The following is a 115,343-nucleotide window of genomic DNA, read 5'->3' on the forward strand; positions in this document are numbered from 1 at the left end:
TGATGGCTTTACCTTCGTAAATCATCAACTGATCTCCAGTCTGTGTTGGGAACTGCTCGCGCCCACCGGCAAGAATCCAGCCGGTGATCCGTTCGGGCAGTATTTTCGGTCATTGCCCGGTCATTCGATTCAAAATTCATACAGTCGTTTGAATCGAGAGGGCACACGATGAAAAAAAACGGTCCGTTTGTCAATTTGTTTCTTACAAGCTCAGCGAGCCAACCCTGTTACCAGCGTGCCTGCAAACATCGACATCTGGCAAATTAACCATAGGTATTCAGGGGGTTAATGCATAACTGTCAGAAACTACAGTCATTCTGAAGGCTATCCGTAAAATTTCTTTACAATTTAAACCATCCCGTAAAACAGAAAACTGCTTGATCGGGCGACATAGTTACTTTAACTTCAACGTCGAACTTTAGTCTAACAGGCTGGCATCCAATAAGGCATGACCAGAGACAAAGTCACCCGCCATGATGATCAGAATGCAGGCGATACCGCATCGGTCGGACTGACGGGAATACAATAATAAAACTGCACCAACGGAGACCCAATCCGATGAAAGACGCTCGCAACGGAACCCGTTCACTGCTTGTCGGTGTCGCCCTGCTGCTCGCCGCTTTTGGCACCAGAGCTGACGAGTCGGCCATCCTCGCTGACCTTCATAGTTTTCGCATCAGTAATTTTGTCGGCCTGGCAGCCTATTACCAGTTCAGTGCAAGCGGAGACACTGTCACCCTCAATGGAGTCGTTGAAAGCGTGAATAGCGCCAACAGTGCGATGAATGCTCTTAAAGAGAATGATTCAGAGGTACTCTCAGAAGATCAGCTAGTCGGATTAAGCGATGAATTCGACAAATACAAAGAGCTCATGAAACAGAATATCAACGACGTAAGGCAGCAAGGCTACCCGGATATGCGACTGATGTCGGAAATGGCAAACCAGGCCCAGGCGCTCAGCAACATTTCGACCAAACTGTACACGCGAGCTCAAGAGAGTTCCCAGACCGATAGTGACCAGCGTATTGAGGCGGCGCGATCCGCAGCCGTTCTGATGGCTCAGATGATGTCAAAATACTCCGCAAGGTCCAACTCTTCAGTCGCACAGACATTTCAGGGAGCAGACACTGAAGTGCCTCTGGATGCACAGGCAAAGAATTTCGATGCCCTGATGGTTATATTGAATGCCGGTACCAGCGATGGCGATCTGAAAAGGACCATTGATGGGGTGTCCTCCAAATGGCAATTTATTAGAGGTTCCTACGTTAACTATAATGACGACAACGTTCCTTTTATTATTGACCGGTATTCAAAGGGTATTCTCGAAGGACTTCGTGAAACTATCGAATTGCTGCAACAAACCGTCTGACATTTTCCGGTGAACTTGGGGGCCTCTGATTAACTCCCTGCAAAAACACCAAAACTGGCCTAGAATTAAATATGAAATACGCTACTCGTCATCAATGAACCAAGGAGAGTGCGCATGGCCGTATACGGTAAAATTCTGGTTGCGATCGATCTTACAGAAGAGGCACCGCAGGTACTGGAAAAAGCCAAGGCGATAAGAGAGTCCAGCGGTGCAGAAGTGATACTAGTCCACGTGGTGGAACCCGTCGGCTACGCTTATGGTGGTGACATCCCGATGGACCTTACTGAACTGCAGGAGCAGTTGGACAAAGCAGCCAAAGCTCAGCTTCAATCCTATGGCACACAGTACGGCGTGCCGGAAGCAAACCTGATTGTGACGGTGGGAAGACCGGAATCTGAAATCCATCGATTGTGCGAAGAACTGTCTGTTAATCTTGTAATTGTTGGGAGCCACGGACGCAAGGGCTTCCAGTTACTTCTCGGTTCTACAGCAAATGGCGTTCTTCACGGAGCCATATGCGATGTGTTGGCCGTTAGAATTCGCTGATTAAATAGCGTCGCCCTGCATACGTGTTTCAAGTTTGTGGAGCTGGCTTTCAAGAGCAGAGCTTACGCTCGAAACCATTGAAAAAAGTTCAACAGGGTCGTTAGGAGTTCTGTTCTTCCAGCGCCATCCATCGCTCGATTGTTTGTTCCAGCCGTGCTTCGCCTTCAGCTAACCGATCCAGCACTGCAGTCACTTCTCCAGATGGCCTTGAGTAAAACTCGGGTGCAGCGACTTCCGCACGCAGCGTCTCAAGCTCTGCTTCCAATATCTCTATCTTGCCTGGTAACTGCTCCAACTCCAGTTTCAACTTGTAGCTGAGCTTGGCCTGCTTCTCATTTTTGGGAGCAACGGGTTTGGAGCCCTGCTTCTTTGTTGATACCACTCCGGAGGATGCCTTGCCACTGGGCTTGCCAGCTTTCTCTTCGGCAGGAAAGCGACCGTTCTGGCGACGCCAGTCACTGTAACCACCGACAAAATGCTTTACCTCCCCTGTACCATTCAGGAAGAGCGTATCGGTTACCACATTGTCGAGGAATTCACGGTCGTGACTTATAACCACCACGGTGCCGGCAAACTCGACAAGCTGCGATTCCAGTAGTTCAAGGGTCTCCACATCCAGATCGTTAGTCGGCTCATCGAGTACCAGAATGTTGGCGGGTTTACTGAACAGCTTTGCCAACAGCAAACGAGCCCGTTCCCCGCCAGAGAACACACTTACGGGGGAACGTGCGCGTTCCGGGGTGAACAGAAACTCCTGCAAATAGCCCAGGACATGCTTGCTCTGGCCATTGATATCAATGAACTCCCGCCCCTCGGCCAAGTTGTCCAGGGCGTTCAGGGAAAGGTCGAGCTCTGCCCGCAATTGATCGAAGTACGCCACTTCCCGGTTGGTGCCGAGGCGAATAGTGCCCGCTGTGGGCTCCAGTTCGCCAAGAAGCAGGCGCACCAAGGTGGTTTTACCAGTGCCATTTTCACCGATCAGGCCAATCTTGTCGCCACGCATTACCGTCAGATTCAGGCCGGAAACGATCGAAGTATCAGCGTCATAACCGAAGGCGGCAGCCTTCGTCTCAACCACCAGCTTTCCGGATCGAGCAGCGTCCTCGACGGCAAAGCTTGCAGTACCCGTACGTTCCCGCCGCTGCTGGCGCTCTTCGCGCATAGCCTTGAGCGCCCTCACCCGACCCATATTCCGGGTTCGTCGTGCTTTGATGCCCTGTCTTATCCAGACTTCCTCCTGCTTCAGGCGCTTGTCAAAAAGCGCATTCTGCCGATCTTCTTCCTCAAGCGCTTTTTCCTTCAGGTCGAGATAACGATCGTAAGTAGCCGCAAAGCTGATCAGATGCCCCCGATCGAGCTCCACTACCCTGGTGGCCATACGGCGAATGAAGGCCCGGTCGTGACTGACGAAAAGCAGGGCTCCACGAAACTGACTTAATGCCTCTTCCAGCCAGGCTATCGCAGGTACATCCAGATGGTTAGTCGGCTCGTCCAGAAGCAGAATGTGGGGTTCGCCTACCAGCGCGCGCGCCAACAATACCCGTCTCTGCCAGCCACCGGAGAGAGTGTTCAGGGTTTGATCCGGGTCAATACGGTACTGGGCCAGAATGGCATTCACTTTCTGGTCGAGGCGCCATCCGTCCAGAGCTTCAAGCCGCTCCTGAACCTTCATCAGTTCATCAAGGCTGTGTTCGTCTGCTGATTGCGACAGCGCGTGAAATTTTGCCAGCAGACTGCCGGTTTCCGGAAACGCGCTCGCTACAACCTCATACGCCGTTCTCCGGTCCTGAGCCGGAAGGTTCTGCGGCAAAACCGCAAGCACTGCACCCTCGTCCAACCTCACCCTGCCGCCATCGGGCACCACCTCGCCGCTGACGATTTTCAGCAGGGTCGACTTACCTTCGCCATTCCGACCCAGGAGACAAACCCGTTCGCCAGGATCAATCGTTAAGGATGCGTGATCCAGTAACGGCTGCAGGCCAAACGAAAGGGACAGATCATCCAGGGTCAACAAAGGCATTATTGCTTTTCTCCAAATTCATCAAACGATACGGCATCACCCAGAACAACCGGGCCTTCACCGCCATGTATTGCATTCATTCCAAAAATCACTCCGCCGGGCTGCCGACGATAGCTACCAAGAGTACGAAGAGGCTGCTGATCGGCCGCTTTGGTACCCGTATCGGGATCTACTGTCGTTAACACACAGCGGGAGCAAGGTTTCACCAGGCTGAACCGGACCGAGCCGATGAGCAGCACCCCCCAGTGATCCTCCGCCCAGGGCTCCGCTCCCGTGACTACGATATTGGGGCGGAACCGTCGGATATCGATGCTGTCTTCGAGGCGGGTATTAAGCTCATCAAGCGACGCCTGGTTAACAATAAGAAAAGGGAATCCGTCGGCAAAACCGACACGGCGCCGCTCTTTGACCCACACGCGGTCGACGATACGAAAAGTCCGGTCTGGCATATAGACCACGTCAACTTTGATACCGAGATAGTTACTCAGACCTTCCGCCGGTCCTGCCTCCGCACGTTCGGCTTCAATCCAGTCATTCCAGACCATGACGTTATGAGCCTCTGCGCTGGCAATCAGCCTGAAACGCCCCTGATCAGGAACCTCTATTGACACCACACCTGCATCTACCGAAATTCCGACGCGCGCGAGAGCGGGATAGTTGCGCTGAGTGATAAACTGCCCGAATTGGTCGGTAATCATCCACCGCCGGTCGCCCACCGGGCCAAAATCATCGAGTTCCAAACGTTCAACGTTGATGCCGGGAAGCGATTTTACGGGGTAGTAATACAGAGATTGAACCTGCATGGTTCACCTGCCTTATAGATTCCGGTTTTGGGTCTGCCAGGAGCGCGCACTCATCAAAGGGTTTTTATCGCGCCAATCTGTGCGGGCAAGTATACGCGAGAACGATCTCGAGTTGGGCGATGAACCGCCAACCTTTAACGGAAAAACCCAGCCGTTTTGAGCTGGGTTTTCGGAATCTGGAGCGGGAAACGAGATTCGAACTCGCGACCCCAACCTTGGCAAGGTTGTGCTCTACCACTGAGCTATTCCCGCAATTTCAGCTGTCGGGCTGTGGTGTAGCTGGACAACGGAAGCGGATTATACGTAGCCCATTTATCCGGTGCAACACTCATTTCATCAATGATAAACCCTGCCCGCGAACACCATCCTTCGTAACGGTTATTTACTGACCAAAACGCTTTCCGTTTCCTGCCAGATAAGCTTGCTCCTGAGTCGAAGAGCTTCTTTTCAAGGCCTGGTTTCGATGCGGGAAGCGACCGAACCTGTGGATGATCTCCTGGTGATCACGGGCAGACTCAAGAAAGCTTTCCAGAAAGGTTTTCAGAATGCCCTCTGAGGATGCCACCAACTGCTCGTAGCGCTCAATGGCAAGTTCGTGGTCTTCCAGCCGCTCAGAATGTTGAAGTGGCATATAGAAGAAGCCACGGTAAACAGATGGAAGATTAACGTCCTGTGATTTATCCATCGCCTGCTTACAGACTCTTAGCGCCAGCTTGTCATTCCCGAACGCCAGGGAACTGCCCCTGTATATGTTCCTGGTGAACTGATCCAGCAAAAGAAGTTCCGCCAGGGTTCCGCCCGGTTCTTTGCGCCAATGTTCCAGCCCGCCTTCCGAGGCGATGAGGGTCATGGAAAGAAATCGGCGACGCATCTCCTGATCAAAGGACTTACTGGCTCGGAACCACCGATTGCGGTGGAACTCATCAGGTAGCCCTATTTCATCCAGTTCTCCAAACCAGAAATCCAAAATTTCCTGCCATCCGAACATATCAGGTAAGCCTCCGGGTTTCGGTAGTGAAAAACGCGCTACACTGCCTGGATATCGATGTAGCCCATGTAACTCAGTTCACGCTACGAGGAACAATTATCGGAATCTTGGCTCCAAACTCATATCTCCCACCCTTTACTGAGGAGTTGAACGCTTCATGTCCGAGCAACCTATGGTGATTTTACTCGCACACGGCAGTAGCGATCCGAAATGGTGCGAAACATTCGAAAAGCTGGCAGCGCCTACCATTGCCGCTGTCCCTGGTTCCGTGGTCGCTTACATGGAGCTTGCCGAACCGTCCATGGAGTCTATTGTTACCAATGCCGTCGAACAAGGGTGTCACAATTTTACCATCATGCCGTTGTTTCTCGCCGTTGGAAGGCATTTGCGTAAAGATGTTCCAGAAATGATCAGTGTTATGGAGAAAACCCATAAGGTAAAGATCAGTTTAGCGCCACCGATCGGTGAGAATCCGCAGCTCGGGCTTGCAATCCGCGAGGTAGTCGAACAGACGCTCAACTCATCCCGCCCCTGAATATGGCTGGCAAACCGACAAGTGAGGCACCATGAGTAAGACTATTCTGATAACCGGTGGTACAGGCTTCATTGGGCAACGTTTATGTCCCGCTTTGCAGTCCAAAGGATACGGTATCACAGTGCTAAGCAGGCAAAAGGCACCGGATGTTCTTGCCCTGTGTGGACGGGTTGCCGCCATTCAATCCCTGGATCAGGTGAAAAACCACCAGGGCTTTGATGCAGTGATCAATCTTGCCGGCGAGGGTATTGCAGACAAGCGTTGGTCACTCGAACGCAAGCAAGCGTTGAGGGATAGCCGTATAGCTCTGACCTCCGAGCTAGTCAACGCCATTCGTTCCTGGAAGCAGCGTCCGGATGTTCTGGTGTCTGGCTCTGCCGTCGGTTTTTATGGCAATCAGGGAGATGAACCAGTCACCGAGGATACGGTGCCCCAGGATGAGTTTACGCACCAATTATGTCGGGACTGGGAACTGGCCGCTCAGGCACTCAACTCAGACGGCGTCCGCGTTTGTCTCTCCAGAACCGGAGTGGTCGCTGGCCCCGGCGGTGGATTTCTTCAACGCATGCTGCTGCCTTTTAAACTGGGAATCGGCGGCCGCCTGGGCAATGGCCATCAATACATGCCTTGGGTTCATAGGGACGACGTAGTCAATGCGCTGGCATGGATGCTCGAGAAGAGCTCAGCTCAGGGGCCATACAACGTGGTTAGCCCCAACCCTGTCACTAACCGCGAGTTTACAAAGAGCCTCGCTGAGGCCCTCCATCGCCCTGCCATGCTCCCGGCACCAGCTCCGGTGCTCAACATAGCCCTCGGTGAGATGTCACGCCTGCTACTGACGGGTCAGCGCGCCTTGCCCTCCCGGTTATCGTCTGAAGGCTTTGTATTCGACTACCCAGATCTTAAACCGGCCTTAGAAGACGCCGTTGGTTGATCTGCTATAAAAAGTTTGACAGCCCAAAGCGCCTTACTTAATATACGCGCCACCTCGACGAGGCAAGTTTTCGAACGATGCGTCCCCTTCGTCTAGTGGCCTAGGACACCGCCCTTTCACGGCGGTAACAGGGGTTCGAACCCCCTAGGGGACGCCACTTTTCCAAAATCTCACCTTGATTGTCATAAGCTGGCTCTTCAACCTGCCTCACTAGTTGCCTTCCCTTCTCATTTTTTGCAAATTTTTCAGCTTGTTAAACAGCGTACAGTATTAAGTGCTGCTATAGTTCAATGGTATATGACGTGCGAGTATATATGTGCGTCCAGAGAAGACGGCATGATCTGACAGGACAACACAGACCCATTCACGCACCTGCTCCGGTGCAACAGACTGATTGAAATTAACGGCATGCAAAAACTGTCACACCGCTTGCAACAGTTTCGTTCCAGCTCGCCGCTGTCATTCAGGCTACTGGCTTATATCCTTTTATTCAGTTCGCTATTTACCCTGGTGGCATCCGGCATCCAGATTTACACCGACTTTCGAAAAGACGTCTCACTCATTGACGAACGCATGTTGGTTATTGAGACAAGTTACGCCAGCAGCCTGTCCCGAAGCTTGTGGGCGCTTGACCAAAAACTCCTCCAGGTTCAAATGGAAGGCATTCTCAGCCTGCCAGACATTATCCACCTCCGATTGCGAATTCTTCCAGACTCCGAACTGGTGATGGGTGAAAAACCACGGGAAGTTGCCACCAAAGAGCGAACCTTCATACTCTCCCATGAGGGAGACGCCCGCTATGATCTCGGTGAACTGACAATCACTGCGAGCATGGAGGAAATCTATACCAACATGCGTCGCAAAGTATTTATCATTTTGACAACCCAGTTCTTCAAGACTTTCTTTATTTCCATACTTATCGTCTGGATATTCCAGTACTTCGTGACCCGCCACCTCTCTGCCATGGCAAACTATGCACGCCATTTTTCACTGGACAGCCTCGACGAACCATTGAAACTTGATCGAGCGAATACGCCCACCAATCGTCGGGATGAGTTAGGCCAGGTGACCGATGCAATCAATCACATGCGTGAACGGTTGAATCAGGACATTGCGCGTCAGGAAGACGATGCGGCCCAGATCCGTAAGTTGTCCCTGGCCATCGAACAAAGCCCCTCATCCGTGCTGATTTGCGATCGGCAATGGCATATCGAATTTGTAAATCACAAATTCTCCCAATTGACTGGCCACCAACCTGTCGATATCAAAGGCAAACACCCTGGCATGCTTACCGACGAGGCGTTTGCTCAGCGCGAGAACAAACAGCTCTGGCAAAACATTCGTCTGCAGGTGCAGCGAGTCGGTGTTTGGCAGGGGGAGGTAAACAGCATCCGTAAAAGCGGCGAGCGTTTTTGGGAGCAAGTAGTCGTCACGCCCATCAAGGACTCGGAAAGTAAAGTCACTCACTATCTGATTCTGGGTGAAGACATCAGTATTCGTAAGCGCTACGAACAGCAACTGCTCCGCCAGGCAAATTACGATATCTTGACCGGTTTGCCGAACCGCATGCTGGCGCTGGACCGACTGAAGCTCGCTCTTGCGCAGGCTCGGAGGGAGAACACCCTTGTTGGGGTAATGTTCCTGGATCTGGATAACTTCAAACACATCAACGACACCATGGGCCATGACGCCGGCGATAACCTGTTGATCGAAGCGGCACGCCGAATCTCCAGCTGTCTTCGAGGTACCAGTACCGTCGCTCGCCTGGGTGGTGATGAGTTCCTGGTGATCCTGCCCGGGCTGGCCGGACCGGAATCTACCGAGCAGGTTGCAGACCGGATTCTTCATACCTTTGTGCCGCCTTATCTTGTGGGCGGTCAGGAAGTCTTTGTGACCACCAGCATCGGTATCGCCATCTATCCAACGGATTCCGACAACAGTGGCACCCTACTCCAACATGCCGACGCCGCCATGTATCAGGCCAAGAGCAAAGGCAAAAGTGCTTATGAGCGCTTTGCTCCCGAGATGAAGGAGGTCTCCCACGAGCGCCTACAAATTGAATCCCGCATGCGTCGCGCTCTTGAACTGAATGAGTTTGAGCTCTATTACCAACCAATAGTTGAAACGGCCAGCGGTCTGCTAACCGGAGCGGAAGCACTGATTCGTTGGAACAGCCCTGCCATGGGAATGGTCATGCCAGACAAGTTTATTCCGTTGGCAGAAGAGACCGGCCTGATCACTCCCATTGGACAGTGGGTTCTGGTTGAAGCCTGCAATGCCGCAGTACGCTGGGAAAAATCCACCGGGAATAAACTCAATATTGCAGTCAACGTGTCACCAAGGCAGTTCCGGGATCCCGGATTCGTGGAAGCAGTCATGAGCGCCATCCAGGATTCGGGTCTCGAGCCGCGGCAGCTGGAACTTGAAATAACTGAGCGGCTTATCCTGGACAACACCATTGAAACGGCTGACATCCTTCGTCGACTGGATCAGGAAGGTGTGCGGCTGTCCGTCGATGATTTTGGAACCGGGTTCTCAGCACTGAGCTACCTCAAAAGCTACCCTTTTGACACGCTCAAAATTGATAAGTCTTTTGTCCGCGACATTATGACTGAGCAGGATGACGCCTCCCTGGTCAAAGCCATTATCAACATGGCCCACAGTCTCGGTCTGAAAGTGATTGCAGAAGGTGTTGAAGAGGAGGCTCAGACTCACTTCCTGCAGAAGGAGGGCTGTGACTATGCTCAAGGTTATTTCTACAGCCGCCCGGCACCGGAGAGTGAATTCGAGAACTGGGTTCGCACTAATCACCGGGGCAAAATTTAAGGAGCCTTTTTGCTCTTCATTCTCGGCTTCTTGAGTCGTTTACCCTGCTTGATATCCTTCTCCTGCTTGACCTTCTGTCGGGGAGTCATGCGGTTAACCCGATTGGCAAAGGGGTTTTCGCTCGACTTGAACTCAAAGCGTATAGGGGCGCCCCGGACTTTTAACACACGCCTGAAAGTATTTTCGAGATAACGCTTATAAGCGCCTGGTAAAGAAGCAGTTTGGTTTCCATGTACTACAATGATTGGCGGATTTGAGCCACCTTGGTGAGCATAACGCAGTTTGATACGGTGGTTGTGAACCATCGGAGGTTGGTGCTGAGAAACCGCATCTTCGAGAATCACCGTGAGTTTGTTCGTCGGCCATTTGGCCATCGTCGACTCATAACAGCTGGCAATGGAGTCGTACATGACGCCAACATTAGAGCCGTGAAGCGCCGAAATATAATGCTTGTCGGCAAAGTCGAGGAACTCCAGCCGACGCTTGACCTGCTCCTTCACTTTTTCTTTATTCTCAGGATCCATGCCATCCCATTTATTGATCGCTACAACCAATGACCGGCCAGCTTCCAGCACAAATCCAATCAAGTGTAGATCCTGATCGACCAGCCCTTCCCGGGCGTCCAGTACCAGAATAACCACATGGGAATCTTCAATCGCTTTCAGGGTCTTGATAATTGAAAATTTTTCAACGGTCTCGTGAACGTTCTTACGTCGACGCACGCCTGCCGTATCGATCAGCGTATATTGCTCTCCATGGCGCTCATAGGGGATATACACACTGTCACGGGTGGTTCCGGGCATGTCATAGACCACAACACGCTCTTCGCCCAGCATTCGGTTAACCAGTGTGGATTTGCCAACATTCGGGCGCCCTACAATACCTATACGAATTCCAGGGTAAAGTTCCGCCCGGTCTTGCTCCGCCATATCTTCAGCCGATGGCAGCAAGTCTTCCAGCATGGAGCGAATGCCCCGGTTGTGGGAAGCCGCCACCTGATACACCGAATCGAAACCCAGACTGAAAAAATCACTGGTGGCGATATCCGGATCCATACCGTCCGTTTTATTGACCACCAAATGCGCCCGTTTCCCCGTACGACGTAATTGGTTAGCGACCAACTCATCACCGGCAGTGAGGCCGGAACGACCGTCAACCAGAAACAGCACAATATCCGCTTCTTCGATGGCCAACACTGACTGCTTCGCCATTTCGGCGTCCAGGCCCTGCTCGTCACCAGTCAGCCCGCCAGTATCAATAACGATAAACCGCTGGCCCTCAAAGTTGCCTTCACCGTACTTACGATCACGAGTGAGCCCGGGAAAGTCAGCCACCAACGCGTCCCGAGATCGGGTCATTTGATTGAAAAGCGTTGATTTGCCGACGTTAGGTCGTCCAACCAGGGCAATTACAGGGGTCATAGGGTTCCACTACCAAGGGACATCAAGGCCGGACGGTGCGCCCGGCCTGAGAATATTCAGTCTTTCTGCTCAAGTTCCAACAGCGAAAGGAGGCCGCCGTTACTATATACAATGAACCCGTCTTGCCAGGGTTGCATAGGCACCCTCAGCCCGTCGTCATCAAACTCCAGCTGACCCTGAAGTGAGCCATCCAATAACGAAAGCGCATGGATGTAGCCTTCAAAATCACCTACCAGCAGATAGTCACCTCTCACCAACGGTTGGGTCGGCTGACGCCATGAGAGTTTTTCCTGACTCCAGATAACCCTTCGGGTTGCACCTTCCAGCGCGATAACGTCGCCATTAGACTCGGACAGGAAAATATTGCCATACGCAATTGCCGGGGTTTGCAGGCTGGAGGTCCGACGACTCCAGATTTCGTTACCATTTCGCAGATCAACTGCGGCAAGCTTGCCTTGATACCCGGTGACCAACACGGCCGTATCCAGAACCAATGGCTGGCTGGCAACATCTACCAGACGCTCAAGTTCTGTGCGGCCTTGTGGCTCACCTACGGTGTATTGCCAGATAGGTTGGCCGTTCTCCGAGGACAAGGCAAAAAGCTGGCCATTGGCAAAGGATACAAGGGTCAACTCACTCCCCACCAAAGGTTTAGCCGTTGCTCTGAGAGTAAGTACCGGCACCACGCCATCGTATTGCCAGCGCTTTTCGCCAGTGGCAATGTCAAAGGCAAAAACCTTTCCATCGATGGTCTGGACAACCACGATTGAGCCATTGGATTGCGGCGCGGCCAAAGACTCATTGGGGAGGCGAACTTCCCAGCGCGTCTCACCTTCTTCTTTACCGTAGGCAATCAGTTTAGCGTCTCGGGAGACCAGATACAGTTGATCCAAATCTCCCCCTACACCGGCCATGATCTCCCGGCCCAACTCCTGTTGCCAATTGACGGCACCATTTTCGGGATTAACGGATACCAATATTCCATCCGCTGAAGCCGCAAAAAGAGTATCGCCCTGAATGAGAGGCTCGAGGTGCAGATGCTGCTCGTCATGGCCGTCGCCGACAGTCATTGTCCAGATCTGATCAAACTCCACCGATTCCACTATTTCCGGCACCAGATCTGGCTGTTCGACAGGCTCGCTGGTACTGCAGCCAACGATCAGTGCCGATGATGCCAGAAAAACAAGAAGGCGCAAGACTGAGTGTTTGCCAAAAGGCATTAAACGTCCTCCCCAATCGCGAGATCAGACAATTTGAGCTCCAGAAGGCCGTTTTGGCCGCTGGTAGATGCTTCCCGTGCTGAGCGATAGGCTTCCTCAGCGGCCGCTCTATCACCTTTTGCCAACAGGATATCGCCTTGTAATTCTGAGTAAATTCCCGCGAATTCACCGGTCTCCCCCGCCCCATCTAATGTTTCCAGAGCTTCGTCATGCCTGCCAGCAGCGAACTGGGCCTGCGCGAGCCGGCTTCTGACAATCAGTTCAAGGGCGCTGCCCCCTTCCACACGGGCATGAGCCCATTCCAACGAGGCTTCTGCGGCTTCTGGCTCCGCTTGATCCATCAGCTGCTGCTGGGCCAGAATCAATGTGGCATAAATGGCGTAAGCACTGTCTTCGAAGTTTTCCTGAAGTTCTTTTGCGAGATAGCCGACGGTTTCAGTGCGTTCTTCGTCGCTGCCCTCACCCAATGAATTCACCAGCTTGCTGAACTGAGCGGCTGCAACGCTGCGCTTTTCGGCTTGATGGTCTTGCCAGGCCTGCCACCCGAATACAATGGCCAACGCTGCGACAATACCGATCAGAAGCGAGCTGCCATTCCTTTTCCACCAATCCTTGATCGCTTCGACCTGCTCTTCGTCAGTACGCATCTCAGCCATGATAACTCCTGAAAAATCTGAATATTAGGTTTTGTAAAGCAGGCCGTTAACGGCTGCCGAAAAATTCGTTCAGTACCCGGGGCAACTGGGCCTGTTCTACTGCCGTTTGTGGTTCGTCCGACCGCAATGGTTTCATTGAGGCAGTACCCGAAGCGAGCTCGTTCTCTCCCAAAATAATAGCTACGCGGGCACCACTACGATCAGCTTTTTTCATTTGGCTTTTAAAGCTTCCTCCCCCGCAATGGGTCACAACTATCTTTTCAGGCAGATCAGAACGGATGATCTCGCCCAGCGCCATGGCAGCGGCAACTGCATCATCCCCCATAGCCATCACATAGACATCGGCATCGTTAGTAACGTGCTCAGGAACCAGCCCGAGAGTTTCCATCAGCAGCACCAACCTTTCAATCCCCATGGCAAAACCAACTGCCGATGTGGATTTACCACCCAATTGCTCTACCAAGCCATCGTAACGACCGCCCGCGCAGACAGTTCCCTGGGCGCCAAGACTATCCGTAATCCATTCAAATACGGTTTTCCCATAGTAATCAAGACCGCGGACGAGGCGCGGGTTGACGACATACACCACATTTGCCGCATCAAGCAAGGCCCTGAGGCGAGCAAAATGCACGACAGACTCCTCATCAAGAAACGCTTCCAGAACCGGAGCGTTCTCAAGGATCCGTTGGGTTTCCGGATTTTTGCTATCCAGAATTCGGAGCGGATTGGACTCAAGCCGACGAAGGCTGTCCGCATCCAATTCACTCCTGAACTCACTCAGGTAGTTAACGAGCGCTTCACGATAACGCCTGCGAGCATCGGCGGTGCCTATCGAATTAATTTCCAGACGGGTATGGGCGCGCAGCCCAAGAGCTGACCACAGGCGGGCTGTCATGATTAGAAGCTCGGCGTCAATATCAGGGCCGCTCATGCCGAAACATTCAACGCCAATCTGGTGAAACTGACGATAGCGGCCTTTTTGTGGGCGCTCGTGCCGGAACATAGGGCCGGTGTACCACAGCCGCTGGGTCTGATTGAACAGCAGACCATGTTCCTCGCCAGCCCGAACGCATCCAGCTGTGCCCTCCGGGCGAAGTGTCAGGCTGTCGCCATTGCGATCCTCAAACGTGTACATTTCCTTCTCGACGATATCTGTCACCTCGCCGATGGAACGCTTGAAAAGCTCCGTCTGCTCCACGATGGGCATACGGATCTCCTGGTAGCCATAAGACCGCAGTACCTGGCGAACCGTATTTTCAAGGAACTGCCACAATGGAGTCTGATCGGGGAGAATATCGTTCATACCCCGAATCGCCTGAATTTTTGCCAACGTTAAACCTTTACCCTGCTGATACATGCTGAATTGGAACGCGGACCCATTATGCCCCGGGCCCACTCGGGTCCCGGCTAAATCAAGTCTCCGAGCGCGCGATGATCTGGTCTTCCTGTTCTTTACGACGGGCGAGTTCTTCACGAATGAGCCGCTCAAGGTCATCCGTCAGAGTCGCATTGTTCAGTTTCTGATTGGGACGGCCCGCGAGGTAAAACAGGTTTTTTGGACTCCCCCCCGTCAATCCAACATCGGCTTCTTTTGCCTCACCGGGCCCGTTTACGATGCAGCCAATGATGGCAACGTCCAGCGGCGCATGAACATCCTCCAGTCTCGCCTCCAGATCATTCATCGTCTGAATCACGTCGAAATTTTGCCTTGAGCAGCTTGGGCAGGCGATAAAATTAATGCCGCGACTCCGCAAGCGCAGACTTTTGAGAATGTCGTAACCGACTTTGATTTCCTGAACCGGATCGGCCGCCAGGGACACTCGTATGGTGTCACCAATACCGTCCATCAGGAGCATTCCAAGACCAATAGACGACTTGACCGTACCGGATCGAAAGCCACCCGCTTCGGTGATGCCAAGATGGAGGGGCTGATCAATCTGGGTAGCGATCTGGCGGTAGGCAGCCACCGTCATGAAAACTTCCGAAGCTTTCAGGCTGACTTTGAAATTCTGGAAGTCGTGCCGATCAAGAATATCAATGTGCCGCATCGCAGACTCAACCAGGGCTTCCGAGGTTGGTTCGCCATACTTCCGCTGCAACTCTTTTTCCAGCGAGCCAGCATTCACACCGATCCGGATTGGGATGTTCTTGTCACGAGCGGCCGAAATAACTGCGCTGACCCGGTCTTCACGCCCAATATTGCCGGGATTGATGCGGAGGCAGTCCACGCCAAGCTCCGCGACTTTCAGTGCGATCTTGTGATCAAAGTGAATGTCCGCAACCAATGGCACGTTGACCCGTGCACGGATTTTCCCGAACGCTTCTGCGGCATCCATGCTAGGGACAGAGACCCGGACAATATCGGCTCCGGCGTGCTCGAGATCGCTGATCTGTCCGACCGTGGCATCGACATCACAGGTGTCGGTGTTGGTCATACTCTGAACGGCAATCGGTGCATCGCCGCCCACGGGCACATTACCCACCATAATCTGGCGGGAAATGCGTCTTTTAATTGGAGATTCCTGCTTCATAAGCTTTCAACCAGACCTCAAAGAGGCTAAATGGAAACTTTAAACATCAAGAGTAAACTCTACCCGGTTGTTTACGGCCCGGTAGGAAGACAAGTCCACAGATTCCCCTGCAAACTCGAGTTGTTCGACGGCATCCGCCGCCCCCAGCACAATCCTTAATGGCGGTGTACCCTCGACCGAAATGCGTTCACCGGCCCGGCGTATTGCCGCCACCAGGGTTTGGCCGCTAGCATCCGTGATCTGAACCCAGCAATCATCTGAAAAGCTGGCTGTGAAAAGGTTCTGGGCCTGATCCACTGTATCGGTGTTTTGGCTCTCACTCTCCGGCTGAGCCATATCAGCCACTTCAGCAGGCGCGCCAGAATCATTCTCTACCACCAAATCAACATTGTCCGTAGCTTCGCTGACTGCAACACCCCCGGTCAGATTCTCGGCGTTGCCATCCGTACTGAACTCCGCTGCCAGGCCATCCACACCAGATTCCACATCCGCGATTTCGCTGTCACCGTTACTGCCACTCCCCGGACTGAAATCTTCAGTCTCTTCTGGGGGCTCGATCTGGCGACCCTCATTCTGGAATTCCCCATCCTCAATACTCTCCTCGACACTCTCATCGACTGGAGATTCTTGCGGGTCCGTTGCAGACTCGGATTCAGCCGACGGCTCCGGCGTGAAGCTCTCACCTGGCAATGAAATAAATCGTTGCGCCAGGAGACCTAACACAATGACGACCAAAATCAGCACAATTCCTTTGGCAACACGTGCTTTCTGGCGTTTGCGTCGCTCAATGTCCTGGAGCGGATTAATCTCTTCTGCAGCCGCTTTCTCTTTGCGAAGTGGCTCAAGTTCTTTGTCTAGCGAGGCGACCACACTGTCGGGATTAAGACCGACCGTGCCTGCGTAAGTTCTTACGTACCCCTTGAGAAACAACTCGCTGTCAACCTGACTGTAGTTACCTTCTTCAATGGCTTGAATAATCGTCGGCCGAAGATGCTGGCTCTCTGCGACCTGCGCCACTGTCAGCCCTGCTGCCTCGCGAGCTTGGCGCAATTGCGTCCCGGCACTACCCTGATTGACAGATGGAGAGGTGTCTTCACTGGTCATTGGAAATCAGCGCCTTATAGTGTTGGTATTGGTCTGACTTTGGATATTGGTTCTTCAGCACCAGGGCAAGACTCGCTTCCCGGTCCCACTCATCGAAATATCTCGCAATCTGTATACCTGTCAGCAGACTTTCCGGTGAGTGCTGCATCTGACGGTTGCCTTGCATGGCCCTCATTAATTGACTGTAGTAACGCGAGGCCTCTGTATATGAGCCGGTTTCCACCAAGGTTGTGGACAGTGCCAGTAGCGCTCTCGGCTCTCCTCGCGTCAACTCTACGGAACGCTGAAATGCGTTAATGGCACTTTCCGTTTCGCCGAGTCGCTGATGAATTCGGCCCAGATTAAAAAAGACAGAGCCACGATCTTCATAACCTGTATCCGTTGAAGCCTTTAAAAACTGTGCTTTTGCACCATCAAAATCAGTCTGCTCGAATAAAAAAGCACCGTAAAAAACGCGGCCCCGAGTGTAACTGCCATCATTGCCGACGGCTTTAACGAAAGACTCCCTCGCCAATTGTGAGTCGCCTTCCCGCTGATAGATCAGCCCCATCGCAGCTAACGCGCTGGCACTATCCGGCTTGATTTCCAGAGCACGCTCAAGATGATCCCTCGCACGATCAAGATTGCCCTGGTCAATATAGGCAGTAGCCAACTGAACGTAGTTCCTGACGGCTTTGTCTTCGTTAGCCTCCCGGGCAAATCGGCTGTCTGAGGAGGTCACGCAACCCGCCAGCAAAACAACCATACCGAGGCTGATAAGAACAGTACTCAGTTTGGACTTCATGTCATGGGTCACTGAATTTTCCTGTCAGTTATGGCCAGTCATCAGGGGGTCATCTGATGAACGGGAATGTATCGTTGGCTTCTGCGGGTACGATCTTCAAACTGTCCTACCAATTGGCCACACGCAGCATCAATGTCATCCCCGCGGGTCGTGCGGATAGTCGAGACATAGCCCGCCTCATTAAGCACATTCTGAAAACGACGGGTTGCTGAAAGCTTCGGCCTCCGGAAATCACTTTCCGGGAAGGGGTTAAACGGTATCAGATTGATTTTACAGGGCAAGCCGCGCAATAACTCCGCCAATTCCGCTGCAAGCGCTGGGGTGTCATTCATCCCTTCGATAACGGTGTACTCAATCGTTACCTTGCGCTTGTCAGGCAACCGCGCAAGGTAGCGACGGGTGGCCGCCAAAAGTTCGGCGATAGGGTATTTTTTATTCAGGGGAACCAACTGATTCCGCAATTCATCATTGGGCGCGTGCAATGAAATCGCCAATGACACATCAGTCACTTCACCGAGTCGGTCAAGAGCAGGAACAACACCCGATGTACTCAGTGTGACCCGGCGTTTGGATATACCGTATGCCAGGTCTTCCATCATCAGGTTCATGGCGTCAACCACGTTCTCGAAGTTAAGCAATGGTTCTCCCATGCCCATCATGACGACATTTGTAATAGGACGATCCGGGCCCGGCTCATACGGCATAAAAGCTTTGCGCGCGACCCAGACCTGGCCAATAATCTCTGCAGACGTAAGGTTACGATTGAACCCCCGCTTGCCTGTCGAGCAGAAAGAACAATCCAGACTGCAACCGATTTGTGAGGACACACAAAGCGTCCCACGATGGCCATCTGGAATCAGCACAGTCTCAATGGCGTTGCCGCTATCCATCCGCATCACCCATTTACGGGTACCGTCCTTGGATGTTTCGTCAACAATCACTTCGGGACCGCGGACTTCAGCAACTTCTTTCAGTTTCTCCCGCAACACCTTGCTCATATTGGTCATTTGATCAAAGTCGTCGACACCCCATTGGTGAATCCACTGCAACACCTGGGTGGCCCGGAAACGTTTCTCTCCCAGCGTCTCGAAGAACGCTTCGAGTTTGGGCTTGGGCAGCCCCAGGAGATTGATCTTTTCAACGGGCGACGTCATGACAGAACCTCAATAAGCACCTTGATGCTCGGAAACACAGGAAACCCGGCAGCCTCGATGCACCCGGGCTTAATCGACAATTGCATCAGCCGCGCGGGCAGATTTCGTTATCGTTAAAGAAATAGGCGATTTCGCGCTCAGCAGAAGCGGCGGAATCCGAACCGTGAACGGCGTTAGCGTCAATAGAAGAAGCGAAATCAGCACGAATGGTGCCTGCTTCAGCTTCTTTCGGGTTAGTAGCTCCCATCAGGTCACGGTTTTTCAGGATTGCGCCGTCACCTTCAAGAACCTGAACCACAACCGGACCGGAGGTCATGAACGCAACCAGATCAGCAAAAAACGGACGCTCTCTGTGCTCGGCATAAAAACCCTCTGCCTGGTCCTGAGTCAGATGCATCATCTTTGATGCCACGATGCTCAAACCTGCCTTTTCGAAACGACTGTAAATTTCACCGATAACGTTTTTGGCAACGGCGTCAGGCTTGATGATCGAGAGCGTGCGCTCATTTGACATGGTAAATCTCCAATTTATGGTCAGGGAAAATTTCAGGCCTGCGATTATACGCAGTCGGGGGGCAACTTCCTACCAGGGCTCGATGGAACGCCACCAATCAGGCGACAGTTCGGCGCACAGCCCGCAAACGTGGAACGACATCCTTCAACTGCTGCGCTGCGAAATCGACCTCTTCTTCGGTAGAAAACCGGCCTAGGGAAAAACGTAATGAGCTATGTGCCTCTGAATCAGAGAGGCCTATCCCTTTTAATACGAATGAAGGGTCCAGTGCAGCGGAGGCACAGGCTGAGCCTGAGGAAATCGCGAGTTCCCTAAGGCCCAGCATAAGGGTTTCGGCTTCCACCCCTTCAAACCGAAGGTTCATGATTCCCGGCACCCGATGCTCACGACTTCCGTTCAAGGCCACCCCCGGCAAGCTTTCCAATTGCACCATGAACCGGGCCCGCAAGGCCTCAAGAAATTCGCAGTCGTCCGCCAGCTGTCTTTGCGCCAACTCGAAGGCATGGCCCATCCCCACCAGTTGATGGGTAGGCAATGTGCCAGACCTCATACCCCGCTCATGACCACCACCGTGAATTTGAGCCTCGATTCCGATCCCGGGGTCGCGGCGAACATACAATGCTCCGACACCTTTCGGTCCGTAAACCTTGTGGCCTGACAATGACATCAGATCCATTGGCATCGTCAAGACGTCCACCAGCATCTTACCTGCAGCCTGGGCTGCGTCCACATGAAACAAGACCCCCTTCTCACGCAGGAAGGCACCAATAGTCGGGATGTCGTTAACCGTCCCCAGCTCATTGTTGACCAACATCAGACTAACCAGCACCGTGTCAGCGGTGAGCGCATCAGCTACCTGCTGCACCGATACACGCCCGGTCGAGTCGGGTTTCAGCCAGTTAACACGACACCCTTGGGATTCGAGCCAGGCGCAGGTGTCGATTACCGCTTTGTGCTCGATAGCAGAGGTGATGATATGTGGGTTCGCATGCCCGGCTACCGCACCTTTAATAGCGAGGTTATCCGCTTCGGTTGCGCCAGAAGTCCAGACAATTTCCCGGGGATCACAGTTAATCAGACCAGCGACCTGTCTCCTGGCAGCTTCCACGGCGGCCTCCGCCTGCCAACCGAAGCCGTGGGTGCGAGAGGCCGGGTTACCAAATACGCCGTCCAGCGTCAGGTACTTCATCATGGTCTGGGCGACCGAAGGATCAACAGGCGTTGTCGCCGCGTAATCGAAATATACAGGTGTTTTCATAGCATCACGGAGTGTCAGACCGGGGCCTGGCTAGAAAGGCGCTCGGTGTTGATAGTTTGGGAGCTAGCCTTTTGATGCTGTCGATTTTGACGATCAGCGACAAGCTGAATTTCCCTTTTCTTGAGGAGATCCGCCAGGCTAATGTCGCTCAGGAACTGATGGATCTGATCACTTAGATCAGACCACAAATGGTGGGTCAGGCACTTCTCACCGTTTTGGCAATCACCCTGATTCTTGCATCGGGTGGTATCCAGCGACTCATGCACCGCATCTACAACTTCTGCTATAAAGAGCTGATCGTTGCTACGGGCCAGACGATAACCCCCACCCGGGCCTCGCACACTGATCACCAGTTGCTCACGACGCAGCTTGGCAAAAAGCTGCTCAAGGTAAGACAGCGATATCCCTTGTCTGCTGGAGATGTCTGCCAGGCTCACCGGCCCCTCGTCAGAGTGAAGTGCCAGATCAAGCATGGCAGTGACGGCATACCGGCCTTTCGTGGTCAATCGCATAGCACAAGGCCTCGACGTTGCGAGAATTCGTAAAACTCAAAGCATGAGTATGAATTGACCAAGTATTTCAGTCAAGTATTCAGCCGGGCCCCACGTCGCCTGGAGGCGGTCCAGAATGCTTCCCGCCGACACGGCTACCTACCGATTTCTGGATCGCGGAGAGCACCCCCCGGAGAATATTGATTTCCATCTGGTCTGGCTGTGCCCGCTGAAGCAAACGCCGCAACCTTGACATCAATTGCCGCGGGTTGTCCCGTCTATGAAACTCAATCTCAACCAATACTTTTTCAAGATGCTCAAATAGTCCTTCCACCTCTCGCACCGGCGCTAGTGGGGAGTCCCATCCTGGATCCCCAGGCGCGACCATAGGCGTTAGTTGCGAACTGCCATCGCCCCCTTCCAGACCACGCAGGTAGTGCATCCTTAACTCATAAGTAACTACCTGGACCGCCATCGCCAGATTAAGAGAGCTGTAATCCTGATTGGACGGAATATGAATATGAAAGTGACAACGCTGGAGCTCATCGTTACTCAAACCGTGGTTTTCTCTTCCAAAAACCAGCGCTACCGGCCCATGGGGCGCATGTTCGAATGCTTTGTAGGCAGCGTCGGGAGGCGGAATAACCGGCCAGGGAACTTTTCTGCCGCGGGCGCTGGTTCCCATCACCATGACGCAGTCATCAATTGCCTCACCCAGAGTCGCTACCACCTGAGCGTTGTCCAGCACATCAGCTGCCCCTGCGGAGCGCGCATAGGATGTTTCATCAGGAAACGACGTCGGGCTAACCAACCATAGATTGGAAAACCCCATATTTTTCATGGCCCTGGCAACCGCGCCGATGTTGCCGGAATGGGATGTTTCTACCAGTACCACACGAATGTTGTCCCAGGAGGGAATATGCTCTGTCACCGGCATCGCCGCTTTTTTCATGAGAGGGTTTCTCTAATGTTCAAAAATTGGACGCAATATAATAACAGACCCAGCAACCTCCTCCGAGCACTCTCAGTCAGTCGTCCAGTCAGTCGTCAGACTCCGTTGTCAGTCGTCATACCCCGTTATCCTGCTCAAACCTGCAATTCAGACACCTTGTGCATCCAATAAACGTATAAGCGAAAACGTCATTTTGATATGATACGCAACCTTTTCTCAGCCAGGTGACGAATAGTCCGATGCAACCAGCAATCAAAATGGCTCTGCGCGTTGCGCGCCAGGGCTCAGACTTTCTGAAAGCCCACTTCGAACGACAGGAGCTGTCTGAGCGAGACCAGACTGAACTGCAAAGCCAACTCGACCGGGTAGAACATTCGCTCTACGAAAACTTTTCAGAGCAGCTTCAGAAGGCTTACAAGGACCACGCCATTGCCCCCAGTGGAGAGTCCGATGCTGGCGAGCACTCCCGCAGCTGGCACATTTTTCCGCTTTTGGGCCGTGAAAATTTCCTGCGTGGTATTCCTGACTTCGCGTTGGCATTGATGCAAAAGAAGGACAACCGGGCGGAAAACCTGTTGCTGGTCAATCCTGTTACCGGCGAGGAGTATTCCGCTAGTCGTGGCCACGGTGCCGGGCTTAACAGCCGTCGTGTGCGGACCGGCACAGTCAAACACGTTGAAGATGCTGCCATCGTGACCAACCTGCTTGACCAGGCCCGCGGCGCCGACGACCCGCTACTTTGGGGTGAACTGGCAGCAACTCTGGCGCAGCAGTCCAGCCTGATCAGAACCACCGGATGTGTTGCCCTGGATATGGCCAGGGTGGCCGCTGGTCATCTGGACGCAGCCATTGTTTTCCGTCCCCAGGCCGCCGACCTGTCCATTGGCCTGATCATTGCGAACGAAAGCGGCTCGTTAACCGGTGACTTTTCGGGCAACCCGTCGACGGACCAGGCGCGCCAGATAGTTGTTGCCAATCCGAAGCTGTTCAAGGACATCCTCAAGGTTCTGCAGCCTTTCCGGGGTCGCTTGCCTCGCTGACGCTACACTGCTGACACAAAAAAGCCGCGCCGACATAAGTCTCGCGGCTTTTTTTATACCCAAACCAGATTACATCCGGTTCAACCATTCAGGCGGCTGTTCTTCCTCTTCTTCTGCCCCGACCAAACCTTCTTTCGGTGGTACAACCATATCTTCCCGGGTCACGCCCAATGCTATCAGCAGGCTTGCTGAGACATAGATGGATGAATATGTACCAACGACGACACCAATAATCAGCGCGATCGCAAAGTTATTGATCGCCTCGCCACCGAAAAAATACAGCGCCAGCAGCACAGCTAACGTAGTGCCGGATGTGTTCAATGTCCGACTGATAGTCTGGTGGATGGATTCATTGATAATGTGCTCGGCATCCCCCACTCGCATTTTGCGGAAGTTTTCCCTGATGCGATCCGCCACCACAATGGTATCGTTCAAGGAGTACCCGATGACGGCCAAAAGTGCAGCCAGCACGCTCAGATCAAAGGTCCACTGAAAGAGTGAAAAAATACCGAGAATAATAATGACATCGTGAGCCAGCGGTACGACCGACGCAATGCCAAACTTGAACTGGAAGCGCATACCCACGTAGATCAACACCACAGCAAGAGCCAGCAGAAGACCAAGACCACTGTCTTCCTTAAGCTCCTCCCCTACCTGAGACCCGACGAAAGCCGAGCTGACCAGCTCAAGTTCATCACCGGTTGCCCTTAAAGCATCAGTCACCCGACCCGCTAGCTCATCATCAAAGGCTTCTGAAAGCCTGATCAGTACGGAGGATTCGTTACCAAAGTTCTGCACCACGAAATTCTCATACCCGGCGTCGGAGAGTGTCCCGCGAACCTCGTCCAGTTCGGGGGGGGTCTCGTATTGCAGTTCGACCGAGGCGCCACCAGTGAAATCGAGCCCTAAATTGAGCCCGTTAACAGCAATGATTATAAAAGAAGCAACTAAGAGAACGATCGAAAATACCGCTGCGGACTTTCGAATCCCCATGAAATCAATAGGTTTCTTCTCGACTTCAGACATTGGACAACTTCCCGCCGATAGACAGTTTCTCGACCTTACGCCCACCATAAACCAGGTTGATCAAACCGCGGCTGACCAGCAGAGCGGAGAACATGGACGTCAGGATGCCGATACATAAGGTAATCGCGAAACCCTTCACCGGGCCGGAACCCATGGCAAACAGGATCACAGCGACAAGCAAAGTCGTGATATTCGCATCCACGATAGAAACGAACGCTCTTGAATAACCTGCACTGATCGCAGACTGAGGTGGCATACCCGCCTTGAGCTCTTCTTTTATACGCTCGAAAATCAATACGTTCGCATCCACCGCCATGCCCACCGTCAATACGATGCCAGCGATACCCGGAAGTGTCAGGGTTGCTGACAAAATCGACATACAGGCCAGTAACAGCATCAGGTTAATGGACAACGCCACGTTGGCGACCAAACCAAAGCCCCGGTAATAGACCAGCATATAAAGCAATACCAGGATGAAGCCCAGGGACACAGACATAAAGCCCGCATCGATATTTTGCTGACCGAGGCTTGGACCAATCGTTCGCTCTTCCACGAAATACATCGGAGCCGCCAGGGAACCAGCCCTTAAAAGCAGAGCCAACTCAGAGGCTTCATTGATTGAATCCAACCCGGTAATACGAAAGCTGGCACCCAAGGCCGACTGAATGGTCGCCAGGCTGATAATGCTTTGCTCTTCAATCCGATTTTCAACCGTCGTCGACTCGCCATCGACCATACGCTCTTCTGTTTCCGTCCGAAACTCAATGAAAATAACGGCCATCCGTCGCTGAATGGCGTTTCGGGTAGCACGATTCATCATATCCCCACCAGGGCCATCCATAGTGATGTTCACCTGCGGCTGACCATTTTCATCGAACGCCTGGTGGGCATTGGCCACGTTGTTACCGGTGACAATAACCTCACGCTCAAGTCTGGCAGTACGGTTTGGCTCATTGCGGAAAGGTAAAACCTCGGTGGCTCCCGAAGGCGCATCCTGGCGGGCTTCCAAGCGGAATTCGAGATTGGCGGTGGCACCCAGGACACGTTTTGCCTGCGCGGTATCCTGGACGCCAGGGAGTTGAACGATGATCCGCTCGCGGCCCTGGCGCTGAACCATTGGCTCGGCGACACCCAATTCGTTGACCCGGTTACGGATCGTCGTCAGGTTTTGCTCTACCGCGTAATCCTCAATTTGACGGATTTCCTGCTCCGATAACGTCAGTACGAGTTCAAACTCTTCTTCGCTGGGGCTGCGTTCGTCAAGCACAAACTCATTGTATCGATCCCTCACCTGACTGAATGCTTCTGTACGGGCTGCTTCATCCCGGAACGTCAGGACAATACTGTTATTGTCCACAACATCACCGCCGCGATAACGAATTCGTTCTTCCCGCAGCTCGCGCTTGATTTCGCTGGAGTAGGCCTCCAGCCGCTGCTCAAGGGCACTTTCCATATCCACTTCAAGCAAGAAGTGCACACCGCCGCGAAGGTCCAGCCCCAGTTTCATCGGGCCAGCGCCCAAGCTGCGGAGCCAGTCCGGAGTGGAGGGCGCCATGTTCAATGCCACCAGATACTCATCGCCCAGTGCGGACTGAACCAGCGGCCTGGACCTGAGCTGAGCCTCAGCGCTTTGTAGCCGAATCAGGCCGTTACGCTCCTGAATGGACGCCGCCTTAACCTCGAACCCGGCTTCCTCGATACTCGAAACTGCGCGCTCTAACGTCCGCTCATCTACCGTGGTGCTGCTTCGGGCACCGGTTATCTGAACAGCAAAATCGTCTGGATAAAGATTGGGCAATGCATAGATAAAGCCAATCACTACAGCAATCAGAATGACCAGACTTTTCCAAAGTGGATATTTATTCAGCATGCGGTGCCTTTTTTGAACAGCAATCCCGTTCGTACGTATTGGAGTGGCGCGTTAAGAAGAACCGGTTAAATCAACGATCAGATATCTTTCAATGTGCCTTTGGGCAAAGCTGAAGCCACGGCTACCTTCTGAACCTTGACTTCAACATTCTCGGCAATTTCAACCAGAATGAAGTCATCGGTGACTTTCGTGATTTTACCCGCGACACCACCAGAGGTAACAATCTCATCGCCCTTATCAAGACCGGACATCAGAGCTTTATGCTCTTTGGCACGTTTGGACTGGGGACGCCAGATCAGCAGGTAGAAGATCAGGATGAAGCCTGCGAAAAATATGACCTGGCCGATAACGCTCATGCCCTGGCCCGCGTCCTGAGCGAAGGCCAGCCCAGGCACCATCGCCAGCAAAGTGATAAAAAGGGTCTGGATTGCTTTCATTTTTGGATCTCCATTGATCTTGGTTTGGTCGGTGGCTCTGCCCGTCGGGCAAAGCCTTCCGGGTTAGTTACAACGGCGGCACAGACTCACCGCGCTGGGCATAGAACGTGTCAATAAAGTCGCACAATGTACCTGCTTCAATGGCCCCACGCAATCCGGCCATCAGGTTCTGATAATACCTCAGGTTGTGAATGGTATTGAGTTGCGATGCCAACATTTCACCGCACTTATCCAGATGATGGAGATAACTTCGAGAAAAATTCTGGCAGGTGTAGCAGTCACATTGATCATCCAGCGGAGCGGTATCATGACGGTGCCGGGCATTGCGAATTTTGACCACGCCGGTTGCGGTGAACAGATAGCCATTGCGGGCGTTACGGGTAGGCATGACGCAGTCAAACATATCGACACCACGGCGCACGGCCTCAACGATGTCTTCGGGCTTGCCAACGCCCATCAGGTACCGGGGCTTGTCTTCCGGCATTTTAGCGGGCAGTTCATTCAGAATATTCAGCATATCCGCCTTGGGCTCGCCCACGGACAAGCCACCGATGGCAAAGCCATCAAAGCCAATATTAACCAGACCCTCAAGGGATTTGTCCCGCAGTGAGGGATACATGCCGCCCTGGACGATACCAAACAGCGCCGCCGTATTGCTGCCGTGAGCCTCTTTGCTGCGCTGAGCCCACCGCAACGAGAGCTCCATGGAGTCGCGGGCCTGGGTTTCCGTCGCGGGGTATGGTGTGCACTCGTCGAAGATCATCACGACGTCTGAACCGAGGTCTCGCTGAACCTGCATGGCAATTTCCGGCGACAACTCCACCGGCGAGCCGTCTATCGGCGAGCGGAAAGTGACCCCTGCCTCAGTGATCTTGCGCATTTCCCCCAGACTGAATACTTGAAAACCGCCGGAATCGGTCAGAATCGGGCCCTGCCATTGAGTAAAGTCGTGGAGGTCACCGTGAGCCTTGATGACCTCGGTACCCGGCCGCAACATGAGATGAAAGGTGTTACCCAGGATAATCTGGGCACCAATGCCTTCGATGTCCCGGGGCAACATACCTTTGACGGTGCCATAGGTGCCCACCGGCATGAAAGCAGGGGTTTCAACCTGGCCCCGGGGGAAAGTCAGGCGCCCGCGCCGGGCCTTGCCGTCTTCACCGAGCTTCTCAAAGGACATACGGCAGGGGTTTGCAGTGTCAGTCAAAGTAGGTCTCCTGGCGGGGTATTCGCATTGGCAGCTCCGAGACTGGACACCTGCCCCGTGATGAACATGGCATCGCCGTAACTGAAGAACCGGTAACGCCCGCGTATCGCCTCTTCATAAGCCGCCATAACATGGTTCTGGCCCGCAAACGCGCTGACAAGCATGATTAAGGTCGATTCCGGCAAATGGAAATTGGTGACCATGGCATCGACGCATTGAAAGCGGTAACCCGGGAAAATAAAGATATCGGTTTCACCACGAAAGGGTTTCAACTGGCCTTCCCGTGAGGCAGATTCCAGTGATCGGACCGAAGTGGTTCCCACGGCAATGACCCGACCGCCTCTTGCCCTCGTACGGGCAACGGCTGCGACGGTTTCCTCGGGCACATGCGCAATTTCACTGTGCATGATGTGGTCTTCAATGCGGTCGACCCGAACCGGTTGAAAGGTGCCCGCGCCTACATGAAGTGTCACAAACGCGCTCTCGATTCCTTTCTCCGCCAGGGCCGCCAGTAATGGTTGGTCAAAATGCAGCCCTGCCGTCGGCGCTGCCACCGCGCCTGATTCGCGGGCATAGACCGTTTGGTAACGCTCACGGTCTGTGGATTCATCGGGCCGGTCTACATAGGGGGGAAGCGGCATATGACCGATACGTTCCAGAAGATCGAGAACCGGCTCCCCCGACTCACTGGATAATTCGAACAACGCGTCCTGGCGTCCCTGCATCCGCAGTACAGACTGGTCTTCCAGAATGATTTTCTGGCCGGCCTTAGGGGATTTGGACGCGCGCACATGGGCAAGCAATCTATGCTCGCCCGTCACCCGCTCGACCAGAATCTCAAGTTGGCCTCCGGTCTCTTTGCGACCAAACAGACGGGCAGGTATAACGCGGGTATTGTTGAAAACCAGCAGGTCGCCGGGAGCCAGAAATGTCGGTAAATCGAGAAACCGATGGTGGCTAGTCTTACCCGTAGCGCCGTCAAGTGTTAGTAATCGGGAGGCACTGCGCTGCGCCAGAGGGTATCGGGCAATCAGCTCGCTGGGTAATTCAAAGTGGAAATCCGAGACGTTCATTGAAAGGCTGTTCGCTGATACCGCTATGCGGCCAATACATGGTGCCGAGGGTCGGACTCGAACCGACACGCAGTTGCCTGCACGAGATTTTGAATCTCGCGTGTCTACCAGTTTCACCACCCCGGCATCGGAGAGTGGAGGCGATTATACTGAGGTTATCAGTGAAAGCAACTGCTTAAACACTCCGGATTGAGCGATTATAGCCGGTCAAATAGTGAGAGCCGTGAAACCTGGGCGAACGACAGTTGCGCCGCTTCCAGAACGAAGCTTTGAAAGCTCAGGCGGCTGACCGCTTCCGCATAATCAACGTCTCTGAGTTCCGAGCGTATCTCATCGGTATAAACGGACGAATCCGCCAGAAATTCCCGGGTCGACTCCAGAGCATTAAGACGACCACCAATTTCCGTCTGTGTAACGAGAACCTTTTCCAGGGAATTATCCAGATTTACAATAGAACTTGAAATCAGGTTCTCGAATGCCTGCTGGCCATTTGCAACCGTGGCCGTTGTAACGCCACCAGCGAGGTCCAGATTATCGAACTGGGCGCCTTCTACCTGGATCTGGCCGCCGGGCGTTCCATTATCATCAGCCTCAAAATCAAGGTTGCCACTCAGGGAGGTGATTTCCAGATCACCATTGCCGTTGAGGGCTGCGGTTACGTTTTCCAGCTCGGGGGCATTACTGGCGTTGATCGCGTCCCTGAGATCCGCCAAAGTCGTCAGCCCGGTAAAGTCGACCGAGTTAATCGTCAACGTGTCATCCGGTTGCGGAGTAAATCCTCCGGCTGGCAAAGTCGCCACCGCAGGCGCCTTGGCCTGGTTTTCAAGCCCGTAAATCAGCTTTTCCATGCTGGTGAACATTGACTGTTTTTCAGATGTCTGAATTTCGAAACGATCTCCCGCCTGGGCGTCTGTTATCTCAAACTGAATTCCCGCTACCCGAATGCTGTCGCCGCTCTGGTAGGCGCCAGTTGCGATTGGGGTATATCCCGGATCAGCGGGATCATCGGAACGGAAGCGCAGTTCATACTCCAGCCCCCCCGCTCCATCATCATTGATATCGACCACAACATCGTCCGTATCACCAGCGTAGAAACCGTTAAAGATATCCTGATCGAGCACCATGCCGGTACTGATGCGCCCGCCAGAGGTATTAGTAGGACTGGCGCTGGCAAAAAAAGTTGGCTCGCCTGTTTTTATGCCGGTGAATATCTCTTTGCCGGTATCGCTGATTGCGATTTTCACGCCGGTATCAATTTCCAGCGAACGCTGACCCTCGTCGCCCTGGTAGATCCAGTCGCCGGAAATATTCTGACCAAATGCAGGCGTATTGCCTTTGAACCCGCTGAAAATATACTCACCGGATGCATCACGGGAATTGCCAAGAGTGGCCAGTTGGTCCAGGCGTTGACGCAGCTCTGATGCAATAGAGTTGCGGTCATCCGCAGACAGGGTGCCATTTCCCGCCTGCACCGTGAGCTCACGGACACGCTCGATCAGATCGGTGACGTCGGCCAGAGTGCTCTCCTCCTGCTCCAACCGATTCTCCGCCAGGTCGACATTACGCTGGAACTGGCCGATCTGAGCGGTTTCCTGATCCAGTTTCAGGATTCGGGCTGCTGCTACGGGGTCATCAGAAGGGTTGATCACCCGTTTACCCGTTGAAATCTGCTGCTGCGTCTTCTGCAGCTCGGAATTTAGGTCCTGCAGCCTGTTGATACCACCCTGGAAAACCTGTTGAGATGAAATGCGAACCATAGTCAGTTACCTCAACTTAGCGGAAGGTATTCAGAAGTGTATCAAACAGATCCTGAGCAACACTCATAACCTGCGCCGATGCGTTATAAGCAGCCTGATACTGAATCAATCGACCGGCCTCCTCATCCAGATTAACCCCGGACATGGAATCACGCTGATTCGTGGTCTGCTCCAGTAAGGCCTGGCCTGCATCCACGTCGAGTTGCGCCTGACGAGTGGTGACACCGACCTGCCCCACCAGACCACCATAGGCCTCGGTGAAGCTCTGATTGCCACCGTTCATGGTATTCGCCGTTGCAAGCCCACCCAGAAATTGTGCGTTCCGGTTGTCGGATATGCCGTCCGTGTTGTAATTGATCTGGAAGACATCTTTAGCCTGCGGATTCCCATTTATCTCGAACTGGAAGCCCCGGTAGTTAGCGTTCTGGGGATCTTCTGAAAACAGCTTGTTGGAAATGCCGTTCTGGAATGTTTGCCCGGTCACCGGCGGATTCAGAGGCTGCGGGTTGGTCGGGTCAGAAGCATCGAGAATGTCGTACTCCATCGCACTGGTGAATCGCACCATCAGCGGTGGCGATAGCTCACCCCGGGTAGTGAACTCGGACAACGGAACATTTGTCAGCGGATTTTTGACATCCAGCATGGTGCCTTGGGAGATCACTCCATTGCCCGAGTTTCCGCTGCCCGCCTCGGCCTTGATCGGGCTGGCAAAGGCCAGCTCTTCTTCCCGTTCCACCTGCAGCGCGATATCTGTGGCTGCCGAACGGGTGGGCCGAACCAGAAAACTGTCACCCTGTTCGAAAGCTCCGGATTCGATACGAACATTAAAACCTGGCATGGAGATTTCGGCCGGTAACGGCGTTGGCAGCGCGCCCTGACGGACGACCTCACCGCTGGCACGATCAACCAGCTCGAAATTATCGCCATTATTGCCGGTAAACCGGAGTGTATAGGAGCCTGCCGTGAGCGCCTTGCTGTCGGTTATTTCAACCGCGACGACTCCGCTTTTGGGCGGCTGATTTTCAGCATTCGGGGAGACGCGGTTAAGTTGAGCGCTTCGGCTGTTTATGTCGGTAAAAAACAGACCACCCAGATCCCCCTCGAGATCCATGCCTATCTGATGCTGATGGTTAATCTGGTCCGACAACGCCAGCGCAATACGGCCAAGTTCGTCAAACGCAGGCTCGAGCCCTTCGGACATGAACTGTCGCAATCCGCCCAACTTGCCGCCGACGATCTGTTCAGTGACGTCCCGGGCCCGGCCGCTACTGGTCAGCGTGAACTTCAGCATGGATGAATCTTCGTCACTGGCCTCGGTAGAGAGAGTCGAGGCCTGATTGCCAACCACAAGCGCCTGGCCGTTGGTCATCTGTACGTTGATTTGCCCACCTTCGGCCGGCACCACGCGGATCTTCATCAGCTCCGACAGTTCACGGAGTTTTTCGTCCCGCTTATCCAGCAAAGCATTGGGCTCGTTACCTTGGGCGAGGCCCGGCGTTTCAGATATCGCCAGGTTTAGTTCCGCAATACTGGCAAGCAGGGCGTTGGCATCGGAGGTATTCGCGCGCATTTGTGAGTTAACGGACTGCTGTTGCTGGATAAAACTGGAATTCAACGCCTGGAAGCGATTAATCAGCCCCTGCGCTTCGCTCAGTACCAACTGCCGCTGAGGCAAGGCAGCAGGATCTTCGGCAGCGCTCTGGAGGCTGGCAAAGAAATTATTCAGGGCATTGTTCAACCCGGTACTTTCACCACCCAGCAGGTTGTCGAGACGGGACAGTTCTTTGTTAAGGGTGTCCTGCTCGTTAAACAGAGAAGAATCGCCTCGTAGCTGCTCGCTGATAAAGGCATCGGCAATACGACGGATATCACTGACGTTGACGCCACTGCCAACATTGCCAGCGCCGGTCGAGCGACCCGGCTGGGTTTCAAAGACCACCTCCTGGCGGGTGTAACCCGGCGTATTCGCGTTGGTGATGTTGTTACCTGTGGTATTCAGTGCTGCCTGATGACTCAGAATGCCGGTCAGACCAATACCAATAAGACCTGCCATAGCCGTTACTCCCCAGAACCAGTCAAGACAGAATCGGGAGCAGTTGCCTCAAGCAGGCTACCATCCATAATCCGGCGAATTTTCGCTCCGTATTCCGGGTCTGTTGCGTAGCCTGCAGCCTGGAGCTTCTCCGCGAACTGCTCCGGTTTGTCTGCAGCCGCCAATACTTCACGGTATCTCGGGTTGCTCTCAAGAAAGCTGACATAGTCCCGGAAGCTTGCCTCGTAATCGGGATAAGCCCGAAACGCGGCCCGCTCACTCATGGGGACACCTTCACGATACTCAGTGGTAGCAATATTGACCGCCTCGCCCTGCCACCGGCTGTCGGCTTTGATACCAAAAAGATTGAAGCTGGGGCCGCCCGTGCTGCTCTCGATCATATGCTTGCCCCACCCAGTTTCCAGTGCCGCCTGGGCAATCATGACCCTTGGGTTGAGACCACTTTCACCCGCGACTTTTTGTGCCAGGGGCAATAGTTCACGAACAAACGCTTCGGGAGACTCGAACCGTGCCTGGTTGACCGCCGATGTTACGTCTGGTCTGGCAGGCACGGTTAAACCAGAATCAACCACCTCATCGACTTGCCGGACATGGTCTGGCAATTCAGGAGAAAGCCTTGGCAGGCTGCGATCATAATCCGCCAGCGTGCCCTTATGCCCGGTGAGTTTCAGACCTTCATCAGTCATGCCTGGAATCTGGCGGCTGAGCTGTCGAACCAACGCTTCTGACAGACCCAGGCCACGCTGCTGTGACATGCTCAGGCTCAACTGACTATCGAACATATCCTGATAGAATTCGGACTGGCTGCTATTGAGGTAATTGCCTTCCGACAGCACTTTGTTGGCTGCCCGCATGGATTTCAGCATCTCCGATACAAACAGGCTCTCAAACTGCTTCGCCACTTCCTCAAGTGCGCCTTTTTTATCTGTGCGCGCCTGGGTCTTCAGCGCATTGAGCCCGCTGAATTCGGTATATACCTGAGCCTGTTGGAGACGTGAATCCTGCATCACTTCACCTATATAACAATCAGTTCAGCGCGAAGGGCGCCAGCCTGTTTCAATGCTTCCAGTACTGCCATGACATCGCCTGGGGCTGCACCTACCTGGTTAACAGCCTGCACAATCTCATTCAGGGTGACCGCCGGGCCAAACTGGAACATCCGGGCCGGTTCTTCGGTTATTGCGATCTGGGTATTTGGGGTTACCACGGTGTCACCATCCGCAAACGGGTTGGGTTGATTGACCTCCAGATTCTCTTTAATCGTCACTGTCAAACTTCCGTGGGTAACCGCTGCCGGGCTCACCCGGACGTTCTGACCAACCACAATGGTTCCGGTACGGCTGTTGATGACCACCTTGGCAGACTCCTCGGCTGGATCGACTTCCAGATTTTCCAGAATGGACAGGAAGCTGACCCGTTGGGACGGGTCCCGGGGCGCCTTCACCGATACCGACGTCGCATCGTGGGCATAGGCCATCCCGGTGCCCAAGGTTTCATTGATGACTTCCGTCACCCTGCGAGCTGTCGTGAAATCAGGACGCAACAGATTAAAAGTGATGGTGTCGCCCTGCGCAAACGGGGACGTTACTTCCCGTTCGATGGTCGCGCCATTGGGGATCCGGCCAACGCTCGGTACATTCACGGTAATCCGTGAGCCATCCGCGCCACCAGCACCAAAACCACCCACCACCAGGCTACCCTGAGCCATCGCGTAGACCTGCCCATCCGCACCTTTTAACGGCGCCATCAGCAGACTGCCACCCCGGAGGCTGTCGGCATTGCCAATCGACGAAACAGTGATGTCGAGTTCCTGACCGGGTTTCGCAAACGGTGGCAGGCTGGCGTGGATGGTGACCGCAGCCACGTTCGCCAGATTGGGGTTGGTGCCGTCCGGCAAGACGATGCCGAACTGGTTCATCATGTTGCGGAAAGTCTGGTTGGTGAACGGCGCTTTGTCTCCGGTGCCATCAAGGCCCACAACCAGACCGTAACCGATCAACTGGTTGGAGCGCACACCTTTGACCCGTGCCATATCCTTGAGGCGGTCTGCCAATACTGGCGCAGTAATCAGCGCAAGTACCAAAGCCATTACGGACATTCGAATACAGCTCATAAAGGCCACCACTCACTGTTAAAGAACCTGGCCAGCCAACCCATCTGGTTTGCCTGGTCGAAATCGCCGGTGCCACCGTAGGAAATTCGGGCATCAGCAATGCGATTGGAGGCAATGGTATTGTTTGGCAGAATGTCCTGGGGACGGACCAGCCCAGTCAGCCGGATAAATTCATCCCCATTGGTCAGAGACAACCATTTCTCGCCACGAATCATCAGCACACCGTTTGGCAGTATTTCGGTGACGGTGACAGAGATACTACCGGCCAGCCGGTTACTCTGATCCGCTTCTGCCTCACCTTCGAAATCACGCTCCAATCGCAGGTCAGTACCAAGGTTCAAACCGGTGCGCCCGAGAATGCTGCCGTCACTGAACGAAATTTCGTTGTCCTTGGTAATGCTGCTGCCAGCGTTCTTGCTCGCCTGTGTAGATTCTTCCAATGCCACCAACAGAACATCACCGACGTTCAAAGCAATGGTGTCACCGTATAAATTGGTGTTCCGGCTGGTCTGATAAATGGCGCCGGAGTTGGGATCACGCTGCATCATGGCCTGGGCTCGCACAGGTGCGAAGGCAGGGTCATCGGGCATGGCTCTGGGTCGGCTCACGGCCGTGCAGCCCTGCAACACTGTCAAGGTGACAATCAGACTCAGGAGCCAGGGGGAGCGTCTGTTCAGGTCGCTCATGATGAATACCTCATACCCGTGAAATGGCTAGCCATTTAACCGATGTTGTTGGTAATGAACTGAAGCATCTGGTCAGTGGCAGAAACCACTTTCGAGTTCATTTCATAGGCCCGTTGAGTGGTGATCATGTTGACCAGCTCTTCGACGACCTCGACGTTGGATGCTTCTGTCATGCCCTGCTCCACTGTCCCCAGACCGTCTATGCCCGCCTGACCTTCGATCGGATCACCACTGGCGTTGGTTTCACGATAGAGGTTGTTACCCATGGCTTGCAGGCCCTGCGGATTGATGAAGTCCACCAGTGGAATTTCACCGAGATTGACCGGAGCCGCCTGGTTATTCACTACCGCTGACACCGTGCCGTCTTTACCGATGGTGACCGTAGTGGCGTTTTCAGGAACGTTGATGTTTGGTTCCAACAAGTAACCTTCCGGGTTCACGATGTCGCCATCAGCGTTAAGCTGGAACTGGCCATCCCGGGTGTAGGCAATGTCACCGTCCGGCAACAGCACCTGGAAAAACCCACGACCGTTGACCGCCATATCCAGAGGTTGTTCGGTCACCTGCAGGTTGCCCTGGGTAAACTGCTTGGCCGTACCCACTATCCGGACACCGGTACCGAGCTGAAGTCCGGAGGGCAGTTCCGAGTTCTCGGATGAGAGGCCGCCAGGCTGTCGATTGACCTGATACAGCAAGTCCTGAAACACCGCCCGGTCACGCTTGAAACCCGTGGTATTAACGTTGGCCAGGTTGTTGGAAATGGTTGTCATGTTGGTGTCTTGCGCACTCAACCCGGTTTTACTGACCCATAATGCTGGATGCATGATCCTACTCCTCGTTGAAACCCGTTAGCGGCGAAGCGTTGCCGCTTTTACCCATCAGGTCGGTTTTCCCTGCTTTAATTAAAGGTTTTGCAACAGCCGTGCCGTCGCCTCGGAATTCTCCTCGGCGGTCTGCATAATTTTCACCTGCATCTCGAATTGTCGGGACAGCTGCAGGTTCGAAATCATCTCTTCAACGGCGTTTACGTTGGAGCTTTCCAGAAAGCCCGAAGTGACCCGGATATCGGCGTCCGGCGCTTCCGGCCCTATAATCGCTGCGTCCGGTTTACGGCGCATAAAGCCGTCTTCGCCTTTCTCCAGAGTTTCAGCAGGAGGGTTAACCAATTTGATGCGGTCGATTTCTGCCAACTGATCTGGCGGACCACCGACCGGAATAATCGAAATGGTGCCATCGGAGCCTACCAGGAGCTTTTCATAAGGCGGCAGAGCAACCGGGCCTCCATTGCCAAGAACGGGTTCGCCACTGGTTGTTCGCAGCAGGCCATTAACATCTACCTGAAGGCTGCCAGCGCGGGTAAAAACCTCCTCACCGTTGTCGTTCTGGATCGCCATCCAGCCCTCACCATTAATGGCAATATCCAGGTCTCGACCGGTTTCAATAAGCGCGCCGGACTTGAGATCGGTGCCGGGACGCTCCGTCATGGCATAAGCCCGGGTCGGAAAGTGCTCGCCGTATACCGGCATACTCCGGGCCTGGGCAAAATCACGTTTGAACCCTGTGGTGGTCACGTTGGCCAGGTTGTTGGCATGGGCCTGCTGCGACAACATGGTTTGCTTGGCGCCGGACATACCAATAAAAATCGACTTATCCATCGGACAGCTCCTGCCGGATTTTTGACTAATACAGGAAGTAATGCAGAAGTTGTGCCATAACGGCAATATTGAACTATTTGTGGATACTACGGTGAGCGCATGGCGCCTGGACGTCAATTTGAGAGGGTTTGCGGGGTGCCGGAGGCAGCTTCAAACGCTACCTCCGGCGACCGGATTAACGCAGGTTGATGATGGTCTGGGTTACGGCATCCGAGGTTTCGATGGTTTTAGCATTGGCCTGATAATTTCGCTGGGCGATGATCAGGTTAACCAGCTCAGCCGAGAGATCAACGTTGGATTCTTCCACCGAACTGGCCTTGATGGAACCCAGGGTGCCGGTATCCGGCTGGCCTATAATCGGCTGTCCGGAATCAAAGGTTTCCACCCAGCTTGTTTCACCTACTGGCGCCAAGCCGTCGGTGTTCCGGAAAGACGCCAGGGCGACCTGCCCCAAAGTATCGGACTGGCCATTGGTATAGCGGGCAAACAGGACACCGGTATCCGATACATCCAGACCGGACAGTCGACCGGTGGTATAGCCGTTCTGACGTTGGTCAGTCACCCCGAACGCACTGCCAAACTGGGTTGTCTCATCAAGGTTTATCGAAAAGTTGGAACTGGTCGGCGGCTCTGGTACCGGTGTGGCACCGCCGTTGGCAGTCAGTAACGGGCCATCGGCGCCGTTAGGATCACCGTTTGAATCCAGCGGCGTCCAATTCGAAATCAGAACTTCGCCGCTGGGGTCCCCATCAATACTCTGGAGTGTACCGTCAACGTTGAATTGCAGCTCATAGCGGGCCCTTGATGGGTCGCCGTTGGCCGCTGGGGGGTCGCCAACATCTTCTCCATCAATCTGAACGTACATCGCCCAGACATTACCACCACCAGAAACAGGCTCTTTGACAAAGTACTGGGTCAGCTCATGGGAATTACCCAGGCTGTCGAACACGTTAAAGGATGTTGCGTGGTTGTAGCTGCGCTGGTCGTTGGGGTCAAAGGTGTTGGTACGGAAACTGTCTGTGGTGGCCCCAGCCAACAGCGCACCATCGGAGGTCAGCGTGGAATCAACCGGTAGCGTGGTGTTAAAGCTGCCCACCTGCACGTCGTTAACAGCACCCGCGGCGGCTTGATAGGCCACGCTCAGGTTGTTCCCCCGGCTCTCGATCAACCGCAAAAACTCTGGGTTGCCACCGGCATCCTGAGTAATTGTGGCATTGACACTCGAATTGAGCGGAGAATTGTTAATAGCGTCTTGCAGCCAGCCGATGGGATCGGTTTCACCCGCCGGAATGTCGAAATCTGTACCCTGAACAGTCACCGTTTCCCCGGCCTGAATTTCGCCCACCGGGAGGGCGTACTCTGTGCGGGCAGAGGCACTGACGTCATCCTGCTGATTCAGCAGCTCCGCTATATCTCTAGCCGTGCTGCCTGCAGGAATGGCTATATTTGCGCTAGTGCCATCAGCAAGCGCGATGGTGAAGGTCTGGGCGTTAACGGTGGTGTTGACAGCAGGCTGCACGGTCTGAAACGTCGTACCGCTAACCTCCAGTACCCCTTCCCGTGAATCCAGATTAAGCTCAGACTGGACATCGGTGGTCCGCCGAGGCGGCAGATTAGAAGCATCGACCTGAAGATCGCCACGGATACCGGACAGATCGCCGTCTTCATTGGCCTGGAAACCCTGCACTCGCATGTTCTGGTTATTGGTGACAAAGCCATCCTTGTCGATAGCGAACTGGCCAGCCCGTGAGTACCTTACCTCACCGCCGTTATTCAGTACGAAAAACCCATCGCCGTTAATGGCAAGGTCGAGACCATTGTCGGTAAAGCTGATATTGCCCTGGCCGAAGCTCTGCTTCACGTCCTGAACCCGAACGCCATCCCCGACTGGATTGGCGCCAGAACTCAAAAAACCATTGGCATAAAGATCGCCAAACTGAGCCCGGCTGCTCTTGAAGCCTACCGTGCTCGCATTGGCTATATTATTACCGGTGACATCCAGGTCTACCGATGCAGCGCGTAAACCGCTAAGTCCTGTATTAAACGCCATCCCACACCTCGCCTTCTAACCTGGTTAATTGATCTGCTGAACCTGAGACAGAGCAATGGAGCCCATGCCTGCAAGATTCAACGTAATACCGCCAGCCTGCCCAAGAGAGACACTGTCCACATTGGCACTGACTACCGTTGCAAGTTGTTCTGTTCCGGATGGATAAGCCCCCTGCGCGATCACCCCATAAGTTCCGGTTGGCATGGTGGTGCCATTACCGTCCTTACCATCCCATACAAAGCTGGTTTGACCGGGCTCACTTGACCCCATCTCTATCTGGCGAACGATTTCGCCAGCCTGGTTGACTATCGACACCCGCAGGTTCGACGTCGATGCCGGTACATTCACAGCGCCCTTGATCTGCCCGTCGGCACCCAGTAATCCGTTCTCAGCAGGAACCAGCACACTGCGACCAACCATGGCGGAAGCCTGGAGAGCCTGAGTGGAACGGAACTCGCCGACGACATCGTTGACGTTGCCCGACAGTGTCTGCATTTCCTCAAGAGAGCTGAATTGAGCCAGCTGCGCAATGAAATCGCCGTTATCCTGTGGCTCAAGTGGATTCTGATTCTTGAGCTGAGCGATCATCAACTCCATAAACTCGTTCTTGCCGAGTTCATCTTGCTTGCCAGCTTCCTGACCCTTCAACTGATACTGGCTCAGTACATCCGACGCTGCGGTACCGTTCACCGTGCTCATGGCTTATTCCTCAATGCGTTGTTACTGCTGCCCAAGGGTCAGGATGCGCTGCATCATGGATTTGGCGGTGTTCATTACATCCACGTTCATCTGGAAGCTACGGGACGAAGACATCATGTCTGCCATTTCCTCGACCACATTGACGTTGGGATAAAACACATACCCGTCTTCATTCGCAGCCGGATGCTCCGGCTGGTAACGCATCTGAAGCTCGGCATCACTCTCAACGATGCCTTCAACACTCACACCAGCGCCTGAGGCATCCTGGCGACCCATACCGAAACCCTGTGGCGAGGGGTTCACCATGCTTTGCTGAATGGCAGCAAAAACTGGCTTGCGGGCGCGATAAGTGGCATCCGTGCTGGAACTGGCGGTTTCCGCATTGGCAATGTTGGAAGCCGTGGTGTTCAGACGCAGGGACTGGGCGGTCATTCCTGAGCCGGCGATATCGAAAATGCTACCAAGTGACATGATGAAGCTCCTGTCTCACTTTAATGTGCTTGCCTTACTCGCCGCTAATGGCTTTGCTCAGGCCGGAAAACTTACTGCTCAAAAACTGGAAGCTGGCCTGGTATTCCATGGCATTACGCATGAAGCGGCTCTGTTCCTGCTGGGCATCAACGGTGTTACCGTCAAGCGATGGTTGATGAGGTACGCGATAAAGAAGCTCGCCACCGTCAGCGCCGCCGCCCAGATCCATATGACCGCTGTGGGGCTCGGCCATTTTCAGCTCCTGGGAGACCTGGGCCTGCTGGAGCATGGCCTGAAAATCAATATCCTGTGCCTTGAACCCAGGGGTATCCGCGTTCGCCAGGTTGTTGGCCTGCACTTCCGCCCTTTTAACCCGGGCATGAAGGGCCTGTTCGTGAATACCGAGCGCTTTATCGAATGTGATTGCCATGTTGGTCTCCAAAGCTCTGATCCTGCCTGGCGGTTGAAACGTTCCGGTCCAAGCGTTGTTAATCAGACTGAAGCAACAGCAATGCCAATTTTTAAAAAGTGATGTTTTTCGGGTGTGGGGCGGGGAAAACGGGGGTGGTTGATAGGATCAAGATCGTTCAAAGCGGCAACCATCGGGAAAAGCGGCAATCACTTTCCCACGGCACTTTTGAACCTGGAAGCGGAGTTGAACCTGAAGGCAGGATTGAACCTGGCGCCAGGCGACTCTTATCATCCGCTTATTTTGGTAAATATCAGGAATTCGGCCAACGGCTCACAAATTCTGCGGTATCGGCTCTTGGAACTTCGGGTTTATGGGAGTCAACGGTACCAACATACAAAAAACCGGCAATTGACTCGTTTTCAGTTAAGCCCAGGCCACTCGCGACTTGCGGATGGTAAGCAACGGCGCCAGTTCGCCACATTGCGCCAAACCCCGCAGATTGAAGCGCGAGCAGGACGTAACCCAGGCCGACAGCGGCAGAGGCGTACTGCTCAATGTCAGGCACCTTGGGGTGAGGCGTATGGCGAACAATTCCCACAATAATCATCGGGGCTCGCAACGGGGAATTTTTGAGTTTTTCTTTTTTCCCTGGCAGCGGGTTTTCGTCATTATCCGCAGCCTGGGCGAACAGTTCTCCCAGTGCCGTCCTTCCCTCCCCCTCGATAACCAGATAACGCCAAGGTCGAAGCAAGGCGTGGTCAGGTGCTCTGGCTGCACACTCAAACACCCTTTCCAACACCTCTCCGCTGGGGGCTGGTGCGATCAACCTCGGCTCGGAGGTTCGCTTGATTATCGCATCAATTAGATCTGTCATAAGTGGTCCTGATCATTCAGGCGAGCCGTTCGATGGGGCGAATCATCTTCCGGCCTGCATTAAAATTGAGACTAGGTAGTAATACTGTTAACCTTTAGTCTTATATGCCTCTACCTCAAAACAACAAATCACTCGGTAGAAAGTCCATGAGTTCAGGCTTCGCAACAGCATGATGAATGCCTCGCTTTCCGTGAGCAAATCCATCGTTATGGACTCACAGAACAATCCAATCGCGATCCCACCAATGCCCGACTATAAGGGCAGAGTTATCGCATACAGTGCCACCGCTGCCATTATCATTACCGGGCTATCCAAGGGCATCTTTGCTCCCTGGATGGCTTGGCTGGTGGCTGGCGCATTTATCTGGCCCCACGTCGTCTATTATCTGACCCGACGGACTTTTCTTCGACTCTCGCCGCGTATCCGGCAAAAGATGCTGCTGGTTGATTGTGCCATCGGTGGATCGTTTGTCGGCTTGATCGGGTTGGTCGCCGTTCCCGGCATTGCCGTTGTTCTGATGCTGATGTTCAGTTGTCTGATCGTTGGTGGCATTCGGCAATGGCTGTTCGGTCTTCTGCTGCTGATCATAGCCATACCGATAGGTTGGAGCATTAACGGGCCTTCCGAGTCGTTCGAATCTCCGCTGGGACTCAGTATCGTCTCCATACTCGCCACCGGTCTGTACATCTGTATGACGGCCCTCTATGCCCACCAACAAGCCCGGGCTCTGATGATGGCGAAAACCCAGATTCAGAACCAGCGCGAACAATCCGTTGCCCTATCTCATAAGCTGTCCAAATACCTTTCTCCCCAAGTCTGGCAATCCATTTTCACCGGTGAGCGTGACGTGCGCCTGGAGACCCAGCGCAAGAAACTGGTGATTTTTTTCTCCGACATCAAAGGCTTCACCGAACTGTCAGAGGAGATGGAGCCGGAAGCCCTGACGGAACTGCTCAATCATTATTTCAATGAGATGTCGGAAGTCGCCCTCAGGTACGGGGGCACCATCGACAAATTTGTCGGTGACTCCATCATGATTTTCTTCGGCGACCCCACCAGTCGCGGTCAACGTGAGGATGCTTCCGCGTGCGTCTCCATGGCTATCGACATGCGCAAACACATGAAAATCATGCGTCAGAAGTGGCGCAGTCAGGGTATCAAAACACCGCTCGAAATACGCATGGGCATCAGTACCGGCTATACAACGGTAGGGAACTTTGGCGCCGAAAACCGAATGGATTACACCATTATCGGCAAGGAAGTAAATCTGGCCAGTCGGCTGGAGTCACTCGCTGAACCGGGCGAAATACTGATTTCCTACCAGACCTATTCGTTGATCAAAGACCGTATTATGTGCCGAGACAAAGGTGAAATCACCGTAAAAGGCTTCGGGCGGCCGGTTCCGATCTATGAAGTGGTCGATTTCAGGCGTGATCTGGGACCGAACAGAAGCTTTCTGGAGCATGAACACAGCGGCTTTGCGATGTATCTGGATTCCGACAAGGTAACCGATAAAGAGCGGGAAGCTATCCTCTCCGCTCTTGAAGATGCTGCCGACCGACTGCGATAGGAAGACGCCTGAGGTTCTGCCGCCAATCCTGTAAGATGCCTGCGTTATTGCCTGATCAGTCTCATGCTGGGCACCTCACCTGCAGAGGTGCTGCGCCAGGGGTTGATATCAAGTCCGCCTCGTCTTGTATAACGGGCACACACGGTCAGGTGCTCAGGATCGCAACGCTGCATTAGATCGTTGAACATCGTCTCAACGCAGTGCTCATGGAAATCCTGCTGTTGCCGAAAACCCACCACATACCGCAACAACCCTGCCCTGGAGATTCTGGAGCCGGTGTATTCGATCAGTAGCGAGCCCCAGTCTGGCTGACCAGTCACCGGACAGTTGCTTTTCAGCAAATGGGAGCACAGGCGCCCGGTGACTATTTCGCCAGCAGCCTGCAGCTCATCCGGGCAATAGGTATAGCCCGCGCGCTCGATAGGTTCATCATCGATCAGCTCAAAACCGTCAGGACGACCGGAAATCACCATCGGCTGGTCGACATCATATAGCGTGACACTAACCGCTGACCCGCTGGCACTGGAAAGGTCACGCTCGATGACTTCTGCTGCTTGCCCCGGCGTAGAGAACACTACCTGATTGAGGGAATTCAGATACAACTTGAGGGATTTCGACTCGATCAGCGATGCCGACGCCGCTGGCACGCGAATTTCGGCCCAGGCCACCGCTGGAACCCCATTGGGGCGGAGCCAGGACAACTCCCAGGCCTGCCAGAGATCTTCCCCAAACCAGGGCCAACGGCCATCCTGAAAACCGATACGGCGCCGATTATCGTCTCGCGGTATCGGAAACAACAGGTCCGGATTATAGCTGGCCGGGTATTCGCTGGCTTTACCCAGCGGAGCATCATGCAAGGCCATAAAGGCTTCCTGGTTCAGTGCCTGATCCCTTTCCCGCGCTTGAGCATTCGCAAGGAAACCGCAGACAGAATAGCAATAAACAGAACAATCATACCCAGAGCCACCCCCACGTTTACGTCGGATACTCCCAGAATGCCATAGCGAAACGCATTCACCATATAAAGGATAGGATTTACCATGGAAACCGCCTGCCAGAACTGCGGCAACAGCTGGATCGAGTAGAACACTCCCCCGAGGTACGTCAGCGGGGTCAGAATGAAAGTGGGGACGATGGATATGTCATCAAACTTGGTGGCCAACATCGCGTTAATGAATCCGCCGAGGGAAAACAAGGCCGAGGTCAGGAACACCGTCAGAATCATTACAGGTAAATTGTGGATTTCAAGGCGGGTAAATGCCAGTGATAACAGCGTCACGATCAGGCCAACTCCCAGCCCGCGGGCCATGCCGCCAGCCACGTAACCCACCAGGATAACGCTGTTAGGCACCGGAGACACCAGCAACTCCTCGATACTGCGCTGGAACTTCATGCTGAAGAATGAAGACACGACATTGGCGTATGAACTGGTGATAACCGACATCATGATCAGGCCGGGCACGATAAACGACATATAATTAAAGCCGCCCATATCGCCAATGCGCGATCCGATCAGGTTGCCGAAAATCACAAAATACAACGTCATGGTGACAGCGGGCGGCAACAATGTTTGCGGCCAGATACGGGTAAAGCGGCGGACTTCCCGTAATACGATAGTCGCGAAGGCTGTGAACATAGCATGAGGGCTCATACCGGTGCCCTCCGGTCGCGTGCATTATCTTCGACCAGTCGAAGAAAGAGCTCTTCCAGCCGGTTCGCCTTAGTGCGCATACTCAGAACCTTGATGCCCAGTCGCTCCAGCTCCACGAACACACCGTTCAGGCCCTGGGATTTCTCGACATCCACTTCAAGCGCACCTTCGTCATTAAGGCGCGTGACAAAGCCTTGTAGCCGGGGGGCTTCCGGGGTCGTCTGATCCGTGTCGAGGATAAACGTCTCAACACTCAGTTGTTGTAACAGCGCCCGTTTGCTGGTGTGTTTGAGAATTTTGCCATGATCAATAATGGCAATGTTACGACACAAGGCTTCGGCTTCTTCCAGATAATGGGTCGTGAGAATGATAGTCGTGCCCTGCCGGTTCATTTCATCAAGAAACGTCCACATTGACCGCCGCAATTCGATATCCACACCGGCAGTGGGTTCATCCAGAATTAGCAGTTTGGGCTCATGTACCAGGGCTCTGGCAATCATAAGCCGCCGTTTCATGCCACCGGAAAGCATACGAGCCGGAGAATCACGCTTTTCCCAAAGGCCCAGTTTCCGCAGATAATGTTCGGCAGACACTTTTGCTTTAGGGAGCGGAATACCGTAGTAGCCTGCCTGCGTAGTCACAATATCGAAAACTTTTTCGAACTGGTTGAAATTAAACTCCTGCGGCACCACACCGAGATTGAGTTTCGCGGCCGAGAGTTCGGTATCAATATCATGACCGAACACTTTGACGCTCCCGGAAGTTTTGTTCACCAATGAACAGACAATGCCCAGGGTGGTTGATTTCCCTGCTCCGTTCGGACCCAGCAAGGCAAAAAAATCGCCCTTTGCCACGTGCAGATCAATCCCCTTGAGGGCTTCAAACCCGTCGCCATAGGTTTTGACCAGCCCGTTGATTTCTAGCGCATTGCTCATAAAGCCGCTCCGGGAATCGCCCGCCATAGATCCTGGCCAGCCCCCGCCTGTTAGGGAGCCTCTGATTAACTCCTGAATCGCCTCTGCGTGCTCTGAAGGCTGTAGGTGCAAGGCGCGGCTCGCCGCCAATGGCCGTAGCCCTTGGCAAGAGTCGCAACGCCGCAGATGCAGCCTTCAGAGCGCGCCCTTCGGGGCTTTCAGAGCGATTCAGGAGTTAATCAGAGGCTCCTTAGTTAAAAGTGAACTCGATAGTTTGTGGCAGAACCTCGTAAATTCAAGAGGCAGGCCGTGATCGGCGAGGCAGGCAGGCCGGAAAAGTGGGATATTTTATCGATGGCAATGGGCGGGAAGAAGGCGGGATACTCGTTAACTTCAAGCTCAGCGGAGACTACCGCTGGGTAAAAAGCAGGTCAACGTGATTATCGACTAACCTCCCATAAATCGTTTTAGGCTCCAGCGGGACTCGCTGCCGGTCACATCAAATTGGGTCGGGTTGAGCCCGTCGGTTCCAAACGGCAAACAGCCTTCAATGCGCAGCATTTCCTGGGGTGCCCGACCCTCGTTTAAACTGGCCAGGTTGATCACTTTCGCCGATCGCAGAGGCTGCTGCTGCGGGTCCGTCATCACCATAATGCGGGGCCACAGACGGCGAGATGGGGAATGAGAAACCACCACTCCCCGCTCGCCGCTGTTTAGCTCGATCAAAGTGCCGGTAGGATAGATACCAACGGACTGGATGAATTTCTCGACCAGGTCTTCCTGAAATTCAATGTTACGTTGCTCAAAGAGTTGGCTGACCGCCTGAGCGGGCGTTAGCGGCGTATGACCATGGCGGGGCTCAATCAGCGTTTCATAGTAATCAACCAGGCCTGCAATTTTTGCCAGCAGGGGAATTCGATCTCCTTTTAAAGCGGTCGGAAAGCCAGAACCATTGTGCCGCTCCCGGTGGCCACGAACGATGCTGACAACGGCGCCGGAAAGGCCGGCTTCCTGAAGCCGGGAGGCACCCCTCTCAACATAGGTTTTGAATTCCGCAAACTGTTCAACGTCCAGGCAATGCTCGTTAACTATGAGCTCCTTCGGCAAGTCTGCTTTGCCCACATGTGCAAGCAGACAACCCATAGCAAGATGATTTAGCAACCCCTCATTCAACCCCAGATGACGTCCGCACACCAACGCCCAGACAGCAGTATTGAGAGCATGCTGATAGGTGTAGTCGTCGTGATCTCGTACGCGAGCCAGCCAGAGCAGCGCATCGGGATTACGGACAACACTTGATGTCATGCTTCGGGTCACCCGGGTCAGCGGACCAAAGTCGGGAATACGGCCGTCACGAACGCTTGCCGCTACATGATCGACTGCCCGTTCGGCGTCTCCGAGAAGCTGCTCACCAAACTTCAGCTCTTTTTTCATTGTGGAGATGATCTGGTGTTGGACCGGATTTTTGATATGAAGAGGCGGAAGCTGGAGCGTTTCCTGAGCTTTGCGTTTGCTGTTCCGGCGGGTAAAAACCGGGGCTTTGGCTTCATCATATTCAGCTGAGTCACGCTCTTCAGCTACGTCGATCTCGACCCAGTTACAATGGGACACCAATGAACGTATCTCATCCTCAGAGCGTATGTAAAAGCCCTGAATCGGAAAAGGGGTCATGTGCCACGGACGATCAAGATCAGACACGAACATGCCCACCTCCAGATCACGAACCGCCACTCTTCTCTGACGAACGCCCACGGTACACCTCATTTATGGAATTCACTGAATGCCATTTTGACTGAAGGGTAGAAAGAGTCCATTACAGTTTCGTATGCAACGGTAACCGATTGGCGACAGGGCGTTACCAAAGATGTCATTAGGAAACAAAACGTAGCAATGTGATCGTCGTCACACTCACCCAGTACAAGGATACTCCGCAATTTCCCGGGTCAATCAGGCCTGACGGGGCTTCCTAACAGTCCGCAAACTGAAGTCCGAACCCATCCACGGTTTTACGAACCACCTCCATTTCCAGCACCGGTGCAGGAATTGGCAGCCCTTGCACCTGCACCTGCACTCGATCGCCTAACTGGGGAGCAAACTCATCCTCTACCACGATAAAAATGCCTCCATCAGAAATATCCCGGGTCGAGAAAATTTTGGAGCCAATTTCCGGATGCGTAACACTGACCTTTGCGTTCAGCGCTGTCCTGATATGCTCTCTACGATTATCTGAGCTCATTCAGTTTCGCCTGTTCTGCCTTTATTTTTAAAGCCCTTAGCAGGTAACTCGGGACTCTCTGCGGTTTTCTCCAATCGAGGGGATCATAGCACCGTTTGAGAAAGTTGAAATTCGGGCCTGGAATAATTGACACTTTATTTAACTTTAATGAGAATGGTTTGTGTTTTCGATATTGATTAGACCTTGAGTGAGACAGCTGTTGGTTCACTTCCTCTTATTTATCAGATCAGGACGATGATTATGCAAATGAAGTTTGCTGCAAGCGCGTTACTTGCGCTTTCCGTGATACCACTCAGTGCCAGCGCAGATGGCGAAGTAAACATCTATTCTTACCGTCAGGCTTTTCTACTCGAACCTCTATTGAACGCCTTTACCGAAGAAACCGGTGTAGAGACCAACGTGGTTTTTGCAAAAAACGGTCTTTCCGAACGTCTTGAGCGCGAAGGTGACAACAGTCCTGCAGATCTGGTCATGACTGTCGATATTTCGCGTCTTAGCGAACTGGTTGAAAAAGATCTGACCGCAAGCGTGAGCAACCCGACACTTGAAGAGAACATCCCCGAAAACCTTCGTCATCCTGAGGGCAAATGGTTCGCCCTTACTACCCGGGGTCGGATGATCTATACCTCTGTAGATCGCGTTGACGAAGGCGAGATAACCACTTACGAGCAACTGGCAGATGATAAGTGGAATGACCGTATCTGTACCCGTAGTGGAAAACATCCGTACAACATTGCACTGATCTCTTCGATGATTGCGCATCATGGCGAAGAGGAAACCGAGAAATGGCTTCAAGGTGTCAAAGATAATCTGGCCCGCAAACCCCAGGGTGGTGACCGAGACCAGATTAAAGCGATTGCTGAGGGCGTGTGTGATATAGCCATTGGTAACAGCTACTACTACGGCGCCATGCTGGAAGATGAAAACCAGCGTCCGGCCGCGGAAAAAGCCCGTATGGTCTTCCCAAATTCTGACGGTCGTGGAACCCACATCAACATCAGTGGTGTCGCGCTGACCAAGAGTGCTCCAAATCGCGAAAATGCCATTAAGCTTATGGAGTTTCTGTCAGAGCAAAAGGCCCAGCATATCTACGCCGAAGCCAATACCGAATACCCTGCCAATCCAGCGGTTGAAGCCTCCGGCATGGTGGCAAGCTGGGGTGATCTGAACCCGGATTCCCTATCGCTACAAGAAATTGCTGATAACCGCAACACAGCCGTTCGCATGGTCGACCGGGTTGACTACGACAACTAAGGAGCCTCTGAACCGCAGTGTCCCGTCTGGCGAATTCGTTGCAGTTAAAGGCACGCCTGTTTAAACTTGCCGCGCTTCTGATTCTCCGACGGGAACACTATGAACCAGGCAGTGGATACCAACGAGTATCAGACTCACCAGCCGCTACTCGCAGGCCATACCTCTCGCCGCTGGTTGTTTTCTGCCTTTGCGACAACCTTCATCGTTGCCCTGCCTGTATTCGCGGTATTTTATCTGGCGCTGTTCCCAGAAGAGAACATCTGGCCCCACCTGATAGACACTACTCTGCCACGGTATCTCGATAACACCATTCGGCTGATGCTCGGCGTTGCATTCCTTACCCTGTTTCTTGGCGTGTCTACTGCCTGGGCTGTGACCGTCTGCGAGTTTCCCGGCCGCCGCTTTTTCGAATGGGCTCTGCTGCTACCCTTTGCGGTACCCGCTTACGTCATCGCCTATGTTTATACAGACCTGCTGGATTATGCGGGACCGGTTCAGATTGCCCTACGGGACTGGTTTGGCTGGACCAGCGCCCGGGACTACTGGTTCCCTCAGATCAGAAGCCTTGGGGGCGCCACTGTGATGATCGGCCTGGTGCTGTACCCCTACGTTTACCTGCTTTCCCGCGCGGCATTTCTGGAGCAGTCCCCTTCACTTTTTGCAGTCAGCCGCAGTCTCGGACACTCGGCACTGAGTACCTTTTTCAGGGTGGTACTTCCGATTGCCCGCCCAGCAATTGCGGTGGGGTTGTCACTGGTTTTGATGGAAACCCTGAACGATTTCGGTACCGTTGATTTTTTTGCAGTACAGACCCTCACTGCAGGATTGTTTGATACCTGGATGAATCTCGGCAACCTTGGGGGCGCAGCTCAGATTGCTACGGTCATGCTCTCGTTCGTTCTGATTCTGGTGACATTAGAGCGTTATTCCCGCCGTCGCCAGAAGCAATTCTCAGCCCGGGACAACCGTCAACCGGTACACCGTTTTCGACTCACTCCCGCCCGCAAAGCACTTTGCATCACAGTATGTGCAGTTCCGGTCGTGTTCGGCTTTGTCATACCGGGCCTGGTACTAGGCTATTACGCAGTGGAGTATTTTGAGCAAAGCTGGAACACCGAATTTTTCAGCAACGCCCTTAACAGTCTGTTGCTCTCGGCAACCGCTGCCATGACGACCCTGGTTATTGGCCTTACCCTCGCCTACAGTCGGCGACTACACGATACACCCGGCATGCGGGTCCTGATGAGGCTGTCCAGCCTCGGTTATGCCATGCCTGGTGCAGTACTTGCGGTGGGTGTGATCGTGCCTATGGCCAGCTTTGATAACTGGCTGGATGGGCTTATGGAGCATTGGTTCGGCTTGGATACGGGCCTGTTACTCAGCGGCACTACGTTTGCGCTGGTGTTTGCTTACACGGTGCGCTTTCTTGCGGTCTCTGCAGGCAGTATTGAAAGTGCTCTGCAGAAAGTGACGCCGAGCATGGATATGGCAGCCCGATCACTGGGTCAGGGCCCCGCTGGTACGTTGATCCATGTACATCTCCCGATCCTTCGGGGAACTCTGTTAACTGCTGCACTCGTCGTTTTCGTGGATTGTATGAAAGAATTGCCCGCCACCCTGATACTGCGCCCGTTCAATTTCGACACTCTGGCGACCTATGTGTACCAGTTTGCCTCCGATGAAATGCTCAGCCGAAGTGCTTTGCCAGCGTTGATTATTGTACTGGCAGGCATCGTGCCCATCATTTTGATGAGCCGATCAATTGGCCAGTCCAGAAGCTTTAACTGAAACCAGCACAGCTTGCGAAATAGCAATCAGAGCTTGCAGAAGTCCGTACGTGCTTCCTGAACCACAAAACGCCCCCGAAACGCCGCCAGGGGTTTGGTGCCCGACGTAAGGGAGGCCTCTCCCCGAAAAATCTGTGCCGTCAGGTTCAACCTGCCTTTTCCGTACCGGGCAAGACTTTTATGAAAGCGGCGCATGAGGTTCTCATCGGTCAACGTACAGAGCGCGTAAAAGTCGCCCTCGACGGGCTCAAGGTAGTCCATTTCACCGCTCTGAATCAAAATGTTGCCAGTCAGCCCGGCATCCGCCAGCAGAAGCTCCACCAGCCCCCAGGCCGAGACAACCGCTACCGAATAAAGGCTGCCGCCGAAAGCGGTGCCCTGATGGTTATGGTTCGGCTCCAGCGGTGCACTCACTAACAGCTGTCGGCCATCATAGGCCACCAGCTCAACGGCGAGGCTCCGGGTGAGAGGAATAACCTCATTGATACGTTTTCTGAATCGAGCGAGCTGAGTCATCATTTCTTTGTCCTCTGAACTCAGTCTAGTAGCCTCTCGCTGCTTTCCCTATGCGACTAACGTCGGCTTTTGCGTTAGCGAACACCAGTAAAAACCCCGCCAGTCAAGCTGCGGGGTTTTCAGCGCCTTTGCCTGGCAAGTAGTGGGCGTTACTGCCAGATAAATGACCCGCCATCCAGATGGCCCAATCCGACATAATCCAGTGGGCACAGTTCTTGGAAATAATGCCAATCCGGCTATTAGCGGGCAGATCAAGGGACTTCAGGTAGGCGGCCATACGACGGGCTTCGCCTACGGCACGGCGCCAAGTATATTCCTCGACTTTACCATCACCCATCGGTTGCACCATATAGACCGACTCGGCCCGGGCCGTTTCCCAGTGATAGATCATTTCAAGAGGGAGTTTGTTTTTGCTGTCCATGGACCTTCCTTCGCTTTTTTTGGGTTTCTAATATTGGGGTTATTCCGTTATTTCAGAACGCTGTCAACGGTTTTCGGGCGCATCATATCACCACCCCATCTCTGTAACGCTGTTAACCCGGGTAGCGCAATAGACGTGCGGGTGGTCACAGTTCATCCCCGATACGAACAAAGTGCGGAGTATTCCGAGCAACTATATGTTGTGTTTCGTTACAATCTTCCGAAACGTCCGTCCTGACAGGCTCAAGGGATATTTCAAGTGGATTTCAATTGATTTTCCATACGGAAACCGGCCTTACTGATAGTTCTCCCCTTCTTCACAGACCACAATATCCTGTTATACTCAGTCGACCGACGCCGATATATTGGGTTTTTAGCGAAAAATGCCCGAATAATAACAACGCGTTTACCGGCTTTACCCGAGCGTTCCAGTGATCTATCGCCGGCTGCTCAAAGGCCGCAAACCGAACGGCTTTCGGGGTTGACCAATTTTTTATGAAACACCAGATATAGTGGTCACTGGACAAAACATATTCTAGTAGGATGACGCAGGCTCAAGAGCGGCATCATTCATCGGCAACATCTGAAATTCCGAGGGTGGCAATGAACGTTAAGGCACAGGCATTGACAACAACTATTCCCATGCAGGACGCATCGCTGGATATCTGGAACAGCAAATACCAGCTGAAAACCAAAACCGGCGAACCAGTAGACGCCACTATAGAGTCCACCTACGAGCGAGTCGCCACGGCGTTATCACTGGTTGAAGCCAAGGCTGATCGCGTCAAGTATATGAAAGAGTTTGTCTGGGCTTTGAAAAATGGCGCCATTCCCGCTGGCCGTATTATTTCCAATGCCGGTGCAGAAGCTCACAAACCAGCTACGTCGACCATTAACTGTACGGTTTCCGGCAGTGTGAATGATTCGATGAACGATATCCTTGAGAAAAACCATGAAGCAGGCCTGACGCTGAAAGCCGGTTGCGGCATCGGTTACGAGTTCTCGACGCTGCGGCCCCGGGGCGCTTATGTTGCAGGCGCTGGTGCAACCACCTCCGGTCCGCTGTCGTTCATGGATATTTTTGATCGTATGTGTTTTACCGTGTCTTCTGCCGGTGGCCGCCGTGGTGCCCAGATGGCGACCTTCGACGTGCATCACCCGGATGTACTGGACTTTATTCAGGCCAAGCGAGAAGACGGCCGCCTGCGCCAGTTCAACCTGTCACTGCTGATTACTGAAGATTTCATTGAAGCTGTTAAAAATGACGGTGACTGGCAGCTTTCCTTTCCTGTCACCGAGAAGGAAGTGGCCGAGGAACAACTCGATCTGACTGACGGCAGCGAGTTTATCTACCGTGACTTTCCGATTCAGACAGGTTATGTCACCAACGAGGAAGGCAAAGTCGCCTGCCGTATCTACCGCACCCTGAAAGCCCAGTTCATCTGGGACAGCATCATGACGGCCACCTATGACTATGCCGAGCCCGGTTTCATCCTGATTGACAAGGTCAACCAGATGAACAACAACTGGTTCTGTGAAGACATTCGTGCCACCAATCCTTGTGGTGAGCAGCCTCTACCCCCTTACGGCAGTTGTTTGCTGGGCTCCGTCAACCTGACCAATTTCGTAGACAGACCGTTCACTGACAAGGCGAGCTTCAACTACGAGAAATATCGCAAGGTTGTGGCTATTTTCACCCGTATGCTGGATAACGTGGTGGAGATAAACGGTCTGCCGCTGGAAGAACAGCGCCACGAAATCAATTACAAGCGTCGCCATGGCATGGGCATTCTGGGTCTTGGATCTACCCTGGCCATGCTTCGTATGCCTTATGGTTCTGACGAGTCGGTAACCTTCACCGAAGAAGTGGTTCGGGAAATGGCGGTCGAAGGCTGGCGTCAGTCTCTCGCTCTGGCGGAAGAAAAAGGCCCTGCGCCCATCATGAATGATGACTTCGAAATCACTCCAAAGATGCTTTCCAAGTGCCCGAAATTGAAGGCAGATGGATACGCACTGGGTGATAAGGTGAAGGGTCGGGTACTGCACGCAAAATACAGTCGGTACATGGAGCGCATCGCTGAAGTGGAGCCCGAACTGGTTGCCACCCTGGCAGAGAAAGGTGGTCGTTTTACCCATCATACCTCCATAGCTCCAACAGGCACTATCAGCCTCTCACTGGCCAACAATGCAAGCAATGGTATTGAGCCAAGTTTTTCGCATCACTATGCCCGCAATATCATCCGTGAAGGTCGCAAAACCAAGGAAAAAGTTGACGTGTTTTCCTATGAGCTGCTGGCCTATCGTCACCTGGTGAACTCCGGAGCGATGCCCTTTTCAACTGAAGAAGGCACACGCCTGCCAGAGTACTTCACGACCTCTGATGATGTGTCTCCGGATCAGCATGTGGACATACAGGCCGCTGCGCAAAAATGGGTAGACTCCTCTATCTCAAAAACCGCCAATGTGCCTACGGACTTCGCTTATCCTGCCTTCAAGAACATTTATATGTACGCTTACGAGCAGGGCCTGAAAGGTTGCACTACCTTCCGCTTCAACCCCGAAGCTTTTCAGGGTGTACTGGTGAAAGAAACAGATCTGGAAAATACGCTGTATGAGTTCACTCTGGACGATGGCAGCAAGGTCACTCTGAAGGGTAATGAGCAGGTGGAGTATGACGGCGAGATCCACAATGCCGCTAACCTGTTTGACGCCCTGAAAGAAGGCACATACGGAAAGTATTAAACCGGAAACCCGACAAAGGACATCGAACATGACCGTTAAAATCAGCAATAAAATTGTCGGCTACCGGGTAACCAAAGCCGACAAAGCGAGTGAAACACCCGCAACCGCGATCGAGGCGCTGCCCTCGCCGATTAAAATGAATGAGTACATCGAACGGCCAGATTTTCTGCTGGGCACAACCTACAAGATCAAGCCGCCGATTGCCGAGCATGCGATGTATATCACCATCAATGACATCCTGCTTAACGAAGACACGGATCACGAAAGCCGTCAGCCTTACGAGGTCTTCATCAACTCCAAATCCATGGAGCACTTCCAGTGGGTTATTGCCCTTACCCGGGTTATTTCCGCGGTGTTTCGCAAAGGTGGTGATGTTACCTTCCTGGTGGAAGAATTGCGGTCCGTCTACGATCCCAACGGTGGCTATTTTAAAAAGGGCGGTGTATTCATGCCGTCCCTGGTAGCGGAAATTGGCGCGGTGATCGAAAAGCACCTGAAGGCCATCGGTTTGATCGAGAGTGAAGAAATGAGCGAGGTTACCAAGCGCATCCTCGCCGAGAAGCGTGCAGAGTTTGAAGCCAGTAAAGCGACCGCAAACAACGATGATACTGTCGGTGATTACCCTGCCAACGCTACCATGTGTGGAAAATGCAGCACCAAAGCCGTCATCGTAATGGATGGCTGTGCCACCTGTCTCTCATGTGGTGACAGCAAATGTGGCTGAGCAGTTGCTGAGGTTTGAATCGGCCTGAATTGATAGGGGCACCTGATAGGTGCTCCTTTTTATTTCCGTGACCTTTAAACTCAAACAGTATTTGGCATCCCGGCCTTTAGCGCGATAACTTGTAAACATCGTCTACGCTCATTTCGGAGTTTTATTATGGTCCATCGGGACAGCTGTTCAGACCTGATGCTGGATAACCAGCTATGTTTTGCCTTATATTCCACTTCATTGCTGATGACCAAAGTTTATAAGCCGTTGTTGAAGGAGCTCGGACTCACCTACCCTCAATACCTGGCTATGCTGGTGTTGTGGGAAGAAGACGGTTTGACGGTAGGAACGATCAGTTCGCGGTTACTGACCGATCCCGGTTCATTGACGCCGTTGCTGAAACGTCTGGAGACCGAGGGGTTAGTCCGTCGCACTCGCAGTGACCGGGATGAACGAAGTGTATTGTTGACGGTGACCGAGAAAGGCTGGGGACTTCGGGAGCAGGCGAAAGCGATTCCCAGCTGTATTGTCGGCTCGGCGGGTCAATCAGTTGAACAGCTGATGGCTTTGAAACGGCAGATAACAGATTTAAGAGATAACCTTAATAAATCAATTTAACACGATATTTTCATTGATTTATTTTCTATATTTATAGAGAAAACTTCACCTATTTTTTAGATGCAGTTCTATAAAAGTTCTCTTTATAACCATTCAATTCAACATTTGTCTTGCGCACTAATTTATTGTGCGTTAAGTTAATCTGAATCATTTAACACGGTCCTTCCCGTGTAACACGCCTGCGTTATGACTCAGTAGCAGGACCCATCCTCAAGACCAACATCGAACGGAGTCTTTATTATGTCAGTCGAAAAAGTCGTTTATACCGCATACGCAGAAGCAACGGGTGGCCGTGATGGCCGGGCCATTTCTTCCGACGGCGTTCTTGATGTCGCCCTCACTACCCCTAAAGATATGGGCGGCGCCGGTGGTAAAGGCACGAATCCTGAACAGTTGTTTGCCGCAGGTTACTCAGCGTGCTTTATCGGTGCCATGAAGTTTGTTGCCGGGCAGGAGAAAATCGAAATGCCTGAGGACGCATCTATTGAAGGTGCGGTCGGAATTGGCCCCATCCCCAACGGCTTTGGTATTGAGGTCGAACTCAAGATCAACCTCCCGGGCATGGACAAAAAGCAGGCTAAAGAGCTGGTCGACAAAGCCCATCAGGTTTGCCCCTACTCCAACGCGACCCGAGGCAATATTGACGTGACCCTGACCCTGGTCTGATTACAAAAAGAGCGAGTCCAACAAGGACTCGCTCTTTTTATTTTGCCTTTAAAGTATCAGGAACACCCATTCGTACAGTTCGCTTCGCCGTCAAAGGACATAGTGACGCCGCTCAGAGGCACGTGAACGGGGACATCTGTGGCCTTGATAAAAGCTTCAGTTTTGGTTCCGGCCACAACCTTACCGTCCTTCGTGGCTACTTCGTTAGCGTGAGATGCAATTACTGAGGTTGGTTGCACGAGCTCATTGATCACATAGGCTGCTTCATTCGGACCTGTCGTGAAAGTGCTGCCAATATTAATCACCGCAAGCCTGGCCTCATAGTAGTCCTTTACCACCAACTCCTGCTCTGCGGTAATGCCGGTATCCCCGGACAGATAAACCACAAGGCCGTTGGTGAATTTCAGTACATACCCTGTTGGTGGCCCGACGGATGCACTGAGCCCGGAACCTTTGAGGTATTCGGCAAGTGGTCCGGTGATAAACCCGGCCTCCAGACCGTTGCTGTGAGTCGCAGGCACCGTAGTAATCTCGACGCCTCCTATCGTGACAAGACCACCAAATCTCACCAGGACAGAATCCGAACCATTGCCGCCAGCCGCTTGCATCTTGTTTGCAAAGAAAGCTGGCATATCGCTGCCGGTGACCATCTTGGCACCCTTTCCTACGGCAATATTAACGGAGTTCGAATTCGGCATTGCATTCACAGACGAATCTGCCGAGGCGCAGCTACCAGCGTTCGGTTCAGGTATATGTTGGTCGCCAACGTGATCACCGTGAACATGGGACACCAACACCACGTCTATGTCTCCCAGCCTCGGATCATTGGGCCCTGCGACGGTTCTACCCGCATCGTATAAAATACGGGTGCCAGTCGGATATTCAAACACCAATGCCCTGTCTCGGGCGCAAAATTCACCGTCCTGCCCACCCAAAGGTGTCACCGTCACGACCCCTTCCTCTGCAACTGTCCCAGTAAACACCAGGCAACCTGCTATGGCAGGCGCCCACATCCATCGCGTTCCCATCATGACACTGTCCTCTTTTTGTTTGATCAGTTTATCTTACGACCGGGGCGCCCAGATGTCTTTCAGGTCGTGGGTAAACGGATGTACGCGCTTGAGGATGTCGACCGCCTGCTCATGTAAACTCCCCAAAACACTTACCATCACTGCATAAATCAGGGCAGCCACCAATGAGTTTGCGCCTCCGCGGCACGGTAATCCATCAAACTGAGGATGCTCTGGGAAGCATTCTCGTGCTCGACCATGGGAAGCACCGGATATTGAGCTTCGACACCGTCTTCGAGCAAAGTAAAATCGCGCGGGGCAAACCCCATTTACCGGTCCACGAATACAACCGTGCGATGCTGCTGCCCATCGCCTTCAGCTTACCCAGGCGAGCGACCATCCTTGGGCTTGGCGGAGGAGTCCTGGTCGGGGCCCTCCACTATCTGTTGCCGGAATGCGAACTCCACGCCGTGGAACTTCGCCCCCAGGTCGCGGACGTCGCCCGGCGTTTCTTCAGTCTGCCGGAGGCCGACAAGGTCCGCCTGACGATTGCCGATGCCCGGCCAGCCCTTCGTGATATGCCGACCGCAAGTACTGACTTCATCCTGACCGATCTGTACGGCGCAGATCGGATGAGCCCAGCCCAGTCCCAAAGGCGGTTCATCGACGAATGCGAACGAACGCTGACCTCCGAAGGCTGGCTGGCCATCAATTACCACCGAATGCCGACCCTTGATGGCCGCCTGTATGCCCACATTCGACAGCTCTTTGCCTGCGTATTGCTGTTCAAAAGCAAAACCAACAACTACGTTCTGTACGCCTGCAAACAGTACTTCGAGCCGCTGGGCCCGGAAGACCCACGACTCAAAGCACTGGAACGGCACCTCCCCATAGCCTGGTCCACACTGATGGCGCGCGTAAGAGCAGCCTGACGCCCGGGGTTGGCCAAGCCTTCAGCTACACGTACCGCTTGCCCCAGCTCGCTCATAAACGTCGACAGTTGCTCCAGGACGCGCCTGTCTTTCAGTATCCGGTAATGTCCGAGATGCTGGGTCTCGATAAATCTGGAACGCGGCCAATGACCGGCAATCAATTCACCATGCAAGGAGGGGATCTCCCCATCATGGGCGTCACTGATTACCAGCCCCTCGACTTCAAGTCGTGCGGCCAACCGGGTCATATCCAGTCGTTGCTAGAGCTCAGCGCCAAACTGCTCCTCCAACAGGCGGGTATGGACGACGAGCTTTATCGACATGGCTTTCCATATTATCAGGCGTTTCGCCAGCCCGGCGCTCGCTTCGGCGTGTGCAAAGCTGCATGTATTCGACAGCAACCGCCAAAACCAGGCGCCCTATCGGATGTTCAACGGCAGCAAATCCCATAAAGATGAACGAATAAAACGCGCGCAAGAATGGATTGAATTACACCATGGGTCACACATCTCCATTGATGAGATCGCCGAAACTGTGGGATTGGGAGCAAGAACCTTCAAACGGCGTTTTAAGGAAGCCACCGGTGAAACGCCTATTGGTTATCTGCAGCAGGTTCGCGTAGAAAAGGTTAAAACCCTGCTGGAGACAACCATCACTTCATTCAGTGAAATCATCTGGCAGGCCGGTTATGAGGACGTCAGTTCTTTCAGGCGCCTGTTCAAAAGAGAGGCAGGATGCACCATGGAGCAATACCGGCGAAGGTTCAGCTACTCTGTGCCAACTGAAATCTCGCTGGCTTTGGCCGAACCCGCTTGATCCGTGCCTGTCTCGCTCGCTCTCTTGAACTCGATCTGTTCAATATCGCCTATTTTCACTCGTTTCTATTGATAGCACGTCTGTTGGCACGTCTTACTTTTTGACCCACTGCCCTTCAATCAACACAAACTGGCCCGAAGGTGTTTTCTCTATCGCTTTTTCGCCAGCGACGGTTTCTACCTGGGTGACCGGGATGTCGTGTTTTTGTGCAATGCGGGTATATTCCTGGCGACGGGCTTCGTTAATGGCGTCCACAATCTCGCGCGCACGCCCGTCCGAGTCCACCACATCAAGATAGCCGGTAGGTGTCTCGCCCACCTGCCCTTGCTGTTTGACACTGTCCAGCTCGTTTTTTGCTTCATTCAGGCTAATGCCAAAGGCTGGCAAACTCAGGCACAACGCCATCGCCAGGCTAGTGAACTTCGCAGATCGTTTCATTCGGTGCTCCTTTCGAACCTGAAAATATTGATATAGGATTAAAACAGGCCTTTCTCACTGAACAGCTCGTCCACATCCTTATCTACCTTCACATAGATTTCATGCTGTATTTTGACGTTCAGGTTCACGGTGATCGGCTCTTTTGGCGCCGCCATCTGGACGGTAGGTGTGCAGGCTGACGCCATCAAAGCGGTCAACATGATCGACGCTATCAAAACCAGCAGTCTTCTCGGGGACTTCGTGCCCGGACTGTATCCTTTCATTGAGCTTGCTCCTCTTTGCGGCCGAACCAACCTTGGATCGGCCATCGGTTAATCCTCCGTCTTCGCCTCGCCCTGCAAAGCATTACGCTCCTGCACCAGTTCGCGAACCCTTTCAGTCACAGCTTCGTTGACTCTACCGCTGAGCTGCAGACTGGTTAGCAACGCCGGTACATCTTCTTCCAGATTAATATTGAGCTCAATCGGATAGCCATCCCGCACGTCGGGATTATTGCCCTCTAGATGAAGCCCCAGAAAAAGCGTGCCGTCCTGATCATAGTCTATGGTGCTACGAAGCACCGTATAGTGGAAGTTCTCCATCGCGCTAGCCACGAGCTCCATCGCCTGATTACCCTGCGCGATGCCCCGCAGCCGATCGGCCGGGAGGCTGAGCGTGCCGCCAGGCTCTACAGCGGTTACTTTGCCCTGCTCTACGCGAATACCTTGCCGATCAATTACTAAGGGAACTTGCCCGGTAAGTGTGCCAGTCCCGGACAGGCCTTGCGCCGGGTAGGCACTCATCAGTTCGGCGAGCTCAAGCTGACTGAGCTCGAGAGGAACCCGGAGCGGCAAATTTCCCAGATCCCATGTCGCCGGGGAAACTTTCACGAAGCCGCCGAGAAATCCTGCGTTCGCTCGACTCAACGTCAGCTCGCCGCCAGAGACATCTGACCTTGGTGCACGATAGCTGCCCCCTAAAACCACGGGGCCCAGAAGGACACCCGGGTTTACCTGCTCAAGTGTCAGCTTCGGTATAGTTACGGCCAGCTCCGATCCACGCAGGCCGACGTCGAACGACCCCTCGAGCGCTGTCCAGGCAGTACGGTCAAACACGCCAGACACATCGGTCATGACCAACTGGGCCTCCAGCTCTGTCGGCCCGCTCGCCGGTAGCTCGAGGTTCGCATCGGCCGTGAGCTTGCCCTCGGTAATGTGCAGACTCTGTGGCCAGATCGCCAGCGTATCGGACCATGCCTGGGCGGAGGTTTCCCCTTCCATACTCAGGTTGGCAGTCATAGTCAGGTCGCCACCGAAAGGATACGCGAGGTCGATATCAGCGGAGGTTCCCGCCTTGGAATCCACTGTACCCTCCAGATTGAGGTGCCGGGAACCGCTATTCAGCAAACCCTCGAAGCGCCAGGCTTGAGAATGCAGTATCGGCTGAGTGACCTCCGCACTGCCGAGGCTTAACGGGCCCTTAAGGGATAACAGCTCAAATTCCTTTTCTTCCGGGTTATAGCCAGCAATGACCTCGAGTTGCTTCAGGTCTGCCGACACTTGATCGAGCTCGAACGGGTTGTCAGGTTCAAGGTTGGAAACATTGCGGATGTTCAGAGTGGAGCCAGGGCCGAGTTCCAGCGTCATTTCCTGCTCATCCACCTGGCCTGAAACCGACAGGCCGAGGTTGACCTCTCGAAGCGCCCAATCCCCCGCGTTTAAGGTCTGCAGGCTGGCCTCGATTCGGGTCTCGCCCACCTGAACTGCCCATGGTTTGGCTGTCGCGACCGCAAGCTGGCTGTCGATATCAATCTTGCTGAGTCCCCGACTGCTCACCGCCAGATTGAGAGCAATAAAACGATCGCTTGGGGGCAGATCAGACACCTCGTCCTCAGGGCGAATCCTGATATCCAGGGTATGGGGTTGCAGGAATTCGGGAAGCTGCTGAGCCCAATCACCCGGCTTTTCGAGTGTCAGATCGGCGTTAACGGTTTTCGCTCGCCAGTGGCCATGAGTCGCTGACAGGGCCAGCTCAATACGCCCCTGAGCTACTGCAACGCCCGGAACCGGCCATGGTTGTGGTAGGTTGGCGGAAACTGTCAGATTCCCGGACAGGTTCTGGAAAAAGTCAGGACCCGCCGGGCCAGCCATTTCCCAATTGGCCATCATGCTGGCGCTATCGGGTTGCGGGGGCAACTCCCCCACCTGCATGGGATGCCAGGTTTGCAGCCAGGCAAGCAACCAGTCAGCTTGAGGTAATTCTGGCACCCTCACTGACCCGCTCCATTCCGTTTGCTGATGCTCTGTTGCAGTCCGATAACGAGATATCATCTCAGCATGAGTTTCGCCATCAATCGACACGGTTGCGGTTAGACTGAGGTCGTCACGGGACTGGCCATCCAGGTGAGTTTCAACCTGAACCAGATGTTGTTGGTGCTCAAGTTCCAGCAATGCGATGACTGGCAGCAGATCAGGCCCTCTGGTTGCTTTCAATGCTCCATTCAGAGCACAACGTCCCTCTGCGCAGGGAACAGTGGCATGGAAGGAATTAATAGCCAGCTCATAGGGTAGCCAGCGCCAGGGCAGACGGGATAATTCGAGTGGTTGTTCTGGTTCTGATTTAACAGTCGTCTTATTTTCTGTTTGCCAGTCAATATCCAGCGCACCGACCGACAATTTGATTGGCCGGGGCCCGCTCCATTGCCAATGCCAACTTAATGAAAGCGCATTGGCTCTGACCCTGAGTTGTTTGTCTGGCTGTCGCTGTAAAACTTCAATGCGCCCGACTTTCAGCTCGCTGAAAGAGAGAGCAAGCTCTTCCCACTCTAAACTCTGGACACCATGGACATGCTTGAACTGTTGCCAACTCTGAACCAGATAGAAGCCTCCGGCGGCGACGGCCGCCAGAACGAGCGCAAGCATGGTTAGGCCGATGGCGCAGCGACGTGACATAGCGCTCCCCTGGATGTCTCGCTGTTAACGGTTCTTGCGAGTTCTGCGTATAGCAAGGTATTACAAAGGTCAATAAAATAATAGGCAGCTACTTAAAAAGCTAAATCATCCGCTAATTCACAAGCCCCATTAAACCTTTATTGTAAGAGTCTATCCGTGATCAAGATTATCAAAGCCAAACAGCAGGTCTGGCAAACCCGCATAACGTCCCGCAATCAGCTAAGACAGATGGATAAGCGCCTTTTGAAAGATATTGGCATTACCCCTCTGGATGCGCTTAACGAATTCCGCAAGCCCTTCTGGCGCGCCTGAATCCGGATGATCAGAAAGTCATGCCGCTCGCGGTTTCAAAACCGCTGATTCCAGGCAAGCAAAAAGTGCGGCTAATTCCCGGAGCTTGCGAGCCTGCGGCCATACCGCCTCGGCTTCGACAAATCCCCGGCGAAGATAATTCAACCATTGTTTAATCCGGCCGATAACGAATTTGTCCTCCAGGTGACCCTGTAACGCTCGTCCGTAATTTTTCACCAGGCCGACCGCTTCAGGCCAGCTCATGGGCGGCAGTACCTGCCCGCTCTGGCTGGCTTTGATCTGTACGGCCAGATCCGGCCTGGAAATCAGACCGCGGCCAATCATGACATCGTCGCAGCCCGAAACTGTACGACACCGCCAGTAATCATCAACCGTCCAGATGTCCCCATTAGCTATAACCTGCGTCGCCACCGCTTCCCTCACCCGAGCGACGTCCTCCCAATAAGCCGGAGGCTTATAGCCATCCACCTTACTGCGGGCATGGATAACAATTTCTGCCGCGCCAGCAGCCTCAAGCGCCTGTCCACACGCTATGCCCATGGACCGGTCTTCATAACCCAAGCGCATTTTGGCCGTTACAGGTATTGTTGAAGGGACGGCCTGACGAATAGCACTTGTTATCCGATGAAGCAGCTCTGGCTCTCTCAACAACACGGCGCCGCCTTTGTGCTTGTTCACAGTCTTGGCAGGACAGCCAAAGTTGATGTCGATCTGTGGAGCACCGAGTTCTGCCGCACGGGCGCCGTGGAGCGCCATCTGATCGGTGTCGGACCCGAGCAACTGCACCGCCACCGGCACACCTGTTCGGGTCAGACATCGGTTATGGAGCTCAGGTGCGTACTTGTAAAAAATTCGGGGTGGCAGCATGCCATGGGTCACGCGAATAAATTCCGTCACGCAACGATCAATACCCCCAACCTGAGTCAGGGATTCACGAATGGGTGAATCCACCAGCCCCTCCATGGGCGCAAGAATAATTCGCATGATCTACTTCCAACCCTGCAACATCAGACAAGACGCTCAATACTGGCAAACTTGCCCGCATCATCAAACAGGATACGAAAACTGCCACGCACACCGTCGCGAAGATAAAAGCGGGAAAGGATACGGGCCGGGAAACGGACACTGCGTCCGTCCCGGCTCGTGGTATGAACATCACGAGCAACGCCTTGATAGAGCTTTAGCCACTCATCTGAACTGATGGTGATGTCCACAATAATCTGCTGCATGGTTGGATCAGTTACTCAGGTCCAGCAACAGACGGTTCAGCCGCGTAACGTAAGCGCCCGGATCCTTCAATTGCTCGCCACTGGCCAGCGTGGCCTGGTCAAACAATACCGCCGAAAGCTCCTTGAAACGCTCTTCCTGCTGCTCGCTCTCGAGGCGCTGCACCAGCGGATGCTCGACGTTGATCTCGAAGATCGGCTTGCTGTCAGGCATTTTCTGACCGGCGGCTTCCATGATCTTGCGCATCTGCATACCCATGTCGTGGTCTCCGACCACAAGACAGGCGGGCGAGTCGGTCAGGCGGTTGGTGACCCGGACTTCCTGCACATCGGTATCTAGCGCCGTCTTGATTCGCTCCAGCAAACCCTGGTGAGCCTTGGTCGCTTCTTCCTGCTGCTTCTTATCTTCCTCGGTTTCTACATCACCGAGATCCAGCTCACCGCGAGCGACGTCCTGTAATGATTTGCCGTCATATTCACTGAGATACCCCATCATCCACTCGTCGATACGTTCGGAGAGAATCAACACTTCCACGCCTTTCTTGCGGAACACTTCGAGGTGCGGGCTGCTCTTGGCGGCCATGAAGTTATCGGCGGTGATGTAATAAATCTTGTTCTGACCTTCCTTCATGCGCGCGATGTAATCATCCAGCGAGACGTTCTGGGTGCTTTCACCGGTATGAGTTGAGGCGAAGCGCAACAGGTTGGCAATCTTCTCGCGATTACTATGGTCCTCGGCCGGGCCTTCTTTCAGTACCGCACCAAATTCAGTCCAGAACTTCTGGTACTGCTCAGGCTCTTTCTTGGCAAGCTTGGTCAGCATGTCCAGCACACGCTTGGTAACGGCAGAGCGGATGCTCTCGACGGTGCTGTCGTTCTGCAGAATTTCCCGCGACACGTTCAGGGACAGATCATTGGAGTCAATGACACCCTTGGTGAAACGCAGGTACAGCGGCAGGAACTGCTCGGCATCGTCCATGATAAAGACGCGTTGCACATAGAGCTTCAGGCCCCGGGGTGCTTCCCGGTTGTACAGATCAAACGGAGCACGGGCTGGCACATACAGCAGACTGGTGTAATCCAGTTTGCCTTCCACTTTGTTATGTGACCAGCTCAGAGGATCTTCAAAGTCGTGACCGATGTGTTTGTAGAATTCCTTGTACTCTTCGTCCTTGATCTCGGTGCGAGGCAGGGTCCAGAGCGCCGTTGCTTCGTTGACGGTTTCGTCGGTACCTTTCTTGTCTTCCTCTTCGGACTCCGCTTTCATCACGACCGGGAATGAAATATGGTCCGAGTACTTCTTGACCAGATTGCGCAGCCGGAAACCGTTGGCAAACTCACTCTCACCTTTTTTCAGATGAAGCACAATCTGCGTGCCCCTCTGCTCAAGATTTACGGGCTCTATGGAAAACTCACCATCACCTTTCGAATCCCAGTGCACGCCCTCTTCCGCTGGCGCACCTGCCTTACGGGAATAAACTTCGACGCGGTCGGCCACGATGAAGGAGGAGTAAAAGCCAACTCCGAACTGGCCAATCAACTTGCTGTCTTTTTTCTGGTCCCCGGTGAGCTGTCCGAGAAACTCTGCTGTACCGGACCGGGCAATAGTGCCGAGGTTCTGAATGACTTCTTCCCGGTTCATACCAATACCGTTGTCCGTGAGAGTCACGATATTGGCTTTCTCGTCGTAATCAAGACGGATTTTCAGTTCCGGGTCATTCTCAAACAGGCTGTCATCTTTCAGGGCAGCGAACCGCAATTTGTCCTCGGCATCCGACGCGTTGGAAATCAATTCACGAAGGAATATTTCCTTGTTGGAATAGAGCGAGTGGATCATCAGGTGGAGCAGTTGCTTCACTTCAGTCTGAAAGCCCAAGGTTTCTTTCTGTGATTCGACCGTCATCGGGAAATATCTCCTGGCTGCTTATTTGTTGCTTTGCGGCATTGAAAGCGATTGAAGAGTGTAAAAGTCTCCCCAAAACCCTCGAACACCGGGTTGTTTGGTTGTCCCTGTAAATGGGGTTCAGGCGCAGGTTTTCAAGTCTTCAATCCGTCAAAAGGAAATGCGCCCGGGCTGTGGCGATAGGCTGGCTACGGGATTTCTGCCAGGCACTAACCATCACATTCGCCACCCGATTACCCTGACGGGTGAGGTGGCATTCGGCAAAGGTTTCCTGGTCAAGACCGGCGCGCAGGTAGTCGAGGGAGAAATCAACGATCTTCGGCATCCGCAGGGTTTCTTGCGACATCATGAGATAAATCGCTGCGGACAACTCCATAAAACCACCGATGACACCGCCGTGAATGGCGGGCAGTATCGGGTTGCCGATATTTTCTTTTTTCGGGGGCAAACGGAATATCAGGTCATCCCCAAACCGGTCGCATTTCAGACCGATGAAGCCAGCGTAGGGAATGCTCTCGACCATTCGGGAAAAGTCTCCGGTTTTCCGGGTGTATCTGAGGATCTCAGGAGTGCTCATCGGGAGCCTCCGGCGATCAAGTCGCGATAGGATTCCGGCGTTGCCTCCCGGCCGATCCGCATGAATGTGCCGACGCATTGCGCGATAACGTTACCGTTGTTCTGGAAAGCCTCACAGCGGGTAAAAATGATATTCCGGGTTACCCGGTAAGGCTCCGCCCGGGCATAAACCGGCAACCCGGGCTCAGCCGGGCGCATGTAATCCACCCTCAGATCCAACGTCGGACACAGCTCAAAGTCGTCGAAAACGCAGAGCATAACTGAACCGGAAGCCGTATCCATAAGAGTGGTAATCGCACCTCCGTGGATTACCCCCGTGTCGGGGTTACCAATAATTTTCCGACTGTATGGCAGACAGAGCGTCAGGTGCGCCTCAGTTGCTTCGGTGACTGTCAGGCCCAATTCACAAGCCTGGTTCAGGGTATTGATAAAGCGGCCTACTCGCTCTGCTCTGTGGTTAATGGTCATAAGTTTGGTCCTGAGCGCGGAATTACTTCCAGATAATTTGTCATTCAGGGATCCCGGACAATATGATAAAAGAAAAGGAAAACCAGCGATGACCGGCGCAGATCATACCTGATTCCCCCTGATCACCCCAGGGTGCTCTATAGGGCATACGTTACGTAAACTATCTGACATGCTGGTAACCCGCTGCAGCAGATGAAGGCTATTATAAAGCCGTTAGCCTCTGTATCCAGGCTGTTTAAAAGCCTTCAGGAACGTAGTGGCATCGAGTCAATGCAATCAAACAATGGATTCGTTTCAGGAGTTTACTGTGAATTACACCCCGGGTTTCCACACGCTGATATTACTAACCTTTCTGGCTACCCTGACGGGGTGTTCGGTGAACCCCGTCACTGGGGACCGGCAGCTATCGTTGATTCCCGAAAGTCAGGAACTGTCTATTGGCGCGGAGCAGTACAAACCCACCCAGCAGATGCAAGGCGGCAAGTTCTATCTGGACCCCGAGCTCACGCTATACGTAAGTGAGGTGGGCCAAAAACTTGCGGCTGTGAGTGACCGCCCTGACCTGCCCTACGAGTTCGTCGTTCTTAACAGCAGCGTACCCAATGCGTGGGCGCTGCCATCAGGAAAAATTGCGATCAACCGGGGTCTGTTGGCGGAATTTGATGACGAAGCGCAGCTGGCATCCGTCCTCGGTCACGAGATCGTCCACGCAGCGGCACGGCACAGTGTGCAGCGAATGCAACAGGGCATGCTGCTAAGCGCCGGTATGGCGGGGCTCGGTCTGGCGCTCTCCGACAACGAATTCGCGGGCATGATTATGGGCGGCGCGGCGGTTGGCAGTCAGATTGCCCTGGCGCAATACAGCCAGGGAGATGAGCTTGAATCCGACCATTACGGCATTCGCTATATGAAAGAAGCGGGCTATGATCCCCAGGCTGCCGTCGAACTGCAGGAAATTTTCCTTAAATTGTCGGAAGGCCGGAAGACTAGCTTTGTCGAAGGGCTGTTTGCGTCTCACCCACCGTCCCAGAAACGGGTTGACGAAAATCGCGAACTTGTCCAGAAGCTTGGTGCTGGCGGCTACCGCGGCCGGGAAACCTATCAGAAAAAAATCGCTTACCTCAAACGCATCCAGCCAGCCTACGATGCCCAGGATGAAGCAGCCAGTCTGCTAAACGAGGAAAAACCTGACGCCGCTTTGAAGAAAATCAATGAAGCCATTGGAATTGAGCCGGATGAGGCCTCGTTCTATGCCCTTCGCGGACACATTTTCAGACTTCAGGAGGATGAAAAGAAAGCACAGGCTGACTTCGACAAAGCCGTCTCTCTGTACCCGGAAATGTTTTCCTATCGCCTACAGCGTGGTCTTAACGCGCTCGAATTAAACAATGTTACCCAGGCTAAAACCGACCTCACCGAAGCCAATAAGGTGGTGCCCACATCCATCGCATTTCTTCGTCTTGGCGACATTGCGATTAAGGAAAACCGCCGTGATGATGCCATCCAGTATTACCGGACCGCCGCAGGTGCCCAAGGCGCCGTCGCGGAAGAGGCCCAGCGCAAACTGGCTGCGTTGGTCCAAGGCTAACGCGGCAACCGCCTGAGATAGCTGCTTCCTCTAATGGAAGCAGCCCACGCCATTGGGCAAGAGTTGCGCTTCAGACAAACTTCCCGGGTTAGCAACTGCATTGACTTTTAGAGCAATAACTCTAAAAATTGAGCTATTGCAACAACGCGGGAGCTTTCCATGATAGCCAGACACATCAAACCCATGGCACTGCAGGCACGCCGTCTCTATGTAGAGATCATGTTCCAGGTGATGGGCCGGGCCTTGCAGGCGGTCAGTGAGGTAGACCAGGATGTTCAGTCCGAGGTCAGAGTACTACCAGAGGGCTTCCTGTTCGAGATGATGGTGATGCCGGATGGCTCAGGGCTCATTGTCGAGCACATTGGCGACGGCCGCCTTCACTACCATGGCGATACCGCTCCTCGCCCTGTCGATCTGTCCATCCAGTTCAAACACGTGGCTCACGCCTTTCTGGTACTGTCCTTCCAGGAAAAAACGTCAGTGGCCTTCGCTAACGACCGCATGCTGGTCAATGGCGACATCAGCTTTGCCGTCCGCATGACCCGTGTCCTTAACCGGCTTGAGGTCTTTATCCTGCCTCGCCTGATCGCCAGCAGAGCGGTCAAGGAATATCCCGCTACCCTGAACCTGCCGAAAAAAGTTCTGAGCGCCGCGCGAATTTATCTGAAAGTCGCCACCCATTTTGTCGACACGGTGAGAGCATTATGAAAAACAGCTACTACGAATTTTTTTGCCCGGTCAAAGTCATAGCGGGCAAAGCCGCACTCGAGCACATACCTTATGAGCTAACCGGTCTGGCGGCCAAGCGGCCGATGATTATCACTGATAAAGGTGTTCGGGCGGCGGGCCTGCTGGAGCCGGTGATCTCCGCCTGCGAAGAAAGTGGGCTTGATATCATTACTATCTACGATGACGTGCCCCCGGACTCTTCTGTAGGTGTAGTGAAAGCGATTGCCCGCCTTTATCGCTCGGAGAAATGCGACTCAATCATTGCGGTAGGTGGCGGCTCAGCCATTGATACCGCCAAGGCAGTCAACATTCTGGTCTCGGAAGGCGGTGATGACATCAGTGTTTACGTTGGAGCAGGTGTACTCAAACGTCCACTGAAGCCTTTTTTTGTGGTGCCAACGACTGCGGGCACCGGCTCCGAAGTCACTGCAGTGGCGGTCATTTCGGACCCTGCCAAATCAGTTAAACTGCCATTCACCTCATCCTTCCTGCTGCCCAACGCCGCCATTATTGACCCGCGGATGACACTGACTTTGCCCCCTCACATTACGGCAGCAACGGCGATGGATGCCCTGACCCACGCCACTGAAGCCTTCACGTGTATGGCGAAAAATCCTTTGAGCGACGCGTTTGCTACTGCAGCCGTGAAGAAGGTCAGTACCTCATTGTTAACGGTGATGGATAACCCTAAAGATACGGAAGCAAGGCTCGAATTGGCCCAGGCCTCCACCATGGCCGGTATTGCGTTCTCTAACTCGATGGTGGGACTGGTGCATGCGCTTGGTCATGCCACCGGAGCGCTGTGTCACCTGCCCCATGGTCTTTGCATGAGTCTCTACCTTCCCTACGTATTGGAATACAATCTGGAATCCATACGTAGCCCACTCGGTGAACTCCTGCTTTATCTCGACGGCCCGGACGCTTATGCAGCGACACCGGCGGACCGGCGAGCCGAAGCGTCCATTTCGGCTATTCGCCGCTTGAGAGATGCGCTTTACAAACACTGCAAGCTGCCCCGAACCCTACAGGAAACCGGAAAAGTAGAGGAGCATCAACTGGATAGAATTGCTTCTCTCGCGTTGGACGACGGCTCTATCATGTTTAATCCTAAAGAGGTCACGTTGGCAGATGCCAAAAGGGTGCTTACACGTGCATGGGCATAAAACTAACCCGGAATCTTGATGTCATTTGACTATTTGTCACACCGGATTCGTTGAAAATACATTAAAAAAGAGTAACAATTTGACCTGAGATTTCCGTGCTCAGGCCTTTTTTTGAATGGCGCTGATCGCTCTCACAGGTCCTTAACACGCTTGTCCGGTCTTCTTTTTCAGAGTCAGTTGTCTATGTTTCAACCTTATCGCCAGCCTTCGCCCATCATTTACCTGTTTTGCTTACTTGCTGGCCTGTTGCCCACCATGGGGTTTGCCGAATCTTCACTGGAAAGCTACAACCCGGGAGGCCCGGGCATTTTCAAACTCAACATTTCTCCTAACGGATACCCCCCCTACATCATCATCGGTGAAGATGCTCAATACTCCGGCATCGTCTGGGATGTAGTGAAAACCGTTTTCAAGCGCCTTAACTATCAGGTGGAGCCCCATAAAATTCCCCGCAAACGGGTCGATGGCATGTTGCTGGACGGTTACATTGATGGCACCCCACGCGCTATCGAATGGACCACTGATCCCGACGCTTATGTCTTCACCGATCCGGTGGTGAGAATCAAGGAAGTATTCTTCACACGGAAAGGCAATGAATTTCAATACCGAGCGCCTGATGACATCGAGTCATTAATCGTCGTGACGCACCTGGGCTATCGCTACCCTGCACTCGCGGAGATGTTCGAGTCCGGCAAAGCCGAACGCTTTGATGTTTCACAGGATAAGGATATGTTCAGTTTTCTGCTCAATGCCGAATATTTTGATACCGCTATTGCCGATTTGGCGGTGGGCCAGTGGATCATCGGGGAAAACGGTTGGCAGCATGAATTCAGTTACACCGAGAATGGTATCAGCGATTTTGGATTCCGCCTGATGCTGAGAAAAGACTGGGCCAGCTTCGCCAAAGACTTCAATGTCGAACTGGCCCGGATTCGAGAATCCGGTGAACTGGACCAGATTCTGAATCGCTATCGTTAAATTCCCACGCCTTATGCTAATCCGCAGTCTGGCACGACCCTGGCTGAAGATGCTTACTCAAGGCGTCGTAACAGCAGCATTGGAGACACCTCAAGCACAGGTCTCAGCTGTAAGCGGCCAAATATGGAAAGCAGTATCGCACTGATCAGAGGAATGGGTAGCACTACACTCCAGTGCCAGTTGAACTCTCCCTCAAACATACGATACTGCAACGCCCAGACTGCCGCCTCGGCCGCCGCCACCCCCAGTATTCCGGCAAAGAAACCCAGTAACGCGAATTCCACCATGGTGCTTCGCACCAGCAGCGACTGGCGACCTCCGAGGGTTCTGAGCAACGCCCCCTCACGTTGACGGTCTTGAAGTGTAGCGCTGACCACCGCCGCCATAACCACCAGCGCGGCAGCCAATATCATCACCAGGATGGCTTCAATAGCCTGGGTTACCTGCTGCACAATGCTTCGAATCCGCTCGATAATGTGGTCCACTTCTAACACCGAAATAGTCGGGAACGTGCGAGAAAATGCATTAAGCTCAGACTTTTGGTCTGCTGGCAGGTGGAAACTGGTTATCCAGGTCGCTGGCATTGTATCCAGTGCCCCTCCGGGCGGGAACGCCATATAGAAGTTTGGTTTCATGCTGTCCCATTGCACCGTTCGTATACTGGTAATCTCCGCACTCACCTTGTCAGAACCAATGGTGAACCCAAGCTTGTCCCCCAACTTGAGCCCAAGCTTTTCAGCCAACTCTGCCTCCACGGATACCCCGGAGGTCTGCTCTTCTTCGAACCACTCGCCGTCCACGATACGGTTGTCATCAGGCAACTGATCCATCCAGGTTAAATTAAGCTCCCGATTAAGTGCGCCCACCCGTTCATCTTTACTCACTGCCTCCTTGACCGGTTGGTCATTGAGCTCTGTCAATCTTCCGCGAACCATGGGGTACAGCGTATCCAGGGGCAGCGAGCGCGCCTGCAGGAAGTCTTCGACATCATCTACTACATCCGGGGCAATATTGATCAGGAAATGGTTGGGCGTATCCTCGGGTAATTGGGCCTGCCAGTCATCCAGTAGAGAGGATCTAACCAGTACCAACGTACAGGCGAGCATCAGTGTCATTGAAAATACAGCGATCTGCGAAAGGCTCGCCCGTCGATGTCGGTACAGCGCCACCAGGGCCAGGCGCCAGGCGTTACCGCCCCCAGAGACATGCCGCAAGCCAATCACCATCAACCAACCCAGAACCACCAGTATACCCAGCAAAGCGGCCAAACCACCCAGGAGTGCCAGGACCAACGTGATTTCTCGGGCGTAAAGCCACACCAGCCCGAACACGGCCACCACTGCAATCACAATATCCAACCACGCTTCCCGGCCCGATTCCCCCGGCTGACTCCGCAGCACCCGCATGGCGGGCACATTTCGAAGCCGGCGGATGGGGGGGTAGGCAAAGGCGAAAAGCGACACTACCGCCGTCATCAGTGCTGGCGTCAGCGCCAGAATATCAATCCTGAAGTCCACCGGCCGGTCCAGCAAATCGGCAACCAGACTGTTCAGCATCCAAACGATGGGCAAGGCAATCAGCAAACCACCAACAATACCTACTAGCCCCCACAACACCAAACGGCCAATGTATAACTTGCCAATGCCCTGACTGCTAAGGCCGAGGGTTTTTAACAGAGCCACGGTGTCGCGCTGGTTCATGGCGTACTGACGACTGGCCACTGCCACAGCAACAGCTGCAAGCAGAACCGCGAGGCTCCCTCCCAGTAACAGGAAGCGCTCGGCTTTCAACAGAGACTGGGACAGCGCTTCGCCATCGCGGATACTTTCCCATTCATGACTGGGTTCGAAACGCGGCTTCAGCCAATTGTAAAAGGCATTCAAGTCACTTTCTTCACCCGCGTAGAGGTACACATATTCCACGCGACTGCCTTGCTGAATGACGTTGGTCGCTGCAACGTCATCCGTGTGCATCATCACTCGCGGAGCCAGCGCGGCCATGTTAAACCCGCCATCAGGTTCACGGATCAGCAATCCCGAAACAGTCAAAGCCTTATTGCCGATTTCCAGGCTGCCTCCTATCTCTACATCCAGCAGCCGCAGCAACCTGGGGTTCACCCACACATTCCCCCTATCAGGGCCACGGGCCGAGACTTGCCTCGGAGCCTCCTCGCCAAGCTGATATTCAACCTCGCCTTTGAGCGGGTAGTTGTCGTTGACAGCCTTTACCGCCACCAACTGGAAGCTATCATTACCAAAAACCATGGTACTGAATTCCACCATCTCGGCGGTGTCTATGCCCCGCCGTTCGGCTTCGGCGCGCCACTCCGGCGGCGCCGGAACGCCGTTTTCCGCTTCAAGTTTGCGATCCGCCGCCAGAAAAGTACTGGCCGATGAGATCAGAGCGCTTTGCAGCTGACTGGCAAATAAGGCAATCGTTGCGACTGTAGCGACTGCCACAATCAGCGCCGCCAGAACAACCCGAACGTCGCGTTCACGCCAATCACGACGCACCGAAGACAGTTTTTTGGTAGCGCCCATCAGGCCATCGACTCCGTTACTGCCGCATTTTGCGAGGCCGGTTCTGACAGTTTGCCCGCTTCAATATGGAACTGGCGCTTGCAACGTGCTGCGAGTTGTTCGTCGTGGGTGACCATAACCAGGGTGGTGCCCTGCTCCCGGTTCAGCGTCATTAACAGCTCTGAAATAGCCTGGCCCGTGTGATTGTCGAGGTTACCGGTAGGTTCATCGGCGAACAGCACAATCGGATCGGCGGCAAACGCGCGGGCAATAGCCACCCGTTGCTGTTCGCCCCCAGACAATTGACGGGGGGTGTGATGCAACCGCTCTCCCAAACCTACGCGAACCAATAATTCCCTGGCTTTTGCTTCGGGACTTTCATGCCCCCCAAGCTCCAACGGCAACATGACGTTTTCGATCGCGGTCAAGGCTGGAAGTAACTGGAAAGACTGAAACACAAAACCGACCCGCTGGGCGCGAAGCTGAGCACGTTCATCTTCACTCAGTGCACTGATGGTCGCCCCGTCGAGATCCACCGAGCCTTCCGAGGGTGTATCCAATCCTGCCAACAGACCAAGTAAGGTCGTTTTACCCGAGCCAGAACGCCCAACAATGGCCACAGACTCCGCACGCTTGATTTCGAGATTGACCCCCTGCAAGATCGTCAGCGTATCTTCACCCAGATCAACCCTGTGACTCAGGTTGGTTGCTTTGAGCATGGTCCCGGTTTCATCGGGTATCGCGGTCATTGAATCTTTCACGGTTTCTCCAGCAAACGGTTTGAAAACAGATGTCTATGCATACGGTATTTTTACGCCTGAGATCAATAGTTTTTGTGCTTTGTCTTATAGCGTTGAGCCAGGCCCACGGCGCCTCCGGCACGGTGCTCGTCATGGGTGACAGCCTGAGCGCCGCCTATGGTGTGGAGACTGATCAGGCCTGGGTTGCCCTGCTGGAAGAGCGGCTGGCTGATGAAAATTTGTCAGGGTGGACAATTGTTAATGCCAGTGTCAGTGGCGAGACCACCGACGGCGGCCTGCGACGTCTGCCAGACCTGCTCTCCCGGCATGCACCGGAAATCGTCATTCTTGAGCTCGGAGGCAATGACGGCTTGCGCGGCTTTCCGCCGGACGTCATTGAGGAAAACCTGCAGGCTATGATCAGGCAATCGCAAGCAGCCGGGGCTCGGGTTTTGCTGCTGGGCATGCAGATACCGCCCAACTACGGTGAGCGCTATACCAAAGCCTTTGCCGACATCTACCCGCAACTGGCCGAATCAGAGTCAACTGCCTTGGTACCATTCTTTCTTGACGGTATCTTTGAGGGCGAAAACCTGATGCAGGATGACGGCATTCACCCCACTCAGGAAGCTCAACCTATTTTGCTCAAAAACGTATGGCCCCAGCTCGAACCCCTTATGACCGACGGCTAAGCCATTTGTTCCAGAAAAGATACTGCCCGTCGCTCAGACCAGTAATAGCCGTCTCGGGCGTGTTCGACAAAACCGACATGCCCACCCCACCTCGGGGCTTCCAATATGACGTTATTGCCCAGTACCTGCCTGCTCTCTGGAAAACAGCTTGGTGAAAGAAAAGGATCATCCACCGAATTGACCATAAGCGCAGGCACGCGAATGTTTTTTAGCTGAGCCAGGGCGGAGCAGTGGCTCCAATAGTCCGCCGCATTCCTGAACCCATGCAGCGGAGCCGTGTAGCGATCGTCGAACTGGTGAAAATTGCGAATTGACTCAAAATCCGACACATCAATGATGTCCGGGAACAGGCGTGCCTTCTCCGACATTTTTACATGCAGATCCCGTAAAAAACGCTGCATGTAGATTTTACGGCTGGGGCGCGCAAGCATATCGGCGCTGCCAGCCAGATCGCAGGGCACTGAGAATGTGACGGCGCCGCGAATCCTGGGATTAAGCGCGTCCGCCTGCTCGCCAAGATAGAGTAGACTCAGGTTGCCCCCCATACTGAAACCTGACAATGCCAGAGTATGGTAATCCTGCTTCAGGCCGTGGTTGATAACACGTCCGAGATCTTCGGTCGCGCCACTGTGATAAAACCGCGGCTGTCGATTCATTACCCCGCCACAGGAACGGAAATTCCAGGCTAATACATCCCACCCTGTTCTCAGCAATGCCCGGGCGAGACCACGAATATAGGGCCGACGACTGTGGCCCTCCAGTCCATGACAAAGAACGGCAAGGCGTCGGCTGCCCTGTCGATACCAGTCAAGGTGTAGCTCATCGTCGTCCGGTGTCCTTATCACCTCCGGTACTGGCGAAGTAAGCGTTACGTGGCGAAACAGCGAAGGCCAGACAGACTGCAAGTGACCGCTACGGAGCCAGCGGGGCGGCCGATACACTTGTGCCCGCGGACCGATACCGACTGGAAGCGGGTGGGGCTCGGTGGCAAAACGGCTCACGCCTGATCTCGGCATAAACGAAAGGCTACCCGCATTCTGCTTCTGAAAATCATCGTCTTGGTCACTCTTTAATCACTTATTTCAGGGTCTTGACCGCCGTCATCAAAGCACTTACTATGCGCGTCATTGCACCACTGTTCCCTGATAGCTCAGTTGGTAGAGCAACGGACTGTTAATCCGTTTGTCGCTGGTTCGAGCCCAGCTCGGGGAGCCACTTATTCTGAAAAGCCGCTGACCTCTCAAGGTAAGCGGCTTTTTTTATGGCTCAGTTCACCAACTCACGCTGCATGAACGCCACCAGAACCCGATACAGCGTGTGGCCATCTTCACAGCCCACTATTTCGCGAATCGAGTGCATCCCCAGTTGGGGCACTCCGATATCCAGCGTGGTCACCCCCAGATTACCGGCCGTAATGGGTCCGATAGTACTGCCACAGCCCATGTCGCTGCGCACCACAAATGTCTGGCTCGGCAAGCCCAGTTGTTCGCTGAGCTGACGATAGAGCGACGCTGACCGACTGTTGGTGGCGTAGCGCTGATTGTGGTTCACCTTGATAACAGGCCCGGCATTCAACAAGGGGCCGTGATTTTCGTCGTGCCTGTCGGCGAAATTCGGATGCACTCCGTGGGCATTGTCCGCCGAAATCATCACTGAGCGGGCAATCGCCCGGCCACGCTTTTCGGCTCCACACCAACGGTCGAGTACCGATGCCAGAAAGGGTCCCTGGGCGCCCTCAGCAGACATGCTGCCGACCTCCTCATGATCATTGCAGACAAGCAATGCCGGCTGTGCTCCGGAGGTGTCCAGAAGGGATTGCAAGCCGATATAGCAACTCAGCAGGTTGTCCAGCCTGGCCGAGGCGATGAACTCATCCCTAAGGCCCACATAGGCAGGCTTCTGGGTATCGTAAAGACTCAGCTCGTAGCCCAGTACATGGTGGATATCCAGTTGGCGGTTGTCTGTTTTAATATGATCAAGAAGCAGGTCATGAAAGCCAGTGGTATCGTCCTCCGGGGCCTGTAAAATGACCGGCGGCAAATCCGTCTGCGCATTCACTGAATGGTTGCTGTTGGCTTCCCGGTTCAGATGAATGGCGAGGCTGGGAATAAACGCAATTGCTTTCTGAAAATCCACCAGGACGTCCTTTACAGCACCCGCGCCATCCTCATAGGTCACTCGGCCAGCAATCGAGAGATCACGATCAAACCACGGATTCAACAATGCTCCACCGTAAACTTCGACACCCAACTGGTAAAAGCCCTTACGACGGATTTCCGGATTGGGTTTGATCTTCAGGCAAGGGCTATCGGTGTGAGCCCCCACCATCCGGATACCGGCCTCAACCGGATCCGTTTCACCGGTCCGGAAAGCCACCAGCGATGAGCCGTTTCGAACGGCATAATAGCCCCGACCCTTGGCAAGCGACCATTCATCGCGCTCGTTCAATTCTGTAAAACCCGCCTGATCCAGTATGGCCGTCATCTGGCGAACAGCATGCCAGGGGGTTGGGGAGTCGGTCAGAAAATCCAGCAGGCCCTGATTGAATTGCGTGTGTTCCATAGTGTCCTTGCTACTCTGATAATAATGACGACAGTATGGCATGATGCGACGGATTTCATAAGCCGCCACCACTGAGCTGATACTGATAAATACCATTTACAACGCAGGAGTTTCGCCTTGCCCCAGACCACCTCCGTTCCCTGTTTCCTGGACATAGAGTTTTGCCAGTCTGACGAGTGCTCCTTCCCGTTTGCCATCGCCTGGTCTCTCCCGAACGGACAGATGAAGACGGTAATGATTGAGCCGGACGATAGTTGGCTACCCGATGACGGCGACCCGCCCGATGTCGACCTGCGTTATCTGCGTGAACAAGGAGTTCCACTGATCGAACTCGCCCAGGTACTCCATGAAGACCTTCCCGACCAGACCGTTTACGTAGATGGCCTGGACCCTGACGAGTCGTTGGTTGAGATGATTTTTGAAGCGGTATCCATGGACGCACCGTTCGAGGTGGCACCCGTCAGCGAACTGATTACGACGCTGAGCCTGGCTGACATTGAAGATTGGCGCCGTAGCCTGATGTTTCAGCATGGACTTGAACCTCAGTTGCCGGAAAACGGTGTCTATGCGCTTCTTATGCTGGCTGAACAGCAAGGCCTGGTGGAGGTATCAGGGCAAGCCGATGATCCGAGTGATGATCCAACCGACGAAGTGTGACCTGGGTCGACGGCAAAACGGCTTTCGGTTCTCGACTGGCCCGCGCTATGAATTCTGAGCAACTCTCAACAACTCCTGAATGATGCGCTCACTGTATCTTATGCCGGATGTGCCAGCACCGGTGTATCCGCGCATTGCGCTGGAAGTCCTTATCGATAGTTGAGGCGGTCACCTCTTTGATATCAAACGATGAATCAAGGGCGCTGTCCAGTTTGAAGCGGCGGAAATTATTGGAAAAAATCAGCAAACCATCTTGCGTCAGGCGGGCCATCGCCTGCTTGATCAACAGAGTGTGGTCCCGCTGGATATCCAGCACGCCCTCCATTTTTGCGGAATTGGAAAAGGTTGGCGGGTCCATGAAAATCAGATCAAAGTGATCGGCAGGATCAGCTTTAGCTGCCAGCCATTCCAGGCAGTCGGCCTGCCGAACCACGTGTCTGGAGGCGGGCAGATGGTTCAAGGCCAGGTTTTCCCTTGCCCAATTGACATAGGTGTTGGACATATCCAGGCTCAGGGAACTGGCCGCACCTCCCACTGCAGCATGTACCGTCGCTACCCCGGTGTAACAGAACAGATTGAGAAAGCGCTTCTCGTCGGCATGCTGCTGAATCCAGTGGCGCACCGGCCGATGGTCCAGAAACAGACCGGTATCAAGATAATCCCTCAGGTTGACCTTAAGTTGGCAGCCGTATTCCAGCACAGTGAAAAACTCACTGGTGTCGCCATGCTTCTCATACTGCTGTGTACCAGCCTGCCTTTGACGCTGCTTGCAGACCATCTGAGCCGGCTCGATGTCCAGCGCTTCCGGAATAACGGCTAACGCCTCTGCCAGACGTTCGCGGGCGATACGGGCATCAATGGATTTTGGCGGGGCATATTCCTGTACATGAACACGGCTGCCATAGATGTCGATCGCCAACGCATATTCCGGCATATCTGCATCGTAGAGGCGGTAACATTCGATGCCCTGTTTCCGTGCCCATTGACCGATCTGTTTGCGGTTCTTCCGTAACCGATTGCGCAGCATGGCGGCCCGCTCAGGGTGACTTATTTTTGGAAACAGCTCACCGGTATCAGTACGCTCACGAGCGACCGTTTCACTGACCTTATCGATGTTGAACAGCAGTAACTGAGCGGGCAGTTTGCCGTTAAAGAGTTTGTACTGTTTATAACTCCGCAAACCAATGGCATGACCTACTTCCGGAGCACCGGTGAATACGCCGAGCCGCCAGCCGGGTAGCGCTTGTTTCATGGCTTCGCCAAGGGACTGATAAAGCGGCCCCAGGGCCTTACGTTCGCTCAGTCGCTCGCCATAGGGCGGATTTGTTAGCACGAGCCCCGTTTCAGACGCCGGCTCAGCCGGACTGAACTTTTGAATTGAGCGACATTGCAGGGTGGCGAATTCTTTCAACCCCGCGCGTTCGATATTGCGCTCCCCGGTTGTAACAACCGCCCTGTCCTGATCAAAACCGGTAAAGCTCAATCGATTGGCCGCTTTGCCAGCAACCGCTCGGGCGGTGGCCTCCTGCAACAGGTTCGCCCAGATATCCGGGTCATGACCGAGCCAGCGATTAAATCCGAACTGTTCGCGCAGCAACCCCGGCGCCTGATCCATAGCCATCAACGCAGCTTCGATAACCAGTGTGCCGGAACCGCACATGGGATCAATGAAGTTTCCCCCCTTGATTGAGAGCTCAGGCCAGCCAGCCCGGATAAGCAAAGCCGCCGCCAGGTTCTCTTTTAGTGGCGCCGCGCCCTGCTCCGTGCGGTATCCGCGTCGATGTAGGCTGTCGCCACTGAGGTCGATACCTACCTGAAGAATGCCCCGGTGCAGCCGCGCCGATACAATCAGATCCGGTGCCACGGTATCAATGGAGGGCCGCGCCCCATCCAACGTCCGCAAACTATCCACCACCGCATCTTTGACCCTCTGGGCCCCGTACTGGGTATTTCTGATGGCATCATTCTGGCCGACAAAGGCCACTTTAAACCGACCCTCCAACGCCAGATGATTACGCCAGGGAATCGCGCTCACGCCGTCATAAAGTAAATCGCCGCTGGTCGCGTTGACCTCTGCAAGATGCAGGATCACCCGGTTTGCCAGCCTGGACCACAAGCAGGCGCGATAACCGGCCTCCAGCGTACCCTGAACCCAGACACCGGCTGGCGCGTTGCGAACAGGTTCAAACCCGAAGCCCTTCAGCTCATCGGCCAACAGGTATTCGAGCCCTTTGGGACAGGTTACAAAAAACATAAGCATCGGAAAGCTTCACTCCTGGGAAAAATCGGTTGCGTAAAGGCGCATGGTCACTGGACTTGTAGTCTAACCGAGAAGGCGTTATTTCACACAAACATAAGGAACACATCATCTATATGAAATAAGTAGTGTACAGCGGCCAATATTTCGACTTACCTTGTAGGTGACGCGTCGTTACAAGAACAACCCCGGTTGTTCAATCAGGTTCCTGAAATGTTATGGCTGTCCAAGGGCAAATCAGCACAATTCCCGAATGGGTGGCGTTTGCCGTATCGGTCATAGCACGTGTGCACACGCTTGTTCTGTTTAATCCATGAAGTGAGGAACAGCATGAAGAGACAGAAAAGAGATATGTATGCTCGTGCATTTAAACGGGGTTATTTGGCCGGTGTGTCCGGAAAATCAAAAGACAGCTGCCCTATTGACCAGGTTGAAGCCAGACAGGAATGGCTCTCTGGGTGGCGAGAAGGCCGGACAGACAATTGGGAGGGCATGACCGGCGTTTCCGGGATCCACAAACTATCAAATGTGACAACGGCATAAGCGTTTCAAGTATACGATTGTATGCCGAACACGGCGGGAGACCCTCAACGGTCTCTCAAACTCTCCAAAAGAAGCAGCAAAACAAGCGGGTCTATCCAACCCGCATCATGCGTTGATGCGCCACGGGGTTTATTCCCCGCAAGGGCCCGCTTAGCGGGCCCATTCTTTTTACACCACAAAAGTTTCAGGTTTAAAGTAGCCTGGAATCAATGGCCCTGATCGCCTCACCGATAATCTCCGGGCCCCGATAAATGAATCCGGTATATATCTGAACCAGATTTGCCCCTGCCTCAATTTTTGCCAGCGCGCTTGCACCATCCATAATACCGCCGACTCCGATGATGGGCATGGCTGCTCCCAATTCAGCACGCAAACCGCGAATAACCCGTAGCGATGGTTCCCGCACTGGTTCACCGCTAAGTCCTCCCACCTCCGCGGCTAGCGGATGGCCTGCAACCGCATCACGACTAACCGTCGTATTAGTAGCAATTACGCCGTCCATACCGGTGCTCTTTAACGCGTTTGCAACAAAACGGATACCGTCGTCGTCCATATCCGGCGCTATCTTGACGGCAACGGGTACATATCGGTCGTGATTCGCTTGCTGGGTTTTCTGCTCATCTTTTATCGCCTCAAGCAGCCGCAACAGGGAGTCGCCGAACTGAAGATCGCGGAGCCCCGGAGTGTTCGGAGAGGAGACATTGACGGTTATGTAGTCGGCGCGGCTGTATACGCCAGCGATGCCTTTGCGGTAATCAGATTCCGCCTGATCAACCGGCGTAGCGGCATTCTTGCCGACATTGATACCGAGAATACCCCGGTACGCCATGCGATCAACCTGAACCAGCAAATGGTCCAGACCTTCGTTGTTAAACCCCATTCGGTTAATGATGGCCTGATGCTCAGGCAGCCGGAACATTCTGGGTTTCGGATTTCCAGGCTGGGCCAGCGGCGTTACCGTGCCGACTTCAATGAAACCAAAGCCAAGCGCGCCCAAAGCATCCACATGATCCGCATTCTTATCAAGCCCTGCCGCCAACCCCACCGGGTTGGGAAAGGTCAAACCCATGGCCGTTACCGGGGTCGCTGGCACAGATGGCGAAAAACGTTGCGCCAGGCCCAGTTTTTCAATCAGATCCAGACTTTTCAGCGCTACAGAATGTGCCTGCTCAGGAGGTAACCTGAACAACAGCGACCGGATAAAACCGTACATTTGATAACTCCTTGCTATGATAACGCTATGGGCATCGCTCAGTTAACAATGGCGCGGAGTATATCGAAAGTTTTCCACAGACGCTCATACACCCTGTTGATGACGGGTAAATGACTGTCCTGTTAAGGTCTTGTGATCTTTTCCACGGATTCTGTGGATAACTCTGTTGAAAATGCCTCATTACATTTAGGTAGCCCTTGGGGAGCAAGCCAGTCTACAGATTGATCATTTTTTGATCAGTTTATAACCTTTTGAAATTAAAGATAATATAAAGATCATCCTGGCAGAAAATAACAAATGTTAACCCTGTTTGAGTGACATGCAGTGTTCCGAAATTGTGCATAAGGTTAATAAAAAGACCAAAAAATAAATTGCGTTTCTCTTCCTTATATGTCCTTGAGGGCGACACTTTGAGTGCTACTCAGACAAAATCCTCCCATAGCGGAGGTAACCAAAAGTCCGAACTCAGGATTGCGGCCAAAGTAACCGTGATCGGCATGATGCTCGATGCTGTGCTCGGGGTCATAAAGTGTGCGGGCGGTCTGCTGTTTCACTCACAAGCTTTGGTCGTCGATGGAATTCACTCATTCACCGATGTTGCATCTGACCTGGTTGTTCTGGCAGTCATGAAAGTTTCTCGCCAGGCGCCTGATCAATCCCACCCCTACGGTCATCAACGAATCGAAACCATGGGAACCATGTTATTGGGAAGTCTACTTATCGCTGTAGGGGGCGCCCTGGCCTGGGACAACCTGCAGCGACTCATGGCCCCCTCTCCCGATCGCTTACCCGAGTGGCCAGTCCTGGTAGCGGCCATTGCCTCCGTGATTGGCAAGGAATGGATCTTTCGTTATACCCGCCGGGTGGGTGAGGCCATTCGCTCCGACCTCATTCTCGCCAACGCCTGGCATAGCCGAACCGATGCGTTTTCCTCCATTATCGTATTGTTGTCGACCATCGGTGCCATGATGGGACACATCTGGCTCGATGCGGTTGCAGCAGTAGCTATCGCCTTTATCATATGTCGAATTGGCTGGCGATTTACCTGGGACAGCGTCAAGGAGCTGGTCGATACCGCGATGAGCCACGAGGATACTGAAAAGCTTATTCACATCGCCAAGCAGACAGAAGGCATTCGCGGTGTCCACAAATTACGTAGCCGCCTCATGGGCCACGATATCCTGCTGGACGTTCATCTCCTGGTGAAACCGGAGATCAGTGTTTCTGAAGGCCACCAGGTTGGCATGCAAGTAGTCGCGGCAATGAGGGAAGCCTTTCCGGACCTGAAAGACATCAACTTCCATATCGATGCAGAAAACGACGAACTGGTGCAGCACACGACAGCGCGCTTGCCTAGCCGTCAGGAGATAGGGGATTTGATCAGCGTAGTCAGCGACGAGTTTCCGATAAAAACACATTTGCGCCTGCATTACCTGGGTAACCAAGTGCACCTGGAACTGTTTGTTGAACATTCAGCAGGAAAACTCCCGGATTCCCTGGAACAACAGCTCCGGGACCAGCTTGAGCCCCGGGACTGGTTTGGCAGCCTTCGCATCTGGTATTCTGGTGAAGCCCTCTGACGGAAAACCAGAGTTTAACGGCGACGGTTTTCTTCCATGCGGGAAAGAAATTCCTGCATGATCAAGGTATACAATTCACCGCCTAGAAAGCGATCCTCAACACCCGCGTCCACGTTAGGGTTGTCGTTTACCTCAATCACAGCAACTCGATTGCCTGCCTGTTTAATATCAACGCCGTAAAGTCCATTGCCAATCAGGCGTGTGGCATTGAGCGCTGCCTGGATCACGTTCCGGGGAACCTCATAGGTAGGCAGTGTATCGAAACTGCCGCTATCGACTTCCTGATTTTCACCATGCTGGTAGATCTGCCAATGACCCTGCACCATAAAGTATTTGCAGGCAAAAATAGCACGCCCCCCAAGAACCCCGATGCGCCAGTCATATTCGGTGTAGAAATATTCCTGGGCCAATACCAGCGCCGATTGCTTGAAGAGTGTTTTAAGGGCCTCTTTCAGACTTTTTTCATCCTCCGCCCGCAACACCCCTTTGGAAAAAGCGCCATCAGGAATTTTCACGACCACCGGAAAGCCCAGTTGATCGATCACCTGCTGAACCGAATCTTTCTGGTCCTTGGATAGGATAAGGGTTTTAGGAGTCGGTATTTTGTTGTTTTTCAACAAGTCGGCCAGATATACCTTATTGGTGCATCGCAGAATCGACACAGGATCATCAATGACTACCATACCTTCAGCTTCAGCTTTGCGGGCGAACCGATACGTGTGATGATCGATGGCTGTAGTCTCACGAATGAACAGGCCATCGTATTCCGGTAGCCGCATGTAATCCCGTTTGGTGATCAGCTCGACATTGATGCCAAGTTTCTTGCCCGCCTTTTCGAAACACTCCAAAGCCTCTTTATCGCTCGGGGGTAACTGCTCTTCCGGATTAACCAGCACCGCAAGGTCGAACCGGTAGCGACGTCGGGATTTCGGGCGCCGCCAGACTATGCTGCTGAAACGGTCAAGAGCGGCCGCAAAAGCGTCCTGTTCATGCTCCGCAAGGTCTGCTGGCGAGGCGGGTTTCATCGATTCGATCTGCCAGCCCTTACGCTTCTTGAAGACCACTTCCAGAATAGGAGAAGGAAAACGTTCAAATAAAGCCCGGGCGACCGGCTTCAATGCGGCGTGCTCAGCCTGGCCAAAATAGGTGCGGATACGAACCTGATGGGTGGCATCCCGGTCATCCTCGCCGGGCTTTACCGCGGCGCCAGCAGCTTCAAGCCACTCCAGCACACTAGCGTCAAGCTCTTCCAGCTCCAGCGAGAACAGGCCTTTGCGGCTCAAGTCATTAAGTGTAATGACCGACGGTACGACATGGTGGCCCCGCGCTTCAGCGAGTAACGAACAGTAATAACCGCGGCTGAGATACTTCGCACTTTGGCAAAGATTGATCACCCGAACCCGACTGGAGGCTGGAGCGGTAAACTTAAGATACTCATCAAAGGTCAGAACATCGTCGCTAGGGTAGTAAGGCGCCCAATCCTTTGCGCGGTCGACAACAATCAGTAAACGTGACATGTATGGCGATCCTCCATGAGGTCTTTGCCTGGCGCTGACGGTAACGGCTTGAGCTCGACAATACGCCGCTGACGCGGTTCGCACAATCATCCCGAAATGCGTGATTTTACGCACTATTCTTTGCTGTTAACTATACTGGACGTCTCTCATAATAGAGGGTGTTTTCATTCCCTGTCCAAGGCCCCCGACGGTATGACCGAAATGAGTTTCCGACTGGCGGTCAGCGCCGACATAGACGATCTGGTGTCACTCGAAAACCGCTGTTTCAGTGAAGATCGAATTTCCCGCCGCAGCTTTCGACGCTTTATCGAAATGCCCCGCGACCGAGTCGTGGTCGCGATGGAGGGCGAGCGGATCCTGGGTTACAGCCTGGTACTCATGCACGCAGCGACCCGGCTTGCGAGGATTTATTCCATTGCGGTGTCACCACAGGCCCGGGGCCGAGGGCTTGGGGAGCAACTTATTCGCCAGTCCGAGCAACACGCGGTCGAAGCTGGCCGCATCGTGATGCGCCTTGAAGTGCGCGAAGATAACACGGGTGCCATTGCGCTATATCGCCGCCTCGGCTACCGGGTGTTTGGCACCTATCGTGATTACTATGAAGACCATGGCACGGCCTTGCGCTTTGAGCGACGGATACTTTTCTATGAGCCGTCCAGGCAATTCCTTGCGGTGCCCTACTACCCCCAGACAACTGATTTTTCATGCGGGCCCGCAGCACTGATTATGGCAATGGCCACACTGGATGATCAGCTTTCACTCACCACTCTGGAAGAGCTTAAAATCTGGCGTGAGGCCACCACTATTTTCATGCTGGCCGGACACGGCGGGTGTGGACCTCATGGCCTGGCTCTGGCGGCCTGGAATCGGGGATTTGAGGCCGCTGCCTACATCAGTAAGGAAGGCGCACTTTTCAAGGACACTGTCAGGAACGACGACAAGAAGCGGGTACTTGAGTTGGTACATGAGGGTTTTATGCATGACCTGGGGCAGACCGGAATCGAATTGCATCACGACCCCCTGACTCTGGGAAAAATGGAACAGGCACTCAAAGTCGGCCGGGTACCAATTATTCTGATCAGCACCTGGCAGCTTAACCGCAGCCGGGTGCCGCACTGGGTCACGGTGTGCGCCGTAGATGACCAGTTTGTGTACCTGCATGATCCCGAAATCGATATCGCCGAGGGTGAAACCGTCGCGGACAAGCAATATCTGCCGGTTGACCGGCGTATTTTTGATCAGATGGCGCGATACGGTAAGAATCAGCCTTTGCAGGCTGCCGTTATTGTGGGCCCACGTCGCACCGATTAGCGGGTTGATTCGCCCGTTCTCACGCCGTTCTTAGAGCAGCCTCTTTCAATGCAGCGATATCGTCACGCAAACGAGCAGCACGCTCAAAATCCAGCTCTGAAGCGGCTTTGTACATCTCGTCTTCGAGCTTGCCCATATCCTTGAGCAATTGCTCAGGCGAACGGCCACCGACCCTGGCCCGATACTGTTCCGCTTCTTCTGCCGCTTTCTGGCCAGGGCGCTCCGCCCGCTTGCGGCCCGATCCACCACTAGAGGCACCTTCCATGATATCAGACACTTTTTTGTTCAGACCTACCGGCGTAATGCCATGTTCAAGGTTGTGAGCAAGCTGTTTTTCACGACGCCGTTCGGTCTCATCCATCGCCCGCTGCATAGAGCCGGTGACCCTGTCACCGTAGAGAATAGCCCGGCCATTGAGATTACGGGCTGCGCGGCCGATGGTCTGGATCAGTGAACGTTCCGATCGCAAAAAACCTTCCTTGTCAGCATCAAGAATGCAGACCAACGACACTTCGGGCATGTCCAGCCCTTCCCGCAGCAGGTTGATGCCCACCAGCACATCAAATACCCCTCTGCGCAAATCGCGGATGATCTCTACCCGCTCAACGGTATCGATGTCCGAGTGCAGGTAACGCACCTTGACGTCATGCTCCATCAGATAATCGGTCAGGTCTTCCGACATTCGCTTGGTCAGCGTGGTCACCAATACCCGCTCCTGAACGGCCACCCGCTTGTGAATTTCGGAAAGCAGGTCATCAACCTGAGTAGAAGCCGGCCGCACCTCGATCTCCGGGTCCAGCAAACCGGTGGGGCGGACCACCTGTTCAACAGTCTGCCCCGCGTGGTCAGCCTCATAATTGCCGGGCGTCGCAGAGACGAAGATCATCTGGGGTGCTATGCGCTCCCACTCATCAAAGCGCATGGGTCGGTTATCCAGAGCCGAAGGCAAACGGAAACCGTATTCCACCAGGGTTTCCTTGCGAGAACGGTCGCCTTTGTACATTGCGCCGATCTGGGAAACAGTCACGTGAGATTCATCCACGACTAACAGAGCATTGGGTGGTAGATAGTCAAACAGCGTCGGAGGCGCTTCACCGGGAGGGCGGCCGGACAAATAACGGGAGTAGTTTTCGATGCCGTTGCAATAGCCCAGCTCCAGCATCATCTCAATATCGTAGCGGGTGCGCTCTTCCAGACGCTGGGCCTCCACGAGGCGATTATTATCCCGTAACTGGGTGAGGCGCCCGTCCAGCTCCGCTTTAATGTATTCAATCGCATCAAGCACGGTCTGACGAGGAGTGACGTAATGAGATTTTGGATAGATGGTCACTCGCGGCACGCGCCTTAACTGTTCACCGGTGAGCGGATCGAAATAGCTCAGGTTTTCTACTTCGTCGTCGAACAGTTCGATACGAATGGCTTCTTTCTCGGATTCCGCCGGGAAAACATCAATCACATCCCCTCGCACCCGATAGTTGGCGCGATGAAATTCGATATCGTTGCGGGTGTACTGAAGTTCAGCAAGACGGCGCAGGATAAACCGCTGATCAATCTTGTCGCCCCGGTCCAGGTGCAGCATCATTTTCAGGTAAGATTGGGGATCACCCAGACCGTAGATCGACGAAACTGTTGCCACGATTATCGCATCCGGTCGCTCCAGCAATGCTTTGGTTGCCGACAAGCGCATCTGTTCAATGTGCTCATTGATGGATGCGTCCTTCTCTATAAAGGTGTCCGAGGACGGCACATAGGCTTCTGGCTGGTAATAGTCGTAGTAAGAGACAAAATATTCGACCGCATTATCCGGGAAGAATTCTTTGAACTCACCATATAGCTGGGCAGCCAATGTCTTATTGTGGGCCATCACAATGGTCGGACGCTGGATCTGTTCGATCACATTCGCAATCGTAAATGTCTTGCCCGAACCCGTCACACCCAGCAACGTCTGATGAGCCAGACCGGATTCAATTCCATCAACCAATCCGGCAATGGCCTTGGGCTGATCGCCCGCTGGTTCAAATGGTGAATCGACTTTAAACATACTGATGGAACATCCTCCGGAATTTATTAATCACACTTTTCTAGTGTGAAGATTCATACTTTACGTCGCCTGCCAACCTTATTCTGCTGTCAGCTTCATGATAACATCAGAAGCCTTGATGGCAGGCGTCCGACGGCAATCACTTAGTCGCACCGCGCCGCCGGAGCTTTCTCAGCCGCATCTCTAAGGAGCGCAAGTTTGGACCTTCAACTTTCAAGCCGTGTACAGGCAATCAAGCCGTCACCGACCCTTGCCGTTACCAACAAGGCCGCCGAACTCCGGGCCGCCGGCCAGGATATCATTGGCCTTGGCGCGGGCGAGCCTGACTTTGATACCCCGGACCATATTAAAGAGGCGGCTATTGAGGCCATCAAGGCTGGTCAGACCAAGTACACGGCGGTAGACGGTACCCCTGCTCTGAAAAAAGCCATTATCGCCAAATACAAAAGGGACAATGAGCTGGATTACGAGCCCAATCAGGTTCTGGTATCCAGCGGCGGTAAACAAAGCTTTTTTAACCTCGCGCTGGCCACTCTGAACGCTGGCGACGAAGCGATAATTCCCGCGCCCTACTGGGTTTCTTACCCGGATATGGTGTTGGTAGCAGAGGGTAAACCAGTTGTTATCGAAACCTCAGCACAGACTCGTTTCAAGATTACCCCTGAACAGCTCGAAGGCGCGATTACAGATCGTACACGGTTGTTTGTCATTAACAGCCCATCCAACCCGAGCGGCATGGCTTATACATTGGACGAGCTTAAAGCTCTGGGTGAAGTGCTCAAACGCCACCCCCATATCATGATAGCCACCGATGACATGTACGAGCCCATCCTCTGGACGGGTCAGCCGTTCTGCAACATTCTGAACGCTACACCGGAGCTGTATGACCGTACCTTTGTTCTGAACGGGGTATCCAAAGCCTATTCAATGACGGGATGGCGTATTGGCTACGCCGCAGGCCCCGCAAAAGTCATTGGTGCGATGAAAAAGATCCAGTCCCAGAGCACGTCCAACCCTGCGTCGATCTCTCAAGCGGCAGCTCAGGCAGCGCTTGATGGTTCTCAGGATTGCATCCAGCCCATGGTTAAAGCCTTCAAGGAACGCCATGACTATCTGGTGAAAGCTCTCAACGAATTGCCCGGTGTGGAGTGTCTGACCGGTGACGGCACGTTTTACGCATTCCCGAGCTTCCAGGGGGCCATTGAAGCCAACCCGGCGGTCAAGGACGATGTGGAGTTCGCGGAATGGCTTTTGAAAGAAGCTGGCGTCGCGCTGGTACCAGGCTCAGCCTTTGGCGCTCCTGGTCATATGCGCCTGAGTTTTGCGACCGGTATGAGTAATCTGGAGCAGGCTATTGCCCGACTGAAAAAAGCGCTGGCTTAATGCTCCGGGAGGGTTGACGAGACGGGGCGCCCGCCGTAACATACGCGCCTCGTTATGACTGACGACGTTCCCCGATAGCTCAGTTGGTAGAGCAACGGACTGTTAATCCGTTTGTCGCTGGTTCGAGCCCAGCTCGGGGAGCCATTATTCAGGAAAGCCGCTGATTCGATGAATTAGCGGCTTTTTTTATATCGGAAATAACGTAAACGTAGGAGTGGTGTTAACCGCGAACCAAATCTGGACTGATTAAAGAATCGCGACTGAAGTCGCTCCTACGTTGATGCGCTGGTGATTTCGTTGTAGATGGCTTGTAGGGCCTCCAGGGGATTTTCAGCCTGGGTAATAGGGCGCCCTATCACAAGATAGTCGCTGCCCGCTTTTATCGCCTCGGCAGGCGCCATAACCCGCTGTTGATCGCCTTTCGCAGTACTCGCCGGGCGGATACCGGGGGTGACCAATTTAAAGTCATTGCCTTGCTCCCGTCTCAGTAGCGAAGCCTCCTGAGCAGAGCAAACCACACCGTCCAGCCCGCAGTTTCGGGTAAGGGCCGCAAGCCGTGATACCTGCTGTTCCGGGCTGAAATGAACACCAACCCCCATCAGGTCGTCCGCGCTCATACTGGTCAGTACAGTAACCGCGATCAGTAGCGGACGTTCTTTTCCAAAAACCTCCAGGCTCTCCCGACAGGCTGCCATCATTTTCTGACCGCCGGAGGCGTGCACGTTAACCATCCAGACGCCGAGATCCGCGGCAGCAGCAACAGCGGCAGAAGTCGTGTTCGGGATATCGTGGAACTTGAGGTCAAGAAATACGTCGAACCCCCGCAGGTGAAGTTTACGTATCAGCCCCGGCCCTGCCCGGGTAAACAACTCCTTACCAATCTTAAGACGGCACAAAGTTGGATCGAGCGCATCGACAAGCGTCAATGCAGATTGCTCAGAGGGAAAATCCAGTGCGACAATAAGCCGCTGTCCAAGGGATATTTGCACGTTCAAATTACCTGCTTTTTGATTCCACGTTCACTCGAAGTACCTTGTGCAGACTAACTACTCTGCTTCCACACCCTGGATCGGGCGCACTGTTTCCCACTGTTTACAGCTTGGGCACAGCCAATGAAGTTGCTGCCCCGAGAAGCCACAACTGGTACAACGATAAATCGGCCGATTAACTAATAGCAGGTGTCCAATACGGCTCACCAACCGACCCTCATCGGTAGTCATACCTTTTTCATATCCCGCCATTTCGACTAGCCGAAGCAGCCCTCTGACGCTCGGTCTTATTTCAAGCTCTGCCCTCAGCAATTCAATAGCGACAGGCCGCCCGGACGAACGCTCAATGGATTCGACCAACCCCAGTAGCAAACTGGTACTTGGCCAGGTTTGGTAAAGCTTCCTGAGCTTCTTCCCCAACCGGGCAATATCTCCGTGTTCCTTCTCGAGTTTCATCAGCCGATCTACGGCTTCAGAGCCGAATTCGGGATTTTGGTCGAAAACCTTCAATAATGTCTGAGAGGCGTCCCGGTAATTGCCGTTCCGACGCTGTAGGCTGACGATGATCAGAGTGGCCCGGATACAGGACCGGTCATGTTCCAGCGCTTCTTTGGCAAGCTTTTGCGCATTCCAGCGGTCGTCTTCTCGCAACGCTTTATCGGCAAGCTCGCAGGTAATATAGGCAAGTTGCTTACTAAGACCGGCATCTGACACACCGGTGACCAGCGTGGCAGTGACCTGGGCAGCTTTATCCCACTCTTTTTCCTGCTGGTAGAGCTCTACCAACTGGGTCGAGGCCTTGCGGCCGTATTCCCGGTCGCCCATCAACTCATGAAAGAGCGTTTCTGCCCGATCAAGCAAACCGGCCGCCAGGTAATCAAGTGCCAGCTCAAAGGTAACCTGGGGTGAAAAGCGTGACGGCAGTTCGGGGCGTGCCAACAGGTTCTGGTGGATCACGATGGCCCTGTCGGTCTCCCCTTTATGGCGGAAGTGCGCTCCGATGGACAAATGTAGACTGACAGTATCGCGACTGACTGCCAGCGATTGGACAAAATTCTCCACGGCCTGGTCAGAATAGTTGGTAAACAGGAACTGAAGACGGTCTTTCACTGAGTTTTCATCAGATATAACCGTGGTTGAACGTTCAGAAGAGCGGCCAGAACGACCTGCAAACCAGCCAGCAGCGACCGCAACAGTCAATAGCAGCCACTGAAAAACAATATCCATCAGGTGGTCCGATCAGTCGTATTCCTGGACTTCTCCAAGGCCAGCTCTGCCCTCGTCAGCCGCTTCTTGAGCTGGCGTCGGGACACTGATGTGCGCACGGTCGCCAACATGGTCAACAAGACACCCACCAATGCGCCAACTACAAATGACAATATGATCCAGATTGCGACGCCGTGAGGAGCCGTTTCAAAGAGAAGGAAATTAAGCGAGACTGCCATCTGATTGTTGAGCGAAAAAACCAGAGCCAACAACACCAGAAATAACACCAGAAGAATGATCAGTATTTTCTGTAACCCGGCCATAATTCAAAACACTCCTGATTCATTCATCCACTGAACACGGTACCCAACCAATAATACCTGTATTAACCGTGCTTGTCCGGGCAGTAGATCAATAGCCTTTTTTCATGCTGTCGTTTACCTGTTCACGGAGCTCCTTACCAGGCTTGAAATGTGGAACAAACTTAGCCGGCAATTTAACCGCCTCGCCGGTTTTCGGGTTACGCCCCGTGCGGGCTGCTCGATGGTGTAACGAAAAACTACCAAAGCCCCGGATCTCTATGCGCTGACCTTCTGCCAATGATTGGGACATATGTTCAATGACCGTTTTTACTGCAAGCTCGACGTCTTTTACGGAAAGCTGCGTCTGCTTCGACGCAACCAATTCTACCAACTCGGACTTTGTCATGAGGCTTATCCTTTTTTCGTTCTTATTGCGAAGCTGATGGCATCGCCTAGAACGTAGTTTAGCTAAACCCCAAAAAAACACAAAAAAAACGGGCTGTTACAGCCCGTTTTTTTATTACTAACCAGACATTCAGTCTTTATTAGCGTTTTGCTGCTGCATTTGCTCTTTAATCAGGTCACCAATGGTAGTGGCACCAGAGGAGCTTTCTGCAGTCTTCTCGCGAACAGTTTGCAGCGCCTGCTTGTCATCTTCAACGTCCTTCGACTTGACCGACAGGTTGATCACGCGGTTCTTGCGATCAATGCTGATAATCTTCGCTTCAACTTCGTCACCTTCGTTCAGCACGTTGCGCGCATCTTCAATGCGATCGCGGCTGATTTCAGAAGCCTTCAGAATCGCTTCAACTTCATCATTCAGGGCAATCGTGGCAGATTTCGCGTCAATCGCAGAAACCTTACCTTTAACGATAGAGCCCTTGTCGTTCAGTTGAACAAACTCGGCGAACGGATCACTTTCGAGCTGCTTGATACCAAGAGAAATACGCTCACGCTCGGGATCAACCGAAAGGATGACAGTGTCAACCTCGTCGCCCTTCTTGTACTCACGGACGGCTTCTTCACCGGTCTCGTTCCAGCTGATGTCAGACAAATGAACCAGACCATCAATGCCGCCATCAAGACCAATAAAGATACCGAAATCGGTAATCGACTTGATCTTGCCAGAGATGCGATCACTCTTGTTGAAGTTGCTGGAGAAATCTTCCCATGGATTGGTCACGCACTGCTTGATACCCAGGGAGATACGACGACGCTCTTCGTCGATATCGAGAATCATCACACCAACTTCATCACCGACCTGAACCACTTTGGACGGATGGATGTTTTTATTGGTCCAGTCCATTTCGGACACGTGAACCAAACCTTCTACACCCTCTTCCAACTCAGCGAAACAGCCATAATCGGTCAGATTGGTGACACGGGCTGTAACCTTGCTGTTCTCAGGGTAGCGCGCCTTGATCTCGACCCAGGGATCTTCGCCCAGTTGCTTCAGACCCAGAGAAACACGGTTACGCTCGCGGTCAAACTTCAGGACCTTAACGCTGATTTCGTCGCCCACATTCACGATTTCGCTCGGATGCTTGATGCGCTTCCAGGCCATGTCTGTGATATGCAGCAGGCCGTCAACACCACCCAGATCTACGAATGCGCCGTAATCAGTCAGGTTCTTGACGATACCCTTGATTTCCATTCCTTCAGTCAGCGTCTCAAGTAGTGCATCACGCTCTGCACTGTTTTCTGCTTCCAGCACGGCGCGACGGGATACAACAACGTTGTTACGCTTCTGGTCAAGCTTGATGACCTTGAATTCCAGCTCCTTGTTCTCCAGGTGCGCAGTGTCGCGAACCGGACGAACATCTACCAGGGAACCAGGAAGGAAGGCACGGATTCCGGCCAGGTCGACTGTAAAGCCGCCTTTAACCTTACCGTTGATCACACCTTTGACAACTTCTTCGGCTTCGAAGGATTTTTCCAGAACCTTCCACGCTTCTGCACGCTTCGCTTTCTCACGTGACAGACGGGTTTCACCAAAGCCGTCTTCGACCGCATCGAGAGCCACATCGACAGTGTCACCAATCTGGACTTCCATCTCACCCTTTTCATTAAGGAACTGTGAGGCTGGAATGACACCCTCGGACTTCAGGCCGGCGTTAACCGTTACCCAGTCGCTGTCGATATCAACCACGGTTCCCTGGACGATGGAACCCGGTTGCATGTCAATTTCTTTTAGGCTTTCTTCAAATAGATCCGCAAAGCTCTCGCTCATTATGTGTCCTATGTGATCAACGCAAGTTTACTCCGTGCTGCCAGCGACACGGTCTGTGAATCGTGATCCGGATATTGCCAGGGCTGGCTGTTAACGCAGCATCCGGTTTCCAACAACAAAAAGGTGCAATCAGGTCTGACCCGCCAAGGCCATAACCTGATCCAACACCTCTTCTATGCTTAAGCCTGTCGAGTCAATGACTTGCGCATCTTCTGCAGGCTTCAGCGGGGCGGCAGAACGGTTCATATCCCGCTCATCACGCGCCCTGATCTCTTCTAAAAGGGCGTCAATGTTAACACTGACACCCGCATCCTTCAACTGGCGATAACGACGTTCTGCCCGCTCTTGCGCACTCGCAGTGAGAAAGATTTTAACCGGCGCATCCGGGAACACTACGGTACCCATATCCCGACCGTCAGCGACCAGGCCTGGCGGTTTCTGAAAATCTCTCTGACGCTGTAATAACGCATCTCTTACAGGTTGGATAATGGCTATTTTGGAGGCATCATCACCACAATTTTCAGTGCGGATAGCGCCGGTTACATCTTCACCAGCCAATAGCACTCGAACCGGTTCCCCAGGAGCGGTCGGCTCAAAAGTGACATTCAGATTAAGCGCAGCAGCGACAAGTCCTGCTTCGTCATCAAACGATACCCCCTGGCGCTTCGCTGCCAGTGCGGTCAGACGGTAGAGCGCTCCGCTATCCAGTAAGTGCCAGCCCAGGCGTCGTGCCAGCATCTGGGTAACGGTGCCTTTGCCGGAGCCACCCGGGCCGTCAATAGTGATGACTGGTGCCGTCATGAACTATGCTCCCTCAGCTTGTACGCGGAGGCCGGTCTGCCTTGCAAGCTTGACAAACCCGGGAAATGAGGTGGCCACATTGGCACAATCGTTGATAGTAATCACCCCTGTGGCCCGCAACGACGCCACCGCAAAGGCCATAGCTATCCTATGGTCGCCGTGGCTATCCACGTGACCGCCACCCACTGTCTGACCACCTTCAATCTCAATACCATCCGGTGTCACGGTGGTCTGCACCCCCAGTTGCTCCAGACCATCCGCCATAACCTGGATCCGATCACTTTCCTTAACCCGAAGTTCCTCGGCGCCCCGCAAAACCGTTTTGCCTTCCGCGCAGGTGGCCGCAATAAAAAGCACCGGGAATTCGTCTATAGCGAGCGGTACTTCGGTTCCCGGAATATCAATACCGTGGAGCCTGGCAGACGTCACACGCAAGTCCGCTACGGGCTCACCACCTACTACCTTTTCATTGCTGACTTCAATATTTGCTCCCATCAACCGAAGTATGTTGATTACACCGACACGGGTCGGGTTCATGCCCACATGGCGCAATGTCAGATCTGAGTCTTCGGCGATGGTGGCTGCCACCAGGAAAAAAGCAGCCGATGAAATATCTGCCGGTACATCAATGGCACTTGCCGTAAGACGACCGCCGCCGACAACGCTTGCAGTCGCCCCTTCCCGCTTCACCGGATAGCCAAATCCAGCCAACATACGCTCCGTGTGATCACGAGTGGGTGCGGGCTCCGTGACCGAAGTTGTGCCCTCCGCATAAAGTCCGGCGAGCAACAGACAGGATTTGACTTGGGCACTGGCAACGGGCATATCGTAATGCAAGCCCTTGAGCGCCAGCCCCCCTTTGATTTTGAGCGGCGGCCTGCCGCCCTCTGCGGTTTCAATTACCGCGCCCATCGCTCTCAACGGTTCCGCGACTCGCCCCATTGGCCGACCGGTAAGGCTGGCATCACCTGTCAATTCGGAGTCAAACGCCTGAGGAGCCAACAACCCGGAAAAAAGTCGCATAGCGGTACCTGAGTTACCCACATATAGCGGCCCTCGTGGCGCCTGCAGGCCGTCAATCCCGACCCCATGAATACGCACATGCCCGTTGTGCGGACCTTCAATAGTCACGCCCATATCCCGAAATGCTTGCAGGGTCGCAAGACTGTCTTCGCCTTCGAGAAAGCCTTCCACTTCCGTGATGCCGTCCGCCAATGCCCCAAGCATGATGGAGCGGTGAGACATGGATTTGTCGCCCGGCACGCGAATATCGCCGGTTATCTTACCGCCGGGCTGAACACTGAACGTTACCTGTTTCTGGTTGTTGGTTGTCACGTAGGCCTGCCCTGAAAGCATTTTTGAAAAGTGTTCCCGCGCCGCTTTGGCACGAGTGAAAACCCTGAGCAGGGTCGCTCCGTCCTGCTCCGCAATAGCTGTACGCAACTGATTGAGATCATGAGTAAAATGATCAATAACCTTTAGCACCGCTTGCTGATTGGACAGAAAAATATCGTGCCACATCACCGGATTGCTGGCAGCGATGCGGGTAAAGTCACGGAAGCCGCCCGCAGCATAACGGAAGATATCAAGGTTCTCGTCCTCTCCCGCCAGGGTATCCACTAACGAAAAGGCGATAAGATGGGGCAAATGACTGGTCGCCGCCAGCACTTCGTCATGATATTCCACAGGCATTGTCAGCACCCGCGCGCCACACCCCTCCCAGAGAGCACTGAGTCTGGCAAGATCGGCAGCATCGACATCGTCCGGGGGCGTGAGAATTACTTTGTGTTTGGCGAAGAGCTCCGGATTGGCGGCGGCAATACCACTCTTCTCAGAGCCGGCGATCGGATGACCCGGAATACACGCTGGCCGCTGCTCACCAAAAACGGAACTCACGGCCGCTACAAAACTTGCTTTGGTGCTGCCCACATCTGTCAGCAGCGCCTGGGCTCCGATGGCGGGTTTTACCTGCTGCAGAACAGCTTCCGTTGCCCGCACTGGTACGGCGATGACCACCAGATCGGCAGCTTTGACAGCCTCGGCAATTGAGCCCGCTGCCTCATCGATAACCTGGGCTTTCAAAGCATGCGCCAGATCAGTCTGGCTCTGATCTGCCCCCACTACCGTCGCTGCCAGTTTGTGCTTCTTGATCGCCGCTGCCAATGATCCGCCGATCAGCCCAAGGCCGATAATAGCAATACGCTGGAAGACCGGGGCAGCTTCACCCATGGTCCTTTTGTTCCTCTATAATCTCGAGCGCGTGAGCTAACGCCTCAATGAAGCGCTGGTTTTCTTCTGACAGCCCCACTGATACCCGCAAGTGCCGCGGCATGCCGTAACCGGCTATCGGGCGTACAATGACGCCTTGAGCCAATAACTGGTTGAAGATAGCTGGCGCCTGATCCCCCACATCTACGGCAACAAAATTGCCTGAGGAAGGAATATAGGAGAGTGCCATTTGGTCAAATGCGTGTTCAAGCTGTTTCAGCCCGGCCGTATTGACCTGCCTCGAACGTGCGAGGTAATCATCATCGTCCAGTACGGCGGTCGCCGCCGCCTGCGCGATAGCGTCGACATTAAACGGCTGACGCACACGGTTGAGAATATCCGTAATTTCTGCAGAGGCGATGCCATAACCTACCCTCAAAGCCGCCAGCCCCCAGGCCTTGGAGAAGGTTCTGGATATGATCAGGTTCGGATATCGCGCCAACAGGCCAAGACTATGCTGATGCTCGTCACCTTCAAGGTATTCACAATACGCCTCGTCGAGCACCACAATGACTCGCTCAGGTACTGACGCGAGGAATTTCTCCACGGCTTCGGCGCTTTGCACCGTACCGGTCGGGTTGTTGGGGTTGGCAACAAAAATCAACCCGGTTTTATCGGTGACCGCTGCAGCCATCGCCTCAAGATCATGACCCCAGTCTCTGGCTGGCACCTCAATACCATGGGCGCCAATAGCACGGGTCACCAGCGGATATACTGCAAAGGCATACTGGGAATAAATAATATCGGTATTGGCGTCTGCAAAACCGCGAGCAATTACCTCCAGCACATCGTTAGAGCCATTACCCAGAGTAATCTGTGTTGCAGACACGCCAAGCTTTTCAGACAATTTCGCCTTCAAATTAAAGCCGTTACCATCCGGGTAGCGACACAACTCACTGAGCGCTTTGCGGGCAGCTTCCAATGCAACGGGGCTGGGGCCTAACGGGTTCTCATTGCTGGCCAGCTTCACAATACCTGACGGATCAAGGCCAAACTCGCGGGCGAGCTCATCAATTGGCTTTCCCGGCTGGTAAGGCATAAGGCCCTGAACACCTTTTACGGCAAGGGTCTGGTAATCAATCGCCATTATTCATTCCCCCTAACCGGAATTCCGGGCAGTCAAACATTGCGCGTTCATCAAAGCACCCCAATGGGATAGGAACCAAGCCGTTTTAATTCCACTGCTTCCGCCTCAACTTCCTCTAAAACCTTACTGACTTTCAGGTCATCCATATGACCCTCAAAATCGATATAGAATACGTAGGCCCAAGTGCCGCTTGGTGAAGGCCGGGTTTCGAGCCGTGTCAGGCTCAAGCCGTGGCGATGGAAAGGCTCCAGCAGCTGATAAAGCGCTCCTGGCTTATTGCGCATGGAGACGAGAATGGACGATTTATCATGTCCGCTCAGACTGACCGCCTCCCGACCAATAATCAAAAACCGGGTAGTGTTATCGGGCCGGTCTTCAATGCTGTTAGCCAGCTTTTTAAGCCCATATAACTCTTCTGCCATATCACCTGCAATCGCCGCGGTGCCGGGCTCTTCCGCTGCTCGTCGGGCCGCTTCTGCGTTGCTACTGACAGTGACCCGCTCGATACCGTAGCGGTTTGCATCCAGCCACTGGCGGCATTGGGCAAAAGATTGCTGGTGTGAATAGATTCGACTGATATTTTTCGCGTCGCTACCGGGCGCGCACATAAGGTGATGGTGAATTCGCAACTGAACTTCACCGCAGATTTTCAAGGGCGACGACATGAACATATCGAGCGTATGGTTGATCATACCTTCGGTCGAATTCTCGACCGGGACCACACCGTAATGTGCCGAACCGGACTCCACTTCGCGGAAAACCGCGTCAATAGCGGGCAACGGGACACTGATAACAGAATGGCCAAAATGCTTGAGTGCTGCGGACTGGGTAAATGTACCGGCGGGCCCGAGAAAAGCAATATGCATGGGCTTTTCAAGAGACAGACAGGCAGACATGATTTCCCGGAACAGTCTGGCCATCTCTTCTCCAGACAGCGGCCCCGGGTTCTGCTCCTTGATCCGGCGCAGTACTTGAGCTTCACGCTCCGGGCGGTAGAAAAACACATCCTCACCCGGATGGGCGGCCAGTTTTACCGCGGCCACCTCTTGGGCACAACGGGCGCGGGCGCTGATAAGATCCATAATCTGGCGATCAAGCTGGTCAATCTCTTCACGCAGCTCTGCTAACCGGATCTGCTCGTCGGTCATGGTCAGGCCCGCTCCTTCTCAAAGGTGGTCATGTAATCAATCAATGCATCCACGCCCGATTCCGGCATGGCGTTATAAATACTCGCCCGCATGCCGCCCACTGAACGATGCCCTTTGAGGTTGAGCAGTTTACGTTCCTCGGCACCTTTGAGAAACGCACCGTTCAACGAATCATCAGCCAGCGTGAACGGGACATTCATCCAGGACCGGAAACGTCGGGTAATCGGGTTGGCGTAAAAGTCACTGGCATCAATAAAACCGTAAAGCTTTTCTGACTTCCGGGCATTGATTTTCCCGATGGCCTCAACACCGCCCTGGGCTTTCAGCCACTGAAATACCAGACCAGCCAGATACCAGGAATAGGTTGAAGGCGTGTTGTACATGGAGCCATTATCCGCCGTAACCTTATAATCCATCATGGTCGGAATTTCCTTGCGGGCGCGACCCAACAGACTTTTATGCACTGCAACCACGACCAGGCCGGAAGGGCCTATATTCTTTTGGGCACCAGCATAGATAACTCCGAACTTCGATACATCTATCGGGCGGGACAGAATGGTGGAGGACATATCCGCCACCAGCGGCACATCGCCGATTTCCGGTATGAAGTCATATTCCAGGCCGCCAATTGTCTCGTTCGGCGTATAATGCAGATAGGCAGCATCAGGATCACATCGCCAGGTAGAAGGGTCTGGCACATCCTTAAAACCACGGGATTCGCTGCTCGCGACGACATTGACATTAGCGTACCGTCGGGCTTCCGCAATGGCTTTGGTAGACCAGATACCGGTATTAACGTAGTCCGCAGACGATTTCTCACCCAGCAAATTCAGTGGCACGGTTGCAAACTGGCTGCTGGCGCCCCCCTGCATGAACAACACTGCATACTCATCCGAGACACCGGCAAGGTCACGGAAATCCTGCTCTGCCGCTTTGGCGATGGCCACGTACTCATCGCTGCGATGACTCATCTCCATCACCGACATGCCGGTCCCGCGCCAGTCCAGCATTTCATCCCGCGCCTGTTGAAGCACGCTCTCCGGCAGTGTCGCCGGACCTGCACAAAAATTATACGCCCTGGTCATTGCCACTGATCTCTCATCGTTCAACTATGGAGCCATTGCCTCCGGGCCTTTACGGCCTGAAGGCAACAATATACCGGCAACTCACTCCTCGCTGGCACCCTCATTTGCGTCATCAGCCTGCTGCTCGTTGCCAGCAGCTTCTTCACCCTCAACATCGGGAGCCTCTTCACCGGTATCCGCAATTCGCTCGACACCGACCAACCGTTCGTCTTCCTGACTCAGCTTGATCAGACGAACGCCCTGGGTGTTACGACTCAATACCGACACTTCGTCAGTACGGGTACGAACCAGCGTACCTTTGTCAGAGATCAACATCATCTCGTCACCGTCGAACATCTGCAGCGCCGTCACCAAACGGCCGTTACGATCAGAACACTGCATCGCAATAACGCCCTGACTGCCACGACTGTAGGTGGGGAACTCGGAAATCAGAGTCCGCTTACCATAACCGTGTTCGCTGGCGGTCAGTATAATGCCGTCATCATCCTGCGGAATAATGAGCGAGACAACGTGGTGCTCTGATGGCATACGAATACCGCGCACACCGCGGGCAGTTCGACTGAGGGGACGAATGGCATCTTCGTTAAACCGAACAGCCTTGCCAGCGGTAGAGAACAGCATGACTTCTGCATCACCCTTGGTAATAGCGGCCCCAATCAGGGTATCCCCCTCATCAAGGGACAACGCAATCAGACCATTACTGCGGGGGCGTGAGAAGTTCGGCAACGGCGTTTTCTTGACGATACCGGCAGACGTTGCCATCAGCACGTAGTGATCTTCCGGATAATCCCTGACCGGCAGAAAGGTGGTGACGCGCTCGCCTTCTTCCAGCGGCAGGATATTGACCATAGGCCGCCCGCGTGAGGCGCGGCTGGCTCTCGGAATCTCAAACACCCGCAGCCAGTACACCTTGCCCCGGCTGGTAAAACACAGGATGGTGTCGTGGGAGTTGGCGACCAACAGCTTCTCAATGAAATCTTCTTCCTTCATTGAAGTGGATGCTTTCCCACGACCACCACGGCGCTGGGCTTGATAATCTTCAATGGCCTGAGTCTTGGCGTAACCACCATGGGAAATAGTGACCACCAGATCCTCTTCATCAATCAGATCGGCAATGGTCAGATCACGTTTGGAGCTGGTGATCTCGGTGAGACGCTTGTCGCCGTATTCTTCAACAATGGCCTGCAACTCTTCCCGAATAACCTGCAACAAGCGGTCAGGATCCGCCAGGATCTCCAGCAAACCGGCGATTTTATCAATAATTTCGCGGTATTCGTTCTGGAGTTTTTCAGTTTCCAGACCGGTTAAACGATGCAGACGTAGATCCAGAATGGCCTGGGCCTGGTCCGGCGAAAGATGATAAAGCCCGTCGCGCAGGCCATAGATTTCCGGCAGGTCATCTGGACGACAGGCGTCTTTTCCTGCCTTCTCCAGCATCGCCATGACGCCTTCCGACGCCCAGCCCTGAGCCATCAGCTTTTCTTTAGCTTCAGCGGAAGATGGCGATTGCTTGATCAGCTCGATAATTTCGTCAATGTTGGCCAGCGCAACTGACAGGCCCTCCAGAATATGGCCGCGCTCTCTTGCCTTGCGCAGTTCATAAATAGTTCTGCGCGTCACCACTTCACGGCGATGACGAACGAAAGCGTCGAGCATTTCTTTCAGGTTCAGTATCCGGGGCTCGCCATCAATCAGCGCCACCATGTTAATACCGAACACCGTCTGCAACTGGGTGTGCGCAAACATGTTATTGATGATCACGTCCGGGTTTTCACCCCGACGCAACTCAATCACCACCCGGATGCCTTCCTTGTTTGATTCGTCACGCAGTTCCGTGATGCCTTCCAGCCGCTTCTCTTTCACCAGCTCGGCAATTTTCTCAATCAGCCGCGCCTTGTTGAGCTGATAAGGCAGCTCGGTGATGATAATGGCGTCTTTACCGGTCTTGTTGTCATGCTCGATTTCATGACGGGCGCGGATATAAATGCGGCCCCGGCCGGTACGGTAGGCTTCAACGATGCCAGCACGACCATTGATAATGCCCTCGGTAGGAAAGTCCGGGCCGGGGATGTATTCCATCAGCTCGTCGACAGTCATATCCGGGTTGTCAATCAACGCCAGGCAACCGTTAACGACTTCGGTCAGGTTATGAGGCGGAATATTAGTCGCCATGCCCACCGCAATGCCGGAAGAACCATTAACCAGCAGGTTAGGGACCCGGGTCGGCAGTACTTCGGGAATCTGCTCGGTGCCATCGTAGTTGGGCACAAAGTCGACGGTTTCCTTATCCAGATCGGCCAGCAACGAGTGGGCGATCTTCTTCATCCGGATTTCGGTATAACGCATGGCTGCCGCGTTATCACCGTCGATGGAACCGAAGTTACCCTGACCATCCACCAGTGGATAACGCAACGAGAATGGCTGGGCCATACGTACGATGGTGTCGTACACCGCAGAGTCACCATGGGGGTGATACTTACCGATCACGTCACCGACCACACGGGCAGACTTTTTATAGGTTTTGTTCCAATCGTTACTCAGTTCGGACATAGCGAACAGAACGCGGCGATGCACCGGCTTGAGGCCGTCCCGAACGTCCGGAAGCGCCCTGCCGACGATGACGCTCATGGCGTAATCGAGGTAGGACTGTTTTAGTTCGTCTTCAATATTTACCGGCAGGATCTCTTTGGCTAATTCACCCATCGAGAAAGGTTCCTTTGCGTTTGCTGGAAGTCGTCGTTTTTATGGAGCAGATCGAGCCCGCTCTTCTCTGTAAGGGCGGGCAAAGCAATGTCTGGACGCCTTCCGTCAGCGGGTAAAAGGGTCCCGACACAGCCTCTCGTACCGGCCATTAACAAGCGGATAATACTAACACATCTGAAGCCTGAAAGGGTGGCTTTGGACTGGCAAACAATGACCTTAAATCAACCAAATACCACGGTCTTGTTTTCGTAGGTGATAACCCGATCCTCAATGTGCGCCCGCAACCCTCTGGCCAGCACGCTTTTCTCTACGTCCTTGCCCAAACGCACCATATCTTCAATGGAATCACTGTGGTTCACCCGAATGACGTCCTGCTCGATAATCGGACCCTCATCCAGATCCTGGGTGACATAATGACAGGTGGCGCCGATCAGTTTGACACCACGGCTGTAGGCCTGATGGTAAGGGCGCGCACCGGCAAAAGACGGCAGGAAACTATGATGGATATTGATCACCCGCCCGACGTAACGCTCACACAATTCCGGCGGCAATATCTGCATATAGCGGGCAAGCACAACCACATCGGTCTCGTAGCCATCAATCAGGTGACTGATTTTTGCAAAACCCTCTTCCCGGTTTTCTTTCGTCACCGGAATATGATGGTAAGGAATATCATGCCAGTCGACCATACGGCGAAGATCATCATGGTTGGAAATAACAGCAACAATTTCAGTGTTCAACTCTTTACTGTGCCAGCGGTGCAGCAGGTCTGCCAGACAGTGGGACTCCTTACTGCACATCAGCACCACACGCTTGGGCTTGGCGGAATCCGCCACGTGCCAGCGCATGTCGAACTCCCGGGCGATGGGCTCGAAAGCGGCACGGAACTGTTCAAGGCCGAAAGGTATCGAGTCGGCCTTGATCTCATGCCGCATGAAAAACCAGCCAGCCTGACTGTCGGAGTGATGGCTCGCTTCAGTAATCCAGCCGTTGTAGGTGGTCAGGAAGTTACTGACCTTAGCGACGATGCCTACCCGGTCAGGACAGGAAATCACCAGACGGTATGTATGCTCCATGGGGCCCTTGCTGCTCTGTAACGTGATAACAATGAGCGCGCATGATAGCCGATTGTCAGGACGCGTGTAAGGCGTCCGTTCTGGCGGCCATAATAAAATCGTTGTTGTGAAGACCGCCGATTTTATGGGTCCACCAGTTCACCGTTACTTTACCGTACTCCACCAGAATAGCCGGGTGATGGTTCTCCGATTCCGCCAGCTCGCCCACTTTATTGGCAAACGCCAGAGCCTCGACGAAATTTTTGAGCTTGAACTGCCGCTCCAACTGCTGTTCACCGTTACGCTCTACCAGCGTCCATGAGGGGACCTGCTGGAGCAGTTCGTTTTGCTCTGCCGATGACACCTTTGGGGCGTCGGCGCGGCACGCTTCGCAGGCTTGCTCTGTCAAATTACTCATATCAAACCTCTTGTGTGATCAACCATTACCAGCCTGAGCACTGCCAGAACCGGAAGCAAGCCCGCCATAGGATTCGTTCGCAAATACCATTGTTGAAATCCCGGTTAACTCAATATACTGTATATTTAAACAGTATACTGGGAAAGCGTCATCATGAAAGAATTGCTGGACACCCTGCTTCAGGACGCCCGCGTGTGGCAAGGCAGGCAACAGATACCCACTCCGGAAGCTGAAGAATCCACCGGTTATGAGGCTCTGGATCGCTGTCTTTTGGGTATTGGCTGGCCTCGGGGAGCCTTGACTGAATGTCTGCTGGATAACACCGGCATTGGTGAACTACAGCTGTTGCTCCCCCTTATGCGGCGCCAACTTGCCAACGACCGCCTGGTGTTCTGGATAAACCCGCCACACACGCCCTACGCCCCCGCCCTGGAACGGGAGAGCCTGGATCTGTCACGAGTAATAGTGGTGCAAACTGAAAAGTCAGCAGACACCCTATGGGCCCTGGAAAACTGTCTGCGTTCAAGCGTTACCGGCCTGGTGATGGCCTGGCCGGGGTCCCTGAAAGCCCGGGGCATTCGCCGGTTGCAACTGGCAGCCGAAGCTGGCGGTGGATTGTGCGTGCTTTTCCGGCACACCCGGGCAGGCGATGAAAGCTCACCAGCCGCCTTGCGCCTGCAGCTGTCGCCAGCGAAAGACAGACAGTTGAGCGTTCGTATATTGAAACGCCGAGGCGGCTGGCAAGGCAGTGATTGCACGCTGTCGCTGACTGGCCGGTTCACAGAGCAGGCGCCCGGTAGTAATCGGGTGGTTCGCGGCCCCTGGCTGGACGCTAACGCCACCATGCAGATTTCCTGATCATGCTATGGCTGTATATCCATCTGCCCAACCTGTTACTCGAGCACGTAAACCAGGACCAGGCCGGTCAAACACCCCTGATTATTTCAGCAGGCAGCCAGGGGCTGGTTTACCAAGCCAATCGCGCAGCGCGAGAGCTGGGTGTGCGAACAGGCATGCGATTAAAAACAGCAATCAACCTGGCCCCGGACCTGGTTGTTGCCCGTACGGATAGCGGGCGGGAGCAGTTTGCACTTGCACAGCAGGCTCGCTGGCTTTACCGACAGGCTGCCTATATCAGCCTGTACCCACCCAACGGTTTACTGACCGAAGTCAGTAGCCTGAAACGCCTTTACGGAGGGCTGACGCCTTTGTGGCAGAACCTGTCACAGGAGCTGGATCGTCGCCAATTGACTGGCCAGATGGCCACTGCCCTGACGCCCTCTGCCGCCCGCTCCTTGGCGCAAATGAACCGTGGCCAGTGCACGGATTGCCCCGAAACCTTAAGAGAGCTTGCCCAGGCGCTGCCGATTGACCAGATTGGGTTGCCGGAGCGAACTGTGAAGCGGCTGGGGAAGCTCGGCCTTCTTACCTTGAACGACGCTCTGTCATTGCCTGCCAATGAAATCGCCCATCGCCTCGAACCGGAAACCCTACAGCGTTTACAGCAAATACACGGTACCCGCCCCGACCCGCAAACGCGCTGGCAGCCCCCTCTTTATTTTCGTCAACGGATGGATTTTGCCAGCGACATTGAGCAGATGGCCGGTTTGCTGTTTCCCTTGCAGCGGGCACTGGGAGAGCTGGAAACGGACCTGCAATGGCGCCAGCAGGACACCGATTATCTGAAGCTGAGTTTTCATCACCGGCATCATGCGGAAACACATCTGGCCATTCGTACTGCAGGGCCGGAACATCAAGCTGTCGCCTTCATGGCCCTGGCGAGAATCCAACTGGAGCAACAGCAACTGGCAGCGCCAGTCATGGCCATGACCCTGACCGTGAGCAGGTTCATGGCGCGGGGCCAGCCCGCAAACACCGATCTATTCGGTTCAGAGTCAGGTCCGGACGAAGCCTGGCAGGCCCTTGTCGGTCGACTTCAGGCCAGGCTCGGAGAATCTGCCATAAAAACTCTGGCCTCCCATCCGGATCACCGGCCTGAAAAAGCCTGGACGCAACAAACCCTGTCAAAGCCGGGGAAAATTTCAGCACATCGGGATGACCATTTTCCTGATGCACCCTCTCTTCCCTACCGCCCCCTATGGTTGTTACGCACACCACAGGCTGTCCATCATCTTCCAGAGGCCTGGCTGGCAGGACCGGAGCGTATCAGTGGTGGCTGGTGGGACGGTGAGCGGGTACAGAGGGATTACTATATTGCGCAATTAAAGACCGGTCAGCTTGGTTGGCTGTTCCGGGATGTCAGCGGTGGCTGGTACATCCACGGCTGGTTCGGGTAAGTCCGCATGCCTTATGCCGAGCTACACTGCTTCAGTAATTTTACCTTTCTGACCGGAGCATCGCATCCGGAGGAGCTTGCAGCCCGCGCGCTGGAACTGGGCTACACCGCCCTGGCAATAACCGACACCTGCTCCGTCGCCGGTATTCCCCGCGCGTGGGCCGCATTGAAAGACAGTCCGGTGAAACTGATCACAGGTAGTCATTTTGCGGTCAGCGAAGATCCCGGCAGCCTCACCACCGAGATCATCCTGTTAGCCCGGAACCGGGTCGGTTACGGTCAGCTCTGCCAGTTGATCACTACCGCCCGGCGTCGCGCTCCCAAAGGCCAGTATTATTTGAGCGGCAAAGACCTGACCGTGCACAAGCTGGATCATTGTCTGTGTTTATGGGCGCCAAAGAGGCTTTATCAGGTGGCCTTCGAGGAGGCCCGACAATGCGGCCAATGGCTGCGGTCTGTTTTTGGCGCCTGTTTTTGGCTGGCGGCGGAGCGAACGCTGGAGAATCGTGAAGAAGAGCAACTGCAACAACTGAATGCACTGGCCAGCCACCTGCAATGCCCCATTACTGCGGCAGGCCATGTGCACACCCACCGCCGGGACCGACAGCCGCTGCAGGACGTATTGACCGCTATCCGCCACGGCTGCACCCTGGAAACCGCTGGCAAACACCTGTTCCAGAACGGCGAGCGTTATCTGCGGCCAATACCGGTTTTGCAGCGCCTTTATCCGGAGGCCTGGCTGGAAGAATCTACGGTGATCGCCGGCCTCTGCACATTTGATCCCGGGTCATTAAAATATGAATACCCGTCAGATCTGGTCCCAGAAGGTTTTAGTCCAGCCAATTATCTGGCCCAACTGACCCATCAAGGCGAGCAGACCCGTTTTCCAGAAGGTACGCCGCTGCCCATTCAAGCCCTGATCAAGAAAGAACTCGCACTCATCTCGGAAATGAAATACGAGCATTACTTTTTGACCATTCACGACATTGTCGACTTCGCACGACGCCAGGGTATTCTCTGCCAGGGCCGGGGCTCTGCTGCCAACTCTGCGGTCTGCTATTGCCTGGGCATCACCGAAGTAGACCCGCGCATGGTAGAGCTACTATTCGAGCGTTTTATCTCCAAAGATCGGAACGAGCCACCGGATATAGACGTCGACTTCGAGCATGAACGTCGCGAAGAGGTCATCCAATATATTTATCGTCGTTATACCCGTGAGCGCGCCGCCCTTGCCGCCACGGTCATCCGCTACCGCCCCCGCAGTGCGATTCGGGATGTTGGCAAAGCCCTGGGGCTTGATGCCAGCTTGGTGGAGCAGTTGCTTAATGGTATTGACTGGAGAGATCGCGAAACCGACTGGCGCCAGCAGATTCTTGATAAAAAGCTGACCCGCAATCCGAAAGTGGCTACCCAGTTTTTTTCCCTGGTTAAAACTTTGCTGGGGTTTCCCAGACATTTGTCCCAGCATGTGGGCGGTTTTGTTATCAGTGCCGGCCCGTTGTCCGAACTGGTACCCATTGAAAACGCAGCCATGGCAAACCGCACCGTGATCCAATGGGACAAAGACGATCTGGAGAGCCTCGGCCTGATGAAAGTCGACGTGCTGGCGCTGGGAATGCTGTCGGCGATCCGTAAATCTCTGGAAATGATCAGCGAACAGAAAGGCCACACCGTACGCATGCAGGATATCCCTGCCGATGACAGCCAGGTCTATGGCATGTTGCAAACGGGTGACAGCATTGGCGTCTTTCAGATCGAATCACGGGCCCAGATCAATATGCTGCCCCGCCTGAAGCCGGAGAAATACTACGACCTTGTCATCGAGGTCGCTATTGTCCGCCCCGGACCGATTCAGGGCGATATGGTTCATCCGTACCTGCGTCGTAAGCACGGACTGGAAACGGTGGACTATCCGAATAGTGCTATCCGCGGAGTGCTTGAACGCACGCTTGGGGTACCCATATTTCAGGAACAGGTTATCAAGCTTGCCATGGTTGCCGCCGGTTTCAGCGCAGGCGAAGCCGATCAGCTTCGTCGCGCCATGGCGGCCTGGAAATCCCATGGTGACATGACGCCCTTCCGGGAAAAACTGCTTCACGGCATGCTGGAGCGGGGGCACAGCGCCGAGTTTGCCGAACGGATATACAAACAAATATGCGGTTTCGGCGGCTACGGCTTTCCAGAGTCTCATGCCGCCAGTTTTGCTTTGCTGGTGTATGTTTCTGCCTGGATCAAACATCATTACCCGCCAGCTTTTTATTGCGGCCTGCTCAACAGCCAACCCATGGGCTTCTACTCACCCTCCCAACTGGTACAGGATGCCAGGCGTCATAATGTTGAGGTGTTACCGCCAAATGTGAACGTCAGTCAATGGGATCATACCCTTGAGAATCAGCATCAGATATTACGTCTCGGCCTGCGTCTGATTAAAGGGATCTCAAAGCAGGCGGGGCAAATGGTAGTCGACCGGCGACCAGAAAATGGCTATCAGAGCATCACTCACTTCAGGCAAATCACGGGGTTGGATCAACAAACCATGGAAACCCTGACGGCGGCGAATGCCTTGGTCGATTGCAGTGAGAACCGACGTCAAGCGTACTGGCAATTACTCGACGATACCTCACCGGCAGCGATGTTTGTTGGCGACGTCCGGAACAGCTACCTCGATGACGACCCGGTAACGATGGAGGACCCCAGCGAAGGCCAGAATATCCTGGAAGACTATGCAACCCAGGGCCTCACCCTGGGGCGTCATCCTGTTGCGATACTCAGAGCGCAGGGGCACTTTCGCCAATGCCTGAATGGCCAGCAATTACTCACCGCCGAACCGGGCCGTCCGGTTCAGGTGGTTGGCCTGGTAACCGGCCGGCAACGGCCGGGTTCCGCCTCTGGCGTCACCTTTGTAACCCTGGAAGACGAGACCGGCAATATCAACGTCGTAGTCTGGCTTGATACTGCCAGGCGCCAACGCCAGCCGCTACTGACCGCTCGCCTGATGCATGTGAAAGGTATTCTTGAGCGGGAAGGCAATATTGCTCATGTTATGGCTGGCAAGTTGTCGGATTTGAGTCATCTGATTCAAACCATGAAGGTGCCTTCAAGAGACTTCCATTAAAAAGCCCCATCCGGCATAACCGATGGGGCTTCAGAAACTATTGAGCTGACATCAACTCAATAATTTGATCATCACACCCGCAGCAACCGCAGAGCCGATAACACCCGCCACGTTTGGCCCCATGGCGTGCATCAGCAGGAAGTTGTGGGGGTTGGCCTCCAGACCGACTTTGTTGGATACCCGCGCCGCCATTGGCACAGCCGATACACCGGCTGAACCGATTAACGGGTTGATAGGCTCCTTGGTGAAACGGTTCATCAACTTCGCCATCAGAACACCGCAGGCTGTCCCCACACCGAAGGCCACGATACCCAGACCCAGGATGCCCAGCGTCTGAGCGTCCAGGAACTTGTCCGCCATCAGTTTGGAGCCGACGGACAGACCCAGGAGGATGGTTGTGATATTGATCAGTGCATTCTGGGCGGTATCGCTCAGACGCTCCACTACGCCACATTCGCGCATCAGATTACCGAAGCAGAACATACCCAACAGCGGTGCTGCATCTGGCAAGAACAGAGCTACCGCAATCAGCACGACCAACGGGAAAATAATCTTTTCTTTCTTGCTCACCGGGCGAAGCTGGGACATTTTGATGGCCCGCTCTTTCTGCGTGGTCAGCGCCCGCATGATTGGCGGCTGAATCATCGGCACCATGGCCATATAAGCGTAGGCAGATACCGCGATCGCACCGAGCAGATGGGGAGCCAGAACGCTGGACACATAGATGGATGTCGGTCCGTCCGCACCACCGATGATACCAATTGCAGCGGCTTCCAGAATGGTGAATTCCAGAATACCCAGCCAATCAAGCAACGCAGCTCCCAACACAGTCCCGAAAATACCGAACTGGGCCGCAGCACCTAACAGCATCGTCTTCGGGTTCGCCAGCAGCGGACCGAAATCCGTCATTGCGCCAACACCCATGAAGATCACAAGCGGGCCAATAGTACTGCCAATCACAACGGTGTAAAAGTTGTACAGCATGCCATTGAAGTAGCCAAAGTCCTGAGCCACGGCGTTGGCCATGTTGATGCTGGCGTAGCTGGCATCAACGTAGCTAGCCTTGAAGGCCTCCTTGATTTCAGGAGTAACAACCTGGCCAGCCTGGTAACCAACATCAAGAATGCTCGCCAACGCTGCCAATACCTCCGGCTTGGCAAAATGGATAGCATTCTCCGCAGCAGACAGGGCAAGCCCGGCCTCCGGAATGTTCGCCAAAATACCACCGAAGCCGATCGGCACCAGCAGCAATGGCTCAAACTTCTTGCGAATAGCAAGGTACAGAAGCAAAAGGCCAACCACGATCATGATGAACTGGCCAATTTCGATATTGAACAGGCCACTGCCCGTCCAGAGTGTCAGTAATTTATCCATGGAATGCTGGCCCTTATGCGATTGTCAGCATTTCATCATCAACAGCGACGGCGTCACCGACCTTGATGAAGATTTCGCCGATCGTGCCGGCTTTCGGTGCGCGAATCTCGGTTTCCATTTTCATGGCCTCAAGAATAATAAGCACATCGCCCTCTTCAACTTCATCACCCGGCGAGACCAGAATCTTGAAGATATTACCCCCCAGTGGAGCCGGGACCGCTTCACCCTCACCCGCAGCAGGTGCTGGCGTTGCAGACGACGCCGGGGCACCACTTGCTGCAGAGCTATCTTTGGACTCGATCTGACTGATCTCACCGCCTTCGGTCACAGCCACAACATATTCCTTACTGTCGACGGTAACGGTGTAGGTCTCCTGACCACCTTTCTTGGTTGGCGCGGCGGCCACACTGGCGTCTTCGGCTGTCGGAACTGGCTCAAATGCAGCCGGGTTGCCACGATTTTCCAGGAATTTAAGACCAATTTGCGGGAACAATGCGTAAGTAAGCACATCGTCTATTTGCTCATCCGCCAGCTTGATACCCTTTTCCTCTGCCAGTTTGGCAAGCTCGTCAGTTAACTTGTCCATTTCCGGCTCGATCAGGTCAGCCGGACGACAGGTGATCGCCTCTTTTCCATCAAGCACACGCTCTTGCAACTCCTTATTGAATGGTGCGGGCGCGGAGCCGTATTCACCTTTCAGAATTGCAGCGGTTTCCTTTGAGATAGATTTGTAGCGCTCTCCCGTCAGCACATTCAGAACAGACTGGGTACCCACAATCTGGGAGGTTGGCGTCACCAGCGGAATAAAACCAAGATCTTCCCGAACTTTTGGAATCTCTGCCAAAACCTCATCAAACTTGTCGCCAGCATTCTGTTCACGTAACTGGCTTTCCATATTGGTCAGCATACCGCCGGGAACCTGCGCAATCAGGATACGGGAATCGACACCTTTCAGGCTGCCTTCGAACTTCGCGTACTTCTTGCGCACTTCACGGAAGTAACCAGCAATCTCTTCCAACAGATTAAGATCCAGCCCGGTATCCCGGTCTGTTCCTTCCAGAATGGCAACCACTGCTTCAGTGGGCGAATGCCCGTAGGTCATACTCATGGAAGAAATGGCGGTATCAACGTTATCAATACCAGCTTCAGCAGCTTTCAGGGCCGTGGCGGTGGACATACCCGTGGTGGCATGACACTGCATGTGAATCGGAACTTTAAGCTCTTTCTTCAGGCGTGTAACCAGATCAAATGCCACATAAGGCTTCAACAGACCAGCCATATCCTTGATCGCTATCGAGTCAGCACCCATGGACTCAATTTCCCTGGCCAGATCTACCCACATCTCAATGGTGTGGACCGGACTGGTAGTGTAGGAAATCGTACCCTGGGCATGCTTACCGGTCTTGCGAACAGCCTTGATGGCGGTGTCGAGGTTACGGGGGTCGTTCATTGCATCAAAAATGCGGAACACATCGACGCCATTCTCTGACGCCCGGTCCACAAAACGCTCAACGACATCATCTGCGTAATGGCGGTAGCCCAACAGATTCTGCCCACGCAGCAGCATTTGCTGCGGCGTATTTGGCATGGCTTTCTTAAGCTGGCGAATGCGATCCCATGGGTCTTCCCCCAAATAGCGGATGCAGGCGTCGAATGTTGCGCCGCCCCAGGACTCCAAGGACCAGAAACCGACTTTATCGAGTTTCTCGGCGATGGGAAGCATGTCATCAAGACGCATACGAGTGGCAAGGATGGACTGGTGAGCGTCACGCAAGATAACGTCCGTAATCCCCAGCGGCTTCTTTATGTCTGTCATCGTGTCAGCCTTCTGTTAAAAGGTTCTAATTCGTGTGCCGGATCACTTCTTGTGGCGCGACCGGTATTGTGCAATTGCCTTTTTGATGGCTTCAGCCGTACCAGGGTCAACCGATGGACGGGCGGGTTTTTTTGCACGTGAGGAGCGTGCCGGGGTTGCCGGCTCCGGTTCTGAAAACCGGGTGATGATCTTTGACATGAGCAAAGTGGCAAATACAAGGATGACCAGGAATACAAATACAAATCCCATACCTGCGACCATCAGTTCGATGGCTTGTGACATTAGCTCACTCATAAATGGGCTACCTGTAAAAGTTGTTCGATTCTCCCCGGCCTGATAGGGCGGAAATGAGAAAGCCCGTCAGAACCGGGGGACAAAATCCTGCGTAATTTACCGTTTTAGCAATTTATGAGCAACCAAATCAATTAACAAAATGCACAGTTCAGACCATCAAGTGTACATTTTGATACACCTTTCTCCACCTCATCCAGAGATTTCATTACACCATCCGCACCCGGAATTTTTTCCCTTTTATCTTGCCTTCTTCAAGGCGTTTCAGCGCTTTGTGAGCAACATCACGATTGACGGCCACGTAACATTGAAATTCAAAAAGATCGATTTTACCTACCGCCGCTCCAGCAAGCCCCGCTTCGCCGGTTAAAGCGCCCAGCACATCACCCGGACGAACCTTGTCTTTGCGTCCCCCGGCGATACAAAGTGTTCGGCGCTCAGGCTTTACCGGGTGATCCGAT

General features: G+C 53.8%; 102 protein-coding genes, 5 tRNA genes and 1 pseudogene (1 of these 108 running past the window's edge). 33 read left to right on the forward strand and 75 right to left on the reverse strand.

Annotated elements, in window-relative coordinates:
- Positions 1 to 558: 558 nt before the first annotated feature.
- Both WEB64_RS16755 and WEB64_RS16760 read left to right on the forward strand, forming a co-directional pair.
- Positions 559 to 1,368, forward strand: a complete 810-nt coding sequence (locus WEB64_RS16755) for a hypothetical protein (RefSeq protein WP_368057275.1) — start codon at positions 559 to 561, stop codon at positions 1,366 to 1,368.
- 114 nt (positions 1,369 to 1,482) lie between these two features.
- The gene (locus tag WEB64_RS16760; protein ID WP_368057273.1) at positions 1,483 to 1,914 is read left to right on the forward strand and encodes a universal stress protein; all 432 of its coding nucleotides are present in this window, start codon (positions 1,483 to 1,485) and stop codon (positions 1,912 to 1,914) included.
- A 100-nt stretch (positions 1,915 to 2,014) separates the two neighbouring features.
- Here the strand turns inward: WEB64_RS16760 and WEB64_RS16765 are convergent, their stop codons facing one another.
- The 4 genes from WEB64_RS16765 to WEB64_RS16780 all read right to left on the reverse strand — a co-directional run bounded on the left by WEB64_RS16765 (position 2,015) and on the right by WEB64_RS16780 (position 5,725).
- On the reverse strand, positions 2,015 to 3,934 hold the full coding sequence (locus tag WEB64_RS16765) for an ATP-binding cassette domain-containing protein (protein WP_368057271.1): 1,920 nt from the start codon (positions 3,932 to 3,934) through the stop codon (positions 2,015 to 2,017).
- The gene (locus WEB64_RS16770) at positions 3,934 to 4,737 is read right to left on the reverse strand and encodes an MOSC domain-containing protein (RefSeq protein WP_368057269.1); all 804 of its coding nucleotides are present in this window, start codon (positions 4,735 to 4,737) and stop codon (positions 3,934 to 3,936) included. Before WEB64_RS16770 ends, WEB64_RS16765 begins: the two co-directional genes overlap by 1 nt.
- A 177-nt stretch (positions 4,738 to 4,914) precedes the next feature.
- Positions 4,915 to 4,989 (reverse strand) — tRNA-Gly (locus WEB64_RS16775).
- A gap of 130 nt (positions 4,990 to 5,119) precedes the next feature.
- Positions 5,120 to 5,725 (reverse strand): DUF924 family protein, encoded by a 606-nt coding sequence (locus tag WEB64_RS16780; RefSeq protein ID WP_368057267.1) that lies wholly within the window; start codon positions 5,723 to 5,725, stop codon positions 5,120 to 5,122.
- 157 nt (positions 5,726 to 5,882) lie between these two features.
- On the opposite strand from WEB64_RS16780, the gene WEB64_RS16785 reads away from it, so the two are divergent.
- From WEB64_RS16785 to WEB64_RS16800, 4 genes are all read left to right on the forward strand, one after another.
- Complete coding sequence (locus WEB64_RS16785) at positions 5,883 to 6,260, forward strand: sirohydrochlorin chelatase (RefSeq protein ID WP_368057265.1); 378 nt, start codon at positions 5,883 to 5,885, stop codon at positions 6,258 to 6,260.
- Positions 6,261 to 6,291: 31 nt separating this feature from the next.
- Positions 6,292 to 7,194 (forward strand): TIGR01777 family oxidoreductase, encoded by a 903-nt coding sequence (locus tag WEB64_RS16790; RefSeq protein ID WP_368057263.1) that lies wholly within the window; start codon positions 6,292 to 6,294, stop codon positions 7,192 to 7,194.
- Between the two features lie 81 nt (positions 7,195 to 7,275).
- A tRNA-Glu gene (locus WEB64_RS16795) sits at positions 7,276 to 7,351 on the forward strand.
- Positions 7,352 to 7,602: 251 nt separating this feature from the next.
- Positions 7,603 to 10,020, forward strand: a complete 2,418-nt coding sequence (locus WEB64_RS16800) for an EAL domain-containing protein (protein WP_368057261.1) — start codon at positions 7,603 to 7,605, stop codon at positions 10,018 to 10,020.
- On the opposite strand, the gene der is transcribed toward WEB64_RS16800, so the two are convergent.
- The 12 genes and pseudogenes from der to trmJ all read right to left on the reverse strand — a co-directional run bounded on the left by der (position 10,017) and on the right by trmJ (position 22,105).
- On the reverse strand, positions 10,017 to 11,441 hold the full coding sequence (der, locus tag WEB64_RS16805; RefSeq protein ID WP_368057258.1) for a ribosome biogenesis GTPase Der: 1,425 nt from the start codon (positions 11,439 to 11,441) through the stop codon (positions 10,017 to 10,019). The two genes, WEB64_RS16800 and der, sit on opposite strands and share 4 nt — an antisense overlap.
- A 56-nt stretch (positions 11,442 to 11,497) precedes the next feature.
- The gene (bamB, locus tag WEB64_RS16810) at positions 11,498 to 12,661 is read right to left on the reverse strand and encodes an outer membrane protein assembly factor BamB (protein WP_368057256.1); all 1,164 of its coding nucleotides are present in this window, start codon (positions 12,659 to 12,661) and stop codon (positions 11,498 to 11,500) included.
- Positions 12,661 to 13,317 carry a YfgM family protein gene (locus tag WEB64_RS16815; protein ID WP_368057254.1) on the reverse strand — a complete coding sequence of 219 codons (657 nt, stop codon included), beginning with the start codon at positions 13,315 to 13,317 and terminating at the stop codon, positions 12,661 to 12,663. The genes bamB and WEB64_RS16815 overlap by 1 nt, the downstream gene beginning before the upstream one ends.
- 46 nt (positions 13,318 to 13,363) lie before the next feature.
- Positions 13,364 to 14,647 carry a histidine--tRNA ligase gene (hisS, locus tag WEB64_RS16820; protein WP_368057252.1) on the reverse strand — a complete coding sequence of 428 codons (1,284 nt, stop codon included), beginning with the start codon at positions 14,645 to 14,647 and terminating at the stop codon, positions 13,364 to 13,366.
- A gap of 82 nt (positions 14,648 to 14,729) precedes the next feature.
- A complete protein-coding gene (gene ispG, locus WEB64_RS16825; RefSeq protein WP_368057250.1) occupies positions 14,730 to 15,848 on the reverse strand; it encodes a flavodoxin-dependent (E)-4-hydroxy-3-methylbut-2-enyl-diphosphate synthase in 1,119 nt (372 codons plus the stop codon).
- A 39-nt stretch (positions 15,849 to 15,887) separates the two neighbouring features.
- Positions 15,888 to 16,952: a RodZ domain-containing protein gene (locus WEB64_RS16830; RefSeq protein WP_368057248.1), complete on the reverse strand. Its 1,065-nt coding sequence runs from the start codon at positions 16,950 to 16,952 to the stop codon at positions 15,888 to 15,890.
- A complete protein-coding gene (gene pilW, locus WEB64_RS16835) occupies positions 16,942 to 17,748 on the reverse strand; it encodes a type IV pilus biogenesis/stability protein PilW (protein WP_368057246.1) in 807 nt (268 codons plus the stop codon). The genes WEB64_RS16830 and pilW overlap by 11 nt, the downstream gene beginning before the upstream one ends.
- Before the next feature lie 29 nt (positions 17,749 to 17,777).
- Complete coding sequence (rlmN, locus tag WEB64_RS16840; protein WP_368057244.1) at positions 17,778 to 18,890, reverse strand: 23S rRNA (adenine(2503)-C(2))-methyltransferase RlmN; 1,113 nt, start codon at positions 18,888 to 18,890, stop codon at positions 17,778 to 17,780.
- An 85-nt stretch (positions 18,891 to 18,975) separates the two neighbouring features.
- The gene (gene ndk, locus WEB64_RS16845) at positions 18,976 to 19,404 is read right to left on the reverse strand and encodes a nucleoside-diphosphate kinase (RefSeq protein ID WP_368057242.1); all 429 of its coding nucleotides are present in this window, start codon (positions 19,402 to 19,404) and stop codon (positions 18,976 to 18,978) included.
- A gap of 69 nt (positions 19,405 to 19,473) precedes the next feature.
- A pseudogene (locus tag WEB64_RS16850) lies at positions 19,474 to 20,662 on the reverse strand (IscS subfamily cysteine desulfurase).
- Positions 20,663 to 20,676: 14 nt separating this feature from the next.
- Positions 20,677 to 21,174, reverse strand: coding sequence for a Fe-S cluster assembly transcriptional regulator IscR (gene iscR / locus WEB64_RS16855; RefSeq protein WP_368057240.1), 498 nt, complete (start codon positions 21,172 to 21,174; stop codon positions 20,677 to 20,679).
- Positions 21,175 to 21,253: 79 nt separating this feature from the next.
- Complete coding sequence (trmJ, locus tag WEB64_RS16860; protein ID WP_368057238.1) at positions 21,254 to 22,105, reverse strand: tRNA (cytosine(32)/uridine(32)-2'-O)-methyltransferase TrmJ; 852 nt, start codon at positions 22,103 to 22,105, stop codon at positions 21,254 to 21,256.
- A 239-nt stretch (positions 22,106 to 22,344) separates the two neighbouring features.
- Between trmJ and WEB64_RS16865 the strand changes: the two genes are divergently transcribed.
- Entirely contained in the window at positions 22,345 to 23,145 is an 801-nt protein-coding gene (locus WEB64_RS16865; RefSeq protein ID WP_368057236.1) for an inositol monophosphatase, read from the forward strand.
- Positions 23,146 to 23,214: 69 nt separating this feature from the next.
- Here WEB64_RS16865 and secF read toward each other — a convergent pair whose 3' ends face one another.
- The 18 genes from secF to WEB64_RS16955 form a co-directional block, all read right to left on the reverse strand.
- Positions 23,215 to 24,171, reverse strand: coding sequence for a protein translocase subunit SecF (gene secF, locus WEB64_RS16870; protein WP_368057234.1), 957 nt, complete (start codon positions 24,169 to 24,171; stop codon positions 23,215 to 23,217).
- Positions 24,164 to 26,041, reverse strand: a complete 1,878-nt coding sequence (secD, locus tag WEB64_RS16875) for a protein translocase subunit SecD (RefSeq protein ID WP_368057232.1) — start codon at positions 26,039 to 26,041, stop codon at positions 24,164 to 24,166. The genes secF and secD overlap by 8 nt, the downstream gene beginning before the upstream one ends.
- 77 nt (positions 26,042 to 26,118) lie before the next feature.
- Positions 26,119 to 26,478, reverse strand: coding sequence for a preprotein translocase subunit YajC (gene yajC, locus WEB64_RS16880; protein ID WP_368057230.1), 360 nt, complete (start codon positions 26,476 to 26,478; stop codon positions 26,119 to 26,121).
- A gap of 67 nt (positions 26,479 to 26,545) precedes the next feature.
- On the reverse strand, positions 26,546 to 27,658 hold the full coding sequence (gene tgt, locus WEB64_RS16885; RefSeq protein WP_368057369.1) for a tRNA guanosine(34) transglycosylase Tgt: 1,113 nt from the start codon (positions 27,656 to 27,658) through the stop codon (positions 26,546 to 26,548).
- A 23-nt stretch (positions 27,659 to 27,681) separates the two neighbouring features.
- Positions 27,682 to 28,827, reverse strand: a complete 1,146-nt coding sequence (gene queA, locus WEB64_RS16890) for a tRNA preQ1(34) S-adenosylmethionine ribosyltransferase-isomerase QueA (RefSeq protein ID WP_368057228.1) — start codon at positions 28,825 to 28,827, stop codon at positions 27,682 to 27,684.
- A tRNA-Leu gene (locus WEB64_RS16895) sits at positions 28,798 to 28,884 on the reverse strand. The genes queA and WEB64_RS16895 overlap by 30 nt, the downstream gene beginning before the upstream one ends.
- Before the next feature lie 71 nt (positions 28,885 to 28,955).
- Positions 28,956 to 30,515 (reverse strand): flagellar hook-associated protein FlgL, encoded by a 1,560-nt coding sequence (gene flgL, locus WEB64_RS16900; RefSeq protein WP_368057226.1) that lies wholly within the window; start codon positions 30,513 to 30,515, stop codon positions 28,956 to 28,958.
- 16 nt (positions 30,516 to 30,531) lie between these two features.
- Positions 30,532 to 32,568, reverse strand: coding sequence for a flagellar hook-associated protein FlgK (gene flgK / locus WEB64_RS16905; RefSeq protein WP_368057224.1), 2,037 nt, complete (start codon positions 32,566 to 32,568; stop codon positions 30,532 to 30,534).
- A gap of 5 nt (positions 32,569 to 32,573) precedes the next feature.
- The gene (flgJ, locus tag WEB64_RS16910; RefSeq protein WP_368057222.1) at positions 32,574 to 33,575 is read right to left on the reverse strand and encodes a flagellar assembly peptidoglycan hydrolase FlgJ; all 1,002 of its coding nucleotides are present in this window, start codon (positions 33,573 to 33,575) and stop codon (positions 32,574 to 32,576) included.
- 8 nt (positions 33,576 to 33,583) lie between these two features.
- Positions 33,584 to 34,681 (reverse strand): flagellar basal body P-ring protein FlgI, encoded by a 1,098-nt coding sequence (locus tag WEB64_RS16915; RefSeq protein WP_368057220.1) that lies wholly within the window; start codon positions 34,679 to 34,681, stop codon positions 33,584 to 33,586.
- Entirely contained in the window at positions 34,678 to 35,367 is a 690-nt protein-coding gene (gene flgH, locus WEB64_RS16920) for a flagellar basal body L-ring protein FlgH (protein ID WP_368057219.1), read from the reverse strand. The genes WEB64_RS16915 and flgH overlap by 4 nt, the downstream gene beginning before the upstream one ends.
- A gap of 35 nt (positions 35,368 to 35,402) precedes the next feature.
- A complete protein-coding gene (gene flgG, locus WEB64_RS16925) occupies positions 35,403 to 36,191 on the reverse strand; it encodes a flagellar basal-body rod protein FlgG (RefSeq protein ID WP_368057217.1) in 789 nt (262 codons plus the stop codon).
- A 78-nt stretch (positions 36,192 to 36,269) separates the two neighbouring features.
- Positions 36,270 to 37,022, reverse strand: coding sequence for a flagellar basal body rod protein FlgF (locus WEB64_RS16930; protein ID WP_368057215.1), 753 nt, complete (start codon positions 37,020 to 37,022; stop codon positions 36,270 to 36,272).
- A gap of 175 nt (positions 37,023 to 37,197) precedes the next feature.
- A complete protein-coding gene (locus tag WEB64_RS16935) occupies positions 37,198 to 39,072 on the reverse strand; it encodes a flagellar hook-basal body complex protein (RefSeq protein WP_368057213.1) in 1,875 nt (624 codons plus the stop codon).
- Positions 39,073 to 39,096: 24 nt separating this feature from the next.
- Positions 39,097 to 39,771, reverse strand: a complete 675-nt coding sequence (locus WEB64_RS16940; RefSeq protein ID WP_368057211.1) for a flagellar hook assembly protein FlgD — start codon at positions 39,769 to 39,771, stop codon at positions 39,097 to 39,099.
- A 21-nt stretch (positions 39,772 to 39,792) separates the two neighbouring features.
- Positions 39,793 to 40,242, reverse strand: coding sequence for a flagellar basal body rod protein FlgC (gene flgC, locus WEB64_RS16945; protein WP_368057209.1), 450 nt, complete (start codon positions 40,240 to 40,242; stop codon positions 39,793 to 39,795).
- Positions 40,243 to 40,276: 34 nt separating this feature from the next.
- On the reverse strand, positions 40,277 to 40,672 hold the full coding sequence (gene flgB, locus WEB64_RS16950; RefSeq protein ID WP_368057207.1) for a flagellar basal body rod protein FlgB: 396 nt from the start codon (positions 40,670 to 40,672) through the stop codon (positions 40,277 to 40,279).
- 292 nt (positions 40,673 to 40,964) lie between these two features.
- Positions 40,965 to 41,528 (reverse strand): nitroreductase, encoded by a 564-nt coding sequence (locus tag WEB64_RS16955; RefSeq protein WP_368057205.1) that lies wholly within the window; start codon positions 41,526 to 41,528, stop codon positions 40,965 to 40,967.
- Between the two features lie 172 nt (positions 41,529 to 41,700).
- Here WEB64_RS16955 and WEB64_RS16960 point away from each other — a divergent pair, with 172 nt between their 5' ends.
- Positions 41,701 to 43,098 (forward strand): adenylate/guanylate cyclase domain-containing protein, encoded by a 1,398-nt coding sequence (locus tag WEB64_RS16960; protein ID WP_368057367.1) that lies wholly within the window; start codon positions 41,701 to 41,703, stop codon positions 43,096 to 43,098.
- 44 nt (positions 43,099 to 43,142) lie between these two features.
- On the opposite strand, the gene queF is transcribed toward WEB64_RS16960, so the two are convergent.
- From queF to WEB64_RS16985, 5 genes are all read right to left on the reverse strand, one after another.
- Positions 43,143 to 43,961, reverse strand: a complete 819-nt coding sequence (queF, locus tag WEB64_RS16965) for an NADPH-dependent 7-cyano-7-deazaguanine reductase QueF (protein ID WP_368057203.1) — start codon at positions 43,959 to 43,961, stop codon at positions 43,143 to 43,145.
- A 14-nt stretch (positions 43,962 to 43,975) separates the two neighbouring features.
- On the reverse strand, positions 43,976 to 44,749 hold the full coding sequence (locus WEB64_RS16970) for an ABC transporter permease (protein WP_368057201.1): 774 nt from the start codon (positions 44,747 to 44,749) through the stop codon (positions 43,976 to 43,978).
- Positions 44,746 to 45,684, reverse strand: a complete 939-nt coding sequence (locus WEB64_RS16975) for an ABC transporter ATP-binding protein (protein WP_368057199.1) — start codon at positions 45,682 to 45,684, stop codon at positions 44,746 to 44,748. Before WEB64_RS16975 ends, WEB64_RS16970 begins: the two co-directional genes overlap by 4 nt.
- Positions 45,685 to 46,110: 426 nt before the next feature.
- Positions 46,111 to 47,427 carry an HD-GYP domain-containing protein gene (locus tag WEB64_RS16980; RefSeq protein WP_368057197.1) on the reverse strand — a complete coding sequence of 439 codons (1,317 nt, stop codon included), beginning with the start codon at positions 47,425 to 47,427 and terminating at the stop codon, positions 46,111 to 46,113.
- A 202-nt stretch (positions 47,428 to 47,629) separates the two neighbouring features.
- Entirely contained in the window at positions 47,630 to 47,899 is a 270-nt protein-coding gene (locus WEB64_RS16985; RefSeq protein ID WP_368057195.1) for a PilZ domain-containing protein, read from the reverse strand.
- Between the two features lie 240 nt (positions 47,900 to 48,139).
- On the opposite strand from WEB64_RS16985, the gene WEB64_RS16990 reads away from it, so the two are divergent.
- Complete coding sequence (locus WEB64_RS16990) at positions 48,140 to 49,153, forward strand: Fe(3+) ABC transporter substrate-binding protein (protein WP_368057193.1); 1,014 nt, start codon at positions 48,140 to 48,142, stop codon at positions 49,151 to 49,153.
- Positions 49,154 to 49,252: 99 nt separating this feature from the next.
- Positions 49,253 to 50,941, forward strand: coding sequence for an ABC transporter permease (locus WEB64_RS16995; RefSeq protein ID WP_368057191.1), 1,689 nt, complete (start codon positions 49,253 to 49,255; stop codon positions 50,939 to 50,941).
- Between the two features lie 26 nt (positions 50,942 to 50,967).
- On the opposite strand, the gene WEB64_RS17000 is transcribed toward WEB64_RS16995, so the two are convergent.
- Both WEB64_RS17000 and WEB64_RS17005 read right to left on the reverse strand, forming a co-directional pair.
- The gene (locus WEB64_RS17000) at positions 50,968 to 51,459 is read right to left on the reverse strand and encodes a YiiD C-terminal domain-containing protein (RefSeq protein ID WP_368057189.1); all 492 of its coding nucleotides are present in this window, start codon (positions 51,457 to 51,459) and stop codon (positions 50,968 to 50,970) included.
- Positions 51,460 to 51,559: 100 nt separating this feature from the next.
- Positions 51,560 to 51,877 carry an AMP-binding protein gene (locus WEB64_RS17005; protein ID WP_368057187.1) on the reverse strand — a complete coding sequence of 106 codons (318 nt, stop codon included), beginning with the start codon at positions 51,875 to 51,877 and terminating at the stop codon, positions 51,560 to 51,562.
- Positions 51,878 to 52,479: 602 nt separating this feature from the next.
- Here WEB64_RS17005 and WEB64_RS17010 point away from each other — a divergent pair.
- The 4 genes from WEB64_RS17010 (at position 52,480) to WEB64_RS17025 (ending at position 56,614) form a co-directional block, all read left to right on the forward strand.
- Entirely contained in the window at positions 52,480 to 54,618 is a 2,139-nt protein-coding gene (locus WEB64_RS17010; RefSeq protein WP_368057186.1) for an adenosylcobalamin-dependent ribonucleoside-diphosphate reductase, read from the forward strand.
- A 28-nt stretch (positions 54,619 to 54,646) separates the two neighbouring features.
- Positions 54,647 to 55,342: an NrdJb gene (locus WEB64_RS17015; protein ID WP_368057184.1), complete on the forward strand. Its 696-nt coding sequence runs from the start codon at positions 54,647 to 54,649 to the stop codon at positions 55,340 to 55,342.
- Positions 55,343 to 55,498: 156 nt separating this feature from the next.
- Positions 55,499 to 55,948 carry a MarR family winged helix-turn-helix transcriptional regulator gene (locus WEB64_RS17020; protein ID WP_368057182.1) on the forward strand — a complete coding sequence of 150 codons (450 nt, stop codon included), beginning with the start codon at positions 55,499 to 55,501 and terminating at the stop codon, positions 55,946 to 55,948.
- A gap of 240 nt (positions 55,949 to 56,188) precedes the next feature.
- Positions 56,189 to 56,614, forward strand: a complete 426-nt coding sequence (locus WEB64_RS17025) for an organic hydroperoxide resistance protein (RefSeq protein ID WP_368057180.1) — start codon at positions 56,189 to 56,191, stop codon at positions 56,612 to 56,614.
- A gap of 56 nt (positions 56,615 to 56,670) precedes the next feature.
- On the opposite strand, the gene WEB64_RS17030 is transcribed toward WEB64_RS17025, so the two are convergent.
- Positions 56,671 to 57,645, reverse strand: a complete 975-nt coding sequence (locus WEB64_RS17030; protein WP_368057178.1) for an MBL fold metallo-hydrolase — start codon at positions 57,643 to 57,645, stop codon at positions 56,671 to 56,673.
- 164 nt (positions 57,646 to 57,809) lie between these two features.
- Between WEB64_RS17030 and WEB64_RS17035 the strand changes: the two genes are divergently transcribed.
- From WEB64_RS17035 to WEB64_RS17045, 3 genes are all read left to right on the forward strand, one after another.
- Complete coding sequence (locus tag WEB64_RS17035) at positions 57,810 to 58,556, forward strand: spermidine synthase (protein WP_368057176.1); 747 nt, start codon at positions 57,810 to 57,812, stop codon at positions 58,554 to 58,556.
- A gap of 146 nt (positions 58,557 to 58,702) precedes the next feature.
- Positions 58,703 to 59,008 (forward strand): hypothetical protein, encoded by a 306-nt coding sequence (locus tag WEB64_RS17040; protein WP_368057174.1) that lies wholly within the window; start codon positions 58,703 to 58,705, stop codon positions 59,006 to 59,008.
- Entirely contained in the window at positions 58,983 to 59,372 is a 390-nt protein-coding gene (locus WEB64_RS17045) for a helix-turn-helix domain-containing protein (protein ID WP_368057172.1), read from the forward strand. The genes WEB64_RS17040 and WEB64_RS17045 overlap by 26 nt, the downstream gene beginning before the upstream one ends.
- 93 nt (positions 59,373 to 59,465) lie before the next feature.
- Here WEB64_RS17045 and WEB64_RS17050 read toward each other — a convergent pair whose 3' ends face one another.
- The 3 genes from WEB64_RS17050 to WEB64_RS17060 all read right to left on the reverse strand — a co-directional run bounded on the left by WEB64_RS17050 (position 59,466) and on the right by WEB64_RS17060 (position 62,740).
- A complete protein-coding gene (locus WEB64_RS17050; RefSeq protein ID WP_368057170.1) occupies positions 59,466 to 59,810 on the reverse strand; it encodes a YdbL family protein in 345 nt (114 codons plus the stop codon).
- A gap of 38 nt (positions 59,811 to 59,848) precedes the next feature.
- Positions 59,849 to 60,010 carry a YnbE family lipoprotein gene (locus tag WEB64_RS17055; RefSeq protein WP_368057365.1) on the reverse strand — a complete coding sequence of 54 codons (162 nt, stop codon included), beginning with the start codon at positions 60,008 to 60,010 and terminating at the stop codon, positions 59,849 to 59,851.
- Positions 60,011 to 60,121: 111 nt separating this feature from the next.
- Complete coding sequence (locus WEB64_RS17060; RefSeq protein ID WP_368057168.1) at positions 60,122 to 62,740, reverse strand: YdbH domain-containing protein; 2,619 nt, start codon at positions 62,738 to 62,740, stop codon at positions 60,122 to 60,124.
- 156 nt (positions 62,741 to 62,896) lie between these two features.
- On the opposite strand from WEB64_RS17060, the gene WEB64_RS17065 reads away from it, so the two are divergent.
- Entirely contained in the window at positions 62,897 to 63,052 is a 156-nt protein-coding gene (locus WEB64_RS17065; protein ID WP_368057166.1) for a DUF1127 domain-containing protein, read from the forward strand.
- Positions 63,053 to 63,070: 18 nt separating this feature from the next.
- On the opposite strand, the gene WEB64_RS17070 is transcribed toward WEB64_RS17065, so the two are convergent.
- The 5 genes from WEB64_RS17070 to WEB64_RS17090 form a co-directional block, all read right to left on the reverse strand.
- A complete protein-coding gene (locus WEB64_RS17070; RefSeq protein ID WP_368057164.1) occupies positions 63,071 to 64,036 on the reverse strand; it encodes a tRNA dihydrouridine synthase in 966 nt (321 codons plus the stop codon).
- 23 nt (positions 64,037 to 64,059) lie between these two features.
- The gene (locus tag WEB64_RS17075) at positions 64,060 to 64,281 is read right to left on the reverse strand and encodes a DUF2835 domain-containing protein (protein ID WP_368057162.1); all 222 of its coding nucleotides are present in this window, start codon (positions 64,279 to 64,281) and stop codon (positions 64,060 to 64,062) included.
- A 7-nt stretch (positions 64,282 to 64,288) separates the two neighbouring features.
- A complete protein-coding gene (gene htpG / locus WEB64_RS17080; protein ID WP_368057160.1) occupies positions 64,289 to 66,181 on the reverse strand; it encodes a molecular chaperone HtpG in 1,893 nt (630 codons plus the stop codon).
- A gap of 142 nt (positions 66,182 to 66,323) precedes the next feature.
- Entirely contained in the window at positions 66,324 to 66,758 is a 435-nt protein-coding gene (locus WEB64_RS17085; RefSeq protein WP_368057158.1) for a PaaI family thioesterase, read from the reverse strand.
- The gene (locus WEB64_RS17090) at positions 66,755 to 67,225 is read right to left on the reverse strand and encodes a PaaI family thioesterase (protein ID WP_368057156.1); all 471 of its coding nucleotides are present in this window, start codon (positions 67,223 to 67,225) and stop codon (positions 66,755 to 66,757) included. Before WEB64_RS17090 ends, WEB64_RS17085 begins: the two co-directional genes overlap by 4 nt.
- Before the next feature lie 307 nt (positions 67,226 to 67,532).
- Between WEB64_RS17090 and WEB64_RS17095 the strand changes: the two genes are divergently transcribed.
- The 4 genes from WEB64_RS17095 to WEB64_RS17110 all read left to right on the forward strand — a co-directional run bounded on the left by WEB64_RS17095 (position 67,533) and on the right by WEB64_RS17110 (position 71,683).
- Positions 67,533 to 68,813 (forward strand): M48 family metalloprotease, encoded by a 1,281-nt coding sequence (locus WEB64_RS17095; RefSeq protein ID WP_368057154.1) that lies wholly within the window; start codon positions 67,533 to 67,535, stop codon positions 68,811 to 68,813.
- Positions 68,814 to 68,972: 159 nt separating this feature from the next.
- On the forward strand, positions 68,973 to 69,521 hold the full coding sequence (locus WEB64_RS17100; protein WP_368057152.1) for a hypothetical protein: 549 nt from the start codon (positions 68,973 to 68,975) through the stop codon (positions 69,519 to 69,521).
- Complete coding sequence (locus tag WEB64_RS17105; RefSeq protein ID WP_368057150.1) at positions 69,518 to 70,705, forward strand: iron-containing alcohol dehydrogenase; 1,188 nt, start codon at positions 69,518 to 69,520, stop codon at positions 70,703 to 70,705. Before WEB64_RS17100 ends, WEB64_RS17105 begins: the two co-directional genes overlap by 4 nt.
- A gap of 183 nt (positions 70,706 to 70,888) precedes the next feature.
- Entirely contained in the window at positions 70,889 to 71,683 is a 795-nt protein-coding gene (locus WEB64_RS17110) for a substrate-binding periplasmic protein (protein ID WP_368057148.1), read from the forward strand.
- Between the two features lie 53 nt (positions 71,684 to 71,736).
- Here WEB64_RS17110 and WEB64_RS17115 read toward each other — a convergent pair whose 3' ends face one another.
- Both WEB64_RS17115 and WEB64_RS17120 read right to left on the reverse strand, forming a co-directional pair.
- The gene (locus WEB64_RS17115) at positions 71,737 to 74,223 is read right to left on the reverse strand and encodes an ABC transporter permease (protein WP_368057146.1); all 2,487 of its coding nucleotides are present in this window, start codon (positions 74,221 to 74,223) and stop codon (positions 71,737 to 71,739) included.
- Positions 74,223 to 74,951 carry an ABC transporter ATP-binding protein gene (locus tag WEB64_RS17120; RefSeq protein WP_368057363.1) on the reverse strand — a complete coding sequence of 243 codons (729 nt, stop codon included), beginning with the start codon at positions 74,949 to 74,951 and terminating at the stop codon, positions 74,223 to 74,225. Before WEB64_RS17120 ends, WEB64_RS17115 begins: the two co-directional genes overlap by 1 nt.
- A gap of 41 nt (positions 74,952 to 74,992) precedes the next feature.
- Between WEB64_RS17120 and WEB64_RS17125 the strand changes: the two genes are divergently transcribed.
- Positions 74,993 to 75,634, forward strand: coding sequence for an arylesterase (locus tag WEB64_RS17125; RefSeq protein WP_368057144.1), 642 nt, complete (start codon positions 74,993 to 74,995; stop codon positions 75,632 to 75,634).
- Here the strand turns inward: WEB64_RS17125 and WEB64_RS17130 are convergent.
- Positions 75,631 to 76,635 carry a YheT family hydrolase gene (locus tag WEB64_RS17130; RefSeq protein ID WP_368057142.1) on the reverse strand — a complete coding sequence of 335 codons (1,005 nt, stop codon included), beginning with the start codon at positions 76,633 to 76,635 and terminating at the stop codon, positions 75,631 to 75,633. The genes WEB64_RS17125 and WEB64_RS17130 overlap by 4 nt on opposite strands.
- Positions 76,636 to 76,773: 138 nt before the next feature.
- Between WEB64_RS17130 and WEB64_RS17135 the strand changes: the two genes are divergently transcribed.
- Positions 76,774 to 76,849, forward strand: a tRNA-Asn gene (locus tag WEB64_RS17135).
- 51 nt (positions 76,850 to 76,900) lie between these two features.
- On the opposite strand, the gene WEB64_RS17140 is transcribed toward WEB64_RS17135, so the two are convergent.
- The gene (locus WEB64_RS17140) at positions 76,901 to 78,196 is read right to left on the reverse strand and encodes a M18 family aminopeptidase (protein ID WP_368057361.1); all 1,296 of its coding nucleotides are present in this window, start codon (positions 78,194 to 78,196) and stop codon (positions 76,901 to 76,903) included.
- A gap of 117 nt (positions 78,197 to 78,313) precedes the next feature.
- Between WEB64_RS17140 and WEB64_RS17145 the strand changes: the two genes are divergently transcribed.
- The gene (locus WEB64_RS17145; protein WP_368057140.1) at positions 78,314 to 78,853 is read left to right on the forward strand and encodes a hypothetical protein; all 540 of its coding nucleotides are present in this window, start codon (positions 78,314 to 78,316) and stop codon (positions 78,851 to 78,853) included.
- An 88-nt stretch (positions 78,854 to 78,941) separates the two neighbouring features.
- Here the strand turns inward: WEB64_RS17145 and rlmKL are convergent, their stop codons facing one another.
- Positions 78,942 to 81,113: a bifunctional 23S rRNA (guanine(2069)-N(7))-methyltransferase RlmK/23S rRNA (guanine(2445)-N(2))-methyltransferase RlmL gene (gene rlmKL / locus WEB64_RS17150; protein WP_368057138.1), complete on the reverse strand. Its 2,172-nt coding sequence runs from the start codon at positions 81,111 to 81,113 to the stop codon at positions 78,942 to 78,944.
- Positions 81,114 to 81,440: 327 nt separating this feature from the next.
- On the opposite strand from rlmKL, the gene rmf reads away from it, so the two are divergent.
- Complete coding sequence (gene rmf / locus WEB64_RS17155) at positions 81,441 to 81,653, forward strand: ribosome modulation factor (RefSeq protein ID WP_152207121.1); 213 nt, start codon at positions 81,441 to 81,443, stop codon at positions 81,651 to 81,653.
- 190 nt (positions 81,654 to 81,843) lie between these two features.
- Here the strand turns inward: rmf and WEB64_RS17160 are convergent, their stop codons facing one another.
- On the reverse strand, positions 81,844 to 82,866 hold the full coding sequence (locus tag WEB64_RS17160; protein ID WP_368057136.1) for a quinone-dependent dihydroorotate dehydrogenase: 1,023 nt from the start codon (positions 82,864 to 82,866) through the stop codon (positions 81,844 to 81,846).
- A 410-nt stretch (positions 82,867 to 83,276) separates the two neighbouring features.
- On the opposite strand from WEB64_RS17160, the gene WEB64_RS17165 reads away from it, so the two are divergent.
- Positions 83,277 to 84,446, forward strand: coding sequence for a cation diffusion facilitator family transporter (locus tag WEB64_RS17165; protein ID WP_368057134.1), 1,170 nt, complete (start codon positions 83,277 to 83,279; stop codon positions 84,444 to 84,446).
- A 14-nt stretch (positions 84,447 to 84,460) separates the two neighbouring features.
- On the opposite strand, the gene WEB64_RS17170 is transcribed toward WEB64_RS17165, so the two are convergent.
- Entirely contained in the window at positions 84,461 to 85,963 is a 1,503-nt protein-coding gene (locus WEB64_RS17170) for a RimK family protein (RefSeq protein ID WP_368057132.1), read from the reverse strand.
- Between the two features lie 192 nt (positions 85,964 to 86,155).
- On the opposite strand from WEB64_RS17170, the gene WEB64_RS17175 reads away from it, so the two are divergent.
- Positions 86,156 to 87,274: a GNAT family N-acetyltransferase/peptidase C39 family protein gene (locus WEB64_RS17175; RefSeq protein WP_368057130.1), complete on the forward strand. Its 1,119-nt coding sequence runs from the start codon at positions 86,156 to 86,158 to the stop codon at positions 87,272 to 87,274.
- 19 nt (positions 87,275 to 87,293) lie between these two features.
- Here WEB64_RS17175 and uvrB read toward each other — a convergent pair whose 3' ends face one another.
- Complete coding sequence (uvrB, locus tag WEB64_RS17180; protein ID WP_368057359.1) at positions 87,294 to 89,321, reverse strand: excinuclease ABC subunit UvrB; 2,028 nt, start codon at positions 89,319 to 89,321, stop codon at positions 87,294 to 87,296.
- 192 nt (positions 89,322 to 89,513) lie between these two features.
- Here uvrB and WEB64_RS17185 point away from each other — a divergent pair, with 192 nt between their 5' ends.
- Together WEB64_RS17185 and WEB64_RS17190 are read left to right on the forward strand one after the other, a co-directional pair.
- The gene (locus WEB64_RS17185) at positions 89,514 to 90,698 is read left to right on the forward strand and encodes a pyridoxal phosphate-dependent aminotransferase (RefSeq protein WP_368057128.1); all 1,185 of its coding nucleotides are present in this window, start codon (positions 89,514 to 89,516) and stop codon (positions 90,696 to 90,698) included.
- Between the two features lie 68 nt (positions 90,699 to 90,766).
- Positions 90,767 to 90,842 (forward strand) — tRNA-Asn (locus WEB64_RS17190).
- Positions 90,843 to 90,970: 128 nt separating this feature from the next.
- Here the strand turns inward: WEB64_RS17190 and pyrF are convergent.
- From pyrF to WEB64_RS17255, 13 genes are all read right to left on the reverse strand, one after another.
- Complete coding sequence (gene pyrF / locus WEB64_RS17195; protein WP_368057126.1) at positions 90,971 to 91,687, reverse strand: orotidine-5'-phosphate decarboxylase; 717 nt, start codon at positions 91,685 to 91,687, stop codon at positions 90,971 to 90,973.
- A 57-nt stretch (positions 91,688 to 91,744) separates the two neighbouring features.
- On the reverse strand, positions 91,745 to 92,914 hold the full coding sequence (gene lapB / locus WEB64_RS17200) for a lipopolysaccharide assembly protein LapB (protein WP_368057124.1): 1,170 nt from the start codon (positions 92,912 to 92,914) through the stop codon (positions 91,745 to 91,747).
- Positions 92,914 to 93,216: a LapA family protein gene (locus tag WEB64_RS17205; protein WP_368057122.1), complete on the reverse strand. Its 303-nt coding sequence runs from the start codon at positions 93,214 to 93,216 to the stop codon at positions 92,914 to 92,916. The genes lapB and WEB64_RS17205 overlap by 1 nt, the downstream gene beginning before the upstream one ends.
- Before the next feature lie 88 nt (positions 93,217 to 93,304).
- Entirely contained in the window at positions 93,305 to 93,601 is a 297-nt protein-coding gene (locus tag WEB64_RS17210) for an integration host factor subunit beta (protein WP_368057120.1), read from the reverse strand.
- Between the two features lie 129 nt (positions 93,602 to 93,730).
- On the reverse strand, positions 93,731 to 95,425 hold the full coding sequence (gene rpsA, locus WEB64_RS17215; protein ID WP_368057118.1) for a 30S ribosomal protein S1: 1,695 nt from the start codon (positions 95,423 to 95,425) through the stop codon (positions 93,731 to 93,733).
- A gap of 129 nt (positions 95,426 to 95,554) precedes the next feature.
- Positions 95,555 to 96,226 carry a (d)CMP kinase gene (gene cmk, locus WEB64_RS17220; RefSeq protein WP_368057116.1) on the reverse strand — a complete coding sequence of 224 codons (672 nt, stop codon included), beginning with the start codon at positions 96,224 to 96,226 and terminating at the stop codon, positions 95,555 to 95,557.
- 3 nt (positions 96,227 to 96,229) lie between these two features.
- Complete coding sequence (locus WEB64_RS17225; protein ID WP_368057114.1) at positions 96,230 to 98,455, reverse strand: bifunctional prephenate dehydrogenase/3-phosphoshikimate 1-carboxyvinyltransferase; 2,226 nt, start codon at positions 98,453 to 98,455, stop codon at positions 96,230 to 96,232.
- A complete protein-coding gene (hisC, locus tag WEB64_RS17230) occupies positions 98,448 to 99,581 on the reverse strand; it encodes a histidinol-phosphate transaminase (RefSeq protein WP_368057112.1) in 1,134 nt (377 codons plus the stop codon). Before hisC ends, WEB64_RS17225 begins: the two co-directional genes overlap by 8 nt.
- Before the next feature lie 50 nt (positions 99,582 to 99,631).
- The gene (pheA, locus tag WEB64_RS17235) at positions 99,632 to 100,729 is read right to left on the reverse strand and encodes a prephenate dehydratase (RefSeq protein WP_368057110.1); all 1,098 of its coding nucleotides are present in this window, start codon (positions 100,727 to 100,729) and stop codon (positions 99,632 to 99,634) included.
- 2 nt (positions 100,730 to 100,731) lie between these two features.
- Positions 100,732 to 101,814, reverse strand: coding sequence for a 3-phosphoserine/phosphohydroxythreonine transaminase (gene serC / locus WEB64_RS17240; RefSeq protein ID WP_368057357.1), 1,083 nt, complete (start codon positions 101,812 to 101,814; stop codon positions 100,732 to 100,734).
- A gap of 81 nt (positions 101,815 to 101,895) precedes the next feature.
- Positions 101,896 to 104,517: a DNA gyrase subunit A gene (gyrA, locus tag WEB64_RS17245; RefSeq protein ID WP_368057108.1), complete on the reverse strand. Its 2,622-nt coding sequence runs from the start codon at positions 104,515 to 104,517 to the stop codon at positions 101,896 to 101,898.
- A 221-nt stretch (positions 104,518 to 104,738) separates the two neighbouring features.
- Positions 104,739 to 105,593 carry a formyltetrahydrofolate deformylase gene (purU, locus tag WEB64_RS17250; protein ID WP_368057106.1) on the reverse strand — a complete coding sequence of 285 codons (855 nt, stop codon included), beginning with the start codon at positions 105,591 to 105,593 and terminating at the stop codon, positions 104,739 to 104,741.
- A 55-nt stretch (positions 105,594 to 105,648) separates the two neighbouring features.
- Positions 105,649 to 105,990 carry a 4a-hydroxytetrahydrobiopterin dehydratase gene (locus WEB64_RS17255; RefSeq protein ID WP_368057104.1) on the reverse strand — a complete coding sequence of 114 codons (342 nt, stop codon included), beginning with the start codon at positions 105,988 to 105,990 and terminating at the stop codon, positions 105,649 to 105,651.
- 153 nt (positions 105,991 to 106,143) lie between these two features.
- Between WEB64_RS17255 and imuA the strand changes: the two genes are divergently transcribed.
- From imuA to WEB64_RS17270, 3 genes are read left to right on the forward strand one after another with little or no spacing between them, the layout of a single operon-like run.
- A complete protein-coding gene (gene imuA / locus WEB64_RS17260) occupies positions 106,144 to 106,848 on the forward strand; it encodes a translesion DNA synthesis-associated protein ImuA (protein WP_368057102.1) in 705 nt (234 codons plus the stop codon).
- Positions 106,849 to 106,850: 2 nt separating this feature from the next.
- Complete coding sequence (locus WEB64_RS17265; RefSeq protein ID WP_368057100.1) at positions 106,851 to 108,287, forward strand: DNA polymerase Y family protein; 1,437 nt, start codon at positions 106,851 to 106,853, stop codon at positions 108,285 to 108,287.
- Positions 108,288 to 108,293: 6 nt separating this feature from the next.
- The gene (locus WEB64_RS17270; RefSeq protein ID WP_368057098.1) at positions 108,294 to 111,401 is read left to right on the forward strand and encodes an error-prone DNA polymerase; all 3,108 of its coding nucleotides are present in this window, start codon (positions 108,294 to 108,296) and stop codon (positions 111,399 to 111,401) included.
- A gap of 51 nt (positions 111,402 to 111,452) precedes the next feature.
- Here the strand turns inward: WEB64_RS17270 and WEB64_RS17275 are convergent, their stop codons facing one another.
- From WEB64_RS17275 to dbpA, 4 genes are all read right to left on the reverse strand, one after another.
- On the reverse strand, positions 111,453 to 112,775 hold the full coding sequence (locus WEB64_RS17275; RefSeq protein WP_368057096.1) for a sodium ion-translocating decarboxylase subunit beta: 1,323 nt from the start codon (positions 112,773 to 112,775) through the stop codon (positions 111,453 to 111,455).
- A gap of 13 nt (positions 112,776 to 112,788) precedes the next feature.
- Positions 112,789 to 114,591, reverse strand: coding sequence for a sodium-extruding oxaloacetate decarboxylase subunit alpha (gene oadA, locus WEB64_RS17280; protein WP_368057094.1), 1,803 nt, complete (start codon positions 114,589 to 114,591; stop codon positions 112,789 to 112,791).
- A 42-nt stretch (positions 114,592 to 114,633) separates the two neighbouring features.
- Complete coding sequence (locus WEB64_RS17285) at positions 114,634 to 114,885, reverse strand: OadG family protein (RefSeq protein ID WP_368057092.1); 252 nt, start codon at positions 114,883 to 114,885, stop codon at positions 114,634 to 114,636.
- Between the two features lie 205 nt (positions 114,886 to 115,090).
- Positions 115,091 to 115,343 carry the end of an ATP-dependent RNA helicase DbpA gene (gene dbpA, locus WEB64_RS17290; protein WP_368057090.1) on the reverse strand. 1,121 nt of this gene lie beyond the right edge of the window, so the window shows 253 of its 1,374 coding nt (coding positions 1,122–1,374); its start codon lies beyond the right edge, outside the window — the gene reads right to left on this strand; its stop codon occupies positions 115,091 to 115,093.

Origin of the sequence: Marinobacter sp. (assembly GCF_040882185.1) — a bacterium.
Classification (GTDB): Bacteria; Pseudomonadota; Gammaproteobacteria; order Pseudomonadales; family Oleiphilaceae; genus Marinobacter.

Bases quoted from the DNA above. Each gene is read 5' to 3' on its own strand.
- WEB64_RS17100 (WP_368057152.1), top strand. From the start codon at position 68,973: ATGATAGCCAGACACATCAAACCCATGGCACTGCAGGCACGCCGTCTC.
- secF (WP_368057234.1), bottom strand. From the start codon at position 24,171: ATGTCTGAAGTCGAGAAGAAACCTATTGATTTCATGGGGATTCGAAAG.
- WEB64_RS17055 (WP_368057365.1), bottom strand. From the start codon at position 60,010: ATGTTGACCGCTTTGATGGCGTCAGCCTGCACACCTACCGTCCAGATG.
- flgJ (WP_368057222.1), bottom strand. From the start codon at position 33,575: ATGCAGGATTCACGTCTCCAACAGGCTCAGGTATATACCGAATTCAGC.
- flgK (WP_368057224.1), bottom strand. From the start codon at position 32,568: ATGGCAGGTCTTATTGGTATTGGTCTGACCGGCATTCTGAGTCATCAG.
- WEB64_RS17070 (WP_368057164.1), bottom strand. From the start codon at position 64,036: ATGCGAATTATTCTTGCGCCCATGGAGGGGCTGGTGGATTCACCCATT.
- WEB64_RS16815 (WP_368057254.1), bottom strand. From the start codon at position 13,317: ATGGCTGAGATGCGTACTGACGAAGAGCAGGTCGAAGCGATCAAGGAT.
- gyrA (WP_368057108.1), bottom strand. From the start codon at position 104,517: ATGGGTGAATTAGCCAAAGAGATCCTGCCGGTAAATATTGAAGACGAA.
- WEB64_RS17025 (WP_368057180.1), top strand. From the start codon at position 56,189: ATGTCAGTCGAAAAAGTCGTTTATACCGCATACGCAGAAGCAACGGGT.
- WEB64_RS17040 (WP_368057174.1), top strand. From the start codon at position 58,703: ATGACCGGCAATCAATTCACCATGCAAGGAGGGGATCTCCCCATCATG.
- WEB64_RS17265 (WP_368057100.1), top strand. From the start codon at position 106,851: ATGCTATGGCTGTATATCCATCTGCCCAACCTGTTACTCGAGCACGTA.
- WEB64_RS16765 (WP_368057271.1), bottom strand. From the start codon at position 3,934: ATGCCTTTGTTGACCCTGGATGATCTGTCCCTTTCGTTTGGCCTGCAG.
- queF (WP_368057203.1), bottom strand. From the start codon at position 43,961: ATGGCCTTGCATGATGCTCCGCTGGGTAAAGCCAGCGAATACCCGGCC.
- WEB64_RS17010 (WP_368057186.1), top strand. From the start codon at position 52,480: ATGAACGTTAAGGCACAGGCATTGACAACAACTATTCCCATGCAGGAC.
- der (WP_368057258.1), bottom strand. From the start codon at position 11,441: ATGACCCCTGTAATTGCCCTGGTTGGACGACCTAACGTCGGCAAATCA.
- pheA (WP_368057110.1), bottom strand. From the start codon at position 100,729: ATGACCGACGAGCAGATCCGGTTAGCAGAGCTGCGTGAAGAGATTGAC.
- secD (WP_368057232.1), bottom strand. From the start codon at position 26,041: ATGCTGAATAAATATCCACTTTGGAAAAGTCTGGTCATTCTGATTGCT.
- WEB64_RS16915 (WP_368057220.1), bottom strand. From the start codon at position 34,681: ATGAGCTGTATTCGAATGTCCGTAATGGCTTTGGTACTTGCGCTGATT.
- WEB64_RS16970 (WP_368057201.1), bottom strand. From the start codon at position 44,749: ATGAGCCCTCATGCTATGTTCACAGCCTTCGCGACTATCGTATTACGG.
- WEB64_RS17050 (WP_368057170.1), bottom strand. From the start codon at position 59,810: ATGAAACGATCTGCGAAGTTCACTAGCCTGGCGATGGCGTTGTGCCTG.
- WEB64_RS16940 (WP_368057211.1), bottom strand. From the start codon at position 39,771: ATGAGCACGGTGAACGGTACCGCAGCGTCGGATGTACTGAGCCAGTAT.
- WEB64_RS16955 (WP_368057205.1), bottom strand. From the start codon at position 41,528: ATGACAGATCTAATTGATGCGATAATCAAGCGAACCTCCGAGCCGAGG.
- WEB64_RS17000 (WP_368057189.1), bottom strand. From the start codon at position 51,459: ATGATGACTCAGCTCGCTCGATTCAGAAAACGTATCAATGAGGTTATT.
- WEB64_RS17045 (WP_368057172.1), top strand. From the start codon at position 58,983: ATGTTCAACGGCAGCAAATCCCATAAAGATGAACGAATAAAACGCGCG.
- WEB64_RS16790 (WP_368057263.1), top strand. From the start codon at position 6,292: ATGAGTAAGACTATTCTGATAACCGGTGGTACAGGCTTCATTGGGCAA.
- WEB64_RS17030 (WP_368057178.1), bottom strand. From the start codon at position 57,645: ATGATGGGAACGCGATGGATGTGGGCGCCTGCCATAGCAGGTTGCCTG.
- WEB64_RS16865 (WP_368057236.1), top strand. From the start codon at position 22,345: ATGCAACCAGCAATCAAAATGGCTCTGCGCGTTGCGCGCCAGGGCTCA.
- WEB64_RS17285 (WP_368057092.1), bottom strand. From the start codon at position 114,885: ATGAGTGAGCTAATGTCACAAGCCATCGAACTGATGGTCGCAGGTATG.
- flgH (WP_368057219.1), bottom strand. From the start codon at position 35,367: ATGAGCGACCTGAACAGACGCTCCCCCTGGCTCCTGAGTCTGATTGTC.
- WEB64_RS17035 (WP_368057176.1), top strand. From the start codon at position 57,810: ATGAGTTTGCGCCTCCGCGGCACGGTAATCCATCAAACTGAGGATGCT.
- trmJ (WP_368057238.1), bottom strand. From the start codon at position 22,105: ATGAAAAAAGCGGCGATGCCGGTGACAGAGCATATTCCCTCCTGGGAC.
- flgB (WP_368057207.1), bottom strand. From the start codon at position 40,672: ATGGCAATCACATTCGATAAAGCGCTCGGTATTCACGAACAGGCCCTT.
- cmk (WP_368057116.1), bottom strand. From the start codon at position 96,226: ATGACGGCACCAGTCATCACTATTGACGGCCCGGGTGGCTCCGGCAAA.
- WEB64_RS17020 (WP_368057182.1), top strand. From the start codon at position 55,499: ATGGTCCATCGGGACAGCTGTTCAGACCTGATGCTGGATAACCAGCTA.
- WEB64_RS16930 (WP_368057215.1), bottom strand. From the start codon at position 37,022: ATGGATAAGTCGATTTTTATTGGTATGTCCGGCGCCAAGCAAACCATG.
- WEB64_RS16755 (WP_368057275.1), top strand. From the start codon at position 559: ATGAAAGACGCTCGCAACGGAACCCGTTCACTGCTTGTCGGTGTCGCC.
- WEB64_RS16785 (WP_368057265.1), top strand. From the start codon at position 5,883: ATGTCCGAGCAACCTATGGTGATTTTACTCGCACACGGCAGTAGCGAT.
- WEB64_RS17105 (WP_368057150.1), top strand. From the start codon at position 69,518: ATGAAAAACAGCTACTACGAATTTTTTTGCCCGGTCAAAGTCATAGCG.
- WEB64_RS17175 (WP_368057130.1), top strand. From the start codon at position 86,156: ATGACCGAAATGAGTTTCCGACTGGCGGTCAGCGCCGACATAGACGAT.
- yajC (WP_368057230.1), bottom strand. From the start codon at position 26,478: ATGAAAGCAATCCAGACCCTTTTTATCACTTTGCTGGCGATGGTGCCT.
- WEB64_RS16760 (WP_368057273.1), top strand. From the start codon at position 1,483: ATGGCCGTATACGGTAAAATTCTGGTTGCGATCGATCTTACAGAAGAG.
- rpsA (WP_368057118.1), bottom strand. From the start codon at position 95,425: ATGAGCGAGAGCTTTGCGGATCTATTTGAAGAAAGCCTAAAAGAAATT.
- WEB64_RS16990 (WP_368057193.1), top strand. From the start codon at position 48,140: ATGCAAATGAAGTTTGCTGCAAGCGCGTTACTTGCGCTTTCCGTGATA.
- WEB64_RS16780 (WP_368057267.1), bottom strand. From the start codon at position 5,725: ATGTTCGGATGGCAGGAAATTTTGGATTTCTGGTTTGGAGAACTGGAT.
- WEB64_RS16800 (WP_368057261.1), top strand. From the start codon at position 7,603: ATGCAAAAACTGTCACACCGCTTGCAACAGTTTCGTTCCAGCTCGCCG.
- WEB64_RS16960 (WP_368057367.1), top strand. From the start codon at position 41,701: ATGAATGCCTCGCTTTCCGTGAGCAAATCCATCGTTATGGACTCACAG.
- WEB64_RS17125 (WP_368057144.1), top strand. From the start codon at position 74,993: ATGTCTATGCATACGGTATTTTTACGCCTGAGATCAATAGTTTTTGTG.
- imuA (WP_368057102.1), top strand. From the start codon at position 106,144: ATGAAAGAATTGCTGGACACCCTGCTTCAGGACGCCCGCGTGTGGCAA.
- oadA (WP_368057094.1), bottom strand. From the start codon at position 114,591: ATGACAGACATAAAGAAGCCGCTGGGGATTACGGACGTTATCTTGCGT.
- WEB64_RS16980 (WP_368057197.1), bottom strand. From the start codon at position 47,427: ATGAGGTGTACCGTGGGCGTTCGTCAGAGAAGAGTGGCGGTTCGTGAT.
- WEB64_RS17005 (WP_368057187.1), bottom strand. From the start codon at position 51,877: ATGGACAGCAAAAACAAACTCCCTCTTGAAATGATCTATCACTGGGAA.
- flgG (WP_368057217.1), bottom strand. From the start codon at position 36,191: ATGCATCCAGCATTATGGGTCAGTAAAACCGGGTTGAGTGCGCAAGAC.
- WEB64_RS17210 (WP_368057120.1), bottom strand. From the start codon at position 93,601: ATGACAAAGTCCGAGTTGGTAGAATTGGTTGCGTCGAAGCAGACGCAG.
- ndk (WP_368057242.1), bottom strand. From the start codon at position 19,404: ATGTCAAATGAGCGCACGCTCTCGATCATCAAGCCTGACGCCGTTGCC.
- WEB64_RS17140 (WP_368057361.1), bottom strand. From the start codon at position 78,196: ATGGAACACACGCAATTCAATCAGGGCCTGCTGGATTTTCTGACCGAC.
- WEB64_RS17275 (WP_368057096.1), bottom strand. From the start codon at position 112,775: ATGGATAAATTACTGACACTCTGGACGGGCAGTGGCCTGTTCAATATC.
- iscR (WP_368057240.1), bottom strand. From the start codon at position 21,174: ATGCGATTGACCACGAAAGGCCGGTATGCCGTCACTGCCATGCTTGAT.
- lapB (WP_368057124.1), bottom strand. From the start codon at position 92,914: ATGGATATTGTTTTTCAGTGGCTGCTATTGACTGTTGCGGTCGCTGCT.
- WEB64_RS17255 (WP_368057104.1), bottom strand. From the start codon at position 105,990: ATGAGTAATTTGACAGAGCAAGCCTGCGAAGCGTGCCGCGCCGACGCC.
- WEB64_RS16935 (WP_368057213.1), bottom strand. From the start codon at position 39,072: ATGGCGTTTAATACAGGACTTAGCGGTTTACGCGCTGCATCGGTAGAC.
- bamB (WP_368057256.1), bottom strand. From the start codon at position 12,661: ATGCCTTTTGGCAAACACTCAGTCTTGCGCCTTCTTGTTTTTCTGGCA.
- WEB64_RS17205 (WP_368057122.1), bottom strand. From the start codon at position 93,216: ATGGCCGGGTTACAGAAAATACTGATCATTCTTCTGGTGTTATTTCTG.
- WEB64_RS17085 (WP_368057158.1), bottom strand. From the start codon at position 66,758: ATGAGCACTCCTGAGATCCTCAGATACACCCGGAAAACCGGAGACTTT.
- flgL (WP_368057226.1), bottom strand. From the start codon at position 30,515: ATGGTTCGCATTTCATCTCAACAGGTTTTCCAGGGTGGTATCAACAGG.
- serC (WP_368057357.1), bottom strand. From the start codon at position 101,814: ATGACCAGGGCGTATAATTTTTGTGCAGGTCCGGCGACACTGCCGGAG.
- WEB64_RS17225 (WP_368057114.1), bottom strand. From the start codon at position 98,455: ATGGGTGAAGCTGCCCCGGTCTTCCAGCGTATTGCTATTATCGGCCTT.
- rlmN (WP_368057244.1), bottom strand. From the start codon at position 18,890: ATGACGTCGCCCGTTGAAAAGATCAATCTCCTGGGGCTGCCCAAGCCC.
- WEB64_RS17075 (WP_368057162.1), bottom strand. From the start codon at position 64,281: ATGCAGCAGATTATTGTGGACATCACCATCAGTTCAGATGAGTGGCTA.
- WEB64_RS17090 (WP_368057156.1), bottom strand. From the start codon at position 67,225: ATGACCATTAACCACAGAGCAGAGCGAGTAGGCCGCTTTATCAATACC.
- WEB64_RS16770 (WP_368057269.1), bottom strand. From the start codon at position 4,737: ATGCAGGTTCAATCTCTGTATTACTACCCCGTAAAATCGCTTCCCGGC.
- WEB64_RS17120 (WP_368057363.1), bottom strand. From the start codon at position 74,951: ATGACCGCGATACCCGATGAAACCGGGACCATGCTCAAAGCAACCAAC.
- WEB64_RS16830 (WP_368057248.1), bottom strand. From the start codon at position 16,952: ATGACCAGTGAAGACACCTCTCCATCTGTCAATCAGGGTAGTGCCGGG.
- WEB64_RS17115 (WP_368057146.1), bottom strand. From the start codon at position 74,223: ATGGGCGCTACCAAAAAACTGTCTTCGGTGCGTCGTGATTGGCGTGAA.
- WEB64_RS16975 (WP_368057199.1), bottom strand. From the start codon at position 45,684: ATGAGCAATGCGCTAGAAATCAACGGGCTGGTCAAAACCTATGGCGAC.
- hisC (WP_368057112.1), bottom strand. From the start codon at position 99,581: ATGGCGATTGATTACCAGACCCTTGCCGTAAAAGGTGTTCAGGGCCTT.
- WEB64_RS16995 (WP_368057191.1), top strand. From the start codon at position 49,253: ATGAACCAGGCAGTGGATACCAACGAGTATCAGACTCACCAGCCGCTA.
- rlmKL (WP_368057138.1), bottom strand. From the start codon at position 81,113: ATGCTTATGTTTTTTGTAACCTGTCCCAAAGGGCTCGAATACCTGTTG.
- purU (WP_368057106.1), bottom strand. From the start codon at position 105,593: ATGGAGCATACATACCGTCTGGTGATTTCCTGTCCTGACCGGGTAGGC.
- htpG (WP_368057160.1), bottom strand. From the start codon at position 66,181: ATGACGGTCGAATCACAGAAAGAAACCTTGGGCTTTCAGACTGAAGTG.
- WEB64_RS17160 (WP_368057136.1), bottom strand. From the start codon at position 82,866: ATGTACGGTTTTATCCGGTCGCTGTTGTTCAGGTTACCTCCTGAGCAG.
- tgt (WP_368057369.1), bottom strand. From the start codon at position 27,658: ATGTCCTTTGAGAAGCTCGGTGAAGACGGCAAGGCCCGGCGCGGGCGC.
- WEB64_RS17060 (WP_368057168.1), bottom strand. From the start codon at position 62,740: ATGTCACGTCGCTGCGCCATCGGCCTAACCATGCTTGCGCTCGTTCTG.
- WEB64_RS16985 (WP_368057195.1), bottom strand. From the start codon at position 47,899: ATGAGCTCAGATAATCGTAGAGAGCATATCAGGACAGCGCTGAACGCA.
- rmf (WP_152207121.1), top strand. From the start codon at position 81,441: ATGAAGAGACAGAAAAGAGATATGTATGCTCGTGCATTTAAACGGGGT.
- flgC (WP_368057209.1), bottom strand. From the start codon at position 40,242: ATGTCACTTGGTAGCATTTTCGATATCGCCGGCTCAGGAATGACCGCC.
- WEB64_RS17015 (WP_368057184.1), top strand. From the start codon at position 54,647: ATGACCGTTAAAATCAGCAATAAAATTGTCGGCTACCGGGTAACCAAA.
- ispG (WP_368057250.1), bottom strand. From the start codon at position 15,848: ATGAAGCAGGAATCTCCAATTAAAAGACGCATTTCCCGCCAGATTATG.
- WEB64_RS17270 (WP_368057098.1), top strand. From the start codon at position 108,294: ATGCCTTATGCCGAGCTACACTGCTTCAGTAATTTTACCTTTCTGACC.
- WEB64_RS17170 (WP_368057132.1), bottom strand. From the start codon at position 85,963: ATGTCACGTTTACTGATTGTTGTCGACCGCGCAAAGGATTGGGCGCCT.
- WEB64_RS17110 (WP_368057148.1), top strand. From the start codon at position 70,889: ATGTTTCAACCTTATCGCCAGCCTTCGCCCATCATTTACCTGTTTTGC.